The sequence below is a fragment of the Oscillatoria sp. CS-180 genome (assembly GCF_028330965.1).
Lineage (GTDB): Bacteria > Cyanobacteriota > Cyanobacteriia > Phormidesmidales > Phormidesmidaceae > Halomicronema.
This window is the reverse complement of the sequence record NZ_JAQMUB010000080.1, coordinates 1-89,381: the sequence shown is the minus strand read 5'-3', so window position 1 is coordinate 89,381 and position 89,381 is coordinate 1. Positions and strand designations below refer to the sequence as shown.

Sequence of the window (89,381 nt, the reverse complement as noted above, 5' to 3'; positions counted from 1 at the left end):
GCACTGCCCACCCTACAAGTTGATGGTGGCGTAGGGTGGGCAGTGCCCACCACACAGATGTTCATGAACAGAATTGCTTCTAAACCTCCGAAAGTAAACATCCTAGGCAATGCCCACCCTACTCACTCCGTTTTATTACAGTGGCGGTTTTGCCCTTATGCAACATTTGGCCCTGCGGTTAGTACTGTGGCGCAGTGGGGCGATCCCGCGGGACTACGCCGCCTTTCTTAAATACACATCTGAGTTACGCTTGACCCGACAAACCGGAGGCGAGTTTCGGTTCTTCCATGACCTGCTGCGCGAGCATTTTGCCCAGTCAGGTATTTGAGGTAGGGCAATAGGGCTAATATGAGCAAAACTCGCCCCCGTGACCATTTAACCTAGTGCGCACCAGATTAAATGGTCACGGGGGCGTTAGAAGGGCGATCGCAATCTCCCGTGGAGTAGGTTTCTAGACCTCAACTCAACAGCTTTGATGCATCCAACCCGCTTGGAATAGTTGATATCCTCAGTGGTAACGTCCAAATAAAGCTTCATAGACTCTGTTTAATAAAGTGTCTGCATCAACCGTTTTCGATAGGTCTGCGTTAGAGGATGGTCATTTCCCAACACGCCAAACAGAGTCAGCAAAGCTTTTCGGCCTGCATCTTCACGGTATTTGCGATCGCGCTCAACCAGCGTCAAAAACTGTTCCATAGCCGTTTCGTAATCGTCCGAAATAGCCGCTTTAGCCCCGGCCCAGTAGAGCTGATCCGCTTCAGTCGCCGGAGTGAGTTCAGCCGCAATTTGATGGAATTCGATGAGCGATCGCATTGCCACAGCTTGATCTCCATAAGGTCGCTGTAGTGGATCAACGTTATCGAGTAGAGTTTCTGCCTCAGAAAGGTTTCCTTGAGTCAGAAAAAACTGAGCTGCTTCCAACACCAGTTCCGGTCGATCAGAATAAGTCGACAACAAGGCTGTGTAGGTCTCACTCAGCTGCTGCTTATTTCCAGTTGCTTTCACAGCAGCCAGCGATTCCATAGCTTCATCAAAAGTGGACTTCAGATCCAGCTGCTCTAGAAACTCTCGCAGCTGGGGCTCAGGGAGCATTCCGACGAATCCGTTGTACACCTGTCCCTGCAGCGCCACCTTAACATCAGGCACTCCTTCAACTTGATAAATACGGGCAAGCTCTGGACTTTCGTCAATATCAACCTTTGCTAAGACGAAATCATAGTCTTGGGTCAGCTTTTCTAGCAAAGGTTTTAACAACTGGCAAGGACCACACCATTGGGCAAAGAAATCGATGACAACAGGCTTCTGAAAAGACTGCTCCAAAACGGCTTCTTCAAACGTTGGGCTGGTCACCTCAACAACTGCTCCCATTCCTCACTCTCCCAGTGATTATTTGTCCACCATTATCAATTCATATAGCGATAGGAACACTTCAATCACAATTAAGATCACGACATACCATTCCAGACGTAGCCCCGTTTTCTGCTGTTGAATGTCGAGGGCAGTTTGTGCCGTGCGTGAGACCAATTCCAACTTGCGTTCCAAAGCAAGGTGACGTTCTTGGATCTCATACTCATCTTCGATGCGAGCATAGAAGCGACCCAGTTCTGGATACTCCCACAACAATTCAGGTTTATCGACAATTTCAACACGCCCAACGATTTTGTGCTGAATTAGCAGGGAGTTACCAATTTGCTTCAGCAGTACGTCTGCCCCCTTATTGTTCGATCTTGGCTGTTGCAATCCTTCTGCAAAAGGTTCAATCCGATCAAATACTTGGGCTGACTCCGCCTCATACTTAGCTAAAACAACACTTTTCGCGAGAACATCAGCAACAAGCTGCAAGATTGGAATATCGAATTGAGAGAGCAAAACAACACCGTCTTCAACTTTGCCTTCGTTTACCGGAGCGATTTGAAGCACGACATCTTCTGTTTCAGGTTTAGAAAAAGGCTCGACAACAAATTCGTGAATGTCGTTTAGAAATGACGGTTCTTCGATCGCTGAAGGGCCGAATAGCACAGCAACGCCGTAATCAAACAAGACGACACAGTTGTCTTGTTTTCTTTGAATGATGAGAGGTTCAACAGCAAGTGGGGGGGACTGCGCAAAAGAGCTTAGCTCTATTTTTTGACCCAAGAAATAGGCGCGGACATTGACCGTATCGGTGTCGGCAAAAAGAACAGGCATTCGTAGAGAGGGTCAGAAGAAGAGGACAATTAGAAAAATGGAGGGTAACTCGCAAGCTTATTTAGCAATATCCGAGTTGACACAGTTGAATCAAGCGATCGCCCTTTTTAAGCTCTATGGAAAAACTTGAATTCGAGACACCCAAACAGCAGAACGCTAACAAATTTACAACAATGTTACGGATTTAACATCGACAGGTTGGATATAGAAATTGACACGGTCTTCACTTGACTCTTGCCGTTTTGGAACAGGAGTGCTCCTCTGCCGATTCGTTGACAAGGCACCAACCTACTTTTGGCTAACTTCGATTCAGAAGGAAGCCCTCGCCGGGATCGACTTCCAGGCAATCGATCACAGGACATCTCAGAGGCTCTTGAATATCCATTCTGTCTGCATCTATCCAGGTGTTGCTCTGCTCATCCGCCCAATTAATGGAATAGAGATACCGGCTGCGCGGCTTACCCATACTCAGGTCAGTTGACAGCAATGGCAAACACCCTAAAGTTTACGAGTTTTCCCAATGGAGATTGATGGCTTTTATGGGTATCTTCAAAGCGGATACCTAATTTTGTATCAGCACCTAAGCCGATACTCAGATGTGATGGTAGAGTTACAAAACTGGTTAAAAAGCCAGCAGGAATCTGTTGCACCGACGATTGTCACACATGATAGGAAAAGGCTCGAGCATGTCTCCAGAATCTCAGCTAAGCAGCATCTTGATTGTTGAAGACAGCAAAGGGCGACGCGAGATCAGTCTAGACGGCTCTGTATACTCGATTGGCCGCGATCCAAAATGTGATATTCGCCTATCATCACAGTTTGTCTCTCGGCATCATGCCACTCTAGTGCAGTTACCCAAAGACGACAATACTTTCTACTATCGAATCGTTGACGGCAATCTGAAAGGAAAGCCTAGCGCCAACGGCATGTTAATCAACGGGCGCAAAGTACCAGCTCATGATCTCAAAAATGAAGATGAGATTGTGTTCGGACCTCAAGCTAGAGCTATTTATTACCAGTTGCGGCGCGATCCAACGTCTACGACTCCTCCAGATGAATTTGACATCACTCTAATCAGTCCCAACATGGTTGATGAGTTGGAAGATGGAGCGGAAGATAACGCTTCTGAATAGTAAGTCAACCCGAGCTTGGACGCCTCGACATGTCCGAAGTTCAACGAAACGGTTTACCAATCAGACGAATAGATTGCTGCATCCTTATAGAATGAGTTCACGCATCACCAACCCATACGGAACGGCAGATCTCGCTCTTCAACCGCGATTTACAGCACTCGGTTTAGTGCAGCCGCTTCCTTCTTGGAACAATTGCAGAGGTTACAAAGGAGCGTTAGACATCGCCTGGTGGACCACTTCGAAAAGTCGATAGCAGTGATTATCCTTCTTGAGCGGCAGTTCTTGATTCTGCACGATGAGATCGACACGAACAGACGGATCAGAGACTGTTGGGGGGTTAATAAGCACCTCAACAGTTGCCAACTGCGCTAGTTTGACACCGCCCGGTTTTTCTTTAGCCACTAGGTAATCCTCGTTTTCGTATACGAGGTTCAAATCGCAGGACGTTAATGTGTCAGCAATTTTCTGACGGATATGAGTCAGGGAACTCACTGCCTTGAACAATGTGGTGTACCGTGCCATAGAGTTTTGGGATGAGAACAGTGAACGGGAGAACGAAAATCAACTCAATAATCTAGCCTTTGTCTATGCGATGCCTCGATAAGAGACATACATCTTCGTGGAATGGTTGACAATTCCGCTGATGAAAACTTCATGCAATATTTAATCTATAGCAATGCCGATAAAAAAGATGCAGTACTTACTACGCTTCTGAGTATTCGGCGTCACTTTAACCCTAATTTGAATGTAGACAAGCTTTCTGTATAAGAGCTATGTCAAACATTTGAAGTTCCCTCAACTCCACATGAAAAGTCTCAGGCCACTAATCAATACGTGATCCTATCAAAACGAGGGAAACGGATGCCATGGAGTGATACATACTTCGTCTGGGAAAGTCTCTGTTCAGGAAAACTCGTTTGAAATTGGACTGTAGAACTGCGATCGCGCTCCTTCCAAAGAAAATGATATTTCTCCAAAATAAACCAACCCTTAGCGGTTAATGTATCTCCAATCATTAAATTTGTATGCAATACTGATGGGCATTTCTAAGCGTCTTTGAGATTGCTTATGGTAAATGTTGTGCCGTATTGACTAATATGCAGGGTAAGCTAATCGTTTTCGAAGGAGTCGAGGGAAGTGGAAAAAGCACACAGCTGCTGCGACTTGAACGTTGGCTCACTCAGCATCCAACTTTTCAGACGTTACAATCCTGCGGAGCAGTGCCCGAAATCATTGTGACGCGAGAACCTGGCGGCACAGAGTTAGGCAAATCCCTGAGAAATTTGCTGTTAAACCATCAAGACAATCTAGCGTTAGGGGCACGAGCTGAGCTAATGCTGTATGCCGCTGATCGATCGCAACATATTGAGGAGCTTATCCTACCAGCCTTGAAAGCCGGCAGCTGGGTTTTATGCGATCGCTTTATTGACTCAACCGTTGCCTATCAAGGATTTGGACGGGGATTAAGTCTTTCGCTGATCGAGAATCTCAATCACATTGCAACGCAGGGCATCACAGGAAACCTTACCTTCTGGTTACAGCTAGACGCAGCACAAGGATTGGCTCGCAGTCGCTCTCGGGGTCAGCTTGACCGCATGGAACAGGCCAGCATGGACTTTCATCGGCAGGTGCAACAGGGGTTTGAAACACTAGCTGAACAATATCCTGGACGCATCATCTCGATTGACGCAGCTCAATCCGAGGAAGGTGTCGCGTTGCAAGTCCAAACCGTCATGGAACAGCACCTTAAGATATGGTACGGGAAACATTTTCAGATTTATTAGGGCAAGAAACGGCAGTTGACTTGCTGTGTCAGGCGATCGCCAAGCAGCGCATTGCCCCAGCCTATCTTTTTGCTGGACCTGCGGGTACTGGACGACGCTTGGCAGCTATTCGATTTGCAGAGTGTTTGCTGCACCCTAGCTGGATGGAGACTGATGGCAAACGCCTCCACGGTCACAATGCCGATCCCCAAGTTTTAAGACGGCGAATTCAGGACCGGAATCACCCAGATTTGATGTGGGTAGAGCCGACCTACCTTCACAAAGGTAAGCCCATTACAGCAGCCGAAGCTGTAACTCTTGACCTCAAACGCCGCAGTCCTCCGCAAATTAGACTGGAACAGATTCGAGACATTACTCGATTTCTAGCTCGACCCACATTGGAGTCTTCCCGTGCTGTGGTTGTCGTTGAGGGAGCCGAGACGATGGCTGAAGCGCCTGCAAATGGACTTTTAAAGACTTTAGAGGAGCCGGGAAAGGCCACCCTTATCTTATTGGCGACCGACAGCGCTAATCTGTTGCCAACCATTGTGTCTCGCTGTCAAACGATTCCGTTTCGTCGTTTGCCGTCTAAAACATTGGCAACAATTCTGACTCAAGCAGGGCATTCAGCTATTTTGCATCAGCAGAGCGTTCTGGAAATGGCTCAGGGCAGTCCAGGCCAGGCGATCGCAGCTTGGGAACAGCTTCAGACGCTCCCAGCAGAATTACTGTCCTCACTCAAAACGCCTCCATCAAGTCTCATCCAAGCACTGAACCTTGCCCGTCGCATCAGTAAAGAAATCGATACTGAATCTCAACTTTGGTTGGTTGAGTATCTTCAGCACCACGCTTGGCAAACTCAGCGATCGCCCGTTATTCTTGCAGCCTTAGAAAAAGCCCGCCTACACTTGAGGCGCTTTGTGCAACCTCGTTTGGTGTGGGAAGTTACACTGATGAGTTTTTTGGAAGAGTGAGGAAATACTGATGAGTTTCTCGAATCATTAACCAACAGCCGCAGATACAAGACCATAGAGTTCTTTGAGATTTACGCAGGCCCCTTCATGTTCTAATTTTGGAGGACGTTAAATTTGGCGTCCTCTGTTTAAATCTTCAAAGGCCAGAGCGGATTCAATAATGCGGCCTGTTCCTGACAAGAATAAGGTCGAATAGTCTCAACCGTTCTAGTCCATTTATCTAGTCCACAGCCAACAAATTAAAACTACACGGTTTAGTTTCTTGACATAAGATGTGAGACTAAAATATCAATAGAGTCGTCGCTGGTTCCGCTAGAACAGGACGGCAAGCCATCTGGCTATTACGACACCCAGGCACTGCTTGACACACATCGTCAGATGGCTAAACATCTCTACCCCGTTTTCGAAGGCAGACCCTATGGCAATCAAACGACCTCGTTTCTCGTTATCAGACAAAGCGTTTTGGCTATTGGCTGTCGGTTTGGTTTTAGCGGGGGGGTTTACCTTTTGGGGGGTGCGATCGCTCATTCAAGCCCGACAAAATGACGTGACTGAAACGCCAGTAGCCCCTCCTCAGAGAGTGCAGGTGGCAGCACTCGGTCGGGTCGAACCTGCTGGGCGTGTGGTCGATGTTGTCCCTTCTGAGAATGGTCGTTTGAGTCAGTTAGACGTCGAGGAAGGCGATCAAGTTCAAGCTGACCAGATTTTGGCTTATTTGGATATCTATGACGTTCGTCAAGCAGAACGAGACTATGCCGCGAGTCAACTGGCAGAGGCGCAAGATTTACTAGTGGCCCAAACTCAAGCAGGGGAGGCCTCCATTCAGGAAGCTGAGACAAAAATAGCTCAGGTGGATCAACCTCAAACGGCTGCCATTCAGGCTCAGCAAAATACTATCGATAGTTTGCAGGCAGATTTGAGAATTGCGGCGGCAGATTTGGCTCGGTTTGAACAGCTTTATGCCGACGGGGCGATCGCCTTACAAGAGGTGGACCGTCAACGAGCGACGGTACAGCGATTGCGAGAACAGATTTCAAGTGCTCAAGCCCGCAAGCAAGAATTAGAAGCAGCTCGTATCAGCAATATGGCTAATGCAGAGGCCCAGGTAGACGCCGAAGTTGCTGATTTGCAGCTGGCACAAGCTCAAGTCACTGTTGATTCGGCGACCCAGAACTTAGCGCTAGCAGAAGCTCGACTTGATCAAGCGATCATTCGCGCTCCTAGAGACGGACAGATTCTTCAGATCTACGCCGAACCGGGTGAGGCTGTGACCACGAGCGATCCCATTCTGGCCCTGGGTAATACTGAGCAGATGTATGTCGTTGCCGAAGTCTATGAAACCGATGTCACGCTCGTAGAGATAGGACAGCGAGCAACCATCACCAGTCGCAATGGTGCTTTTGACCAAACCTTGACGGGCACTGTGGAGCAAATCGGCTTGCAAATTTTCAAAAATGACGTGCTTGACGATGATCCAGCTGCAAACGCTGACGCTCGCGTGGTGGAGGTTCGTGTTCGTGTCGATCAGAGTGAGGTAATTGCTGGACTCACAAATTTGCAGGTTGATGTGGCCATTGACGTGGAGTCTTGAATGAAACGTACGCCACTCGCGTTATTGAACCTATTGCATGAGCGCACTCGTCTGGTGGTAGCGATCGCAGGAGTGGCTTTTGCAGTCTTACTCATTTTTATGAATTTGGGCTTTCAGGGAGCTTTACTCCAAACAGCGGTTAACTTTTATGAGCGCATTGATGCCGATATCTTTCTAACATCGCCCCAGTCTTTGGAAATCAGCACCACGAAAGCTTTTCCTCGGACGCGCCTATATCAGGTGGCGGGTATTGAAGGGGTGGAACGTGTCATGCCGCTTTACATGGAATATCTCCTGTGGCGCAACCCTGAAACCCGCATTAGCCGCGCTATGTTCGTATTCGGGATCAATCCTCAGGACCCTGTTTTTGTCATGCCGGAACTACAAACGGCAAAAGCCAGAACCATTTTGAAGCAGCCTGACACCGTTTTCATTGATCGCCTCTCCCGCGCCGAATTTGGTCCCCAAACAATCGGATTAGAAACGGAAGCAGATCGCCGTCGCATCACCATCGGCGGCCAATATACGCTGGGTGGAGGCTTTGCCTCTGACGGCACCTTAATTATGAGTGACCAGAATTTTGTCCGATTCTTTTCACCTCGTCCCTTCAGTCAGATCAACTTGGGGCTAATTCAATTATCGCCAGAAGCCGATCCTGAAGCGGTGGCAGCCACGATGCGACAGACTTTACCGGCGGATGTAGAGGTCAAGATGAAGCATGAGATCGTTCAGAACGATTTGCAGTATTGGCTAGTGAATACGGCGATCGGCTTTATCTTCTCATTGGGCGTGCTCGTTTCTTTTATCGTGGGGACGGTCATCGTCTATCAAATCCTCTACACCGATATTCGGGATCATTTGAAGGAATACGCCACTCTCAAAGCAATGGGCTACAGCGGACGCTATCTGTTTGGGGTCGTTCTACAAGAAGCCGTTATCTTAGCCCTGGCAGGATATGTTCCTGGTCTCCTAGTTGCCATCGGTCTTTATCGGCTGACCTTCAGAGCCACAGCTCTACCCATGGTCATGACGCCCAATCGACTGGTGTTGGTTTTCCTATTGACCATTGTGATGTGCGGACTATCGGGTCTCATTTCAGTGCGACGAGCCGTTACTGCTGATCCAGCGGAGGTCTTTTAGAACGCCCATGTATTGGTGGAAACGGACCCCATTAGCCCTACTTAATCTGATTCACGATCGCCGTAAATTCGCCACCTCTCTAGCTGGTGTTGGGTTTGCTGTGCTGCTGATGTTTCTCTTCACCGGATTCAAAAATGCACTGTACGACAGTCAGATACAGCTGATTGACCGATTGAACGCGGACATCGTGATCATCAACCGTTTGAAGAACAACATGTTCGTGCCGGAACCCTTTGCCCGCCGCCGACTTTATCAAGCAAAAGCCTTCGACGGCGTCCAAGCTGCCTTTCCCCTCTACATCAGTGAGGTGCGCTGGAAAAATCCGGTGACTCGGAAAACTCGACCGGTTCGAGTACTGGCTTTCAATTTGGCTGATTCGGCATTGACCATCGAAGGCATTCAAGAGAACTTGGATGCCCTCAGATTGCCAAACACCGCTTTGATTGATACTCGGGCACGAGCTGAAGTTGGCCCTAGGGAAGCTGGAATTATCACGGAGCTAGCAGATCGGGAAGTTCGCATTGTTGGCACTTTTGAATTAGGGACCGACTTTGCGTCAGGAAATGGCAATTTAATTATGAGTGACCAGAACTTTTTGCGATATTTTGCCGACCGAGGACCGGAGGAAGATGAACGGACGTTCTCTACTGTCGATATTGGACTGATTACAGTGGAACCAGGGAGCGATATTGATGACTTAGTACAGCAGCTGGGCACCTTTCTGCCCAATGATGTCAAAGTGATGCGACGATCTGGTCCAGAGAATAGCTTTGAGGATCAGGAACGCACTTACTGGCGAGAAAACACCAATATTGCCTTTGTGTTCTCCCTGCTGACGGTGATGAGCTTCTTTGTGGGCATTATTCTGGTTTACCAGATTCTCTATACAGACGTTGCAGACCACTGGTCAGAGTACGCAACGCTGAAAGCAATGGGCTACACCAACTGGTTTTTGCTAGGGGTAGTCATTCAAGAGGCCATTATTTTGTCAGTCTTAGGGTTTATTCCAGGAATCATTATTAGCCGCTTGCTCTACATTGGGGCTGGAAATGCCACTGGACTCTTTTTCTTAATGACCCTTGAGCGAATTATAAACATCTATCTTTTGACGTTTGTGATGTGTTTGATTTCAGGGGCGATCGCAGTTCGTAAAGTTCAGTCCGCTGATCCAGCAGAGGTTTTTGGCTAATGGCATCCTTCTCCAACTCCAGTCAGGTCTTGAATACTGCTGTACACGAGACATCACCGACTGTTCAGGTTCGTCATCTGAACTACTTCTTTGGCACGGGTGATCTCTGTAAGCAGGTGCTGTTTGACATTAATTTGAACTTGCCAAGCGGACAAATCGTGATCATGACAGGACCGTCCGGGTCGGGTAAAACCACCTTGCTAACCCTTATTGGTGCTTTGCGAACGATTCACGAGGGTAGCCTGCAAGTACTAGGGCGAGAGCTAGTTGGGCTGAGTGGCCGAAAACTAGTGGAAGTTCGCCGCAATATTGGATTCATCTTTCAAGCGCACAATCTGTTTGAATCGCTGACGGCTTCTCAAAATGTGGAAATGGCAGTAGAGCTGACGCGGCAGTTCGACACTAAGCGAGCCTGTGCAATTAGTATCCTAGAGCAACTTGGCCTGGGTGAACGAGTGGACTACAAGCCGGGTTCTCTCTCTGGCGGACAAAAGCAGCGGGTGGCGATCGCCCGAGCGTTGGTTAATCAACCCCCGTTAATCCTGGCCGATGAACCCACTGCTGCACTCGATAAACAGTCAGGTCGTGACGTAGTGACGCTGATGCAGAAGCTGGCCAAGGAACAAAACCGAACCATTTTGATGGTGACTCACGATAATCGAATTTTGGATGTGGCCGACCGAATTATTAATTTGGTCGATGGACGGCTAGAATCTGACGAAACACTTGATACGTTCGTCGCAGCCCATGATCCACAGCACTCAGAGGGGCATCAGTTCATTCTTTAGTATGAATTCGTTCAACTCTCGTCATCGATAAAATTTTGAGTAAGGCTCTAGATTCTCTTCCACAAGGTAGAGATATTCGACATTGCGTTAAGCATAGCGTAAGTTTGTGGCTGATTCATGGTTGCTAAAGGGCTACAGGTATAGTCATTGCCAGTTCTGCTAGGACAAGATGGCTAAAGCTATAAAATAGGTAATCTGTTAATTCTCGTTTAGCGATAAACGGGTTGCCAAGTTCAGGCATTTATTCATTTATCGGAGCCTTATATGGCAGACACATCTTCTCAAGATAAAGACGATTTTTTACTTCCTCGCAGTACTTATTGGGGCAAACCATCGCTTCCTAACCTGACCTTCAACGCAAACTTGCAGGAATTTGCTCAGCGCATTTCCTACATTTGCAACCTTGAAACAGGGGGGAAAATCACCAGCGAGGAGGCCTATAAGGAAATTAAGGGTTTGTGGAAACAGCTCAAAGCTTCTAAGAAAAATCTTTTGGATACTCCTCTTCCAGACATTGGACCAGAAGATTTACCCGACGACGAACGGTAATTATCGATCCTCTTTCTCCTATTTATTGTCGAATTTTGAACTACGAAGCTGCATTTGGTTGTATACGTATTCAGCAACTTCCGGAAAAACTTTAGAGTTAACGTCTGAGTAGACAGAGTCGTTAGCAAACACGACGAGAATAAACTTAGTTTTGCCATCTGGAGAGCTGATAATTGCAGCTTCTTGACGGCCATCGTCGAACGTAAAACCAAGCTTGGTATACAGTCGAACATCCGGTGGCAAATATTCACCAAAAAATCCCTCAATGGCATTATTGTCTTCATATTGCCAAACCGCTGGATCTGTACTGTGATGAAGATGTTGTTTAATGCGATCGCTATACTCTGCTGAAATAGCTTGACCCGTCTCAATTTCATACAGTAAACGAGCCAAAGCAAATGTTGTCAGATAATTACGGCCTTCTATAGCTTTGCCAGCCTCCTTTTGGGCCCTATCTGCAAACTGCAAGTCTCTTCCCGTTCTTTCTGTCATATTCAAATCAGGAATGGGAAAAGTTTTATGAGCAATGTTGATATCGGAATAGCCTGCTAAAGCAAAATAGTCGTTGATCGTATTTCGAGCTTCTATCCAATTCAGTAAGTTAGCTTCGTCTAAATTATCGCCTGATTGAGTTTGGGTTATGAGATCTAGGACTCGACTAGAAGCGCCATTATTTGAATAATGAGTCATCAGCGCCTCATCACCGATAGGTAAGCCGACGTCAGGCTGTAGAATATCGGCTTCGTAGTAACCGTAAAGGGCCACGAGCCAGAAGAGTTTGACGGTGCTAGCAGGATACCGCCGTTCTAGGCTTTGATACTCGCCATAGTCACAGCAATCTCCTGTTAAGTCAACTAAACTAACTGAAACAGATTCCGTTGGATACCCCTGCGCTTCAAGCAAACTGACTACAGATTTCACTATTTGCTCAAGATCTGGAGCGTTTACATCATCTGAATTGAACAGAAAGGGAGGGTCCTCTTCAACGTTGTATCTGAGTTGATCATAGGTGTGAGCATTCTCTAGAAAATCCAATCCGCTAAGAACAATAGGAGACCACTGGGACGATTCATGGATGAGCAAGCGACGACTAACCGCACCTGTACAGTGTTTTCTGAAGTCAGTCAAAGTCTTCTCTATAGAAGCCAAAGGTTTGAAGTTGTCCTGGCAAACATTAACGTGCTCCTGAATCTTTGAAAACCTGCTTTCACTAGATAGATGGAATCCTAAATACAAACCGAAACCGATAGCGAATCCAATAAAAGGAATCTCTAAAGCAATGAGATATTTTAATGAGTTTGCTTGCGAAAGTTTTCTCATAAATGTAGGGTTTCGAAACGGTTTGTAAGGTACGTAGCAGATAATCTTGAATCGGAATTGGAGCGATCGCTAACGGTCACATGCAAACAGCTAAAGATTCGAACAACGAAAGCGCTTCTAATAAATGAGATTACAAAACGAGATTATAAATGAAATGACAAAGATTGAGCACTGACTTGATAGCTTAGGCATTTCAACTACGCTTTTTTGTTTACCGTCGTTCTTGATTAGGAGCAACAGTGGCTGCTGGACACCAGTTTGTTTTAGATCTAACCATCGCACTAGGGGCATCGGCAGTTAGTGGATTTATCGCTCATCGGTTACGTCAACCAGCACTGCTGGGCTACTTGGCTGCTGGTTTATTAATTGGCCCGTCTGGCTTTGGATTACTCAATGATGTCGAGCAGATTGAAGAATTAGCCGAAATTGGGGTTGCTTTTCTCCTGTTTGCCTTAGGAGTTGAGTTTTCTCTAGCTGAACTGAAGCGAGTCCAGAAAATTGCGATCCAGGGCAGTCTCCTGCAAATGGGGGCGACGATCCTACTTGTTTTAGGAATTTCTTCCCTAACAGGATGGGCAACCTCTCCACTGCAAGGCGTTTTTTTGGGATTTGTGCTGGCCTTGTCTTCAACTGCCGTCGTACTCAAAATTTTGACCGAGCGAGGTGAGACGGGTGCGCTTCATGGGCAGCTAATGTTGGCTTTACTGATTGCCCAAGATTTAGCATTAGGCCTTATGCTGGCCTTTTTGCCAGCTTTGAATCAGCCAGATGCATTTCTGCTGATGCTGACTGGCGCAATCTTCAAATTTTTCATTTTTTTGGCAGGAGCGATCGTAGTCGGACGCTGGTTTGTTCCAAAATTAATGCGAACTGTTGCCGCGACAGAGAGCCAAGAGCTATTTCTCCTCACCACCATTGCCCTCTGTTTAGGCATTGCCTGGACTACCGCTATGCTGGGGCTTTCTATTGAAATGGGGGCCTTTGTTGCAGGCTTAATGGTGGCCGAAGTTGATTATTCTGAGCAGGCCTTAGGGCGAGTTTTACCTTTACGAGATACGTTTGCCTGTCTGTTTTTTGCCTCGGTGGGGATGCTAATTGATCCCCAAGTGCTGGTCAACAATTGGATCGTAATTCTAGAATTAGTGAGCTTGGTGATGATTGGCAAAGCGTTAGTTATCTTGCCAATTATCTTGCGGTTTGGTTACTCCTTCAAGACGGCTCTGCTGGTTAGCGTAGGACTCAATCAGATTGGCGAGTTCTCCTTTGTCCTGTCACTTCAGGGTTTTGGCCTAGGCATCATCACGGAACAGCAATATCTGCTGCTGCTGGGAACAACGGCCATTACGCTAGTTCTCACCCCCGCTTGGATCAACAGTGCACCTTTCTTGACTCGCCAATTCAAACGAGTGCCCTATCTGAAAAGATGGCTGGATCAGCTTTCTGAGCCACAGCTACTGTCCGTGCCTGACAATATCTCCGATCACATTATCGTAGCGGGCTACGGCAGAGTAGGACAGGTAATCGTCAACATTTTGCTGAATCGAGGCTACACAGTCTTAGTCATCGAAAACAGTGAAGCTGCAATTCAGAAACTTCGCCGCCGCCACATTCCCTTCATCTATGGAGATGCCGATGCGGAACAGGTTTTGGAGAAAACCCATGTCTCGACAGCAAAAGCACTGGCGATCGCCCTTCCCGATCCTATTAGTACCCGTCTGCTATTGCAGCAAGCCCTAGCTCGTGCACCCCAGCTCGACATCATTGCCCGATCTCACACGTATGGAGAAATTGATCTGCTGACTCAACTGGGTGCTCGGGAAGTCGTCCAGCCTGAATTTGAGGCCGCTATGGAACTTGGAGCCCACTTGCTACGGACCTTAGGTGAAGAAACCAAGGAGATTCAGACTGTTCTTGAAGATATTCGGCGCGATCGCTATCAAAGTGTCCGAGGCTAGCAGTTCAGCACATTGTCAGCAGCTGCCTTCCCTAGACCTTGTTCACTAACAGCTACAGCTATGAGTACTTAGCTTCAGACAGCTATCAGTACTAGCCTGCCCGTCAGATTCAACTTCCCTACTGCCTTTGTCTCCTTGGCAGCCTTCAGATGATGTCTTTAATCGTCATCATCAGGCATATCATCAAGATCATCATCAGCCTTGCCATTCAGTTCGCCAGCACCACCAATATTGAGCTTTTGCTTAACTTTATTCTCAATTTCCAAAGCCAATTCAGGCTTCTCTTCAAGCAGTTTGATTGCGTTGTCGCGGCCTTGGCTAATGTTTTCACCGTTGTAGCTATACCAGGCTCCCTTGCGAACGATGATATCGTTTTGCTCCGCCAAATCCACAATACAGCCCAGACTTGAGATGCCACGGCCAAAGATGATATCGAACTCTGCAATGCGGAAGGGTGGAGCTACTTTGTTTTTAGCCACCTTAACCTTGGCCCGGATGCCATACTCTTCGCTTCCCTTCTTTAAGGTTTGAATTCTGCGAATATCTAAGCGCACAGAGGAATAGAACTTGAGAGCATTACCTCCCGTCGTTGTCTCCGGGTTGCCATACATAACACCAATTTTTGATCGCAATTGATTGAGAAAGATGACCGTACAGCCCGATTTACCAATATTACCCGTAATCTTTCGCAAAGCTTGACTCATCAGGCGCGCTTGCAAACCAACGTGAGAGTCACCCATCTCACCTTCAATTTCTGCCCGAGGAACCAAAGCTGCAACTGAGTCCACCACCACCAGGTCAATTGCAGATGATCGCACCAACTGGTCAACGATTTCTAACGCGGCCTCTCCAGTATCGGGCTGAGAAATAAGCAAATCTTCAATGTTGACGCCCAACACTTGAGAATATTCGGGATCAAGCGCGTGCTCTGCATCCACGAACGCAGCTATCCCCCCCTGTTTCTGAACTTCAGCGAGCGCGTGAAGGGCTAAGGTTGTCTTACCTGAACTCTCTGGGCCATAAATTTCAATTACACGTCCTTTTGGCAGTCCACCACCTAGAGCCATATCCAACGTCAATGCTCCGGTGGGAACGGTTGCTACCTTCATTCGGCTGGCATCCCCCAGCTTCATGATGGAGCCTTTCCCAAAGTTGCGCTCAATCTGGTTGAGCACCATGCTCAACGCTTTTTCCTTGTCGGGGTTACCGGTGGTAGTCTTAGCCATACTGTCCCTTAGGTCGCCGAGTGCCAATAATGGTTTGCAGCGATGATACTGCAACAAAGCCAAAGTTTAGTCTAACGACAAATCTGAAATTTTTTCTTCTCTATCATACATACAGATGTACTAAATTCTAAGCGTATTTAATAAGTCTCTAACCTTTTCAAGCCTGGGTTAAAGACGAGTCATGTGAAGCTTGAAATCACCTTCAGTTCTACTCATCTTGCCCTCTATGATTCAGTCACATATCCGTATCGAGGTTCCTGAACACGCATTGAGCGTTGCTGGGGTTACCGACTATATTCAAGAGCTACTGGAGCAAGATCCCCAGCTTTACAGAGTTTGGGTGATGGGAGAAGTTTCCAGTGCTAATGAGCGCAATGGACATATCTTTTTTACACTTCAGGACACAGAGAGTAATGTCTCGATTCAAGCTGTGGTTTGGCGATCGCAGCGGTCTAAGCTAGCCAGTCCTCCTATCGCAGGCGAACAGGTGTTTCTCCTAGGCCAAGTTCGGGTGTATACAGCACGGGGACAATATCAGCTGAACACCTTACAGCTCATTCCTGCTGGAGCTGGAATTCAAGCGCTGAGACGCCAGCAACTCTATCAGCGTCTCGCAGCTGAAGGTCTCTTTGAGAACGACATCAAGCGATCTTTACCCGCCTATCCTCAGGTAATTGCCGTAGTCACTTCCGCTCAAGCTGCCGCCTGGGGAGATATCCAACGAACTTTGCGACAGCGGCAGCCTGGACTAAAGGTGCTGTTATCTCCCGCAGTTGTTCAGGGTGATCAGGCACCTGCTTCAATCGCGATCGCCCTCAATCGAGTCGCTAAGGATGCGCGGGCAGATGCCCTCATTTTGGCAAGAGGAGGAGGCGCAAGGGAAGACTTGGAGGCCTTTGATACTGAACAAGTTGTTCGAGCCGTTTCGACCAGCCCTATTCCCGTTGTTACCGGCATTGGTCATGAGCGCGATGAAACCTTGGCAGATTTGGCGGCAGACTTTTGTGCTCACACACCAACGGCTGCTGCTGAATCTGTAGTCCCTCACATTGAAGATCTCTTGGACGATCTAGAGATCCGTAAGCAAGCACTTAAAGCGACCTTGCAGTCAACTTTGGAGGTCCATCATCAGTTCGGTGCCAGCTTGCGTCATCGGCTGGAACAACTTTATTTAAATCAAAAAATACGTCAGGAACAACAAAGCTTAGTTTGGCAAAAACAGCAAATCCGGCAAATCCTACAACATCGATTACAGACTGCTCAGCAGCATTGCCGTTATCTATCACAAACGCTGAAAACCCTCGATCCAGAATCTGTGTTGAGAAGAGGCTATGCCGTCGTGCGAGCAGAGGGCGATCGCGTCATCAACTCTAATCAGCAGGTGAGCGTCGGAGACAACCTTCACATCCGGCTGGCGGAGGGAGCAATAATCGCGAAAGTAAAAACTGTTGAGGAGTAACAATGTTTCTCTCATTAGGCATTTGTTTGTTGGAGAGTCTCCAGCCACTGAACCAATTGGAGTTCTTCGTTAAAGTCCAGTAAAGCTTCCGCTAGAGACTCAATCTGTTCGAGTGATAAGTTTTCTATCTGCTTGACTACAGTCATAGGCAGGGTTCCCAAGCGCCGATTCAACTGGCGTAGAACGATTGAGGTTTCTCCTTCTTGTCGCCCTTCTTGCAGCCCTTCTTGTCGCCCTTCTTGTCGCCCTTCTTGTCGCCCTTCTTGTCGCCCTTCCTGCATAGCTTCAGCTCTGATGTCTTGGTAAATCACAGATTCTCGCATCAGTTCTCTCCTCAAAATTTGCTGAATGAGTCCCTTCTCTAATACTAATCCTGCAAGAATCGCTGCTGATGCCGATAAGTTACTTTGAGTGCGGCGATCGCCGATCTGCTCAATTTGCTCAGCAACTTGCCGTAATATACGTTCACGATCCTCTGTGGAACTGAGTGTGGCAAGAGGTAATAATCCTGGCGCTGCTAAAAATATCTCAGCAGGTTGTTCCCAAATACGAATTACCTCAAAGGTGTGATGAGTGCTAGCTAACTCAAATTGAGTCTGATAAACCAGAGATGATTGAGTTGGCAGCAAATAAATAACGGTTTGACGAATGTCTCGCTCCGGTAGACGACGATGTAAGCGCACCCAGTAGTCCAACATCCGGAAGGGCATGGTGGCATCGGGTTGAGTTTGAAATTCAAGATGCAGAATTTGACGTTCTGACTGCAGCAGCACGACATCTGCTCGAATGGGTTCTAGCAGCAGTTCTGAAGGACTAAGTTCTGTGAGATTAACCACTTCGCCCAGCAGCCAATTTGCAAAATCGGCTGAGAATGTTTCCACTAGAATCTTACAAACTGCGTCAAACATGGCTTCGCACTATAGTGATATGAACCCTCATTTCTAAAAACTAGTTGTCCCATTCCGCCCTTCAAAAAGAGCTTTAACCCTGATGACCCGATCAACTAAAACATTTCAAGATTGGTCCTATGAGGAAACCATTGAGAAAATCGAAGCTACAGTAACACGATTGGAACAAGGAGACTTACCCTTGTCAGCTGTGCTAAATGAATTTGAAAACGCTGTACAACAAATACGCCAGTGCGAAGACTTTCTGCAGACATGTCAAAAACAAGCAGACCTCCTCATTGAAACCTTGGAAGACTGTTGACAGTCAATTGTTTATTTCCAAAATCTTCCTAAAACCGTTCAAACAGCCCCTACAGCTATATCTGTATGGTTCTGGTCGGGCGTCTCCCTTCACGACATCCACTATGCTGGTAAAGGTCTATTGATGCTGATGACGCGATCGCTATGCTCAGAGCTGGAATTGTTGGACTCCCTAATGTTGGAAAATCAACGCTCTTCAATGCTGTTGTTGCCAATGCCAAGGCACAGGCAGCCAATTTCCCATTCTGTACTATCGAGCCAAATGTAGGTGTTGTAGCGGTACCAGATCCCCGATTGAATGTTTTAGCTGAAATTTCAGACTCCAAAGAAGTGATCCCAGCACGTGTTGAATTTGTCGATATTGCAGGTTTAGTGCAGGGCGCCAGTAAAGGTGAAGGTTTGGGTAACCAGTTCCTAGCCAATATTCGAGAGGTTGATGCGATCGTTCACGTGGTGCGCTGTTTTGAAAACGACGACATCATACACGTCTCTGGCTCTATCAATCCCGCACGAGATGCTGAAATCATCAATCTTGAACTCACGCTGTCGGATCTAGCTCAGGTCGAGAAACGGCTGGAACGGGCACGTAAACAGGCTAAGAAAGAAAAAGATATCCAGGCTGAAGTTGATGTTTTAGAAAAACTTTTGCCTGTACTGAATGAAGGGAAAACAGCTCGGACAGTGGAATTATCTACCGAGGAAGAACTCCTTATCAAACCACTAGGGCTATTGACTCGCAAGCCTGTCATTTATGCGGCCAACGTCAACGAAGATGACTTAGCCAATGGGAATGACTACGTAGATAAAGTGAGAGCGATCGCGGCTACAGAAGGAGCTGAGGTTGTCATCATATCGGCTCAGGTGGAATCTGAACTCATTGAACTCTCTGAAGAGGAGCGGATTGATTTTTTGGAGTCTCTGGGTGTTGAAGAAGGCGGTTTACAATCCCTAATTCGCGCCACCTATGATCTCCTGGGACTACGCACTTATTTCACAACAGGCCCCAAGGAAACCCGTGCCTGGACGATTACCACTGGCATGGTAGCCCCTCAAGCGGCAGGCGTTATCCACAGCGATTTTGAACGGGGTTTCATCCGGGCTGAGACCGTTGCTTACAAAGATCTAGTCGAACTTGGATCCATGAACAACGCGAAAGAGAAGGGGCTAGTGCGAAGTGAAGGTAAAGATTACGTAGTCAGCGAAGGAGATGTTATGCTCTTTCGCTTCAATGTGTAGAAAGCTTCCAGATGATATAGCAGTCGATTTATGCATAGGATTGATCGATAACTACAGCGCTGTCTGGAACACCTTGATACAATTTGACCCATTCTGCATGTTTTCCTTTTCATGACAGTGCTGGAACGGTTACGAAAGGTTCCCAATTGGATGCTGCTGTCGCTAGCGATGAACGGCTTGCTGTTTGTGGCGGTTGTGTTTAGCCTGCGCGATAACTCATCCTCTTCTGAGCAAAGCAACTCCGTTTTACCTCAAGCGAATGCTTCAGTTTCCTCAGCAGGATCAGCTGTCGGTTTTGTTCCTGAGTTGGGCGATCGCCACTACCTCGATTACCAACAGTGGGTCACACTTCTGCAAGAAGAGGCCAGAGCAACTCGAAACGCGCCTCGGTTGACAGTTCTGCTAGGTGATTCCATTAGCCTTTGGTTTCCAAACAATCTCTTACCAGGTCGTCGTACTTGGATTAATCAGGCAATATCCGGCGAGCAGTCCAACATGCTGCTCAGACGATTGGACTCGCTTGATGACTCCAATATTGAAAGCATCTTTCTGATGATTGGCATCAACGACTTGATTGCTGGCAAGCCTGAAAGTCAAGTGACTCAGAATATCCAGGAAACAGTTCGCTATTTGAAGAAACGACATCCCAATGCCGATATTGTGGTGCAGTCTATCCTGCCCCACGGCGCTGAAAATGCCACTTGGGAAGGGCGCGATCGCCTCTTACAGCTTCCCAATAATCGCATTCAGGCTGTGAATGTAGCCCTGGAAAAGGTTGCGGCGGAACAAAACGTCCATTACCTCGATCTATACCCCCTGTTCGCCAATGGTGAAGGTGCTCTCCGTCCTGACCTAACCACCGACGGTGTACACCTCAACGAGCGAGGCTATCTGGTCTGGCGTACTGCGATCGCGCTGTTGTTAGCCTCTGAATTTGAAGAATAGGACGATGAGTGAATGGATTAACCAAGGTGTTTTCTTGAGTAGAGCTTTGAGAAGTAACTGTAGCCAACACAGTTGGACAATTAAGAATCCCACTCCCTAATCTAAGCAAGAAAGAAACGCATTCTGATTCTTGACTCTACGTACAAAGGACGTACCTAGACTCGAACTTGTGACCCTCCACGATGTCAACGTGAATATCTAGGCACCTGAAGCGTCCATAGATCCAGATTTCTGTCAATCCAAAATTTTGCGGCGCACCCATTCCGCAGCCGTTTTAGCACTGTAAAAATTCGCCTTAAAGTCGTAGCTTTCCTGAGTGTACGAAAGAACCTACACATTCCTAGAAGTTCATCACCACATAGATTTGAAGTCGACACGCCGTCCTGCAAATTTCTCGGAAGTCCTACAGGTTGCCAAAAAACCTTCACGGTATAAGTTTTAGGTCTGTAGGTTGCTCAGTCCTCAGAACAGGGGCGATGTACAGACTTCTGATAGCGTTGTTGAAAATCTTCACGGCTAATCGAAGCCAATTTGCACTCAAACGGTCTTTGAGCTATTTACCTTATGATTAAGCAACAACGCACGAAGGTATTTCTCTAGAACCTTCAGCAACGAAGCCTAGAAAATGCTGTGTTGTCAGGCTCACTGCTTGAGTTAAAACAAGACTCCTTATGGCAGCCACGATTACCTTTGAAATTCCAGAGCACATCCATATACGGCTACTCAACACTGCCGAGATCACTCAGAAGCCCCTCAACGAAATCATCCTGCGGGTGCTTCAGGTTGGCAGCCCTCCTGCTTGGGATGGTGCACCACCAGAATTCCAACCAAATTTAGCGGTATTGGCCCATGTGGTTGATGGGGCATTGCGGCAAATTGCCCGGAGTGCAAAAAACAGAAGCCGAGTTAGAACGCTATGACGAGCTTCTAGAACGCGATCAAAATGCGAGCCTAATAGAGATCGACAAAGCCGAGCTAGCACTCTGAGAAAAGAGACTGATCGCTTCATGCTCCGTAAGGCTCAGGCAACCGTTTTATTTCGCTAGCAGGGACACTCACTGATGTTCAATTCTAAGTTTGGGGAAGTAGGGAGCGATAGAGATTCAAAAAGGGGAAGTTAATGGAAAATTCTAAAGCTTTGGATATGTTAGAACGCCACCCCAACAAGGTGAGTGGTGCATGGGTCTTTAAGGGGACGCGCGTTCCGGTATCTGCTTTCTTTGAAAATCTCAAGGATGGAGCTTCAGTTGACCAATTTCTGGAATGGTTTCCAGGGGTAACGCGATCGCAAGTAGAAGCGCTTTTGGATTACGAACTAGCAGCATTAGAGCAAGCCGCTAGTTAATGAAGATTTTGTTCGATCGAGGCACACCCGTACCACTGCGTCGTTACTGATCAGGGCACACAATCGATACTGCTTATGAGTGCAGTTGGTCAGAACTGTCGAACGGTGATTTGTTAACAATGGCTGAGCAAGAGGGTTATGAGCCTTTGATCACAACTGATCGCAATCTGCGTTACCAGCAAAATTTAGCCATGCGCCAAATTGCCATTATCGTTTTGATGTCTACGTCATGGCCTCGCATCAGGCAGCAGACCAGTCACATTCAAGCAGCTGCTGATGCGATTCAACCCAGTGATTATCAGGAAATCCCGATATAGAGCTCATTTGAGACCTTTCAATTGATGCGGAAAACCAGAGGTGTGTCCACAGCTAGATATTAATGGCTTATTCCAGTAGTCTGACCGATGCCGAATGGCAAATCCTCGAACCGTTGTTGCCCGAAATATTGCCCCAAAGACCCCTGAAAACCTTTGGATTTGGGAAAAAGTCGGTAAGCAGATATGCTCTTTGGACCAAAACTGCTTGCTAAACCAAAATTTCAGGATTGCTGAAACCTTTATATTTCAGGAAATGGACGTAACTGGACTCGAACCAGTGACCCCCACGATGTCAACGTGGTGCTCTAACCAACTGAGCTATACGTCCTTGTAGACACATAGGCTATCATGGCCAACCGACTTGTTGCAATAACGATCGCTGCTCCAGTCAACTCCTTCATCCATATCACTGGATTTTAGGAAGTGTGGGGAAAGCCAGGTTTCGGACTGTAACTATGAGCGGGGTACGGATGTTGTGTGGAGAAACGTCCTCCTCGTTCCGACAGAGTTTCGAATTTTGAGTAACACTAGAAAAGAGGTTGGTTGGGAGAAAGTGCGATGGAATGGCGTGAGGTGTCGGGTAACTGGTTATGGATTCCACCTCAGCCGACAGCAATCATTCACTTTTTAGGTGGCGCATTTGTAGCAGCCGCTCCGAACATTACCTATAAGCCTTTGCTAGAGGCGCTTGGTAAACGAGGCTATCTCATCATTGCAACTCCTTTTATCAATACGTTTGACCATCGGGCGATCGCTCAAGAGGTGCTCGTTGCTCTCGATCAAGCACTCTACTACTTGGAAAGTAGAGTAACGCTCAAGCGCCTACCGATTTATGGGCTTGGTCACAGCATGGGCTGCAAAGTCCATTTGCTCATCAATAGCCTGTATGAGGTTGAGCGGCAGGGCAATATTTTTATGGCTTTCAATAACTACTCTGCACGGCGGTCTATTCCTTTCCTAGAGCAAGTCATGGCGGTTTCTCCAACTTTGGCCTCTATGAACAGAATGGAATTTGTACCATCACCCGAAGAGACATTTGACCTGATTGATCGTTACTATCCGGTGGAGCGCAACCTATTGGTCAAGTTTCGCAAAGACGATATTGATCAAACACGTCCTCTCCATGACGTACTCATGCGGCACTTCCCTAAGTTGACCAGCGTACAAATTTTGCCGGGAACTCACACAACGCCAATGGCACAAGACATTCCTTGGCAGCCTGGAACTAATTTCAGCGCCTTCGACGCAATCGGTCAATTTGTCAAACAGGAGTTTACCCGCGACCTCAGACAGCTCCAAGACATTATTTTGATGTGGCTAAACCCTCTTGCAGCTCAGCGATCGCAGCCGCGTAGATAGCGAAGCTAATAGTTGGGAGTTATGCAGAATCCCCCCAGGTAGTGCCTTACGCTAGCCAAAGCAGCCACATAGCACATTTGCATAAGTTGCGTTGGTTTTGGTCCAGGTGAGCTGTCAAAGATTCTTAGCCTTGTGGACACATCTAATCTTCAGTGGCAGACCACATCTGGGAACACTGACAAGTACCTGCCCCATACGCAATACCTATACATTTCTCGGCTTGTTAGGATGGTCAATTTTGACAAACTTCAGTCCAGAGAAATTCTCGATTCTATAAAATGTGCCAGCGCTTCTACCGACTTCTATTTTCTTGCTTCTATCTGAGCTATAGCCAAACGTAGACGGATGCATAATCCCTTGTCTAGGCTTGAATTCACGTTCTCGACCGTTCCGGCTATGTTGGCTGCACCTACATCTAAATCGCACCGCTAAGTTGCATCATCGTCTGAATCTATGAATGAGATGAAAGCTAAACATATGTCCGGTGAAGATGCTTGGGTAGCAGCCACAACATCAGCGGCTCAACACGTAACAGATACGAGCCTCAATTTACTCCTCATTGACCCGCAGGGACAGTCTCAGCTGTTCTTGGTGCAAGCTTTAACTCAGTCTGGCTGCACAGTCTTCACTGTAGGTTCCACTCGGGATGCATGGCCGTTACTGAGGCATACGATAGATCTAATTTTGTTAGAAACGTCTTTAGAACACGACAGCGACATTGAAAGCAGTTTTGAGCTGTGTCAGAAACTGAAGCAGTTGCCTCAAACGAGTCGTATTCCAGTCATTTTTGTAGGGGAAGGACAAGAAAAGGGCGATCGCCTACGAGCATTTGAAGTCGGCGGTGTGGACTTTATCCAGAAACCCGTTTGTCCAGAGGAGGTATTCGCTCGCATCAAGCTACATGTGTCACTGAGGCAAACCCAACAGCGGATACAGCAGTATGCTCGACAGCGACTGCCCGGACGAGAAAATCTATCTTTACTCACAAATTTGCAGAAAACGCTTCGCCAGCAAGCCATCCATCTACGCGAACACAATATTCATCTCCAAAAGGAAATTTGCGAACGACATCAAATTGAACAGGCCCTTCGCCAAGAACAGCAAAAATCGGAACAGCTGTTGTTGAATATTTTGCCCGAAGCGATCGTGTGCCAGCTGAAGCAGTTTCAAGGCTCCTTAGCAGAACGATTTGAGGAAGCCACTGTGATGTTTGCCGATATCGTTGACTTTACACCGTTAGCAGCCCAGCGCAGCCCTCTAGAACTGGTCAACCTGCTTAACCAAATCTTTTCAGCCTTTGACCAATTGGCAAATAAATATCAGCTAGAGAAGATCAAGACCATTGGTGATGCTTACATGGTTGTAGGTGGCGTGCCTGTGGATCATGAAAACCATACTGCAGCGATCGCTAACATGGCCCTTGAGATGCAAACCCTCATTCAAACGTTCGAACGAGGGGAGAACCAATCGCTTCAGCTCCGCATTGGCATCAACGTTGGCATGGTTGTCGCGGGTGTCATTGGTATCAAAAAGTTCAGCTATGACCTTTGGGGCGATACAGTCAATGTCGCCAGCCGTATGGAATCTCAGGGTAAACCCGGCAAGATTCAAGTCACAGAAGCGACCTACAACAGATTACAGACCCATTTTCAGTTTGAGCCTGCTCAACAGGTCATGGTTAAGGGAAAAGGGCTCATGAAAACTTACTATCTGGTAGGGCGGTATTGAGCAAAGTTATAGCCTTAGTCCCCTTGGGCTAGTGCATCCAGTAGCACCTAGGTGTTGAGCACATAGCCGGATGGCTCGTCGTCTTGTCTCAATAGAACTGGCAACGGCTATATCTCCACCATCGCGATACACTAGGTGAGGCTGATCCGGGATGATGGGCCGACTTTAGCCGCTTAATAGACATCACTGGCCCTAACGGCAGAAAGACGACATTGACGCTATGGCAACGTTTTTATTAGAAGTGGGAACCGAAGAACTCCCTGCAAGTTTCGTGAGCGAAGCGTTGGCGCAATGGCGCGAACATATTCCGGCCCAACTCGCAGAGGCTTTTCTGACACCAGGGGCAATTGAATATTATGGCACCCCTCGGAGGTTGGCCCTGCTATTACTTGAGCTTCCTGAAAAACAGCCTGATCGAGAAGAAGAGGCGAAAGGTCCTCCTGTCCAAGCCGCCTTCAAAGACGGTAAGCCGACTAAAGCCGCAGAGGGCTTTGCGCGATCTAAAAACGTGACGGTTGAAGACCTAGAAATTCGAGAAACTGACAAAGGTGCCTTTGTTTACGTCCAGCATAAAATTCCTGGTCGGGCAGCAGCGGAGTTACTCCGGGACTGGATACCTGAGTGGATCCTTAATCTGGAAGGCAAGCGATTCATGCGTTGGGGCGATGGCGACCTGAAATTTCCTCGACCCATTCGCTGGCTGGTAACTCTTCTGGACGACCAGCTGATTCCACTGACGTTAGAGAATGGTTCTGAGCAATGCATGAGCGATCGCACGTCCCAAGGGCATCGAGTCCTGCACCCTGAGACCCTTGTTTTGAACCATGCTGACGAATACGCGACGAAGCTACGCAATGCCTTTGTGGAGGTCAGTGTTGAGCAGCGCCAAACCCAAATCCAAAAAGCAGTTCAACAGGCAGCCCAATCCGTTGATGGGGCTGCCAGAATTGATGCGGATTTGCTGAGTGAAGTTGCTAACTTGGTGGAATGGCCAACTGCGGTTGTCGGCCAGTTCGAGCCTGAGTTTCTAGAATTGCCGTCTGAAGTCGCTGTCATGGAGATGGAGAGTCACCAGCGGTATTTTCCTGTTCTCCACCCAACTCAGGCCAATCAGCTCTTACCGTTCTTTGTGACTGTCTCTAACGGCGATCCATCAAAATCTACTCTGATCGCAGAGGGTAACGGTCGCGTTATTCGAGCACGTCTGTCAGACGGCAAGTTTTTCTTCGATGCTGATCGCGCCGTTCCGTTGAACTCTTTCGTCGCCAAGCTGGATGCAGTCACATTTGAAGAACGGCTTGGCTCAATGGGAGCGAAAGTGAAACGCATTCAGGCAATCGCCGCCCTAATTGCAACTCAGCTCAATTTCAGTGAAGCAGAGAGCCAGCAGCTTCAGCGGGCTGCCTATCTCTGTAAGGCTGACTTAGTCACACAGATGGTAGGCGAATTCCCGGAACTTCAAGGCGTGATGGGTGAGAAGTATGCCCGTCATAGTGGTGAACCCGATGCGGTGGCCGTTGCAATATCTGAGCATTATCTGCCGCGTGGAGCGAATGACAAGCTGCCTAAGAGCCTATTAGGTCAGGTTTTAGGCCTGGCAGATCGGCTAGACACCCTAGTCGGCATTTTCAGTTTAGGGATGTTGCCCTCTGGCTCGTCAGACCCCTTCGCTCTAAGACGGGCTGCTAATGCGATTGTCACGGTTGCTTGGGACGCCAATATGGAAATTGATCTACAGGCATTGCTAGACCAAATTGTCGCGGCTTTTGTGGAAAACTCAGCGCTGGCGGTCGACAGTCCAGAGCCTCTGCGGTCTCAGCTACAGGAGTTTTTCCTGCAGCGAATACAGACTTTGCTCCAAGATGACCTGACTGTGGATTACGATTTAGTCAATGCAGTAGTTGGTGAAAACGATCCCGATTATGCTCAACGGGCACTCATGGATTTGCTAGATGTCCGCGATCGCGCAACCTTTCTACAGCACATTCGCCAAAACGGTATCCTTGAGCGCATCTATGAAACAGTGAATCGCGCTTCGCGTCTTGCCGCGCAGGGTGATTTGGACACCCGCACGCTTGATCCGGTAAAAGTGGTTGATCCCGATCGCTTTCAACAAGACTCTGAACGGGCGTTCCTAGAGGCTCTGCAAGCTTTATTGCCAGAAACCAAGGCAGCTCAACAAGATCGCGACTACCAACGATTAGTCACAGGACTAGAGGCAGCCGCTCCAGTTGTCAGCCGATTCTTCGATGGTCCCGAGAGCGTTCTAGTGATGGACAAGGATCCTGCAATTAAGCAAAATCGACTGAATCTTTTGGGGTTACTGCGGAATCACGCCAGAGTGCTAGCTGACTTCAGCCAAATCGTCAAAGAGTAACAGAACTGAAACCCGTCTCCCTAACAACGCTGTGGCAATTGCTCACTGGTTTCTAAACAAAGTTACTGTTCTGCGCCTTTAACTCACCATTGCTTCATAGCTCCTGCAATATCGGATTAGCTCGATCCTCTGTCTCAGAGTTTCCAGAAAAACCCTTTTCCGGTATCTTGATGTCTGAAGTTAATCAGGGTTAGGTCTTCGTTCTTGAGTTCTTGTGCTCACGTCATTGGTCTAGGAAAGTCAGGGATTGCCGCAGCTCGCCTGCTTCTACGGGAAGGTTGGAAAGTGGTGCTCAGCGATCGCAACACTGCTCCCCTATTGAGTGACGTCATTCCTCAATTAGAGTCCGAAGGGATTACCGTTCGAACAGGATACTGCTTTTCACCGGATAGAGAAACGAGTCTGATTGTGGTCAGTCCCGGCGTTCCCTGGGACATTCCTGCCTTAATCGAGGCCCGAGATCAGCGTATTGAGGTCATTGGAGAAGCTGAATTAGCGTGGCGTAGCCTCAGCGATCGTCCATGGGTCGGGATCACTGGCACAAATGGTAAAACGACGACGACTGCTCTAACCGCTGCAATCTTTCAAGCCGCAGGATTGAACGCGCCAGCTTGCGGCAACATTGGCTATGCCGCGTGCGATCTTGCATTGGAGTCCGCCGTTCCCGATTGGGTGGTTGCAGAACTCAGCAGTTATCAAATTGAAGCATCCTCTACGCTATCGCCTCGGATTGGGCTGTGGACGACCTTCACTCCCGATCATTTAGCACGTCATAAAACCTTGGAAAATTACTTCAGCATCAAGGCGAAACTGCTGCGCCACTCCGAAAAGGTCGTCTTGAATGGGGACGATCCCTATCTGAAAGGTAATGCCCCGCAGTTATTTCCAAACGCCTATTGGACCAGCGTGAAAGGACCATGTGCGATCGCCCCCCTAGTTCCATTAGCCTACATTGAAGACGGTTGGGTGACCGTTGAGACTCAGCCAATCGTTAGGGCTGACGCATTGAATATGGTAGGCAATCATAATCAGCAGAATCTTTTGCTGGCAGTGGCTGCAGCCCATTTAGCTGGGATTGAAGCAGAGGCGATCGCTCGGGGTGTTGCTTCATTTCCAGGGGTTCCACATCGATTAGAGCGGGTTGGATCCTGGCAGGATGTAGACTTCATCAACGACAGCAAAGCGACCAACTATGATGCTGCTGAAGTGGGCTTAGGAGCTGTCAGTGCACCCACCATCTTGATTGCCGGTGGGGAAGCTAAAGAGGGCAATGATGAGGCTTGGCTGAAGGTAATCCACAAAAAAGTTGTCAAAGTTCTGCTGATTGGCAGCGCTGCCCCGTTTTTTGCTCAGCGATTGCATGAAACGGGCTTCAGTCAGTACGAGATATTTGATACCTTAGACCGAGCCGTTAAACGTAGCGTCGAGCTGGTTCCAACCCTAGAACCCAAGACCGTTTTGCTCTCCCCCGCTTGCGCTAGCTTCGACCAATATCCTAACTTTGAAGCCCGAGGCGACCACTTTCGCTCTCTCTGCCACAATCTATTGGCTGAGAGCTATGACTGAATGCGAAAAGGTGAAGGATGAATCAAACCTTTTGATCGAAAACCATCCAGAATTTACAATTGTCTCTACCTGAATAATATGAGCACTGAAGCCTATACGCTGACATAGAGGCTGAATTCTAATTCTGGGTTACCACCAAGCAGAGGTTGGATCATCTAACCAATGCTCTCCACCCCCTGGAGCAACTTGTGTACGACCTTCCGTTGTTAAGCCTTCTGAATCAATGCCTCTGGCAATACTGCTGGTGCTTGAAGGTGTAGAAGTCTCAGACAATGGACTATCAGAGAATTGTTCAAAAGTTGACTGATCGAGGGGCTTTAACCTGAATTCTGCAAGCGAGTTCTGGGGGTCGGTCAAATGGTCAAAGGCGTCCAAGTCACCTGACTGAAAAGCTACCTCTGCATCCTTTTCATCTATCGTCAGAGGAGGAACAGAAAATGCTGAACTGCGATCGCTCGTTTCTGATAGACCTAGCTGCGAAAATGTTGACAGCGCCAAATCATCTTCGTTGAGTATCTCCGGCTGGCGTGAGTTACTGCTGTTAGCTGAGGTCTCTCTATTCATCACAGCCTGCTCTAATTCATCAACCAATTCACTTGCCGTCAGAGGTAATTCCCTCAGCCAAGTGATGCTGACAACCTGAGTAACTGTATTCAACAGCCGAGCATGCGCAAGCATAGGGCGAACGGAAGTTGGTGTCTGCCAGTTCTGCTGCTCATTGAACTGGTAGTGCAAGTGCCCGCCGATCGCACTGGGTGAAAAAACAAAAGTATTCAGAGATGTTAATAGAGTTCCACCCAACAAGATCAAGTACTTTTGCATATTTTCACGGAATGACACAGCTTTTGGTAGAGGAGGAAAGCTTAATTCCTTACCCCGAAATAGAGCCATGTTCACTTAATAGCTAAAGCAAGATTGTCCTGAAGCTCACTGAACCCAAAGTCCAGGAAATGCATGGCTCACAGGAACTTTATAGCCTAAAAAATATCAATTAGCATCAAATAATACCAGCTAGAAGAAAAATATTCGGTATATTTCCTGTGATGCCAAATTCACAAAAAGCCCTGTGCTTACACTTAGATGTTGTGAGCCGTTAAGGTACTGGCGGACATAGCCCCAAATTCATAGCAGCTAGACAGGGTAATATTTTCTGACAGTAGAAGAGGCGTGGAGAGTATCTTGATGAACTTGGGAATCTACTCGTTTTTACGGATAGATATGGTGTGCTGTTACCGTTGACCAACTTATCCCGCTTATCATAAATCGGCGAATTTTGAGGCATATACCTATTAAAGATTAAAGAAACAGTAAAGTTTATTGCATGAAGAATACTTGAGGTTTTGTAAAGATGATAAGGCTGATTTCCAACGCTAGTTTCAGAGCTGATGTTTACGGGTTCCTTCGTTTATGGAGTCCGTTCACAGCACTGTAATGGCCTATGTTCAATATCAATAGGACTAAGTTTTTCCTAGAAAAATCATCCAATCTTGTCAGGTTTTCAACTCAGCATTTCGCTTAACTCACTTTGGCATTGTCTTTAAAGCACTTGTAATGATTTCCTTTGCATGTCAGTCATCAGACGTTTCGATGAGGCTAAAATAGCCGTGGTTTTGTCTTAACGCACTCTGAGACGCTCAAACGCTTCTCTATCTGCCTTCGACCGGCTTTCTCGGCTAGATCACCGTTGGAGAGGACGATTGATTTGCATACTTATAAAGAGAAGCTGTAGATATGCCTCCTTATTTATTTCCATTAGAGAAAATAAATGCCTAGAAAACGCCACCCAGAACTTGAAGGTTATCCGCCTCAGCAGCCTCTTTATACCTTTGAGCTCAAAAGTCGACGAAAGACTGTCCGCAACCGATTGGTGTGGACCCTTGTGGGTCTCAGTATCGGCGTTGGCTTGACTTTGGGTGCTTACTCTTTACTACCGCTCTCAAATCGGTGGGAAGTAGCGCAGAATCAAAATTTATCTGAAGAGGATCCTTTTCAAAAAGGATCTAATCGCGCGATGAACGCGGCTGAGCTAACACAGACTGCGGAATTTCAAGAAGACTGGAGCCAAGTTGCAGTCTTATGGCAGCAGGCCATCAATAACATGCGATCTGTTCCATCATCTAATCCAAACTATGCGATCGCTCAAGATAAGTTGGTTGAGTATACACGCAATCTAAGTTATGCCAAAAGTAACGTGGCCTCTCGCCCACCTGGCAGCCTTAATAAACAGCCTTACTGGACTATTGGCTCTGATCGCGAACTGGTTATCAGTATTCAGGGAATGCCAGAGCGTGTCAGCCAATTCAACACGCTATGCAAGGAAATCTTTCATTACGACAACAGTACTGTTGAGCTCAGAAATGGTTACGTCACAAACTTTAGCGATCCGGACACTAACTTAAGCGTTCTGGGTGATGCCCAAATCGCGCTGTCTATTCAGCCAGAAGCAGACATGTGGTCTATTGGCTCTTCTCAAGAAGCTGTGTTTCAGGCACAAGGAACACCGACTCGCACCAGCACTTATAAAGACGTGGTAACTCTGCACTATGACGAGAGCTTTGTTGAGCTAAAAGGCAATCGTGTTGTGGGATATGACAATCTGTCTGGAAATCTACAGGTGTCGATGTCGCCATTGGTCTTTCACGAAGAGGTATCGTCATCAACAACCTGGGGGTTAGGTTCAAGTCGAGCAGAAGTTTTAAGTATCGAACAACAGACGCCTACGACAGTAAGGCGCTCTGATAGCAGTTGTGAGGAAGTGTTCAACTTCGAAAGTAGCACAGTCACTTTTCGCAGAGGACTCGTTTCTGAATACTCAAATTTTGCTCAAAACTTGAATATCCAGTAATCAACTCTGATTAACGTCGTTGTCTTGAAGAGAGCAAAACCCTGCATCTAGTAGATACCGTTGCAGATATCGTTCAAGACGGTGTAGAACTGACTTTCGGGGTTAGCCGATTCCATAACTTTCTGAGATGTCTGCACATCTAAAGTCGTATTGTTGCCGTCTAGAAACTCAGTACGCTCGATGGAATAGCTCATCGCTTCACAATCTGCCACGTAATCGAAAACAGCGGCGGCAGTGCCGTTGTCGCTAACAGGCGATCGCCGAGCCAGCAGCGTGAAGTTGAGCAGATTACTCCGCTGAACATCAGGTTCAAGCCACCATTGCTGAGTAACCTCTTGACCAGCACTGTTCTGAAAAACGTCTTGATAAAGGTAGATCCAATTAGCATAGGGATCAGTATTTTGTGCTATCTCTACTGCCGATGGTCCTGGCATCAGTAGAGGAATGGCGGCAAGAGCAGTAGCGAATTGAGCAAGCAGCATAGCAGACCTATGGTGAACCTACGAATAATCTCACGATAGCGGTTGAAGTTTATCTTTCTAGGCAGAAAAGTGCAGTTTGGTGACTGTCACATTAAATTGGCACAAGGGAAGAAATCCTTTTTATTTAGTCACATCCTCTTCTCAGTTAAGCCGTGTCTACAGTTATAGATGAAACAGAATGTCTATCTAATCGACCTCAACTACGCGGTAATTGTTCCGAATTTGCTTAGCTTGATACAGCATTTTGTCCGCTTCGACGATCGCCCGCTCATACCCGATGGCATTAGGCATACGAATAACCGCGATTCCCAAGCTAAAAGTAACGATGGGAGATATGGGCGATGCCTGATGAGGAATAGCCAGCTTTTTCATCTCTCGTTGAATGCGTTGGGCGATCGCGATTGCCCCCTCTCTTTGGGTATTCGACAGCAGAATGACGAATTCTTCCCCTCCATAGCGGGCAACTAAGTCACCAGGACGATGAACACATCTGCGTAAAAGTTGTGCGGTCTTAAAGAGACACTGATCTCCTTTTGGATGACCATAGCAATCGTTGTAATTCTTGAAGTGGTCAATATCAATCATGATTAGTGTCAGGGAATGACACTCGCGCTGGTGGTGCAACCACGCTTGCTGTAATCGATCAACAAACTGCCGACGATTAGCGATTTTTGTCAGACTATCTGTAGTTGCTAATTCCTGGAGTTGGGCATTCAAGAGTTTGAGCTCAAGCTCTGCTTGTTTGCGATGAGTAATGTCTTCAGCAAACACGGCAACTCGTGAAACTTCTCCCTGCTGACTGTAGACCGGAAACTCGACCATACGAATCCAAATGCTTTTCCGGTCAGCTTTAATGATGCGAAACGTTTGCTCTCTGGGTTGATGCGTTGCTCTAGCCGCCATTTTCCTTCTTAGCGGTCGTAAATCCTCTGGATGAACCAGCTTTTTATAAAACTCGGCATCTTCATACATGTGTCGAGTTGAATAGCCGGTAATTGTTTCGAACGCGGAATTGACGTAGAGCCAGTCTCTAGTATCCACGCCTCGTAAGCCGAAAAATAGCGGCAGATTTTCAGTTATTTGCCGCAACATCGACACGCTTTCTTGTAAGGCTAGTTCGGCCTCTTTTTGATCGCTGACGTCTTTAAGAGAACCAACAATTTTGATCGGTTGCCCTTGTTCATTGCGCTGAATTGTTCCTGAATCTTCGACCCAAACGTACTCCCCATCTTTCCGCTGCAATCTGACTTCAACTGTATAGGGCTTTGAGATAGTGCTAGCGCGATCGCGAATTCTTTGAAGCAGTGGCAAATCGTCTGGGTGAACAAGTTTTTGAGTCTCCACCAATGTTTGAGGAGCTTCTTTAGGAGTGTAGCCGAGGATGGTTTGGAAGTTAGAGTCCCAAGTGTAGCGCTCAGTCAAGAGATCATATTCAAAAATAGTTTGTTTGCCAGCGCGAATTACAATTTCATAGCGCTCTCGCCATTCTGATAGTTCTCGTGACAGCTTTTGAAGCATCAGCTCGTTTTTTTTGCGATCGCTGATATCAGTTGCTGTTCCAACTAACTTTAAAGCCTGTCCTCGTTCATCTGACAAGACTTCTCCGCGATTGATCAAGTAGCGCGTTTGATGATCAGGCGTTAGAACTCGCAATTCCATATCATAAGCAGTTCCCTCAGAAATAGCGGTTACAACGGCCTGACGAACTCCCTTTCTATCCTCCGGATGAATGGCTTTCAGGATCTCATCAACTGTCAGCTCTCCTTCCTCCATAGAACGTCCAATGACGTGAAATAACTCCTCAGAGCAGGTCATGCGATGAGTCGCGATATCTAATTCCCAACTGCCAACATGAGCAATACGCTGGGCCGCTTGCAACTGATGCGTTGTATTGACCAATGCTGATGTCCGTTCAGCAATTTGGTGCTCTAGCGATTGTTCATATTGGGTGCGAAAGACATCAATTTCTTGCCTTTGAGCATCTAAATCGACCATCATTTTTTCAAAAGCCAGTCGTAGAGACTCAATTTCTTGAATAGCAATAGGCCGCAAAGGTTGAGGAATTCCTCCAGCCGCATAGGCATGAGCTGCTGAAATAAGACGCCTTAAAGGTTGGGTAATGCGGCGGGCAACTAGAGTAATTGAGGCAAAAGAGCTCACTAATGCTATTTCATAGAAGATTATCAAGCGGCGTACATCCGCGTAAATCTGACCAGCAAAATCTGATTGGGGCAATAGGACAGCAATCTGCAAATCCAAACCCGATGGGTCTTGATAAGGAAAAATTTTTAGAAAATACAGCTCTTTTTGAACCCGGATAGTTGATTCATAACCCGATGAAATACTATCGTTGCCGTTCGATATTTGTTGTAGATACTGAGCAGTTATGTCTAAAACCGGGTCAGAACTTTGCACAGTGTAATGGCTAGATAACTGTTCAGTAAGATAAGCCTGCTCGTCACGATAGACAGCTTTATCACTGGAATCAGCAATCTTCAAACCCGTTTGCTCAAATACAACTATTCTTCCGTTCTTGCTGACTCTTGTCCGTTTTAGCAGTTCATTGAATTTACAAAAGCTAATACTGACAGAAAAGACGCCTTCTAGCCGGCGATCCTGATCATAGATCGGAGTGTATGCACTAATGCCTGAATGATTTGTACCAGCGATTTGAAACGAATCGCTCCATCCAATCTGACCTTTGCTGACAGCATTTTGGTACCAAGGTTGGCTGCGAACATCAATAGCTTCTGTGGTTTCAAGATACGCATCAACATCTCCTTCATTGTTGATGCTATAGATCCGTCTTTCCAAAGGTCTATTTTGATCTGCAATGCTAGCTCTGAATATCACTTCATTTGGAGCAATAGTTTTGGTAATCTCAATAGTCTCGTCAGTTCGATAAACTGCTCTAGAATCACCTTGGGCTGTTCCAAAAATGAGAGCCGATATAGTTCTGTTTTTAAAGAGCTGCAGAGCAAGATAATGATGTAGCTGATCAAGATTGTCGGAGGTGATCAATCCAGACTGTATCGCTGCGGCATGAGAAACGTTAATATCTCGTACAGCTTGAAGATGCGTACCAAGCTCATAAACAACGTGATTTCCTGCTTCTTCTGTTAGCTGATCAGCAACTTCTCTGATAGTCTGCTGTCCGCTCCAGTGTGAGAGAAAGCCTGCTAAAGAAGTGATGCTGATAAACTGCAAGAGAAATGGAATTGTCAGGAGCGATCGCAGCGGAATTCCCATTACCAAAAGCACCCAAAGGTTGATTCAATAGCCTCTTTATCCTGTTACCTCCATCATCCTAACGACTTCAATTTCTCTAATACCTATATATTTCCCGGTTACAAGAGAAAAACTGAACTTGAGCAATATGATGCCACTGAAAATAATCTTGAGGACCTTTAGAAGGTATCAAGAATAAAGTCATAGCGAGAGAAACAAGCTTAATAATGCGGCTTTCAGAAGACTCTTAAGGATTCCCTAAGAGTGACATTCTTAAGGCGGAATGGAGCAAAACCTATGGATGAATCGTTCTCTAATCTATCCAAGGACACTGTTCGCTTGAAGACCCATTTGGTAAGTTGACCCAAGTTGTCAATCAATAGCGTTCAGCGTGGTACCTCTTAAAGACGATAACCCCATCAAGATTACACCGTATGTCACTTACGGATTGATTGCGATCAACGTGCTGGTTTTTCTATATGAGTTAACGCTCTTGCCTCCAGACTTGATGGATTTTTTTCAGTCTTGGGCAGTTGTGCCCGAGCAGTTAACGGGCAGTTTGCACTGGAAAAGCATCACGCTCTCTACAGTGCATGAATGGTTCACATTGATTTCAGCACAGTTCATTCACGCCGGTTTTTTACATATCGCTGGCAACATGCTGTATTTGTGGGTTTTTGGTAATAACGTCGAAGAAGAATTAGGGCATATCCGATTCCTGCTTTTCTACCTTATTTGCGGCACGCTAGCAACAATGACGCAATGGTATTTTGGCATGTCCTCAGAAATTCCCTCTTTGGGAGCTAGTGGAGCGATCGCAGGTGTCATGGGCGCTTATGTTTTCCGCTTTCCTGATGTACGAATTCTCACTATAGTTCCCCTTGGATTTTTCTTCTTTCCCATTAGAATTCCAGCTATGTTCTATCTAGGTATTTGGTTTTTACAGCAGGCGGCCTATGGTGTCGCTAGCCTCAACGTTCCTGCCAACATTGGAATGGCGGAAGGTGGTATTGCTTACTGGGCACATGCTGGAGGGTTCGTCTTTGGTGCGATTGCAGGACCTCTACTAGGACTGTTTGAAAGTAAGCGAGAAGAATTTTCGATGAAAGCGTAATATAGCCGGTGCCAATCTTATTAAGGCAAAACGATAAACCACCTAGCAATGATTACAGAGAAGGAAGTCAAGGGGCATGTATCAAACTTCCTTCTCGATAGCGACGGTGTTAGGCCGTCATTGTCTCTGCCTCAACCGCTTCTCTTAGGAAAGTCACTAATTCATTTGAATCGCGGCTATCCAGTTCCGAGAGTAGTGCTTCTTGATCGAGATTCAAGTTTTGTCCATAGGGCATCGATGGCAAGAGATTGCCCTTACGATTATTAGCAAGGCGATACCAAAAAGCAATTCTCATATTCGTATCCAACTCGTCATAAGCTTCCGTCAGACGGGTCGGACTTCCTCTCAAAATTTCCTCCAGCACAACATACCGATCTTCGCAGGAAAGTTGCTGAATCTGCTTAAGAACTCCATGGACCTTTTGCGAAAATAAAGCGCTCGGCGTGGCTACTTTAGAGGCCCTATGAAGCTTTTGCGCCAGGTAGTAAAGGATTACTAGCTGTGTGCGCGCACTCGATTGCCGGAATTTAACTGTCGTGTTGTCAAGATTGGATTTTAAATTAGTTACTGCCATGACTATCCCCGAATTTCTTAAAGTGTCGGGCTGTGGGAGGAGATACTGACGTAATATTCCCCGTACTCTGTGAGGAACAACCGATCACATAAGGCTCGCCAAAACTTGCCCCTATGCAATTGGGCATAGGCGATCTTCAAAGCGAATCACTTATGCGATCGCTCCAAGAACCCAGCAATTGCCCTAACCTGTTTATCCCGCGTGAAGTAATCGGATTTCCCCTCTATAGAGCAGGGATCACTCCTCTCGTCAGCCTTTCAACCATCAAGCCTTTCTTTAATATAGTGATCCCAGAAATCTATTGCATAAGAAAACTTTAGATTTTCCTTCGGTTTTTCAGTAACAAATACGGAGAAATAAATAACCGGCCCGAATAGCAATGAAATGAGGAGGGATCGTTAGGGATCAGCTTATTCGAATTAACTCCGTAGAATAGGTCGTTTGTTCTTGCTAGGTAAGCCGTTTTTTATTTCTCGAAAGGTCTTTGGAATTTTACAATTAGGAAAGCATTCTCTGTGTAGACTCACTGATCCACAGCACCGGGGTGTCTCTGGGCACAGAAAAAAGAGTATTTTGATTCAAAGACTGTTCTTGTTCTGTGCAATGAGTTGTTTGGTTTAGACGTTGGGCGAGGCAAAATACGTATGTTCAGGCGCAAATCGGCACCGTTATTGACATATCTCAGCCAGAAGACAGAGTTCGAAGGAGTTTTGCATGCTGAAGGCATGTTGAGAGTAGACGGTATCATTCACGGTACTGTCGATGTTCAAGGTGACTTGGAAATCTCATCCACTGGGTTGATCGAAGGACCTGAAGTGAAAGCCCATAATCTCGTTGTCCACGGGGTGCTCAAGGCCAGAGTCGTAGCAAAAGGCAAGCTGACATTGAGCCGTACAGCACGTTTAGAAGGAGATGTAGTTGCTGGCTCTTTAGAAATTGAGACTGGAGCGTATTATACCGGTTTCATCGAAACCAGAGACGCTAAAAGCTTACCGCCTTCAAGAGATTTGCCCGAACTCTATGGCACCGTTGATACGCCTAGCTTAAAACCGTAGGGTGCTCTTAGATTTGGCATCAGCTTTGTACCATCTGCCGCTGACGAATGGCATCGAGGTCAGTATCAGGAATGGCAGCAATAAGTTGTTGAGTATAGGGCCTCTGAGGTGAGTTGTAGATATCCTCAGTTGGCCCTATTTCTTCAATGCGGCCTCGGTTCATGACCATAATGCGATCGCTCACGAACTTAACCACACTCAGATCGTGGGAGATGAAGATGTAAGTTAGGTCAAATTCCTTTTGCAAATCTTTAAGCAGATTCAGCACCTGAGCCTGCACAGAAACGTCTAAAGCAGAGACTGATTCATCGCAAATAATGAATTTAGGTTCACAAGCCAGCGTTCGAGCAATGCAGATACGCTGTCGTTGCCCACCTGAGAATTCGTGCGGCATCCGTCTCAGGGCACTGGCATCCAACCCTACTCGCTCTAGCAAATCGGCGGCACGGGCTTGTCGATCAGATTCGCTGCCCCCCAAACCGTGGATCTTCATCGGCTCGATAATGGCAGCACCAATACTCTGCCGTGCATCAAGCGATCCATAGGGATTCTGAAAGACGATTTGCATCTCCCGCCGTAGACGACGCATTTCTGTTGAACTCAAATCCAAGACTGAGCGACCATCGAAATGAACGGTTCCAGTAGTGGGTTCAATCAATCGCAGTAGGCAACGACTCAAAGTCGATTTGCCACAGCCGGATTCTCCAACAAGGCCCAACGTTTCGCCCGGATAGACCTCGAAGCTAACATCATCCACTGCTCGCAGCTCTGCTTTAGTGCTTAAGAATCCTCGCCGTACCGAAAAGGCTTTGGTCAAGTGACCTACTTTTAGAATCGGTTCCTGGTGCCACAAAGCCTGACGGCGCTGCTCTCGGTTCTCAGGATCAACTTCTGCTAGGAGGGCAGCTTCCTCCTCTGCTGTATGAACCTTAGCCACAATTTGAGTAGGTCCATCGTGATTAGTGTCATCTTCCTCCATAAAGTCGCTAACGGTCGGCAAGCGTTGCAGTTGTTGCTGAGGACGGGGACGACAGTTCAGCAGACCTTTGGTGTAGGGGTGTTGAGGATGAGCAAACAGGTCATAGGCAGGGGCAATTTCAACTAGATTGCCCTTGTACATCACGGCTACGCGGTCAGCAATCTCTGATACAACCCCCATGTCATGGGTAATGAATATGATCGCTGTCCCCCGGGATGACTGCAACTCGCGCAGCAGATCCAGAATGGTGGCCTGGATGGTGACGTCCAAAGCGGTAGTGGGTTCATCCGCAATTAAAACGGCTGGATTACCTGCGAGGGCGATCGCAATCATCACTCGCTGCTGTTGTCCTCCTGAAAGCTGATGAGGATAGCGCCCCAAAATTCGCTGTGGCTCAGGGAGCTTGACCTCCTCGAATAACTCTACGGCCTTTGCTCTAGCCGCCTCATTCTTCAGTCCTTGGTGCAATCGCAAGGCCTCAATCACCTGGTCACCACAGGTATAAACGGGATTGAGTGAAGTCAACGGTTCCTGAAAGATCATGGAAATGAGCTTTCCCCGGTATTGCCGCCGCTCTTCTGGTAAGAGCCTGAGTAGATTGACGGGGTCTGCCTCAGGCTGACTGGGATCACGAAACCAGATTTCTCCAGATAGCTCTGCGTTTTGTCCTGGCAGCCCGATAATCGCTAGGGAGGTTACAGACTTGCCTGAGCCGGATTCTCCAACTAGTCCCAAAGTCTCTCCTGCTGCCAGCGTGAAGGATATTGGCTTGACCGCAGTAATCGGACCTGACTTGGTCGCAAATGCAACAGAGAGCTCGCGAACATCAAGAATAGGAAAAGCCATATATCAGTACTCAGGTGACGTTAAAACAAACAAAGTTTTGCACAGCTTTAGCCGTCTAGGCGTGCAGTCGCATTCAAGTGCTGAGCGCATCGCCAGATGGCTCGCCGCTTTGTCCTAACGGAACTGGAATGACTACAACTGACGAAAACGATACCTAAACCGCTCAAGAGAAATCTGTTTGGCTCAGTTTAAGATGCTGTGATGGCAATTGAACGAGGGATCTGTCAACCATTGCCCAAATATCTATCAATGGTCAGGTTTAAGGTATGTCGTTATTCGGGTACGGTAGCCTGATTTCCCCTCCAGTTGGGCTATCCAGCGAATTGCAACGCTATGTCGTTTTTCTCAGAAGAAGCCTCATTGCGCTTGACCAGCATCATGAATCAGGCATCAAGCTATCATCTGTATCTGTTTACTCACTTTTCTGCTCAGAGATTCGGGTAAGTTCGGTCAATCCTAGCGGCAGCTTGGTAGTGTGATCAAAAAACTGTTTTACTCGGAGGATCTGGCAGTTGAGCTGATGTTGACTGCTTTGGTTCCCTGCTCCACGAGCTAAGGGTTTTCAAGATTGAAGCTCCCAGCTGGCAAGGAGTTAGAGGGCTAAATGCAGGATGTTGTGCTAAGTGCAGAATGTCAGTTTTAGAAACTTTTGATATTTAGGAGTAAGGGTTATGAGCAAACGAAGGCTATTGCGACGTTATCTTCAGCGATTTGTCTTGGCTATATTTGCACTAACTTTGGCCCTGGTGCTAGCCAACTGCGGAGGAGCGCAAGATGTTGCTGACGAACCCGCAGCTTCAGAAGAAGCGGCTGCTCCAGCAGATACAGGCGCTCTAGTCTTCGGTTCAGGGGGACAACCCGTTAACTTAACTCCCGGCAACATTACCGATGGCAACTCAATCTATGTACAGCGGCAAATCTACAACTACCTGATTGGCACTGAACCTGGGACAACCGAACTGTCTCCTGAATTAGTGACTGATTGGAGTGCGTCAGAAGATGCTTTGACTTGGACATTTACCCTACGAGAGGGTGTTAAGTTCCACGATGGGACTGATCTCAATGCCGATGCCGTGGTTTTCAACGTTCAACGCTGGTGGGATCCCGAGTTTGAATTTGGCTATCGTGCCGAAGGCAACCTCTACGAGATCTGGACTGACCTGTTCGGCGGCTTTCGAGGAGACGACGCTTCTACACTGGTCGATGTTCGAGCCGTTGATGATTTAACTGTCGAGTTTGAACTGGCTGAACCCTTTGCTGCTTTTCCCGCTGCTATCTCCTCCGGATATTTTGGTATTGCTAGCCCAACGGCAATGCAAGAAGCCGGAGCCAGTTATGGCACTCCTTCAGGAGTGGCTGTCGGCACAGGGCCTTTCGTCTTCGAAAGTTGGACCAGCGGCGATCGCATCACCCTATCTGCCTTTCCGGACTACTGGGAAGAAGGACTTCCTGAAGCAGAACAACTAGTGATTAGTTTTGTTGAAGATCCAGCAGCTCGTTTAGCCCAGCTGCGAGCAGGAACCCTTGATTTCACCGTTGACCTAACCCCTGATCAATTGACGGAGATTGAATCCGATCCCAATCTAGAAGCTGTTTTCCGCCCCTCCTTTAATGTGGGTTACTTGGCCCTTAACCCTTCTTATGAACCACTGGCATCCCCAGAGGTCCGACAGGCGATCGCACAATCTATCAACAAATCTGAAATTGTAAAAGCCTTTTGGGGCGATCTAGGCGAAACGGACAGTCACTTTGTTCCACCTTCAATGGCTGACTTCACCAGCGATGAAGTCGAAGGTTATCAATATGACATCGAGGCTGCTAGAGCGGCTCTTGCTGATGCCGGATATCCCGACGGCTTTGACTTGGATTTGTGGTATATGCCAGTCAGTCGCCCCTATTTCCCAAATCCTAAGCCAATTGCTGAAGCGTTTGCAGCGGAGCTAAGCCAAGTGGGTATCCGAGTCAATCTACAAACCAAAGACTGGGGCGCTTATCTAGAAGACCGAAATACGGCGCCTGGCTTCCAGTCCTTCATGCTGGGTTGGACCGGAGACTATGGTGATCCCGACAACTTCCTCTATGCTCACTTTGGCCCAGGTGCAACTCAAGACTTGGGCGATTATCAGAACGCTGAACTCTTTGATCTGCTCAACCAGGCACGAGTCGCAAGCGATCAAGCAGAGCGCCAAGCTCTGTATCAGGAAGTCGATGCTTTGCTGTTTGAAGAGGCTTTGCGGATTCCTATTGTGCACTCGCAACCGTTGCTGGCACAACGAGCCAGTGTTTCAGGGTGGGAACCCAGTCCTTTAGGGTCTGAGCTATTTTCGACCGTTGAGAAAAGCTGATGGGTAAATATATCATCAAGCGCTTGCTTCAGCTTGTTCCTGTGCTGCTGGGTATCTCCTTGTTGGTGTTTTCTTTTCTCCATCTGATCCCAGGGGATCCGGCAGTGACTTTGCTCGGCGATCGCGCCACGCCTGACCAAGTTGAAGTTTTACGAGAGCGTATGGGCCTCAACGAGCCTCTCCCGCTGCAGTATCTGTCCTTCTTGGGCAGCCTAGTCACTTTTGACTTGGGCACCAGCATTTTTACTGGGGTGCCGATTTGGCGGGAGATCTTGCTGCGCTGGCCGGCCACGTTCGAACTCTCGGTCGTCGCTATGCTGATTGCCCTGATTTTGGGAATTCCCGCAGGAGTCATTGCCGCCGTCCGCAAGAACAGCATCATCGATAATTTGATGATGAGCGGATCGCTCTTAGGCGTCTCAATTCCAGTTTATTGGTTGGGCTTACTGCTGGTTTACCTCTTTGCTGTCAACCTTCAGTGGCTGCCACCCAGTGGTCGTATTGGCGTCGATGTGGGTTATTCGTTTGAGCCAGTCACGGGCTTTTTCATTTTCGATGCTCTGATTCAGGGCGACTTCCGAGCTTTGGGAAACATCTTGTCGCATTTGGTACTGCCTGCCGTGACGCTAAGTACGATTCCTCTAGCGATCCTGGCACGAATTACTCGCAGTGCCATGTTGGAGGTGTTGTCTCAAGATTACATCCGAACGGCCCGCGCGAAGGGAGTCCTAGAATTCTGGGTCATTGCTAAGCATGCCTTGAAGAACGCCATGCTGCCAGTAGTCACCATTGTGGGCCTGGAGTTTGGCACTCTATTGGGTGGAGCGATTTTGACTGAGACCATTTTCTCTTGGCCTGGAATTGGCAAGTGGATCTACGAAGGCATTTTGCTACGAGACTATCCGGTAGTACAAGGCGGGGTTGTTTTTGTCGCGTTTGTCTTTGTTCTGGTCAACCTCATTATCGATATTTCCTATGCTTTTCTAGACCCCAGAATTCAGTACAAGTAACCCTTTCTGTGAGCCGGCAGCAGCGCTTGTATCTGCGAACTCGCTCGGTCAAACCGTCTGTCACAGTCAACTCGGAATAGTCCCTATGACAACGACTACAGCTTCTAACCCCGCATCTCGGCTACTGAAAAATCGAGCCGTTCAGCGGTTTCTGGAATCAACGTCTGGCCTGATTGGCCTGGCGCTGACGGTGTTCATCACCCTAGCTGCTATTTTGGCTCCCGTCCTCAATCCCTATGATCCAGCAACTGATCGCGATTATGCTGCACGACTACAAGGCCCCAGTTTAGAACATTGGTTTGGTGCAGATGGGTTGGGACGCGACATCTTGACTCAGGTTTGGTACGGCCTTAGAACCTCTTTGGTGATCGGTCTTGTGGCCGTGCTCGTGGGATTGATGATTGGGGTAATGTTGGGATTGGCAGCAGGCTATTTTCGGGGCTGGATAGAAATTGCCATTGGTTGGCTGACAGATGTAATGTTGGCGTTTCCATCGATTTTGTTGGCGATCGCGATCGTGACGGTTACCGGTCCCAGCATGGTTAGCGTCATGTTTGCCGTCGGTATCGTGCAGATTCCAAAATTCATTCGCCTGACCCGCAGTATGGTGCTTTCGCTTCGGGAACAGGAATTTGTCCAGACTGTGCGCGCTTTTGGGGCGAAACCGCCCCGGATCATTTTTCAGCATATTTTGCCTGCAAGTCTGGCGCCGCTGACCGTTCAGGCAACCCTAGCGATCGGGACTTCGACCCTCGAAGCCGCCGGGCTAGGTTTCCTTGGCCTAGGTGCTCAGCCACCCACGCCAGAACTAGGCACTATGCTTTCGGATGCGTTCAAAGGTGGGTATTCGCTCTCTGCCCCTTGGACAATTGTATTTCCAGGTCTATTCATTACCCTGACGGTACTAGCATTCAATCTCCTGGGAGACGGTCTGCGAGATGCCTTCGATCCTAGAGGAGGGCTTTCCTCATAGCGGCATGCATTTGAATCAATGCCAGCCAATCTCGATTCTGCCACTGGGACGATTGTCTCGTCCCGGCAAAGGAACCAGTAGAAGCGTACCGATTGGAATGCTCTGAGCGGTGACAGCCCAGCAGCCCAGTCCCGGCGTGATGGAACTGCGATCGCAGTATCGCTGTAATCTAGCCTGCACTGCCGCGATGGTGTTGTCAGTGGACTGATCGCCGATCCATTGAGTCACCTCGGAAGTGCCGTAAATGGCGATCGCAGCTTCTGCATCCTCTGCTGGCCGCCAATCTCGAATCAAGAGCCGATCAGTCTTCAATCGCATTTCTTCCTCCTGTCGCGCAATGAAGCCAGGAGCACTCTATGCTGCAAAAATCCTAGCGGCTTGGCGACCTGGCTAGGACAAACTTGTTGAAACCGCCGGAACTTGCTCTGAGTAAGGGGCTGGTTCATTGTTCTACGTGCGGCTCTTGGTTATTTAAGCGTTCTAAGCGATCGCTCTAAGAGCGGCCAGCCACCGGATTCAAAACGCTCTTAGGATAGGCGATACGTTTATGGTTGTACTGCTGCCAAACCTGAACGAAGACTTGGGCAATGATGCTCATGTGTTCGCGAGTAAGACCAGAATCGACTAGCTGACCATCACGCCATCGCGCTTTGAGAATACGGTTAACCATGGCCAATGCTTCGGATGGAGAGGCTTCCTTGAGAGAACGGAGAGCCGCTTCACAGGAATCGGCCAGCATCACAATTCCGGTTTCTGGCGACTGGGGAATAGGGCCAGGATACCGGAAATCTTCTTCCTTAACCGAGATATTAGGCTCCGCTTTCGCCATTTCCATAGCTTTGTGATGGAAAAAGCTAATTTGCATTGTGCCTTGGTGCTCTGGAATAAAGGCCCTTACAGCTTTGGGCAAACGGCATCGACGCGCCATGACCGTCCCTTCGCTAACGTGCTTTTTGATGATGTCTGCACTAACCCAAGGATCATTGATCTCGTCATGTTTGTTGGGTCCACCCATTTGGTTTTCAATAAATCCCAGCGGATCGTGCATTTTCCCAATATCGTGATAAAGCGTCCCTGCTCTGACTAACTCTACATTGCAGCAGAGTGCTCGTGCTGCGGCCTCCGCGAGGGAAGCGACGAATAACGTGTGTTGAAAAGTACCCGGTGCTTCGGAAGCCAATCGCTGCAACATGGGGCGATTAGGGCTAGAGAGTTCTGCCAACCGAATGGGAGTCACTAGATCGAATAGGTGCTCTAGGTATGGGCTGAGGCCGAGCGCCACTACGCTGGAAACAACACCATAGAAGCCTTGCAGAATTGCGCCCGTGAGCGGTAAGTACCAGGTTGTGAGAGAAACCGGACTCATGAGCCAGGTCAAACCCAAATAAACAGCGCCCTGAATGACCCCCACAATACCGCCAAGAAGTGCAAGTTCTTCTCGCGATCTCAACTGAGGTGCAACCAGACTACAGACCAATCCTCCAGCTGCACTTGCCAGTAAAGGGATCGTATTAATGCGAGTCCCAATTGGCAGTAAGAGGGCCACCAAGCCGACCAGTGACGAGCCTAACGTTGCACCATAAAAGCTACTCGTCAGTAGTCCCAACGCAGGCAAACTATACACAGCGAAGCCTAGTATGCTCAGTCCTGAAACACCCAGCAGCATACACAAAATCAGGACATGATCTTGACGGCGCAAACCAGGACGAACGGTTCGTTCAACTAGCAAAAACAAGGCTACCCCGCCCGACATCAAGACCCCATAGCCAACGAGCCCCCAAACATTCAAACGACGCTGACTGAGGTTGAAATGGTCAAGCAAAACAAAGGCCGTCTGGTCAATTTCTTCACCCTGACGAATGATAATCTCACCACTCTGTACGGGAATAGTTACCTCGGGCACTTGATCGGCGGCGGCCTCTGCTTTAGCTCGCGTTTTTTCAGGGTCTTTGACTAAATTAGGTTCCAGAACGGCAACCAACAGCTCTTTTGCCAAACCGTGGGCTTCTGTTGAAACAGCACCCCGCAGTCGACTATCAACAGCAATCTCAAGCAGGTCCATTGGCACACCCTCTGCAACCCCTTGCAGAAGCATTTGTTCCAAATTAAGACTCACTTGTTGCTGGACCGTTTTCCAGTCTTTCTCCGAAAGGCGAAACATCGTCGGATCATAGGGCAACCCCCGTTCGGCCTGAGTCAGACGGCGCAGATCGGTCAGCGCTCGACGAAAATCAGTTCGAGCCGATTCGATAATAATTTGCAACCCCTCTAAGTCCATTGGCGATTGCAATTGCTGATATCGAATGAGCTCCCTCGCAGCCCTTTGCTGCTGGGTATTGAGTTCGCGATAGTCGTCACGCCCTGTCAGCAAAGCATTCAGAGACGTCTGAGCATTATCGGTCTCCAATGCATCCACAGCAACAGCTGTAACGATTGACCATACTGCACTCCACTCTTCAGTAGGTGCCTCACGGAGATAGGTCTGAGTTGTTGTGGAGAGTTCACTACTGGGCAGTAACGGAAACTCACCGGTTTGCTTCCGCAAAATGTTGGCTTGTTCGAATAAGCTATCGAGCGAATTCTGTACCTGCTGATTAATGTCAGGGTCAGGAACAAGCACTGGAATTGCACCATTGCGAGCCGCTGTCCGCTGAGCCTCAGTGGTCTCTTGGTCCACAACAACGTCACTGTAGGGAGCGATCGCAGTCTTTGGAGAAACAGTCCCTACCTGCAATTCAGGCTGACGATAGTAACGCTGTCCCATGGCCGCAGTCAGCGCTAGAACGGAAACGGAAAGCGCGATCGCAGGACGCACCCGCTGCCGAGGTGAAGATTTAAGGCGATTTCGCTTAACGCTCGGAGGTAACGGGAGTTGAGGTGCAAAAAAACGACGTGGCTTACGCCAATCCCAAGAACGAGAAAGCTCCTGGAGATATTTAATGTTTCGCTTGGATGTAGGGGGTTCAAGCGAATAGCCAGCCTTAAACTGCGTGTCCTGGTCCTCCAGTGGCCGCAGCATATTGTCTCTTCCTTGAATCCACTGCCAAATCTTTTTCATGGTCATCTTGTCAAGGCGTGACCCAAATAACACATCACCAATCTAGGCTGCAATCCGCGTTCAAAGGGACATTCGGTCACTGGCGTGCCATTGAAAAAGCTCTCGATCATCATGGTGCAAGCTCAATAGGAGTAACTCTGCGGCAATTGCGATAGACGATTGTTCTAATCGCCGATACTGAGGCAGACCAGTATCAATTGAGGAAGCAATGTCAGTTTTTCTACAGTGTTTTTGCTGGATCAGGAGGAGCTAGCTGTCGAATAATTACGTCAAGATGATTTGCACCTGAATACAACGTCGTTCAGCCATTATAAACGCACCAAAATTTAGCTACCGAAGTTTGTTGTTACCCGCTCTTGACGGGGGATGAAATAGATACAGGTTGGACAGCGACTCCAAACGAGGAAAAAGACGTTGATGTCAAGCTACCAGACCACTGCTGCCATAGCCCAGTGGCCCACGCTTCTAAAGTAGCTGCTTCAGTCAAACGCCAGCGAGGCTGTAGCCAACCACGGAGCGAGGAACTGGTGACGTATAGCTCCGCATAGGCCGCTAAAGGAAGACCGCTCAAGCCCGTCCAACAGCTACTTAAGATACCCGCGAGAATGGGCAGACCTGGCAGGGGAGATGCTGAATATAAGCTTTGCCTAACTGAAAGGATAAAATCTCCATCGGCAGATAGAACGTGCTCAAAGGCCAAGGCTACCATCTGAGTTAACGGCTCGGTCGTCGTCGTTGCAGTGGTCGTTATACTTGCTTCAAGTTGTTCAACCCGTTTTAGATCCCGATCGAGCAAAGCCATCATGCCTTGGTAAAACGCTAGAGCGATCGCGCCCTCAGCAGAATCGTGATGCGCCAGCGTCATGGTGGGATCAAGCTCGGCCAAGACCTTAGGAATTCCTATTAACAAGCTTTCTAGAGGATTGTCTGTAGGCGGCAGTTGCTGAAGCGTCTGACATTCTACAGGACTGATGAGTTTGTTCGTATTTGCGCTAGAGAATGAAGATAGTTGATCAACGATGCGATGGCACCAGCGATCGCTGACGATAGCCGTATTAGATGACATTGAACTGGACCCTAAGTCAATAGACTGTTCCTCAAAGAGAGGAACAAGACAGCGTAGCTGCTGATGGCTCATGGCATCTGCAATGATCAGTCCTGCTAGTAAGGCTCTGAACTGACTGCTTCGAAAAGAAACCATAGAAATCGTTTCCTACTCTCAAACTCCACGGTACTTTATAAGAATTTGTTGCTATAGTATCGGCGCTGTCTAGCAATTGGACAGGACCTGTCTCTGTGTTGCACGCTTGCCCCGTCTCATCAGGAAGTTAGAAACAATGAACCGTGCTCTTATGCCCCGAAAGTTGCAGTGGAAATGGCTAGGCTGTTCGCTTCTTCTGTGTCTAGCAACAACCTCTATGACGGCTGCCCTCTCATCATTGAGTAAAGCGATCGCAGCAACAACTGAAATTGCTCAAGCGTCCGTTCGTCCTACTTTACGTATCGGTAGCACGGGTAGCGCAGTATCCGAATTACAAGCTCTGCTGACCCTACTCGGCTATTTCAACAATCCTATAGACGGCAATTACGAAGACACGACAGAAGCAGCCGTGCAGGCTTTTCAAACTGATATTGGTATCACCAGTGATGGGGTAGTTGGGCCTGCCACCTGGGAGAAGTTATTGCCCACTCCCTCCACTGAATTTACCCCGCCGGAGGTTCCAGAAACCGCTGCAGAAGCAGCTGATACGGCCAAAGAGGAAGAGGAAACTCCCATTGAATTACCGACCTTGCGCCAGGGTATGCGGGGACCCGCCGTCACCCGTGTGCAGGAGACGCTGAAAGCGAGGGGATTTTATACCGCAGCGATCGATGGTGTGTTTGGTCCTGCCACTGAAACAGCCGTCATGGACTTCCAAAGAAGTGAGCAGTTGGCTACTGATGGCGTAGTGGGTCCTGCAACTTGGCAAGCGCTATTGCAGTAGCAACTGTTGTAGTCATCGTCATAGACAGAATTAACGCGAAGCCTCAAAGTGTAAGGTGACGTACCAGCCTTACGTAAGCTGTGGGACTGCCTTGATTGCTTGCGGTAGGCGCGGCTAAGTGATTTTTAGCCAAGTGACTGTAAGAATAGGGCTTTCATGAAAGAAAATTGGTCGTATGCTTTGCCGATGCTTTATCCCGGTAAATTGCTGAAGCGCTACAAGCGATTCTTAGCTGATATAGAACTTGATTCCGGCGAAGTTATTACAGCCCACTGCCCTAACACTGGCCCCATGACAGGAGTCTGTCACGTAGATGGACGAGTGATGGTTTCCCACAATCCCAGTCCCAAACGCAAGCTAGCCTACACTTGGGAACTGACAGAAGTTCATGACACCGTTCCCACTTGGGTTGGAACGAATACGGCCTTACCTAATCGTGTCGTCAAATCAGTGTTAGCCGCCAACGTCATTTCAGAATTGGGAGCTTACAGTGAGATTCGACCTGAAGTGAAGTACGGCAAAGAGGGCAAAAGCCGCATCGATTTCTTGCTGAAAGGTGAAGATGGGCGCCCGATCTATGTCGAAGTGAAGAACACCACCTGGGCCGATGGAACTCTGGCTCTTTTTCCTGATACGGTTACCACTCGCGGACAGAAGCACTTACAGGAACTCACTGCGCTTCTACCAGATGCCCGTGCCATTATGCTCTATTTCATCAACCGTGGAGACTGCATCACGTTTGCACCTGGAGACAAAGCTGATCCAGTTTATGGAACGCTGCTGCGCAAAGCGATCGCACAGGGATTAGAGGTCCTTCCCTGCCGTTTTGAAGTCACACCTACTGAGATCCGTTATTTAGGACTAGCCGCCCTCGTTGCATAATCCAGAGACTTCAGAGAAAACGTTTTTGGATCCTAGAGTTGCCAACAGTACCACCTTGCCAACCGTCACAGCAACAAAACGTTACAATCATTCTACCAAAATTGTCTTCGCTTAGAACAAAAGGAACTTTCCCATCAAGCGGTCATTTGTCCACAGTCGATTAGCAGCTTTTCCACAAATTTACTGGCTTTTCCACAGGTTATCCACACCCTTGCGTCGAAGTTCTGTCTATTTGTGGCTACTAGAAAAAGTTGATTTCCACAGCCTCACTGGTCACGAGCGATCGCTATTTTTTAAAGAAATGCAAAGCAAATTGCTTTCTAATCTGCTTGACATCGTTAAGTCTTAAGAGAATCTAAACTAGTAGCAATACAGGTGTTTTATTGACAGGTCGTACCCCCCTTACTGCACAATGTAGCGACTGACAGAGATAACGTTTTGAGCGTTACTTCTAATGCTGAGAAAGAGGCGTTATTGAGAAGGGTTTTATATCAACACTGTCCGATATAAGCGCAATCTCATACGGCTACCTCTTCGATCAATAGGGTGCTACGGAATAAAAATTTTTTGTGGATTGAATATTTAAGCTCAGCGCAAAGATCTGCGGATCAGTTTGTGCCAGCTTGTAGTTCCACAAGATCTAGCCATCTCAGATGATTTCTGAGAGTAGAAGGCTTTTTGAATAAGGGTTTTCCTTGGAAGACCCTATTTAAAGCCCAAATCGGATCGCTATAGACAGCTCTGAAACGTTTAGAAATTAATTTGGAAGCATTTATGTATCGTCGCGTTTGCATCTTGTCTGAAATTCCTGAAGATTTGCAAAAGTCACTATTTGAGTTCTTGGATGGCCACCCAAGCTGGGATCAAGATCGCGTTTTTTCAGCTGCCATATCTTTGTTCTTATTGCAGAATGGGAAAAAAGATCAAACAACATCCCGTATATATTTAGATACTTTGTTTGATAGTGTTGTTTAGCTAGCCATAGTGATTAGCTGGCGCCAAAGATTTACGTCAGTCCTAGTGCTTTGTCAAAGCTAAAAATGGGAGTGTGTGTAGGTTGGGTAGAACGAAGTGTTGGCGGAGCCTTTCCGAAGGAGATAACCTAACACTGCAAACGGTTTTGTTGGGTTTCCCAAATGTTAAGCCAACCTACACTATCAAGTCCGACAGACCGCTAGAGCACGTCATCAACTTGTTTTAGAAGCCCAATAGCATGGGCATTGCTGCACCAGCCCTCAATTTGTTAGCTCAGGGCTGAAACCTACCTAAATACCTTTCGACTATTACTAGCATATTTCAAGCTCTTGCGGAGATGACTTAGCATTGTCAATCTCTCGTAGGGTTGATATTGCGCTTGTAAGTGATCTAAAAAGCTCCCATAGATTGGCTCGTCAGATTGGCTCGTCCCAAGTGAGGCCGCTCTTGAAAAGTATTTGTCCTCCTATTGGGTCATATCAATCTCTCTGCTTTGAAAGAGACTTCCAAAAATTAATTTCATCTTAACTAAAAGACATCCTTTAAATAATTTAAGGCTGTAAACCTCAATACTGAAAGTCAAATTTAAGGGTTTCCACGGTCAAGCATCGAGGAGATTTTGTAGTGTTTTTCGCTTCTGATGACACTGAAAGACTTTCGATATGCGTTTGTGTGTTGTTGATTTGTCAGCTAAAAATTATGCCTAGCAACGTCATATTTATCCACCCGGATGGTGCCGATCCGTCTCATTTTGCTGCTGCTCGTTTCGAGTCTGTTGGTCCAGACGGTCGCCTGAATTGGGATACAGCTCCTAAGTCTTCGGTCTATCTTGGACACCTTGACGACCAGATTGTAGCAACCTCCAATGCAGGTGCGGTTGTCCACGCTTACGGTATCAAGGCTGTCGCTCCTAGTTATGGTTTTGATGAAAACGGTGAGGATTACCTTTCCCTAGCGGCATTACAGGGACAAAATGTCGAAGGTTCTGCTGACGACGCAACTATTTTGGAAGAGGCGATCGCTGCCGGACGTCCTACTGCGGTTATCAACTCTGGCTTCGTTGCGGAGCCTGGCACAGGTGTCTTCTTGGCGGATGCCGTTAGTCGCCGCGATCGCGAAGGCATCACTGCTCAGATCGTGGAATCTGGCGTCAATGTCATCATGGCTGCTGGAGAGATCGATTACCTGCCTGTGGGCACCGTCGGCTTCTTTGGCGAAGAGGGAACCCGTGAAGACGGTCGCAACCTTATTGAAGAAGCGGAGGCAGAAGGTTACACCGTTGTCTACACTCGCGAACAGTTAGCGAGTTTATCCAGCGATACCGAGCGCGTATTGGGCATCTTTGCTGCGGATGACACCTACAACGATGTCCCTGAAGGTAGGCTCATTGAAGAAGGATTCGTTGATGAGAACGGTGAACTGATTACCTACGGCCAGTCCCCCCTTAACACCGACCCCGTAACAGTTGCTGAAATGCTCCAAGCCACTCTTGACCTGGATGTTTTTAGCCAGGAAGAGGAAGGCTTCATGATTGTCCTTGAAGAAGAGGGCACTGATAACTTTGGCAACAACAACAATGCACGGGGTGCGATCGACGCCACTCTACGAGCAGATGAAGCCATTGGGGTTGCGATCGACTTCATCGAAAACGTCAATCCCGACACCTTCGTTATCACGGCTGCTGACAGTGCTGGCGGTAGCTTAGAAATTGATGATCGCTCTGGCGAAACTGTCGGCACGACCTTTGCCCAAGCCCGTCTGGATGAGAACGGTGAGCCTACGGGCGATGAAATCCCCTATGACGGGACTACTGGCAGCGATACCGCACCTTTTGTCGCTCAGCCTGACGAAAATGGCGACGTTTTTGAATTTGGCGTGCTTTGGGCAGGTTTGCCTGACTTTGCTGGCAGCATTGTTACCAAGGCCTGGGGTGAAGGCGCTGATAAATTGCCCGCAACTATCGATAACACAGGTATCTACCGCTTGATGTACGAGAACCTGTTCGATGTTGAACTAGATGCACCTGAGGGTGTTCCCGATGATCTCGATGAGCGGGAAGCCCCAGATCCCACTGCAGATACCGGCAACGTTATCTTCATCCACCCCGATGGCACCAGCCCCTCCCACTATGCAGCAGCTCGTTTTGCTTCTGTCGGTACTGATGGTCGCCTGAATTGGGATCAGATGAGTGATGCTGGGGTTTACCTCGGTCACATCGATGATCGCGTCGTAGCAACTTCTAACGCCGGTGCAGTCGTGCACGCTTATGGTGTTAAGCCTTTTGCTGGCAGCTACGGTTTCGATGCGCCTGTTGATGAAGGTGGAGAAGAAATCGTTTCACTCTCCGGTAAGCCTGACACCATCATGCAAGAGGCTCAGGAAGCGGGTAAAGCGATCGGTATCATCAACTCTGGTTTCATTGCTGAGCCAGGAACAGGGGTTTTCCTCGCAGACGTTGACAGCCGCCGCGACACTGAAGCCATCACTGCTGAGATTATTGAATCCGGCGCTGACGTTATCCTGGGTGCGGGCGAAACTGACTATCTGCCTGTTGGCACCGTTGGTTTCTTCGGTGAAGAGGGAACTCGCGAAGACGGTCGCAACTTGATTGAAGAAGCGGAAGCCATGGGCTACACCGTTGTCTTTACTAAAGAACAGTTGATGGCTGTAGACACTGACGAAACAGATATGTTGTTGGGTATCTTCGGTGCTGAAGACACCTACAACGACACCTTCGAAGACAACCTACGTGCCCAGGGCTTGGTAGATGAAGAGGGTGACATCATCCTTTACGGTCAGCCTCCTCTTAACCCCAATCCACCAACTGTGGCTGAAATGCTGGAGGTAGCTCTGCCTATCCTTGACAAGGATGAGGATGGCTTCTTCCTGGTACTGGAAGAGGAAGCTTCCGATAACTTCGCTAACAATAACAACGCAGTCGGCACCATTGAAGCAACACTGCGGGCGGATGAAGCGATCGGAGTTGCCCTCGACTTCGTCGACAACACCGACCCTAACACCCTAGTCCTAACGGCTGCTGACTCCGATGCGGGTGGTTTGGAAGTGGACGATGTGCCCCTCGGTGGCTTTGGCGATGTTCCTGAAAACACTCTACGGGTCCAATCTGAGCTGGTTTCCTTCGGCGATGCTGCTGATGGTACACCTGTCGAAGTAGACGACGTTGACGGTAGCAACAACGGCAACTTTGAGCCGTTCGTCACGGGTGCGCCTGACGCTGATGGTGATGTCTTCGATTTCGGGGTTGCCTGGGCGTCTTTAACTGACGTGAATGGAGCGATCGTCTCCAAAGCATACGGTCTCAATGCGGATCAGCTCCCTGCAACGTCTGACAACACCGATATGTATCGTCTGATGTACGAAACGCTCTTTGGAGTTTCCCCTGAAGAAGCTGCCTTCTCTAGCGAAATCATCGACCTGACAGGCTTTGACGGTGAGGTTTCTGTGAACGTCACTTTGGAGCGTGAAGCCTTATTCGACAATTTGCTGAAGTTCTATGAGACAGACGCGCAGGGTACTGTCGGTGGTCTTCTTCCTGGAGAGGAAGGCTATGAGGAAGCTGTAGCCGCTAACCTCTTAGATACCGAGTTGTTTGTCATGAACCTGACCTCTACTGAGGCTGAGCTGACGCTGATGGGCGGTACGTTCTACGCACCGGCCTTGCTGATCGATGGCGAGATGGATAATCTAGCCACAATCGGTGATGTTCTGACGGGGCGCGATCGCATCAAGAGCGACGGCACCGTCTGGACCTTCGAGGACCTGTCAGATAATGACTTCAACGATTTAGTACTGACGCTAAATTCTGCTGAAGCCGCGTAAGTACAGGTTACTTAGATAACCATTGCCCCACCCCCAAAAATGAGGGTGGGGTTTTATCATATCTATGAATCCGCTGAGACAAAGTGGCGAACTATTGGGCTATGCACTCAGCAACTTGATGTTATCGGGTGCACTAGCCTCAGGCTAAAGCCATAACTTAAGGCCAGGGAGACAGCAATGGCAGATAATTCTGCAACACTGCCCAAAAGTGGGTGTTCGCTGGATTCGCAACCTCCTCGACGTGCAATTCATAAATAGTGTCGGGGAAAGCGAAATGTACTGATCCCAACTTCTTTAGAAAACCACAGGGATGTAGCTTGTGCTTGTCGGGATAGCGATAGCAGAACCGACGCCAGATGTGCTCTTGCAACCAGTGGTTCAGCGCACCATGAGAGTGGTAGCCAAACTCCTTAGTCATAAAGGGCTGATCCTTACGACGGATCGATTGAATATAGCTCACAGGCACCCCAATGGGGAACACAATAGGTTTGTTGCGACGGTGGCCATCGCGATCGCACCAACTCCGCATAACCTGAATCATGGCCTGTTCAATGGTCAACTCCTCTTTTGCTAAAGCCGCCACCCGACGGTACTTAGCAACGTCTCGCTCTAGCCATTGCAGTAGATCAAAGAACAGATGTGGGCTGTTTTGCAAGCGCACATACTGTTCCAAATCATCGGCAAATTCAGCGGGCAACTCATGACGATGCAGTCCGACATCAAGTGGATTGGCCGTCATATGAGGAAGCAGCTCATTCACGTAGTACGCCCGCATCGTTTGCTGCATCCGCGCCAGTGAAATATGAAACTCTGCCAGCGAAGGTGCTTTGATCACTTTATTGACATCTATCTGGTGAGCCTCAGCTATTTTGTGCAGATGCCTCACAGGTGCCGGAATACCAACCTGCATCGTGCCAGGTCGGCTTTTAACGTTGTGCAGCTTGAAAGGACTTAGTCTAAAACGCAGAGCTGAGAGCGTATAGGCATCCCTGGGTTGTTGCCAGGTCTGAGTTTTCTCCAAATGGGCAACGGGTGCAGCAGAATCGCCATAAGGGCAAATTTTAGGATTCGCGCCTTGATAAGTCACAAGGTGCCGAGAGACGGTTCGATACTCCTCAAATTTGGGACAACCCTCTAAATTAAGCTGCAACCTCCACTGGTATTTCGGATAACTAGTCAAGGGCGCTTCTGTGCGAATATGAGCGTTCCAAATGTCGTTAGAAAGCATGAGAAAATCTCCAAAAGTAAAGGTAATGCTCTTCAAGATGAAAAGCACGCTGTGAACGTGAGTGGGTTTGATGCCGGCAAAGACAGAGATGAATGGCTGAGAGCAATGCTGGAAGATGGCACGCTCGTGAATCAGAGCCAGCGTGCTACAAAGCCAAATCTGCTTCGCCATCAACAAGGCTTAGACGCGCAAAGCTAAAGGTTTTACGGATGTCTCTGCAGACAACCGAAATTCCCGCCAAAAGTTCTGAGAGAGTTTTGAAGTTTTGACGTCAGCTGTGCCGATTTAAGTACTTGCACTTGCATAATTACCTCCCATATCAAATTTTGATATGGAAAAGCTCACAAAGCATTGTGGAGATAAGTCCAAAAAGTTCTGCTAGCTGGTTGAAACCACGGATCTACTGGGTCTCTTTAACAACAAGTAAATTTAGATTTTGAATGGTTTTTCAGACGTTTTGGGTACTTGTACGGTGATTATTTATTAACCTTGAAATTTAATCTGAGATGCTTTGATTAGGGAAATAAAACACCGCCATGCAGAAAAGAATCGCCGGAAACTACAATCGGGGCGAGAATAGAGTAAGTGCAACTCCAACGTCGATTTGCCCACCTGAGAACGGTATGTTTAAGGTTGCTGTAGGACATAGTATTGATCCCGACTCTGAAGCAGCTGTTGAAGAAATCATTGCTCAGTGCCAAGACGCCTTAGCAGGAGAGACACCTAAGGCTGGTATTCTGCTTAGCGCGATCGATTTTGAGCACGCAGTAATCCTTAATCGTATTTGTGAGACTTTTCCAGGGATTGCTCTGATTGGAGGCACAACCGTAGGAGAAATGTCTTCTGAGATGGGGTTTCAGGAAGACTCCTTAACCCTCATGTTGTTTTGCTCTGATGTAGTTGATTTCAAGGCAGGTTTGGGGTCAAACGTCACTCAAGATGTCGCCGCCGCCACTCACCAGGCTGTCTCAAGCACGCAAGCAGACAATATCAAGCTTTGCTACGTCGTTGGTGAAGGGATTGGGGTTGATGGTGTAGCAGTAATTGATGGTCTCAGAACAGCTTTGGGAAAGGACATTCCTATTTTTGGTGGTCTCGCTGGAGACGATTGGCAGTTTAAAGAGACCTATCAGTTCTTTGGTAACCAGGTCTTGAGAAATGCAGTGACTGTACTTACTTTTTCAGGTAATTTGTTGGTTTCTTGTGGTGTGGCAACCGGGCAGCACCCTATTGGACACAAAGGAACAGTCACTGAGTCTATTGGAAGTACGCTGCATAAAGTAGACGGTCAGTCAGTCAAGGTTTTCTACGAACGTTATTTTGGCAACGCTTTGTCTACGCAACTTGCGGGTGGTTCATGGGGTGGGGCCGTGGCTGTTTTCGAGACTGACGAAGACGGCTTTTACGTTCGCTCACCGAGTCATCAAGATGAAATTTCCGGCAGCATAGACTATTTCGGCAATATTCCTGAACAATCCAAAATTCAATTTACTGAAACGAACACTGAAGACTTGCTTTCAGCAGCAGAAGAGGCTTTGAGAAGGGCCTTAGATAGCTATGGTGGAACAAGCCCCAGCGCTGCTTTGATTGTTTCTTGCTCTTCCCGTATGAAGCTGCTAGGCACACGTGCTTGTGAAGAGCACCAAATTGCTCAAACCATTTTGGGGAACTTACCCAATATTGGTTTTCATGCCTATGGTGAAATCTGCCCGCTATCTAAACAGGGCAAAGCTTTCTTTCATAACGAGACTTTTACGGCGGTACTGATAGGTACTTGCTAAACGCCCATGTCTTCAGCAGATGAGACTCCTGAACTTGAGTTGGCCGAACAGATCGCTAAGCTGGAACGGCAGAACCGAATATTGCAAAAAAAGTTGACTCGTTCTGAGCGGACTAGGGCTGAACTGGAGACAGCAAGTCAACGACGTGAAGCTATGCTCAAGCAGGTCATTCAGGAAGCAGAGGACGCGAAAATTGAGCTCAAAAAGGCCATCAAGCTTGCCGATAGTGCAAACGAGGCTAAGAGTGAATTCCTTGCCAATATGAGCCATGAATTACGGACTCCCCTGAACGGTATCCTAGGCTACGCCCAAATTTTGAGTCGTACGGAATCCATTTCTGATAAGGGACAGAAAGGGCTTGATGTGATTTATCAATGCGGCAATCATCTTTTGACTCTGATCAACGATGTCCTCGACCTCTCTAAAATAGAGGCCCACAAAATGGAGTTGTATCCCACTACTCTCCATTTACCCTCTTTTATTCAGAGCCTTGTTGAAATCTGTCGTGTTCGTGCTGAACAGAAAAACTTGATTTTTAATTGCAGTGCTGACGAGGCCTTGCCCTGCGGGGCGATCGCAGATGAAAAGCGACTGCGACAAGTTTTGCTGAATTTAATTGGGAACGCTATTAAATTCACTGATGATGGTCAAGTTGACTTTCGGATACGCCTAATCGCAAGTGACACCGACGCTAATCTCCATCGCCTGCGTTTTGAAGTCCAAGACACGGGAGTAGGAATGACTCCAGCACAGATAGAAAAAATATGGTTGCCTTTTGAACAGGTTGGTGACAGCGATCGCAAGCAAGGCGGAACAGGCTTAGGGCTATCGATCAGCAATCGAATCGTCGAAATGATGGGCAGCAAACTTCAGGTTGAAAGTCAGAGAGGCGTTGGTAGTGTGTTCAGCTTTGAAGTCGAGCTATCAGAGACTGAAGATTGGGATATTCCACCTGTTAACACTAGTGGAAGTCAGGTTGTCGGCTACGAAGGAAGTAAGCAAACTGTACTTATTATTGATGACCGCTGGGAAAATCGCTCAGTCATAGCTAACCTACTCGAACCCGTTGGTTTTGAAATACTTGAAGCGCCAGACGGAAAACAAGGGCTGGAACAGATTGGACTAAATTATCCTGATATAGTGATTACCGATTTGCTAATGCCTATCATGGATGGATACGAGTTGCTGGCTAGCTTACGTAGTGACCCCAGTTTGAAGGCGATTCCTGTTATTGTTTCTTCTGCTAGCGTCTTTGAAGTAGACAAGCACAAGAGCATAGCAGCTGGCGCTTCTGCGTTCCTACCTAAGCCCGTACAGACAACAGAGTTATTGAACCTCCTTGAGGCACACCTCAAACTGAATTGGATTTATCAAGCCCGTGCACGATCCCAAGAATCAGGTACTGTGTCTCAGCCAAATGTGTATATAAGACCGCCCGCTGAAATTTTAATAGAGCTCAACGCTCTCATTCGAAAAGGTGATCTAGACACCCTGATCCAGGTTGTTCAGAAGCTAGATTCTCAGTACAGTGATTTTGCTAATGCCGTAATATCCATGGCAGAAAGCTTTCAGGTTAAACAGCTCAAAGCCTTAATCGAAAAAGAGACGTAGGTTTCTTCTGCTAATTCGCAATAGGAAGTATGACACAGGCTTCTGAATTCATCTTAATTGTTGACGATAATCCGGCTAACTTGGCAGTTCTAGCACAAACTTTGAAAGGAGCTGGCTGTGCCGTGCGGGTAGCTGTAGATGGCGAAAGCGCCATTGAGCTAGCCTTAGAAGAACTGCCATCTTTAATTCTGCTGGATATCATGATGCCGGGGATTGACGGCTTTGAAACGTGTCGTCGTCTGAAAGAAAATCCGGTAACTTGTGATGTGCCTGTGATTTTTATGACGGCATTGACTGATAGTGAGAAAAAGGTTGAAGGTTTATCAATTGGGGCGATTGATTACGTCACTAAACCCTTTAACGAATCGGAAGTATTAGCCCGAGTGCTTATCCATTTAAGACTACAGAATCTTTTGCACAAGCTGCAAAAGCAAAATGAACAGCTTAAGCAAGAGATTGCTCAACGTCAGATAGCAGAACAAAAACTTCATAAGCTAAATTACGAACTTCAAAAAACACAAATTAGACTTTTACAGCAGGAAAAACTCTCATCGATTGGTGAATTGCTGACGGGCATTGGATACGAACTGAATAATCCAATTGGATGTATCGCTGGCAATATCAACTTCGTGCAGGAATATGCAGAGAACTTGTTGTCGCACGTTGCCCTCTATCAGGAACGTTTCCCTGACAACGACAGTATTCTTAAGCAGCATGCTAGGCAAATTGAGCTTGACTATATCGCTCAAGACTTACCTGCTGTAGTCAAATCGATTCAGTCAAGCACAAGTCGTATTACAGCTATTAGTAAATTTCTACAGATCTTTCATCGCCTTGATATTCAGCGAGACCAAAAATATAACTTTGACCTGCATGAACTGATTGATGGTGCTTTACTCGTTCTCAAGCATCGCCTGAAAGCTCAGGAAGATCGCCCAGCTATTGAAGTGACGAGAACGTATGGAGACTTGTTCAAGATTCCCTGCTTTCCAGGGCAGCTCAATCAAGCATTCACCAATCTCTTGACCGGCATTATTAACGCTTTTGATCAGCATTACACAGTGGCAGAGGACGAAACTCAGGATACTCCCATTCCTAGCCTGCCTGGCACAATGCCGCTTCAAATTCAGATCAAGACAGAATTAGAAAGAGCATGGGTTATTGTTCGCATTCGCGGTAATGTCGGAGGCATATCAACCGACACGCTACCCGAAGCTCTGACACGGGGACAAGATTCTAATTCGGTACGCAGGGATCCTGAGTTGGGGATCTCAATTGCTCGGCAGATTGTGGTTGATGTGCACGGAGGTGAATTTAGTTGCGTTTCCACATTTGCAACTGAGTTCACAATGATGCTGCCAATTTGACGCATTGTCCTTTGACTTGGGCATCATCTATCGTCTATGTCAGTCTCTTCTTCAAAGATAGGTCCTAAAATGCTCTCCAAGGTGGGGATATGCTGGTCGAACGCCATTCGATGCTGCTCTAATAAAGCTTGAACAGCCCTTGGAGGTAAAGGTTCGGGGTCAATAGTCTTCCTCATACCGAATGTTAATAGCTGATCTTCAGCGCTCAACTCAAAAGCACCTCCTAGTTCCGCAGAGTCACGACTACTAAACACTTCTTGTAAAGATTCAAAGCTCTCTTTATCGATTTCAGCAGGAAGCACCGACCGTAGTTCTACCGTGCGGCCCTCCACGATCGCCGCACAGACCCAAGTGCCATTCTCCGTCCACATTTCCACAAAGAAAGCATCCGACGACTGAAGCTCATGCTCGAATCCGGCATAGGCAAGGCCCACTGCAAGGTCCTGCATTAAGGATCCCTGTCGAGGGGAATTGACCTGTGGAGACCAGATCGTGGACAACCCACTTTTAGAAAACGCATCCTTATCAAATCGTTCATCAGCCTGTTTAACAGTCCAGGCAAACCAGGTGTCGATGTCTCGAAGGAGCGAGTCGGGTGGACTTTCTAGCAGAAACGCGCCCAACTGCTCAGCAGAAACAATGTCAGCAGACAGATATTGCCAGTCGGCCTTGGGAAGACCCAGTTCAATATCAACCGGAAGATCGCGATTTAGTGCTGCTTCGAGGTCGCCCTTGAAGGCTTCGGGATGAAGGAAAAAAGCTTCTTCTGCGATCGCCTGCTCAAAAGTCTCTGGCTCAAATCGAACCTCAACCCGCACGCTATCAACCCAACCAAAGACTTCTCGTTGAATGTGAACCGCAAACAATTCACCTATTAGCTCAATATCAGGGCCATGGAAGGATATCGGTTGAGCAGACATAGTAGTGGGCATCGCTAATTGTCCTCATTGAGTTTCTCAAAACCGTAATCCTTGTCAAGACGAGCGCTTTCCCCCTTGGGCTTTTCTCCCATAAAGAAATCCACTGCCCTTTACCATCCTGACGTATGTAGGCTAACAGTTTTTTGCCCCATTCCATCGCCGCTTTAAAGATGCTGGCCTTCGTCCTCGTTTTAGCCTCAACCACTCACTCAGATGGTTTCAGTAAGAAGACACCGACATCTGCTATAAATCTGCTGGCTCGAACTCTGACTGGTTTTATCCCAATCTGTTTTGAACAGACTGCTGCAACAAGCGCTAAAGCGTGGCGGCAATAGGGACGATCGCTGGATGATCGCTCATCACACTAAGCCCAAGCGTAGCGCCCGGATAATGGCCTGCGTTCGACTCTTGACACCCAGCTTTTCGAAAATAGAAGTGAAATGCGATTTCACAGTGGCAATAGAGATGAAGAGTTCATTGGCGATCGCCTCGTTAGACTCTCCTCGGGCCAGCAGCTTTAGGACCTCTCGCTCTCGTTTACTGAGTTTGAGCAGCTTACACTTTTCAATCGCCTGCTTCGCATTGGCTTGGAACAGATAGAAAAAGGTATTGACCATACTTTGGCTAAGGTAGATCTGTCCTGCTTGAATGGTGCTGATGGCTACTAGCAACTCCGTGGCGATGCGATCCTTCGCAATGTAGCCAGCCGCTCCCGCCTGCATCCCCTCAAACAGATAGTCTGGATCGCGCTGCTCTGAAACCAACAACACGCTGGGCGCTTTATCGAGTTGCTGTAACTCCTTCAAAAGTTCTCCGATGGATTCCCAAGTGTCCTCTATTTCGATGTTGAGAATGACCAAGCGGGGACGCTGTTTTGATGCTAGGTGTAGCGCTTGTGCTCTAGATGCAGCTTCGCCAACAATCACGCATCGTGCTGGACTGTGATGGTTATAAAATTCCAGCAGCGATCGCAACCCTTGACGAAAATCAAGGTTATTATCGGCCAGTAAAATAGAGCACTGCTGAAACACTTCAGCATCTTGAACAGCAGACTCGTGTCGCAGTAAAGCAGTAGATAAGGTCATAATTATGTAATAACTAAACTTCTTGAGAATAAGAGTTCCAAAAAGATTAGGGAGCTTCAAGTCAGACACTTAAAATTGTATTCACATGTGGCATTCATCAGCCAAACAAAGACTACGATCTCTTATTTCGAGTCTATTTCAAGCATTAAAGCATTGATAAATGCCTTTACGGAAATGAATGACACACTGCTTTAAAGACTAATTAAAGGTGTCAACTCATCATTCACATGGAATACGAACCCTTTTTCTGAAGTCACAGAAGGCGTCGCCCTGTTTCTTGCCAAAAGAGTTCCCAGAACTGACTAAGATTAATCATAAAAGACCGTGCGATCCCTACCAGGAGATTACTTAGAAAAGCAATCAGTACCTTGCAACAATGCGTATATTCCGAAATTCCCACATCGGTGAGTATTTTTTTAAACGCAAACCACTCTTCAAATTCCCTGCCAGTCGGTCTTCTCAGAGACACCCTATGTATTTTGCATCTTGTCTCTTCCATCAAAGAAGATCTTCCCAGTCTTCTTCCCTGATCGTTAAAAAAAGATTAGAGAATTACATATTTTTCTGAGTGAAACGTTTTGAATAAAAAATTCACCGTATCAGTTATCTATTCTATAAAGTGTAGTAAGTACCGTTAAAGTTTGGCTATACCTTCAGTCATTTGATTCTTAAAGATCATTACCTAACTTCTTAGATCAATTGTTTGGATATTGATTCAAACAATTGATCTACTTTAAACCGATATTGACACGAAAAGCTTTTGCCACCGCCACCTTAAAAACAGACAAAAGTCCATTGAACAACACAATTTTCTGTTGACTAAATTTGCGACTAACTTGTCGTATTAAAGTTAAACGTAGCTAACTAAATCTATCCTCACCTAGTCCTTATCTGTTTTTCCATCGCCTTGATAACAGCCGCGCTCCTGTTGCACCCGCCTTTCTTCAGATGATGATCACTAGGGAACTGCGAGAGCAGTGGAGCTATTGGGAAACTGGAAACCAAGGGAATAAAACTAATATTGAAATCCGTCTAACGCTGTGATCAGATCGCTGTGCAATGCGGGTGAGGTCGCGATCGCCACTCCTGGCAAAGCATAGTCGGTGCATTGATCGAGCCTGGGTAATCTTTGCCCTTGATGATCGGTGACAATGCACCCAGCCTCTTGAGCCAGAAACGACAGCGCTCCCCCATCGATGAACTTACCTGCCGCTAAAATGACGCCCGCTAGCTGCCCCTTCAGAACACCGTTTACGTTGGGAATTGGCACGTCGGGAGAATAGTCCTCGGAGACGCTGATAACCTCGTAGCGATCGCTCAATTTTGACTTCAGAGGTGCAATGCGGGTCCCCAGAAATATTGGCGCGTTGCTGGACGCAATTTCAAGGGGCTGACAAGCATCCAGATCCTGATCTAGCCTGCCAACGTGAGTTCCCTTCCCTCGAAATGCCATATAGTAAGAGTCCTCTGCCGGACTCATCGCCAACACGGCCTCAAACCCATCCGCGTTCAGAACGGTGACAATGATCTGATAGTTAGGAAACCCGTCCATGTAAAAGAGGGTGCCGTCAATCGGGTCAAGCGTTACTAAGTAATCCCCCTCAGGCCCCAAGTTAATAGCGCGGAAGTACTTCGTGTTGTAAGACTGCTCATATTCTTCCCCATAAAAGCGAATGTTAGGAAAGCTGCCCAACAGCGCTACCTCAACAAACGTTTGCACTGAAAGGTCTGCATCCGTGAGCGCCATTGAGAACTTATTCGGTCCTTCCTTAGCAGGCTGGGCCGCAATTTTGGCTTGAATGTGCCGAGAGTAGCCCGCCGCCATTCTAAGCGGTGGCAACAGAGTTTCCAGAATCTGACGGGGGGTCGGGGTTGCAGACATAGTAGTTAGTGAAGTCAGCGACCCCATTATCAACGGAGATTGTCTTTTGCCAGCTTTAAATCAAATGTTAATACCAAGAACTTATTCGCAACACTATGGCGATAGTCCCAAAAAATTCTGCAGTACTTTGAATACAAGACCATTAACGGGGTCTTTGAAGGCATCACATTGCTTGAAGTTGACCAAACGCTCTGACTATGGATTCAGAAATTTCGAGTGATTCAAAATAGACTGCTCTGATTGGCCAGCACTTTTCTAGCACGGCTGCAGAATGAACACGTAGAGTCAGACCAGAGAGAAACCTCCTGTAAAAATAGCGAGCAATTTCATCATCAGAAAATACTTCGCTTACCGGTATTTCCAGTGCGTTTTGCCCACCAAAGCACACTGTAGACAACACACAGATAACCGAGGGCCAAAGCTAGGATCCAGAGGGTAGTGTTTAGGGATAGGTTCATGGCAGGAGCGAGAGGAAATCAAACGACTGCAATGAAAGGCACTGCTTCACGTGTGCACAGCTGCCATCTCAATTCCAATAGCTCCCCTGCCTTACGCAATACAAGAAATGGATTAAGCAAAAGATGTAGCCTTAGCTACCAAAACACCCTTAGCCTAAAGTAGTACACTTGTTTGGCGACAGCCCAACGAACTCCCAGATAGAAACGACAACTGACCTGTATCCATCATCAAAAAACTAGCAAGTCTTCAGTTGACAACGGGATTTCAGCTCAGTGCTATTCAATTTGCTTCAAATCTTAATAAAGAATATAGCATGGACTCTTGCCTCTCGACAGCCCTTGGGGCAAGGATTTGACACAAATTAGCGTTTAATTTTCAGAGCTTGAAATCTCTTAAAAATTAGAGGAGCCGATTGAGGGCTTTAGCGCGATCGCCTATCTACAATGCCGCATCCCTAAATCTCTCAGGCCGCAACCGTAAAGATACGTATGAGATCGCTGCTGAGATCGCAGCAAAATACTCTATAAAGAGTTCCGATTACTTCATTTCCCATCACGGGGTACGGTTGGCTTAGAATAAGGGCAGAACTGTAAAATTTCGTAAACCTCCGCCTGAGTCGGCCTATCCATGCTTTCAGTTACTTCCTTGTTTGCTCCGGTTGAATCCGATTTGCATCTTTTGGTTGAAAACTTAAAGAACCTAGTCGGTGCTAAACACCCCATTCTCTATGCTGCTGCTGAGCATCTGTTCGGCGCGGGCGGGAAACGGATTCGTCCTGCTATTGTGCTGCTGTTAGCGAGGGCTGTTTCTCTCGACGCTGATATCCTGCCACAGCATCGACGCTTGGCCGAAATCACCGAAATGATTCACACCGCCAGTCTGGTGCATGATGACGTTGTGGATGAATCGGACGTTCGTCGAGGGGTTCCCACTGTCCACAGCAGCTTTGGCAACCGGATTGCCGTCCTAGCAGGAGATTTTCTATTTGCTCAGTCTTCCTGGTACTTGGCTAATTTAGACAACCTCACCGTTGTAAAGCTGCTGTCCGAGGTCATCATGGATTTGGCAGAGGGGGAAATTCAGCAGGGGCTTAATCGATTTGATACCGGGTTAACCTTACAGGCCTACCTCGACAAGAGCTACTACAAAACAGCATCCTTGATTGCCAACAGTTCTAAATCAGTTGGTGTTTTAAGTAACCTCTCTGAACATCAACTAGGTAACCTCTACAACTATGGGCGCAATTTAGGCCTTGCCTTTCAGATTGTGGATGACATTCTTGATTTCACAGGGTCCGTTGAGGTTTTAGGGAAACCTGCTGGTTCCGACCTCAAAAGCGGGAATTTAACTGCCCCCGTCCTCTTTGCCCTAGAAGAGAAACCCTACTTAGCAAGTTTGATTGAGCGTGAATTTTCCGAAGATGGGGATTTTGACCAAGCCTTTGAAATGGTCCACCAAAGCGAAGGCATTTCCCGTTCTCGCGAACTAGCTACGCGGCATGTTGAGCAAGCGATCGCTTGTTTACAAGACCTTCCTGCCTCAGAACCTCAAAAGGCTTTGGTCGAGCTGGGCAACTATGTCCTCAGACGAGTTTATTAAGCACTAGGAAGAATAGTTCAACAGCCGTCGTGACGATTGTTTGCCTGGGAGAGATACTGATTGATCGCGTGGTTTCCGCCAGTGGAGAAAGCAACGACTTTCCTGGTGGTGCCCCAGCCAACGTAGCTATTGCCTTAGCTCGTTTAGGCGCGACAGTGGCCTTTACAGGAGCCGTGGGATCCGATAGGCATGGACAGAGTTTACTAACGCTGCTGAATCAAGAAGGGGTCAACTGCATAGGGGTGCAGACCATGCCCCATCCTACTCGCATTGTCGAAGTGCGCTGCACAGCAGAGGGCGATCGCGCCTTTGGCGGTTTCATAGGCGGCAGCACAGCTGCATTTGCTGATACTCGTTTGTCTGCCCAACAGTTACCTTTAGCCTTACTAAAATCAGCTTCGGTACTCATTACAGGTACGCTGGGCATGGCTTATCAAGAGACACGAGAAGCGATGCAGCAAGCGGCATCAGTTGTGAAAGCACAAGGTGGACGCCTCATTATCGATGTCAATTGGCGACCTACTTTCTGGACTGAACCTGAGACAGCTTTGGACATCCTCTTGCCCTGGCTGCATCAAGCTGATTGGCTCAAGATTTCTGCAGACGAAGCGATCGCTCTCTTTCAAACCGATAGCATTGACGTCTTGTCTCGAAAGTTTCCAGCTGCAACCGTCTTGATCACAGATGGAGCACAGGGATGTCGCCACGCGATGGCTGGCTCAGGTCAGGTCCCGGCTTTCCAAGTTAATTCGGTAGAAACGACAGGCGCTGGAGATGCGTTTTTAGCGGGTATGGTCTATCAACTCTTGCAGCAAAACTGGCAAGTATCCGCTACTACGGACTTTGAGAGCGCGCTGATTTTTGCCAACGCAATGGGAGCGCTGACGACATTGAAACCTGGGGCGATCGCCGCACTACCCACGCCTCAAGAGTTAATAGCTTTCTTACAGAAATATACGGGCAAAGACTGGAGAGTCTAAGCAGTATGATGAACAGGACCTCTCTTACCAATGCCGATGGCCCAAGAGATCGAGCGCAAGTTTCTAGTCAAAGATACATCTTGGCGTGAACATGCGAAAGGACTGCTGTACCGTCAGGGATATATCCCCACACAAAACAAGACAACTGTCCGTGTCCGCGTAGTGGGCGATCGCGGTTATTTAACCGTTAAAAGCCCTAGTCTTGAATTAACTCGCCAAGAATTTGAATATGACATTCCAGTCGAGGATGCAGAGGCGATGTTGAACAGCCTTTGCTCAGCCCCCCTCATTGAAAAGCGACGCCACACGTTAAGAGTCGGAGAACATCTTTGGGAGATAGATGAATTTTTGGGTGACAATACTGGACTTGTTTTGGCTGAAATAGAGCTAACTAGAGAAACAGAAGAATTTGTAATGCCAACTTGGGTAGGAGAGGAGGTTTCTGCTAATCCGAACTATTTCAACTCAAACTTAGTGAAAAAACCTTATCGACTGTGGGAAGACGTTCATTCCTCCTCCTAAACACTCATTCCAAAACTCTTTTATAACGAAGCTGGTAGCTGTGCGCTTACCTAGTCGAACGGAATTAGATTCGATATAGAAGCATCGCTTCAATCACTAAATCTCTCTAAAAAGCTTTAATTTGAATTTTTTTAACTATGAAGAAAGCCTCTTTTTAGTAATATTCGTGCATAAATTTCAGATTCATCAAGGCTTCACAGTGCAATAGTTTTTGCCTAAATCAGATATGATTTGCATTAATCTATGTCTATACTTGAATTATTTTGGTATCGGACAACACGCAATCAAGTGGCCCGTTTACCTAATTTAATAATAATGAAATACGCTTCCCTGTTGTATCTACCCGAATGCCATGATTGCTAATTCAGATCGATATGCCGTCATTGCTGGAAATGGGCGGTCTGGAACCAACTGGTTACTGACCATGATGGATGCTAGTCCGCTAACCCATTGTCGAAATGAACCTCATGGTATTGCAACTTCTCCCTATCACCAACTGCCTAATCCTCCCTTTGAAATCAATAATCATGAGATGACATCGTTTCGCTGGGATGCCTTCGCTGCCTGGACGGCAAACACCATGGGCGAACGGGACCACCACATCAACCACCCCAAGCGTCACGTTCATCGCTGGTCCCAAAAAATAGGACTTGCTTATCTACCTGCTCGGCCTAAAGTCCAGAGATTCTGGCGTCCACTCATACCAGCGCTACAGCGAGGAGAGTGGCCTATGCCGTTCTGGGTTGGCAATTCTAGACGTCTCAAAGAGGCTGTCGCCGTCTTTAAACTGACCGATATGAAAGCCTGGACCGTTGAATGGGTTTTGCAACAGCGTTCTCATATCCCAGTTATTCATATCATTCGTCATCCTGGCGGACAGCTTAACTCTGGAATCAAGCGCTTTTTCTCAACCCTCACCCCAACTCAGCAGGAGAGAGAGCGGTTTCTATACCAGAGCTATCTCAAGCAAGGCGTTGCTGTTCATCCAGAGTGGGCTGAGATAATTGGTGATATCGACGCCCTATCAATGGTCGAAGCCGTTGCTTGGTTTTGGCGATACAACAACGAGATGATTTTTATAGCTGGGAAGTACGCGCCTAATTACCTGCGGATCATTTACGAAGATTTAGTTCAGGACCCATTAGCCTACGCCCGCAAAGTCTACGATTTCTGCCATTTGCCCTGGACACCTGAAATCGAGACAATCATCGGCAAGGGCTTGACAACTTCTGTCTGGGGCAAGTTGGATAAAACACCTCTAGAAGTCGCTAACGACTGGAAAAGCAAGTTGGCACCCGATTATCAAGAGGTTGTCCATAGAGTACTGGAATCCAGCATTATGGAAAGCTGGTGGGGACAAGATGAAAAGACCCGGGTCTGGGAGCCTTCACCCATCAGTCGTCGCTGACGATAAGTGAACATACAGCCTGACTCATGTTGTTTAAGTGCAGTCCAACGGGAACAGGGAGTAGGTGACGGCAGCTTGTTCCTGTTTTCTACAGCTGAAATTCGTCGAATTTAACAACTTCGGAATTGGGTTGACGAGTATCAAAGTAGTAGCTGCTAACCGTGCCACTACCCGTATCTAGAATGCTGAAAGCCGTAATATCTTTGCTCGCGATATAAGGCAGAGGAGTACCCTGATCGCTGGTGAGAGGTGCAATGGTGGGGACAATTGGCTCTAATCCATTAGGGTCGCCTTGAGGAACATAGTACTTCTGCTGGTATTTATCGAACTCCTTAGTTGCCTCATCCGGGGGCAGGCGCCGACTTCTTTCCCGCCAGAAAGCGCCATAGGTATTGCCTACGTTAGACGTTTCCAAAAAATGCATCCCCGTTGGTCCAACGAAGCGGTTCCATAAGTGCGAGTGTCCATACAGTACGAGATCAACTCCTGCCTCTTCTAGTAAAGGGACCAAGTCTTGAATGATGTAGTCATTTTGTATGGGATATTCGTAGCGAATCGCGCGTATAGTGCCATCAGCATTGCGATCAAATAGGGGGACTGGGTCCGTAAAAGGGGGAACCACATTGTCGCCCAGGCTATGAGGGGGATGATGCAGCATTACGACCTTGTATTTAGCTTGCTGAAAGGTATCGCTGGCTAGCTCTTGCTGCAGCCATTGATATTGCCAGCTACCCCGCTTAATGGGTTCAAAGATGTGTTGCCCATAGCCCCAGTCAGCAGGATTGGCTAAATCAGACTGCCGCTCTTGAAAACGCCCTTGAATATCGGGTTTGATCGCTGGTTTTCGCCAAATGTTAGTCACAAAGAGAGAAACGAGTCGGACATCGCCAAAGGTCGTTGCATAATAAAGACTCGTTTCTTCCTGACGGTCTGGGTTAGGCACTTGGCTAACCGGCAGGCTGAAGATCTCCTCGTAGGTCTCTGTGTTGTAGGAGTGGTCAATGATCCACTGTCGGCGAACATTTGGGTCGTCTAAAGGGTTATAGAAGTTGGGATTGGTTTCGTATAGTTCAACAGCTGCGCTACGAGGCACTGGGTCATTGAACTGGTCATTGAGAGGCGTTGCGGTCGAAAATCGCCCCATGACTTCATGATTACCCGTTGCTGGAAATAGTGGAGCCTCCTGAATAATGCGTCCTCCTCGATATAGGGTAGTTTGTTCATTGGACTCCAGCTGATAACTGGCCCTTCCTTGCAGAGCAGGAAAGAAGGCAGCTCCTGCTGCGTCATCAAACCATTCGGAAGCGCGATCGGGCACATTAACTAAATCCCCCGCTAGAAAAACTGCATCGATCGCGCCAATCGTTTCTTCAACCTTTTGAAGATTAGCTGCTGTCATTGGCTTTGATTGATGGTCTGAAGTTAGGAGTATTTTGAGGGGTTGCCCAGCTGGAGGAGAAGCCGTTAGCAAAAACACATCGCTCGTAACGACAGTGCCATTTTCCTGTAGGCTTCGCACCTGATAAGGCACTTTCTGACCAGGGGTTAATCCGGTGACCTCTGCCTCATGTCGCCAAACATCTCTAGAGGTTGGACTTTCCAAAACCTCCTCTGATGGCAAGTTAGACTCTTGATCCTCTCTTAAGCGCGTCAGCTTCTGAGTGGTCGCAATGATTTGCTGACTGGTTTCAGCTTCCAGAGATGAATCAGGTTCTTCTCCGTAAAGGACGATGTGTTCTCGGCCCTCAAACTCGGTGAACCAGACAACCCGCACACTGTTTTCGGTCGGTAGCTGCAGAAAGGGATCCGTCAATAGTCCTTCTTCTGGAACATCTGTGGCACTAACAGAGCGGTTTGAGAATCGTGGCTCCAGTGTGACAACACCAAGAGCGACCAAGGACAACAGGACTCCTGAAATGAGTAAAGTCAGGTCTTCTTTACGCTTCATGCTGTCATCCTGTTAAGCAAAGAAATCATGGTCTAATCAGGTGCTGGTCTAGAAAAGGGTGGAATATCCTTGCTATGTCTTTTGATGCCACAAACACTCAGATAGTTTCATCGTAAGCCCCTATTGATTCTAAGCTCTTGATTGAAACGTCAGTCACCCCAAAAACTGTCTTGGTTGCGATCGCCTTCGCAATAAGATCGCTATCTTAGGACTGTTTGAACAGTAAGCAATCCACTAAGACCGCTTTCAGCATTTCTGCAAGGTGCGAGCAATTTGAGACATCCGACAGCATATCGATACAACATTGGAGCTAAATCATCCTCATTCGGGGCTGTAGTACTGCTAACCGTAGGCTCAGTTGTTCTTCATGGTCTAGTTTTGGCTTTGCCCATGCCGTCTCATCAGTCGGTGCAAGAACCGGAATTGCCTCCGTCATCATTGCCCCAAGCCGATGGAGCAGCCGACGTCAATGTCACCATTCTCCCCAGCGGAACTTTGAAATCTCGACTAAAAACGGAAGAACCCACAGAGACAGCCAGCGAAGAGAACGATCTTGGTGAGAGCGATCGCCCTGTTCAATCAACTCCACCCCCCTCTCCAGAAGAAACTCAACCGCCTGAGATTGTTCCCTCAATTGATGACACAATACCTGAGGAATTGCCTCCAGAAGAGCCTGATCCGGCAATGGAGCCTGTTGATTCAGAAATTGTTCCACCAGATGAATTACCTGTTGACCCTGGAAACTCCGAACTTTCTCCACCGACTCTAGAGGAGCAGCTTCAGGACTTGACTGCTTATGACTACAACGAGAGCGGCATTTTGAAAGAAGGTGAAGTGGGAACTCAACTGTTGGGTTGGACCGTACCAGGACAAATTTTGCCCTCCAAGGCTGACTCGCTAGAAGTGCCATATTTGCTTGTAGAGCAGTGCTTAGATATAGCACCTGAACCTGGCGTTTTGGTGGCAGTTGTCAATCAAGACGGCTCTTTTCAGCGGGGACCGGAAATATTGACCTCCACAGGCTATGCCATCTTGGACGATCAGGCAAAGGCGATCGCGGAGAGTGGCGAGTATCATTTTCCTGAGCGCACTGAAACTCAAGCCTACTCCGTCCCTGTCGAGGTGTTGTATCCAGCCAGCTGCCTTTGAAGCCATCCACGACTGTTTACAGTTTTTGACAGTCCGTGCTTATTTTTAAGGCTGAACTACACTGTTGAGGGTTTGATCTCACAGGATCAACGTTATCGAGTCTAGCTTTGACTGTCTGAACGATTAGGGCTTTTGTCTTAGCTTAGGGCTGGTGCAGTTGTCCTGCTGAGGGTACTTTGTCGAGCTACTCGTAGTCATTCAACAACTCCGCCAGATTAAGAGCAGCACCTTGAAAGACCAACCCGCAATTCGAGTAGTACAGGCATTGCTACGCATCCCGTCAACACACGAACAACCAATCAGGGAGCGCTGTCTCCAGAGGAGTATTGAACGATGGTGATGATTCAGTCTCGCGCAGACCTAGTTCAGATCATGGGTGAGCCTGCTGTGCCGATGACAGCCATGCCAGAAAGCTGGCAGCGGATTGCAGAGGGGCATTGGTTGAGTGAACCTCGCGTGTATGCTGCGATGGCTCAGGTTTTTCTCGCAAAGCATCAGCAGGGCCACGTGCTCTTCCTAGAGAGACCAGAGACCCAGCATCTTCAAGCAGCCTATTGTGAAGGCAATGGACAGCTGGCTTGGGAAGCTGTGACTTATTTTGGGAACGCTTTCCTTCCTGAGAGCTATCCCGATTTAGAACAAATTCGCCAAGACGTGAGCGACAGTCCCCAAGAGGACGATCGCCAATCCCTGGTCAACATCGTTGCTGACCTCTTTGCAGAATTGGGATATGACGTGCCGTCTACCTTCTACTGGACATTCCTGCACCCACTACAGCGGACAGATTTGTTTGAAGTTCGTTCGTTTCGGTTTAGTGAGCAAGATCTGGCGATCGCTCGTCAATTTGACGCCATCTTACACGGCGGCTACGTCTCCATACTGCGACGCCTGATCGATAGCGTATCGAGTCGCTATGGCTACTTTATCGAGCACGGGTGCGGTTGTGACAATCACCTAGCGAAACTGCAACCCTGTGATTCTGCATTTAGCTACAAGATTCCTCCAGAAGCCAGACAGAAAACGCTGCGAGCATTTTTCTGGAGCATTTTGGAAGAATATTTGCTGTTTGAGCAAAGAGCCGCTACTCGACTTGTGTATGCCGACAGCATGAATTTTGAATAGGTCCAGCCGCAGGCCAGCAGTTTTAGGGCTACCTGGCCTGCACCAGAGTTGGGGCAGAAGAGACGACATCTCCCTCGTTGCGATACAACGTCCAGGAAGAGTCATTGCGATACAACAGAGAGCCTTCATCCGTGACACAAATAGCCACAGAAGCGTCTTCGCTAGGACCCCGAAATAGAGTCGCAGTCGCATCGTTGCGGCCTCCTAGCTCAAACTGATGGCAGTTGATTCGCTGCTCAATGAATATGAAGGTTTTACCGTTCGAACTACAGTAGTCCTGCATTCGCAAAAGCCGATCGCGAATCTCGTCACAGGCCTCTCCAGGAGGAAGTAATTGAGCGATCGTCAGCGTTTCAGAAATTCGCCGGCGTAATTCTTGTTTGATGTGGGTCATAGTTCTGGAGCAACCTCTAAACAACCATGACCTGTAGACTTGATACCACAAAGGCAGGAGAAACAAAGGCACCAGAAGATTAGTTCACAAGCAGTCGCCTAAGTGCCAACACATTCAAATCCAATCGCGTGTTCGTTTACACCTTCTGAAAATTTGAAACGGATCCCTACATTTTTACTTCAATTTCAATTTCTTCACATTCGCCAAAAGCTTTGCCAGGATTTGGTTTTAGGCGTCTTCAGTGGAATTTGGTAAATCAAAATATAAATTCTTTGTTTTTGGGCGTATTGTTACGGCTTTTAGATGTTAATGATTCACGCTTCTATAAAATCGTACGGATCTAGAGCATTACTTTGGAATAGAGGATGTGAGCACATCACTGATGTAGGTTGGCTGACAGGAGACCACCTGCGATCGCGGATTCGCCAATGGAATCCCTGCTGAGGACTCAAGATGAGAGTTCTAGTGAACTAAAGCGGTTTTACAGGTTCTTTATTCACTATTGCACCCTGGCAATCAAGCATTGACAGCATTCATCAATTTCCATGACGACTCATACTCTGACGCTCAAAGTGGGTGGCATGAAATGTGCTGCCTGCACCACCTTGGTGGAGAAAACAATCGCTTCAATTCCTGGGGTCGACGCTTGCGAAGTCAATCTCGCAGCAGAACAACTCAAGGTGCGAGGCGATCACCAAATCACTCCGAGCCAGCTACAGAAATCAATTGAAGAGATTGGGTTTCGAGCCTATCTGCCCACCACCAACAGTAATGTCGCGGAACTCGAAGCACAAGCGCAACAGCGAGAAGCAGCTACTCTTTACAGAAAACTGTGGGTTGGTGGAGTGGCCTCCATCCTGCTGGTGATTGGCCACGCGCCCGCTATGTTAAATACGCCAATACCGTTTGTTCCTATGTGGCTGCACAATGCATGGACCCAGTGGCTTTTGGCAACGCCAGTGCAGTTCTGGTGCGGGCAATCCTTCTACAGCGGCGCGTGGAAGAATTTGCGACATCGCAATGCCAACATGGATACGCTGGTCGCGTTGGGAACCAGCGCTGCTTACTTTTATTCGGTGGTACCCACTGTCTGGCCGCACTTATTCATCAATCGGGGACTTGCCCCCGATGTTTACTACGAAGCTGCTGCGGTCATCATCACTTTAGTGCTGTTAGGAAAGCTTCTAGAGCAGCGGGCAAGGCGTCAAACGGCTACTGCAATCCACAACCTCATCAAGCTACAGCCCAAAACAGCACGAGTCATCAGTGATGGCCAGCTGATGGATATTCCAGTCGATGAGGTTCTGGTGGGCGACACTGTGCTAGTGCGACCAGGGGAAAACATTCCTTTAGATGGCCTAGTGATTGAAGGAGAGTCAGCGGTTGATGAATCAATGATGACTGGAGAAAGTTTGCCCGTGCGTAAACAGGCAGGCGATGAGGTCGTCGGTTCAACGCTAAACAAGCAGGGGCGTTTCACGTTTCGAGTAACTCGTACCGGGCAGGATACGGTCTTGTCCCAGATGATTCAGCTGGTGCAGGAAGCTCAGGCATCCAGGGCACCCGTGCAGCGGGTTGTTGACCAAGTGACTCGCTGGTTTGTGCCGACCGTGCTGGCGCTGGCGATCGCCACCTTCTGCGTGTGGATCGGGGTGACCGGTAACTTGACCTTAGCCACCGTAACGACGGTTGACGTCTTGGTTATTGCTTGTCCCTGCGCGCTAGGATTAGCCACTCCCACTGCGATCATGGTCGGCGTTGGCAAAGGGGCTGAGCAAGGGATTCTCATCAAAGGGGCTGAAAGCTTAGAGCTAGCCCATAAAGTGCGCACGATTGTCTTGGACAAGACTGGCACTCTGACCCAAGGGAAACCTCAAGTTACTAACTACATCAACGTGTCTGGCTCTGCCCATACCCACAATTTTGGTCTTCGCCCAGCGGCTAACTTCATGCTGCGGGAACTGCCTCGTCTAAAGCCACAAGACCTACTGCAATTAGTCGCCATTCTAGAGCAGGGGTCGGAACATCCGTTAGGAGAAGCGATCGCTCACTATGCCACTCGCAACACCCTTTTGCACTCCCAAAAAGGTACCCTCACTCGGTTCGAAGCGGTGGCCGGTAGTGGCGTTCAAGGAAAAGTTTCCGGTCATGCTGTTCGTATCGGCACCCGCCGTTGGTTAGAAGAACTGGGTTTTGAGACAGCCTTAACGACATATCAAGGTGAGTCTTTAGAGGAGCTTCAGAACTTTTGGCAGAGACAGGGAAAAACGGTTGTTTGGATCGCTGTTGATCGGCGGGTTGTCGGTTTAATGGCGATTATGGACACGTTGAAGCCAACCACACCCATCGTTATCAGCCGACTGAAGCGCATGGGGCTAAAGGTCGTCATGCTGACAGGCGATAACTATCAAACCGCTGCTGCGATCGCCCAAGAAGCGGGCATCGACACCGTTGTTGCTGAAGTGCGTCCTGAGGAAAAAGTTGCGACCGTCAAGCAGCTTCAACGGCACAGTTCAGCAGACCATCTCGATCATAAGCCACAGCAATCAACGGCTGACAAACAGGTTATCGCCATGGTGGGGGATGGCATCAACGACGCTCCAGCATTGGCACAAGCCGATGTGGGAATTGCCATCGGCACAGGCACCGATGTGGCGATCGCCGCCAGCGACATCACCCTGATCTCAGGGGATTTGCAAGGCATCGTGACGGCAATCCAGCTCAGCCGAGCGACTATTCGCACAATTCGACAGAATCTTTTCTTTGCCTTTGCCTACAATGTTGCCGGAATTCCGCTGGCAATGGGCTTGCTCTTTCCGCTCACCGGTTGGCTGCTGAATCCTGCTGTAGCAGGTGCAGCCATGGCGTTCAGCTCAGTCTCAGTGGTCACCAGTGCTCTGCGTCTACGGCACTTTCGCGCTGATTTATCGGCTCGCCATTCCGGTATCCAACCAAGCCTGCTGCTGCTGACGTGGATTGTTGTTAGCAGCGCGGCATTGTGGCTCACGACTTCCTGGCTCTTTCCCCAACATTTGATGTGGGTGTTGGGAAGCCTGGCGCTTTTCAGCTGTGCGGGTGTGGTGCTGCCACAGCTAGTCTGTCTGAATATGCTGAAGCCGCTACAGCGATTGCAGGGCGTGCAGTTCCAGATGACGATCGCGGCGATCGCCTACACCCTACAGTGGGGAACTGCCTGGTATCTAAACCAGCAGTTGAGCTAATACTGTTCGCGTTTTTAGGGTGCTACGTTTGCGCTTCATTCGTTCACGGGCTGACGATTGAATGCTTGAAGGTTAGTTTCTGAGGATGCTATGTTTTTGCCACTCATTTGTGACGTCTGTGTTGACGATGCTGCTGTTGCTTGTGGTCCTACCAACGCGGCAGTAGCAGAGTGCGATCGCGCGGCTCAAACATCAATTCCTCAGCTGATCTCAACGGCTCCTTCTGCCTGGGTAGACAGCGTAGAATCGCGGTCCCCAGAACCTCAGTTCTCACTCCCCTCGGATCTTGTTTTAGAGCTAGGTCGTCAGGGAAAGGACATCACTGCTTTGCAGACTCGCCTTGTGCAGTTGGGGTATGATCCGGGTCCAACAGACGGCATCTTTGGAGGACAAACAGAGGCTGCTGTCCGTCGCCTGCAAACGGATCAGAACCTAGCAGTAGACGGTATCGTCGGTCCTCAAACGAAGGATGCACTATCTCATCCCGTATCTCAGCCTATTCTGTCGCTGGCTCGTCGTAGTTCAGGCTCATTGGTGGTTGAGGTTCAGACTCAACTCCAGGCATTAGGACATGATCCAGGTCCCCTTGACGGACACTTCGGACCTCAGACACAGGCCGCAGTTATTCAGTTTCAACAAGCCACGGGATTAGCAGCAGATGGAGTGATTGGACCTGAAACCCATGCTGCACTACAACCCCAAGCAGCAACAACACCTATGATGCAGGCTCGTGAACTGCTAGAACCGATGCCTGAAGAGGCAGAGGCGATCGCTCCCTCATCACCTGCGGCTTCCGCTCAAAACAAGTCTCCGATAACACCTCAACCCAAAACCGAACCTGAATCAAAGTCACCATCGTCTACAGTTCCCTCGCAGAGCACACCTCAGCCAACTGCTCGACCGGTACTGGAGACACCTGTCATCGCACCATTATTCAAGCCCGCGATCGCAGTTGGGGGAACAATTCTGTTTGTCGCAGGCTGGTTCGTCACCCTCAGGCTCTCTCATAGATTGGAACGCAGAAAGCCAGCAATCAACACTGCAGCAACCCATACAGCCGAACAATCAACTAACGTAACGTTGCCCAAAAAACGCCAGACAGTCAGCCGTGCTCAAATTTCAAACACTACGACAAAACGTCATCCCGTTATGCATGGCCCTAAGGTTGTGGTGGCAACGCTACTTTCAAGCGTCTCTAAGCAGCGTTATTTTTATTCTCTCATCGACGATGCTGGAGGTCGCTTCTTTATCCTAGGCAACAAACTTTGGATGACGCAGCGATCGCCCAACCAGCGACCAGGCAAATACACCATCGTACTGAGATGTACCGACACGCAAGGCAATTCCACCGACAAAGTTTTTGAGATTGCTCCAGCGATCGCCGCGCGTCCCCTGACCCAAGCCAGCCCGGTTCAAGCTCGCTAAATTACTGTGTCACCCTATTCCCACAGCCTACTCTTGCTAAAACTCATCGGTAATCGCTATCGCCTTCATCCTTTCCACCAATTACTCTGTGCCATAGATATGCTGGAACATCCCTCGTTGTTGACCGTTGCCGATGACTAGGTGCTGCATCACATCAAATGCCCAAAGATAGAGTGGGAGGGTTTTACGAGCAGCATGGGTATAGAGCTGACCGAATTGATCGAGGTAGGTAGCGACCTCTTGGGGCTTTGACTGCAACCAGCCACTCATGGGATGTTCCCACTGTTGCAAAAAGTCAGATAGCAGTGCGCGATCGCGCTGACTGAGTGGCTGCTTTGCTGTTGCAATGAAGTATACGTGGTCGTCACCGGGGTAGATTTTTTGAGCAAGTGACTGCGATCGTACCGATGTCCACTGATCAGCCAGCAAAGGCGCTGCCATACTGGCCGTATAGTTCTGGCCCGGCCCAAACAGAACGTCGCCTAATTTGAAGCTGCCATTGTCAGCCAGAAAAGCCGCTAGATCTTCAAACCAAGGCTGAATAACTTCTCGCTTCACCACTGACCCTAGTCGCAGACCCGCTTTCGTGTAGTCAGCAGATTGCAAATCAGCATTGTCTGTCGCATTCAAGGCAACGTGTTTATGGGCCGCATACAGATCCTTCTGGCTTTCAGGCTGTAGGAAGTACCAAATCTTGTCGCCTACGGCTAGGCGGACTGTCCGCTTGATTTCCTTAGGATCTAACTTTGGTGCTGGTCGCCCCATCTGTTGTTGCAGAGTGGCAATGTGGGCTTCTTGATTTTGAATTGCAGATTCCTGAGCTTTGACTTCAGCTTGTAGCGTCTTGAATTCCTGTTTTTGGGTTGACGAAAATGCTCCAACTTTAGCTTTCAGGAATTCCACCTGCTGCGTTAGGGTCTGAATATGCTCATCCTTTTCTGCCAAAAGTTCGTCTTTTTCTAGAAGCAAATGAGTTTTCTGACGAATTTCTAGAGCATCCAGCCCGGCCCTAATGAGATTAAAATAGTGAGCCTCGCCAATATCGACAGGTCGCGGAGCCTCTCCAGGAATACAAAGATAGCCTTGCTTTTCGGGCAGCAGCACAACAAAAATCTGCTTTTCTGGATTGTGAATTTGCAGTTCCCGTGAGGTGCCTTTTTTGAAAGTGCGAACAAGATATCGACGATGGCCATAGAAAAAATTGGCCTGATCGACAGAGGTCACCGTTTCAGGCTGATCGATGGTAATCGCGTCAGGTTCCTGAGATGGGCTGAACGCTACTTGATTAGAGGGCACCTGAGCAGAAGGTGCTGAAATAGGAGGAACTTGAGTAGAAGGTACTGGAGTGAAGGATGCTGGTGGAGATGGGTGTTGAGACGGACTTCTAGATACTCCATCACTAATCGTTGGTGACGGTTGAGGCGATCGCGGCTCTGCTACAGTAGTCGCGCTATCGGGTAAGGGTAGTGTCAGGGTAGGCGCTGCCGAACTGCGGGCCGGTTTTGCAGATTTGGTAACCGACGGGGGTAGCGAACTAGACGTGGGCGGACGGACACCCACCAGCTCTAGCTGAATCGACGTGTTGCCTTGCCACTCGTTGAGCTTGAGCTTATAAGCAATGTCAAGGCGACCCGGAAGAGGACAATAACGACCCCAGCGCCACGCGATCGCCTCAACTGCATCCCCCTCGTCCTCAGCCACTTTTAGCTTCAAGTGCGCTTTCGTTTTGCCAATGGCCCGCTGCTCGACCACGCGAACATTAGGCGTCCAAAAGATAGGAGCAGGATTGCCAATGCCACATGGATGCAGCGCATCAATTTGTTCATACAGCTCGCGGGTCAGCTGACGGAGAGAGGTTCTAACATCCACAGTAACTAAGGGTTTTAGATGGCCAACCTCCAATGTCCGATTGGCAAAGTTCACTAGACGGGACTTCACCTGACGCAAATACTTAGTTGGAAAGGAAAATCCACCTGCGGCTTGATGACCGCCGAACTTAGCCATCAAGTCATGGCAGCTTTGCAGCGCTTCAAACACGTCAAATTCTGGAATGCCTCGTGCCGAACCCCGCACTTCTTTTCGATCCGCATCTTCATAGGTACAGATGAATACAGGAACGCCATAGCGCTCAACTAAACGAGAAGCCACAATGCCAATAACGCCATGGTGCCAATCAGGCTGTAGCACCAGTAGAACGCGATCGCGCACCCAATCAATAGCCCCTTCTTCTATCTGGGCTTCAATCCAGGCGATCGCCTCAGCTTCAATACGGTCGCACATCTCCCGACGTTTCTGATTAGCCTGTTCACACTCCAACGCTCGCTGAAGGGCGACATCAACGTCTTCAGTAGTCAACATTTCAATGACCACTTGCGGATCACCAATGCGTCCAATCGCATTGATGCGGGGTCCCAAACGAAAACCAATATCCTCAGGTTTCAGCGTTTCGTTCTCATCGCCTAGTCCTGCCACTTGAATCAGAGCCTGCACCCCAATCAAGCGCGATTTCGGCAGCAGTCCTAACCCCCGTCTGACCCACCGCCGATTGACCCCTGTGAGAGGAGCGAGATCTGCAATGGTTCCTAGGGTGAACAGCTCTAGTAGAGGCGCTGTCAAATCTTGGATACGTCCCATCGCTTGGGCTAGACATACCGCTAGAATGTAGGCTACACCAACCCCAGCAACACCGCGATAGGGAGACTCCTCCGTAATTAATTTGGGGTTCAAGATGGCGTGTGCTGGCGGGATTTGGGGCGGCACATCGTGATGGTCCGTGACGATGACGGTCATTCCCAATTCGCGGGCATAGGCGATCGGGTCAACAGCCGCAATCCCATTGTCGACCGTTAAAATAACGCTGAATCCATCGGTGTAAAATTCCTCGACGATGCGATTATTGATGCCGTAGCCCTCCTGCATACGGCTAGGAATGGCATAATCGACATCAGCCCCTAGAAGACGTAATGCCCGAATCAGAAGCGCTGTACTGGTCATCCCGTCAGCATCATAGTCGCCACAGATAGCAATCTTTTCCTGAAGCTCGATCGCCTGTAACAAGATTTCAATGCTTTGCTCTAAGTCTGGAAACTCATCTAGGGGTGACGGCAGCAATAATGACTCAGGATTGATGAATTCTGCGGCAGCTTCGGGCGCTTCAATACCACGATTGATCAGTACTTGAGCCAGCAAGGGCGACAAGCTAATCTGCTGCGATAGCCACTGCGCTTCTCCTTTGAATACAGGATGGACAAACCAGCGTTGGTCAGGCATAGAAAACTGGGCTTCAGACTCCGAATGAGTTTCTAAAACCGATCGCTGCACCAGCGGGTTGTCATTTGCCGCGTTATTAACCAACGGCCTTACCACATTCCTGTCATTTTAGATCGCTTGCACTACTATATCGCTTCTTTCAGAGATTAGCTGCCCCTGCAAACACTCACGGTGGGCTAATCTGGATGCAGATATCGTTATGTATTGACACAGATATCTTTATTCATTCATCTATCGTTACAAGCTCATGGCGCGTCCTTTTCGGTTTGCGGTTGTTAGTGATCCTCACATTGCTTTGCCCCACACAATTTGGGACAACCCAAAACGATTTCATTTAGTCGAAGTGAGTATTCCAGCATTACAACAAATCTTCCAATCGCTCGAAACTCAATCCCTCGATTTTTTGCTTTTACCAGGCGATCTGACCCAGCATGGTGAGCGTGAGAATCACGAATGGCTAGTTAACCGCCTAAGGCAATTGCCGTTTCCGGTCCATACCGTGCCGGGTAACCATGATGTCATTTGTCGTGATGGCTGCGATCGCACTCTAAGCATGGCCGAGTTCCCTCAACTCTACAGCGATTTTGGCTTTCAACACTCGGTACCCTATTACCACCAAGTCCTTCTGCCTGGAATTCATTTAATCGGCCTCAATTCGATTGCTTTTGACGCGGAAGGACAGCAATTTTTTGGCGGATACGTTGACGAAGAGCAGCTCGCTTGGCTGTCTGAGCGATTGAAACAGCTTTCAGGAGAATGGGCAATGGTGATGATTCACCACAATGTGCTGGAACACCTGCCAGGGCAAACGCATCATCCACTAGGACAACGCTACATTGTCAAGAACCGTCAGGCTCTAATTGACGTATTGAAAACCGGAAACATCAGCCTCATTTTGACAGGGCATCTTCATGTTCAAGACATTGCTCAAGAAGGTGACCTATGGGAAATTACGACGGGTTCGCTCGTCAGTTATCCTCACCCTTACCGCATTGTTACCGTCACCCCTGAAGTGTCAGGTCACATGCAGCTACAGATAGAAAGTTTTCGTGTAGAATCCGTGCCCGACTGGCCTCATTTGCAGGCAACGTCTCTCCAGTGGATGCGTGATCGCTCGATTCCTTTTATGGTCAAACTACTGTCCAGTCCACCCTTCGAGTTGCCGCTTGAAAAAGCTCAATTCTATGCTCCTGAGTTGAAGGATTTCTGGGCCAACATTGCTGACGGAGATGCCAATTTCAACTACGACCATTTCCCTTCAGAAATCAATCAGCGTTTGAGAGCCTTCGGAGCTTTAGACATTCAGGGAAACTATCGGCCTATTGATAATCAATCGACGCTTCGCTTATCTGCTGCTGGTGCGATGAATGTTTAGGGCTAATCTTTAGGAAGCCAAGTCACAAAAGCAGTACCTGCCATATCGGGAACATCCTGAATGGGTTGAGGCAGTGGCCAAGGCAGGGTTGAGAGGGGACTGTAGAGTTCGACATATCCCTGCATTTCACGAATCAAATCAAAGGCGATCGCCAATCCTAATCCACTGCCTTCCAAATCGCCAGCAGCTTGAATGCCTCGGTAATGACGCTCAAAAATATGGGCTTGGTCCGCCTCCGGAATACCTGGCCCCGTATCCCCAACTAAAATGCCAGACAGCCCTGGCTTATCCGGTTGAGACAACCCCCATTGAATCCACATTCGGGTCTTTGCAGAGGAATACTTGAGAGTGTTATCCAAAAAGTTATTCAAAATTTCAGTCAAAGCCTTGGCATCCACTTGCACATAAATCTCCTGTTCAGGAGGCACAACGTGTAGCGTCATATCATCAGCTTCAGCCAGTGTTTGAGTTAGCTCTATGAGCGGAGAAATTACATCAGCGACGGCATAGGACTGAATGTTCAAGATGCCGCCAAAATGAGAAAGTGAGTCTGCTTTGTCGGTAGCGACTTGAGCATCAACCGTTTCTGAGGCTTCGTCGGCAGGGGCTAGAAGTGGGAGTGGGCTTGATGTTTCTTCCCGCGTTTCGTCTGCCGCCTGTAGCGTATCGTCAAAGTAACCCAACAGTTCCTGCATGCGATCGCTCTCGCGCAGCATGTTATGGACGAGTGACTGATTGTTGTCCTCCTGAGGGAGTCGCTTCAGTAACAGTTTTCCAAACGTTTTCAAGGCCGTTAGTGGACTCCTCAACTGATGGAGCAGTTCATGAAAACGGTCCGACTGTTGGGTTTGCACATGGTCAAGGGAAGACATTTGGGCCTTCAGCCATTGTCCACGCTGATCTAGGACACAAGCCAGCGTGAGAGAACGCGCACATTCTTCGAAGCGATCGCGCTCCTGTGCCCGCCAAGGGCGATCGGCTTTCCACCCCACGACAACCCCGAAAACCCCACCCTCATGCATCATGGGGATAGCAATACGCTGCGGCGTTGCTTTCTCTGCCTTATTAACTCTGCGATGATCCGACAGAGCAGAATCAAGATCTAAGAAAGCGTCTTGTGCCTCAAAAGACGGCATTCCAGAAGGCACCGAAAGAGGCTCTGTTTTCACAGCGGATACCTCAGGCAGCGCCTTCTCACTCGATGACCACTCAGGGGTTGACGGAGAAGCGGAGGGATAAATCGCAATGGGAACGAGTTTTGGCAGCGCCTGAGTTGACCAACTTTCTGCCAGATAAACGGCTGTTGAATCAGCACCAACCACCTCGGCCATAAAGGATATTTGAGACCGACAAAGAGCGGCAAACTCAGCGCTTGCAGGCATTAACATCATTAGAATGCATTAATAATTCTTTCAGAAGAAGAAAAGCTATAACCCTCTTTAGCTGCTTAAAGGACTCACTAGAAAGTCCTTACAATCATGCAACAAAAAATAACCATTTAGCCACAATACTGCCTCGAAGAACATTCAGATAAGTTGAAATTTTAGTTTTTACCGGATATACTTTGCAGGGTTAGGGGTTTTGTAACACAAACTACACACCCTTACCGTTTCGTATATCAGAGAGTAGGAGGTAGGCAGGTTGGCAAGAAGACGCAAGCGTAAAAGCCGCCGTCGTTTAGAGGGTCGGCGTATCCTGGAGTGTGTACCTCAGTATAGTATCGAGAGCGGCACCGATAAGCCAGTGACTGCAGCTCGTAACTTCATTCACAACGAGAACATCGCACCCCCCGCACTGTTACTCGTCAAGCGCAACGAGCATACAACGGATCGATATTTTTGGGCTGAGAAAGGACTTTTTGGTGCCCAGTATGTCGAAGAGAACCACTTTTTGTTCCCCAGCTTAAGAGCACTTCTTAACGAAGACGAAGAGGAAGTCGTTAGCCTATCAAGATGATGTTTTAGCGTTAGTGGCTAAAACGGTGTCTATTCAGAAGGTCCAGAAATTTCTGCTTTTAAACGGCAAGGGTTAAGGACGCAATTTATGGAAGAGGCGGATTGATGAATCCGCCTCGTCTCGCTTTAAAGGCAGTTTGGATTCCATGACAGCCAGTTCGTCACGGTGAGCAGAGACAAGCAGGCGAGTGATGTTACTGTCAATGGCCTTGTCTTGGGTAGACAACGACGACTCCGGTGACAAAATCTGAAAGGTGACCTGCTCAACTCTTGTTGCACCTCGCCAGTAGAACCATACCGCTATAGGCGATAAGATGAGCAACCCATAGGGGGCATAGCCGAGACGCGGGAATGCGATCGCTAACACAAGTCCCAGACAAAACAAACCAATTGCCGCTAGGCTTCCTAAAAAGATTGCCAGGACGATACTGGCACCCACTTTGCCAGCTAGCGAAATTTGACCTGACTCTGCATCAATAGAGGTCACACGATAGGCCCTTTCTGAGAAGTATTTCTGTAGGTCCTCCATCAACATCACGTCATTTAGCACAGCGGAATACGTTGCTGTCTCGGTTCGATCTTTAACCGATGCTCGTATAAAGAAGCCAAGACCTATAAATAACAGGAATGTAAGTCCAAAGGCTGAGGGTAGCGCCGCGTCAAATATCAAAGGCATACGAGGTCTTCAAGCCGAAGTTTCAGGGTTATTCAACCTCTATACCCTATCAGGGGGATGCCCTCAAGAACCAATTCTGGAACTGTCATCCATTAAATCTAAAGTTCATAAAGGAAAACAACTTCCACTTGTGTCAACACAATCTGTTCTATTAACTTCTCAATCTGACTGTTCTAGCACTATTATTTTTTATTGCTTAGGGGAACTTTTTAGCTGCGCTTACGAAGCTTATAAGTGTTTCATATAAAGCAAATTTCAAGAACAGATGAAGGAGCACTCATCAAAAAAGAGAATGCTCTTAATACTGGATTTCAGAGTGTTGATGCTTCGACTATCAAAGCCCGTATATTCACTGTAAAAAAGAGTGTTCGTGAAGATTCTGCAAAGGGAAATTCTGTGTTATTCCCTGTTTCGCAAAGAGAATATGCGGGTTAAATGTAGATAGAATGCTTCATTTCACGGAGATTTGGAACAACTTCATATAAAAATCCGAATGAAAGATGTAATGTATAGAGGGAAACAAACCAGATCAATATTGTCTTTAAAGCATAAAATTTTCAGCTTTTTTCAGTGTTTTCACTTAGCGATCTTCAAATAACTTTAGGAAAACCTCGCATAATTTATGAATTTGTATGTAACCAAGGAAACTAATACTTCATAGCTTACGTACATCTAAATACATCCAATAGGGTGATGTTAGATTTTTCGCAAACTGTCAAACTGATACTGTCTAACTGATAATGATGTCGGATTGATACTGTTGTGACGATCTGAACATCGAATTCAGTAGAGAAACAAAAAGGGTTTTTGTTCAATATGTCTCTACATCCGTTTCCTTAATGCTCTCTTAAATTTCGAAATCAATTTATTGCATTGACTTTTCTACCTGAGACTAAATCAGGTTGTGTGTTTTCGTACGATGGGGCACTCTAGTGGTACAGCCGGTTAACGTATCTTCCAAATATAAAGCCTTTCGTGAAGCCGTTCTGACTTCTAAAGCGAGGCAACTTCAGGAATCTGAGCGAGTCTCTCTATCAGAAAGGGTGAATATTCTAGACGTTGGTATTGATAACGTCTCCTTTGAAGACTTCCTATCTCGATTGCAGAAAGGAGTTGTGTTTACCCCTAATGTTGATCACTTGATGAACTTGCGGGTCGACCCTGAATTTGTAGAAGCTTACAAAACAGCTGATTATCGAGTCTGTGACAGTCAGATTCTGGTCTATGCATCAAGATTTTTAGGTACTCCTATCAAGGCTAAAATCTCTGGGTCTGATTTGTTCCCGAATTTTTGTGAGCACCATCGCGACAATAGAGACATCAAAATTTTTCTGCTGGGTGGTGCCGAAGGAATTCCTCAAAGAGCACAGTTCAACATTAATCGACGAATTGGCCGTGACATTATTGTTGAAGCACACTCTCCAACTTTTGGATTTGAGAAAAGCGAAGCTGAGTGTCGGAAAATTATTGAGATGATACGTCGTTCCTCTGCCAACGTCTTGGTCGTTGGAGTGGGTTCACCAAAGCAAGAAAAATGGATTGCAAAGTATCAGAATCAGCTGCCTAATATTGATATTTTTATGGGTGTTGGTGCGGCTGTTGATTTTGAGGCCGGAAATAAGATAAGAGCACCCAAATTTATCAGTGAGTTAGGGTTGGAATGGCTTTATCGTTTAGTATCTGAGCCTAAACGTTTGTGGAAACGATATTTGGTGAAAGACATACCGTTTGTATGGCTACTAATACAGCAAAAGCTGTTGGGTAAGAAGGCCCATTCCACAAAGCAGTCTTAATGTAGCTTTAGCCACTTACACTCTGCACCAAACAGCATCTGATGCTTAGCGCATTGCCGATGACTCATTGTCGGGGCCTAATGGAACTGGTGACGGCTGTATTTTCAATTGGCTTAGTCTAGAGCGTGACACCGATCGCAGCCTATGGGTAATCATTCCACGGTTGTGGTTGATTGCCGTTTGGCGCGTCTAGGAAGAGGTTATAGGTGTCGGTCAGTGAGGTGATTGAAGGCTATACATCGCATCAATAATTAAACCATCTCCTTTGAGACCGCTTTAAAGACAGACGCTACTGTCTTCACGCTACCAAGGACAGCAGTTGAACCTGTTGTATTTCCACCATTTATAGCGTTAATTCTCTGAGCTTGTGCATCTAGCAGCATTCGAGTATTTCGCATATCAGTCATGATGGTTTTAGAGCTTATTTTTAATGAAGCGATCGCTTCACTAACGCTATCAAACTTTTAGGGAATCATAATTTTTTGGTTTTTTTCCTAATTCAGTTATTAGTAATAAATCCAGAAGCTCAGTACAGGACAAAAAGCTTGAAAAGAAGGTAAGGGTGGGGTTTCATCAGAATTACCACAACTCTTGAGAAACCCCATGACTGACTATAGCGAATTGAGAAAGACGCTCCAAGAACATCTTGACTGGCACGGGGCGCG

Annotated in this window: 67 protein-coding genes, 1 tRNA gene and 1 pseudogene; 45 read left to right on the top strand and 24 right to left on the bottom strand. The window is 47.9% G+C overall.

Going from position 1 to position 89,381, the window contains the following annotated elements; genetic code table 11:
* Window positions 1–109: 109 nt before the first annotated feature.
* Window positions 110–328, top strand: a complete 219-nt coding sequence (locus tag PN498_RS19075; RefSeq protein ID WP_272064815.1) for a hypothetical protein — start codon at window positions 110–112, stop codon at window positions 326–328.
* A gap of 218 nt (window positions 329–546) precedes the next feature.
* On the opposite strand, the gene PN498_RS19070 is transcribed toward PN498_RS19075, so the two are convergent.
* Both PN498_RS19070 and PN498_RS19065 read right to left on the bottom strand, forming a co-directional pair.
* A complete protein-coding gene (locus PN498_RS19070; RefSeq protein WP_272064814.1) occupies window positions 547–1,368 on the bottom strand; it encodes a tetratricopeptide repeat protein in 822 nt (273 codons plus the stop codon).
* Window positions 1,369–1,386: 18 nt separating this feature from the next.
* Window positions 1,387–2,187, bottom strand: coding sequence for an RMD1 family protein (locus tag PN498_RS19065; RefSeq protein WP_272064813.1), 801 nt, complete (start codon window positions 2,185–2,187; stop codon window positions 1,387–1,389).
* Between the two features lie 686 nt (window positions 2,188–2,873).
* Here PN498_RS19065 and PN498_RS19060 point away from each other — a divergent pair.
* Window positions 2,874–3,320 carry an FHA domain-containing protein gene (locus PN498_RS19060; protein WP_272064811.1) on the top strand — a complete coding sequence of 149 codons (447 nt, stop codon included), beginning with the start codon at window positions 2,874–2,876 and terminating at the stop codon, window positions 3,318–3,320.
* Window positions 3,321–3,521: 201 nt separating this feature from the next.
* Here PN498_RS19060 and PN498_RS19055 read toward each other — a convergent pair whose 3' ends face one another.
* Complete coding sequence (locus PN498_RS19055; RefSeq protein ID WP_272064809.1) at window positions 3,522–3,842, bottom strand: hypothetical protein; 321 nt, start codon at window positions 3,840–3,842, stop codon at window positions 3,522–3,524.
* A gap of 575 nt (window positions 3,843–4,417) precedes the next feature.
* Between PN498_RS19055 and tmk the strand changes: the two genes are divergently transcribed.
* From tmk to PN498_RS19020, 7 genes are all read left to right on the top strand, one after another.
* Window positions 4,418–5,104 carry a dTMP kinase gene (gene tmk / locus PN498_RS19050; protein ID WP_272064808.1) on the top strand — a complete coding sequence of 229 codons (687 nt, stop codon included), beginning with the start codon at window positions 4,418–4,420 and terminating at the stop codon, window positions 5,102–5,104.
* Entirely contained in the window at window positions 5,074–6,057 is a 984-nt protein-coding gene (locus PN498_RS19045; RefSeq protein ID WP_272064806.1) for a DNA polymerase III subunit delta', read from the top strand. Before tmk ends, PN498_RS19045 begins: the two co-directional genes overlap by 31 nt.
* Before the next feature lie 418 nt (window positions 6,058–6,475).
* Window positions 6,476–7,648, top strand: coding sequence for an efflux RND transporter periplasmic adaptor subunit (locus PN498_RS19040; protein ID WP_272064805.1), 1,173 nt, complete (start codon window positions 6,476–6,478; stop codon window positions 7,646–7,648).
* Entirely contained in the window at window positions 7,649–8,788 is a 1,140-nt protein-coding gene (gene devC / locus PN498_RS19035; RefSeq protein WP_272064803.1) for an ABC transporter permease DevC, read from the top strand.
* A gap of 7 nt (window positions 8,789–8,795) precedes the next feature.
* Window positions 8,796–9,977: an ABC transporter permease DevC gene (devC, locus tag PN498_RS19030; RefSeq protein WP_272064801.1), complete on the top strand. Its 1,182-nt coding sequence runs from the start codon at window positions 8,796–8,798 to the stop codon at window positions 9,975–9,977.
* Window positions 9,977–10,765 carry an ATP-binding cassette domain-containing protein gene (locus tag PN498_RS19025; RefSeq protein WP_272064800.1) on the top strand — a complete coding sequence of 263 codons (789 nt, stop codon included), beginning with the start codon at window positions 9,977–9,979 and terminating at the stop codon, window positions 10,763–10,765. Before devC (PN498_RS19030) ends, PN498_RS19025 begins: the two co-directional genes overlap by 1 nt.
* A gap of 264 nt (window positions 10,766–11,029) precedes the next feature.
* Window positions 11,030–11,314 carry a DUF7219 family protein gene (locus tag PN498_RS19020; protein ID WP_272064798.1) on the top strand — a complete coding sequence of 95 codons (285 nt, stop codon included), beginning with the start codon at window positions 11,030–11,032 and terminating at the stop codon, window positions 11,312–11,314.
* Window positions 11,315–11,332: 18 nt separating this feature from the next.
* On the opposite strand, the gene PN498_RS19015 is transcribed toward PN498_RS19020, so the two are convergent.
* Window positions 11,333–12,463 carry a serine hydrolase gene (locus tag PN498_RS19015; RefSeq protein ID WP_272064797.1) on the bottom strand — a complete coding sequence of 377 codons (1,131 nt, stop codon included), beginning with the start codon at window positions 12,461–12,463 and terminating at the stop codon, window positions 11,333–11,335.
* A 410-nt stretch (window positions 12,464–12,873) separates the two neighbouring features.
* Here PN498_RS19015 and PN498_RS19010 point away from each other — a divergent pair, with 410 nt between their 5' ends.
* On the top strand, window positions 12,874–14,589 hold the full coding sequence (locus tag PN498_RS19010) for a cation:proton antiporter (protein WP_272064796.1): 1,716 nt from the start codon (window positions 12,874–12,876) through the stop codon (window positions 14,587–14,589).
* 158 nt (window positions 14,590–14,747) lie between these two features.
* Here the strand turns inward: PN498_RS19010 and recA are convergent, their stop codons facing one another.
* On the bottom strand, window positions 14,748–15,815 hold the full coding sequence (gene recA / locus PN498_RS19005; RefSeq protein WP_272064794.1) for a recombinase RecA: 1,068 nt from the start codon (window positions 15,813–15,815) through the stop codon (window positions 14,748–14,750).
* 226 nt (window positions 15,816–16,041) lie between these two features.
* On the opposite strand from recA, the gene xseA reads away from it, so the two are divergent.
* The gene (gene xseA, locus PN498_RS19000; protein ID WP_272064793.1) at window positions 16,042–17,274 is read left to right on the top strand and encodes an exodeoxyribonuclease VII large subunit; all 1,233 of its coding nucleotides are present in this window, start codon (window positions 16,042–16,044) and stop codon (window positions 17,272–17,274) included.
* A 14-nt stretch (window positions 17,275–17,288) separates the two neighbouring features.
* Here xseA and PN498_RS18995 read toward each other — a convergent pair whose 3' ends face one another.
* Entirely contained in the window at window positions 17,289–18,182 is an 894-nt protein-coding gene (locus tag PN498_RS18995) for an Rpn family recombination-promoting nuclease/putative transposase (protein ID WP_272064792.1), read from the bottom strand.
* Between the two features lie 82 nt (window positions 18,183–18,264).
* On the opposite strand from PN498_RS18995, the gene xseB reads away from it, so the two are divergent.
* From xseB to PN498_RS18965, 6 genes are all read left to right on the top strand, one after another.
* Window positions 18,265–18,483, top strand: a complete 219-nt coding sequence (gene xseB, locus PN498_RS18990; protein WP_272064790.1) for an exodeoxyribonuclease VII small subunit — start codon at window positions 18,265–18,267, stop codon at window positions 18,481–18,483.
* Between the two features lie 143 nt (window positions 18,484–18,626).
* Window positions 18,627–19,718 (top strand): redox-regulated ATPase YchF, encoded by a 1,092-nt coding sequence (gene ychF / locus PN498_RS18985; protein ID WP_272064788.1) that lies wholly within the window; start codon window positions 18,627–18,629, stop codon window positions 19,716–19,718.
* A gap of 111 nt (window positions 19,719–19,829) precedes the next feature.
* Window positions 19,830–20,663: a GDSL-type esterase/lipase family protein gene (locus tag PN498_RS18980; protein WP_272064786.1), complete on the top strand. Its 834-nt coding sequence runs from the start codon at window positions 19,830–19,832 to the stop codon at window positions 20,661–20,663.
* Between the two features lie 671 nt (window positions 20,664–21,334).
* Window positions 21,335–21,583: a hypothetical protein gene (locus PN498_RS18975; RefSeq protein ID WP_272064784.1), complete on the top strand. Its 249-nt coding sequence runs from the start codon at window positions 21,335–21,337 to the stop codon at window positions 21,581–21,583.
* A gap of 200 nt (window positions 21,584–21,783) precedes the next feature.
* Window positions 21,784–22,008: a DUF433 domain-containing protein gene (locus tag PN498_RS18970; RefSeq protein ID WP_272064782.1), complete on the top strand. Its 225-nt coding sequence runs from the start codon at window positions 21,784–21,786 to the stop codon at window positions 22,006–22,008.
* Window positions 22,009–22,127: 119 nt separating this feature from the next.
* Window positions 22,128–22,325, top strand: coding sequence for a hypothetical protein (locus tag PN498_RS18965; RefSeq protein ID WP_272064780.1), 198 nt, complete (start codon window positions 22,128–22,130; stop codon window positions 22,323–22,325).
* Window positions 22,326–22,579: 254 nt separating this feature from the next.
* On the opposite strand, the gene PN498_RS18960 is transcribed toward PN498_RS18965, so the two are convergent.
* Window positions 22,580–22,653, bottom strand: a tRNA-Val gene (locus tag PN498_RS18960).
* A gap of 230 nt (window positions 22,654–22,883) precedes the next feature.
* Between PN498_RS18960 and PN498_RS18955 the strand changes: the two genes are divergently transcribed.
* From PN498_RS18955 to murD, 4 genes are all read left to right on the top strand, one after another.
* Entirely contained in the window at window positions 22,884–23,684 is an 801-nt protein-coding gene (locus PN498_RS18955; protein WP_272064778.1) for a DUF1350 family protein, read from the top strand.
* Window positions 23,685–24,146: 462 nt separating this feature from the next.
* The gene (locus tag PN498_RS18950) at window positions 24,147–25,412 is read left to right on the top strand and encodes an adenylate/guanylate cyclase domain-containing protein (protein ID WP_272064777.1); all 1,266 of its coding nucleotides are present in this window, start codon (window positions 24,147–24,149) and stop codon (window positions 25,410–25,412) included.
* A gap of 220 nt (window positions 25,413–25,632) precedes the next feature.
* A complete protein-coding gene (gene glyS / locus PN498_RS18945) occupies window positions 25,633–27,789 on the top strand; it encodes a glycine--tRNA ligase subunit beta (RefSeq protein ID WP_272064775.1) in 2,157 nt (718 codons plus the stop codon).
* Between the two features lie 204 nt (window positions 27,790–27,993).
* Complete coding sequence (gene murD, locus PN498_RS18940; RefSeq protein ID WP_272064773.1) at window positions 27,994–29,355, top strand: UDP-N-acetylmuramoyl-L-alanine--D-glutamate ligase; 1,362 nt, start codon at window positions 27,994–27,996, stop codon at window positions 29,353–29,355.
* A gap of 129 nt (window positions 29,356–29,484) precedes the next feature.
* On the opposite strand, the gene PN498_RS18935 is transcribed toward murD, so the two are convergent.
* Window positions 29,485–30,177 (bottom strand): hypothetical protein, encoded by a 693-nt coding sequence (locus PN498_RS18935; RefSeq protein WP_272064771.1) that lies wholly within the window; start codon window positions 30,175–30,177, stop codon window positions 29,485–29,487.
* Window positions 30,178–31,120: 943 nt separating this feature from the next.
* On the opposite strand from PN498_RS18935, the gene PN498_RS18930 reads away from it, so the two are divergent.
* Window positions 31,121–32,200: a hypothetical protein gene (locus tag PN498_RS18930; protein WP_272064769.1), complete on the top strand. Its 1,080-nt coding sequence runs from the start codon at window positions 31,121–31,123 to the stop codon at window positions 32,198–32,200.
* A gap of 47 nt (window positions 32,201–32,247) precedes the next feature.
* Here PN498_RS18930 and PN498_RS18925 read toward each other — a convergent pair whose 3' ends face one another.
* A complete protein-coding gene (locus PN498_RS18925) occupies window positions 32,248–32,682 on the bottom strand; it encodes a hypothetical protein (RefSeq protein ID WP_272064767.1) in 435 nt (144 codons plus the stop codon).
* 186 nt (window positions 32,683–32,868) lie between these two features.
* On the bottom strand, window positions 32,869–35,931 hold the full coding sequence (locus tag PN498_RS18920; protein ID WP_272064765.1) for a PAS domain-containing protein: 3,063 nt from the start codon (window positions 35,929–35,931) through the stop codon (window positions 32,869–32,871).
* Window positions 35,932–36,301: 370 nt separating this feature from the next.
* Here PN498_RS18920 and PN498_RS18915 point away from each other — a divergent pair, with 370 nt between their 5' ends.
* Window positions 36,302–37,024 (top strand): rhomboid family intramembrane serine protease, encoded by a 723-nt coding sequence (locus PN498_RS18915; protein ID WP_272064763.1) that lies wholly within the window; start codon window positions 36,302–36,304, stop codon window positions 37,022–37,024.
* Between the two features lie 109 nt (window positions 37,025–37,133).
* Here the strand turns inward: PN498_RS18915 and PN498_RS18910 are convergent, their stop codons facing one another.
* Entirely contained in the window at window positions 37,134–37,598 is a 465-nt protein-coding gene (locus PN498_RS18910; protein WP_272064761.1) for an orange carotenoid protein N-terminal domain-containing protein, read from the bottom strand.
* A 644-nt stretch (window positions 37,599–38,242) separates the two neighbouring features.
* On the opposite strand from PN498_RS18910, the gene PN498_RS18905 reads away from it, so the two are divergent.
* Complete coding sequence (locus tag PN498_RS18905) at window positions 38,243–38,653, top strand: bactofilin family protein (protein ID WP_272064760.1); 411 nt, start codon at window positions 38,243–38,245, stop codon at window positions 38,651–38,653.
* 19 nt (window positions 38,654–38,672) lie between these two features.
* Here the strand turns inward: PN498_RS18905 and PN498_RS18900 are convergent, their stop codons facing one another.
* On the bottom strand, window positions 38,673–40,478 hold the full coding sequence (locus PN498_RS18900) for an ABC transporter ATP-binding protein (RefSeq protein WP_272064759.1): 1,806 nt from the start codon (window positions 40,476–40,478) through the stop codon (window positions 38,673–38,675).
* Between the two features lie 671 nt (window positions 40,479–41,149).
* Between PN498_RS18900 and PN498_RS18895 the strand changes: the two genes are divergently transcribed.
* The 3 genes from PN498_RS18895 to PN498_RS18885 all read left to right on the top strand — a co-directional run bounded on the left by PN498_RS18895 (window position 41,150) and on the right by PN498_RS18885 (window position 44,806).
* Entirely contained in the window at window positions 41,150–42,823 is a 1,674-nt protein-coding gene (locus PN498_RS18895) for an ABC transporter substrate-binding protein (RefSeq protein WP_272064758.1), read from the top strand.
* A complete protein-coding gene (locus PN498_RS18890) occupies window positions 42,823–43,833 on the top strand; it encodes an ABC transporter permease (protein ID WP_272064757.1) in 1,011 nt (336 codons plus the stop codon). The genes PN498_RS18895 and PN498_RS18890 overlap by 1 nt, the downstream gene beginning before the upstream one ends.
* An 85-nt stretch (window positions 43,834–43,918) precedes the next feature.
* Window positions 43,919–44,806 carry an ABC transporter permease gene (locus PN498_RS18885; protein ID WP_272064755.1) on the top strand — a complete coding sequence of 296 codons (888 nt, stop codon included), beginning with the start codon at window positions 43,919–43,921 and terminating at the stop codon, window positions 44,804–44,806.
* A 15-nt stretch (window positions 44,807–44,821) separates the two neighbouring features.
* Here PN498_RS18885 and PN498_RS18880 read toward each other — a convergent pair whose 3' ends face one another.
* The 3 genes from PN498_RS18880 to PN498_RS18870 form a co-directional block, all read right to left on the bottom strand.
* Window positions 44,822–45,124 (bottom strand): GNAT family N-acetyltransferase, encoded by a 303-nt coding sequence (locus PN498_RS18880; RefSeq protein WP_272064754.1) that lies wholly within the window; start codon window positions 45,122–45,124, stop codon window positions 44,822–44,824.
* 175 nt (window positions 45,125–45,299) lie between these two features.
* A complete protein-coding gene (locus PN498_RS18875; RefSeq protein WP_272064753.1) occupies window positions 45,300–47,864 on the bottom strand; it encodes an HD family phosphohydrolase in 2,565 nt (854 codons plus the stop codon).
* A 346-nt stretch (window positions 47,865–48,210) separates the two neighbouring features.
* Window positions 48,211–49,065, bottom strand: a complete 855-nt coding sequence (locus PN498_RS18870) for a hypothetical protein (protein ID WP_272064752.1) — start codon at window positions 49,063–49,065, stop codon at window positions 48,211–48,213.
* 217 nt (window positions 49,066–49,282) lie between these two features.
* Between PN498_RS18870 and PN498_RS18865 the strand changes: the two genes are divergently transcribed.
* From PN498_RS18865 to PN498_RS18850, 4 genes are all read left to right on the top strand, one after another.
* On the top strand, window positions 49,283–49,849 hold the full coding sequence (locus PN498_RS18865) for a peptidoglycan-binding domain-containing protein (protein WP_272064751.1): 567 nt from the start codon (window positions 49,283–49,285) through the stop codon (window positions 49,847–49,849).
* 156 nt (window positions 49,850–50,005) lie between these two features.
* A complete protein-coding gene (gene sfsA, locus PN498_RS18860) occupies window positions 50,006–50,731 on the top strand; it encodes a DNA/RNA nuclease SfsA (RefSeq protein WP_272064750.1) in 726 nt (241 codons plus the stop codon).
* A gap of 774 nt (window positions 50,732–51,505) precedes the next feature.
* A complete protein-coding gene (locus PN498_RS18855; RefSeq protein WP_272064749.1) occupies window positions 51,506–51,706 on the top strand; it encodes a DUF2811 domain-containing protein in 201 nt (66 codons plus the stop codon).
* 699 nt (window positions 51,707–52,405) lie between these two features.
* Window positions 52,406–55,546 carry an alkaline phosphatase gene (locus PN498_RS18850; RefSeq protein ID WP_272064748.1) on the top strand — a complete coding sequence of 1,047 codons (3,141 nt, stop codon included), beginning with the start codon at window positions 52,406–52,408 and terminating at the stop codon, window positions 55,544–55,546.
* A gap of 157 nt (window positions 55,547–55,703) precedes the next feature.
* Here the strand turns inward: PN498_RS18850 and PN498_RS18845 are convergent, their stop codons facing one another.
* Complete coding sequence (locus tag PN498_RS18845) at window positions 55,704–56,945, bottom strand: hypothetical protein (protein ID WP_272064747.1); 1,242 nt, start codon at window positions 56,943–56,945, stop codon at window positions 55,704–55,706.
* A gap of 452 nt (window positions 56,946–57,397) precedes the next feature.
* Here PN498_RS18845 and PN498_RS18840 point away from each other — a divergent pair, with 452 nt between their 5' ends.
* The 3 genes from PN498_RS18840 to PN498_RS18830 are packed head-to-tail and all read left to right on the top strand — an operon-like array spanning window position 57,398 to window position 61,533.
* Complete coding sequence (locus tag PN498_RS18840) at window positions 57,398–58,555, top strand: FIST signal transduction protein (protein ID WP_272064746.1); 1,158 nt, start codon at window positions 57,398–57,400, stop codon at window positions 58,553–58,555.
* A gap of 6 nt (window positions 58,556–58,561) precedes the next feature.
* Entirely contained in the window at window positions 58,562–60,166 is a 1,605-nt protein-coding gene (locus PN498_RS18835) for an ATP-binding protein (RefSeq protein WP_272064745.1), read from the top strand.
* A gap of 29 nt (window positions 60,167–60,195) precedes the next feature.
* The gene (locus tag PN498_RS18830; RefSeq protein ID WP_272064744.1) at window positions 60,196–61,533 is read left to right on the top strand and encodes a hybrid sensor histidine kinase/response regulator; all 1,338 of its coding nucleotides are present in this window, start codon (window positions 60,196–60,198) and stop codon (window positions 61,531–61,533) included.
* A gap of 23 nt (window positions 61,534–61,556) precedes the next feature.
* On the opposite strand, the gene PN498_RS18825 is transcribed toward PN498_RS18830, so the two are convergent.
* From PN498_RS18825 to PN498_RS18815, 3 genes are all read right to left on the bottom strand, one after another.
* Window positions 61,557–62,465 (bottom strand): hypothetical protein, encoded by a 909-nt coding sequence (locus PN498_RS18825; RefSeq protein WP_272064743.1) that lies wholly within the window; start codon window positions 62,463–62,465, stop codon window positions 61,557–61,559.
* Window positions 62,466–62,812: 347 nt separating this feature from the next.
* Window positions 62,813–63,538, bottom strand: a complete 726-nt coding sequence (locus tag PN498_RS18820) for a response regulator transcription factor (protein WP_272064742.1) — start codon at window positions 63,536–63,538, stop codon at window positions 62,813–62,815.
* A 1,015-nt stretch (window positions 63,539–64,553) separates the two neighbouring features.
* A complete protein-coding gene (locus PN498_RS18815) occupies window positions 64,554–65,420 on the bottom strand; it encodes an inositol monophosphatase family protein (RefSeq protein WP_272064741.1) in 867 nt (288 codons plus the stop codon).
* A 1,086-nt stretch (window positions 65,421–66,506) separates the two neighbouring features.
* Here PN498_RS18815 and sds point away from each other — a divergent pair.
* The 4 genes from sds to PN498_RS18795 all read left to right on the top strand — a co-directional run bounded on the left by sds (window position 66,507) and on the right by PN498_RS18795 (window position 70,388).
* Entirely contained in the window at window positions 66,507–67,478 is a 972-nt protein-coding gene (gene sds, locus PN498_RS18810; protein ID WP_272064740.1) for a solanesyl diphosphate synthase, read from the top strand.
* A gap of 29 nt (window positions 67,479–67,507) precedes the next feature.
* Window positions 67,508–68,458 (top strand): carbohydrate kinase family protein, encoded by a 951-nt coding sequence (locus tag PN498_RS18805; RefSeq protein ID WP_272064738.1) that lies wholly within the window; start codon window positions 67,508–67,510, stop codon window positions 68,456–68,458.
* A gap of 36 nt (window positions 68,459–68,494) precedes the next feature.
* Window positions 68,495–68,980 carry a CYTH domain-containing protein gene (locus PN498_RS18800; protein WP_272064736.1) on the top strand — a complete coding sequence of 162 codons (486 nt, stop codon included), beginning with the start codon at window positions 68,495–68,497 and terminating at the stop codon, window positions 68,978–68,980.
* Between the two features lie 352 nt (window positions 68,981–69,332).
* Entirely contained in the window at window positions 69,333–70,388 is a 1,056-nt protein-coding gene (locus tag PN498_RS18795) for a sulfotransferase (protein WP_272064734.1), read from the top strand.
* A gap of 88 nt (window positions 70,389–70,476) precedes the next feature.
* Here the strand turns inward: PN498_RS18795 and PN498_RS18790 are convergent, their stop codons facing one another.
* Window positions 70,477–72,336 carry a purple acid phosphatase family protein gene (locus PN498_RS18790; RefSeq protein WP_272064732.1) on the bottom strand — a complete coding sequence of 620 codons (1,860 nt, stop codon included), beginning with the start codon at window positions 72,334–72,336 and terminating at the stop codon, window positions 70,477–70,479.
* A gap of 273 nt (window positions 72,337–72,609) precedes the next feature.
* Between PN498_RS18790 and PN498_RS18785 the strand changes: the two genes are divergently transcribed.
* Both PN498_RS18785 and PN498_RS18780 read left to right on the top strand, forming a co-directional pair.
* Entirely contained in the window at window positions 72,610–73,485 is an 876-nt protein-coding gene (locus tag PN498_RS18785; RefSeq protein WP_272064730.1) for a hypothetical protein, read from the top strand.
* 339 nt (window positions 73,486–73,824) lie between these two features.
* Complete coding sequence (locus PN498_RS18780) at window positions 73,825–74,607, top strand: hypothetical protein (RefSeq protein ID WP_272064728.1); 783 nt, start codon at window positions 73,825–73,827, stop codon at window positions 74,605–74,607.
* Window positions 74,608–74,635: 28 nt separating this feature from the next.
* Here the strand turns inward: PN498_RS18780 and PN498_RS18775 are convergent, their stop codons facing one another.
* Complete coding sequence (locus tag PN498_RS18775; RefSeq protein WP_272064726.1) at window positions 74,636–75,001, bottom strand: hypothetical protein; 366 nt, start codon at window positions 74,999–75,001, stop codon at window positions 74,636–74,638.
* A 545-nt stretch (window positions 75,002–75,546) separates the two neighbouring features.
* Here PN498_RS18775 and PN498_RS18770 point away from each other — a divergent pair.
* Together PN498_RS18770 and PN498_RS18765 are read left to right on the top strand one after the other, a co-directional pair.
* Entirely contained in the window at window positions 75,547–78,222 is a 2,676-nt protein-coding gene (locus PN498_RS18770; protein ID WP_272064725.1) for a heavy metal translocating P-type ATPase, read from the top strand.
* Between the two features lie 90 nt (window positions 78,223–78,312).
* Window positions 78,313–79,647: a peptidoglycan-binding domain-containing protein gene (locus tag PN498_RS18765; RefSeq protein WP_272064724.1), complete on the top strand. Its 1,335-nt coding sequence runs from the start codon at window positions 78,313–78,315 to the stop codon at window positions 79,645–79,647.
* A gap of 1,542 nt (window positions 79,648–81,189) precedes the next feature.
* Here PN498_RS18765 and recJ read toward each other — a convergent pair.
* A pseudogene (recJ, locus tag PN498_RS28640) lies at window positions 81,190–82,917 on the bottom strand (single-stranded-DNA-specific exonuclease RecJ); the annotation flags it as partial.
* Between the two features lie 247 nt (window positions 82,918–83,164).
* Here recJ and PN498_RS18755 point away from each other — a divergent pair.
* The gene (locus PN498_RS18755) at window positions 83,165–84,292 is read left to right on the top strand and encodes a metallophosphoesterase family protein (RefSeq protein ID WP_272064722.1); all 1,128 of its coding nucleotides are present in this window, start codon (window positions 83,165–83,167) and stop codon (window positions 84,290–84,292) included.
* 2 nt (window positions 84,293–84,294) lie between these two features.
* On the opposite strand, the gene PN498_RS18750 is transcribed toward PN498_RS18755, so the two are convergent.
* Entirely contained in the window at window positions 84,295–85,674 is a 1,380-nt protein-coding gene (locus PN498_RS18750; protein ID WP_272064720.1) for a sensor histidine kinase, read from the bottom strand.
* A gap of 259 nt (window positions 85,675–85,933) precedes the next feature.
* Between PN498_RS18750 and PN498_RS18745 the strand changes: the two genes are divergently transcribed.
* Entirely contained in the window at window positions 85,934–86,248 is a 315-nt protein-coding gene (locus tag PN498_RS18745) for a DUF3155 domain-containing protein (protein WP_272064718.1), read from the top strand.
* A gap of 72 nt (window positions 86,249–86,320) precedes the next feature.
* Here the strand turns inward: PN498_RS18745 and PN498_RS18740 are convergent, their stop codons facing one another.
* A complete protein-coding gene (locus tag PN498_RS18740; RefSeq protein ID WP_272064716.1) occupies window positions 86,321–86,923 on the bottom strand; it encodes a cofactor assembly of complex C subunit B in 603 nt (200 codons plus the stop codon).
* Between the two features lie 1,115 nt (window positions 86,924–88,038).
* Here PN498_RS18740 and PN498_RS18735 point away from each other — a divergent pair.
* A complete protein-coding gene (locus PN498_RS18735) occupies window positions 88,039–88,716 on the top strand; it encodes a WecB/TagA/CpsF family glycosyltransferase (protein WP_272064715.1) in 678 nt (225 codons plus the stop codon).
* Window positions 88,717–89,381 lie beyond the last annotated feature (665 nt).

What these genes read in the sequence shown, in the direction of transcription:
- PN498_RS18865 (WP_272064751.1), top strand. Translation starts at nt 49,283, where the DNA reads ATGACGGCTGCCCTCTCATCATTGAGTAAAGCGATCGCAGCAACAACT.
- sds (WP_272064740.1), top strand. Translation starts at nt 66,507, where the DNA reads ATGCTTTCAGTTACTTCCTTGTTTGCTCCGGTTGAATCCGATTTGCAT.
- PN498_RS18855 (WP_272064749.1), top strand. Translation starts at nt 51,506, where the DNA reads ATGTATCGTCGCGTTTGCATCTTGTCTGAAATTCCTGAAGATTTGCAA.
- PN498_RS18975 (WP_272064784.1), top strand. Translation starts at nt 21,335, where the DNA reads ATGGCAGCCACGATTACCTTTGAAATTCCAGAGCACATCCATATACGG.
- PN498_RS18885 (WP_272064755.1), top strand. Translation starts at nt 43,919, where the DNA reads ATGACAACGACTACAGCTTCTAACCCCGCATCTCGGCTACTGAAAAAT.
- PN498_RS19075 (WP_272064815.1), top strand. Translation starts at nt 110, where the DNA reads ATGCCCACCCTACTCACTCCGTTTTATTACAGTGGCGGTTTTGCCCTT.
- PN498_RS18920 (WP_272064765.1), bottom strand. Translation starts at nt 35,931, where the DNA reads ATGGGAATTCCGCTGCGATCGCTCCTGACAATTCCATTTCTCTTGCAG.
- PN498_RS18930 (WP_272064769.1), top strand. Translation starts at nt 31,121, where the DNA reads ATGCCTAGAAAACGCCACCCAGAACTTGAAGGTTATCCGCCTCAGCAG.
- tmk (WP_272064808.1), top strand. Translation starts at nt 4,418, where the DNA reads ATGCAGGGTAAGCTAATCGTTTTCGAAGGAGTCGAGGGAAGTGGAAAA.
- PN498_RS18890 (WP_272064757.1), top strand. Translation starts at nt 42,823, where the DNA reads ATGGGTAAATATATCATCAAGCGCTTGCTTCAGCTTGTTCCTGTGCTG.
- PN498_RS19040 (WP_272064805.1), top strand. Translation starts at nt 6,476, where the DNA reads ATGGCAATCAAACGACCTCGTTTCTCGTTATCAGACAAAGCGTTTTGG.
- PN498_RS18980 (WP_272064786.1), top strand. Translation starts at nt 19,830, where the DNA reads ATGACAGTGCTGGAACGGTTACGAAAGGTTCCCAATTGGATGCTGCTG.
- glyS (WP_272064775.1), top strand. Translation starts at nt 25,633, where the DNA reads ATGGCAACGTTTTTATTAGAAGTGGGAACCGAAGAACTCCCTGCAAGT.
- PN498_RS18955 (WP_272064778.1), top strand. Translation starts at nt 22,884, where the DNA reads ATGGAATGGCGTGAGGTGTCGGGTAACTGGTTATGGATTCCACCTCAG.
- PN498_RS19055 (WP_272064809.1), bottom strand. Translation starts at nt 3,842, where the DNA reads ATGGCACGGTACACCACATTGTTCAAGGCAGTGAGTTCCCTGACTCAT.
- PN498_RS18875 (WP_272064753.1), bottom strand. Translation starts at nt 47,864, where the DNA reads ATGAAAAAGATTTGGCAGTGGATTCAAGGAAGAGACAATATGCTGCGG.
- PN498_RS18850 (WP_272064748.1), top strand. Translation starts at nt 52,406, where the DNA reads ATGCCTAGCAACGTCATATTTATCCACCCGGATGGTGCCGATCCGTCT.
- PN498_RS18740 (WP_272064716.1), bottom strand. Translation starts at nt 86,923, where the DNA reads ATGCCTTTGATATTTGACGCGGCGCTACCCTCAGCCTTTGGACTTACA.
- recA (WP_272064794.1), bottom strand. Translation starts at nt 15,815, where the DNA reads ATGGCTAAGACTACCACCGGTAACCCCGACAAGGAAAAAGCGTTGAGC.
- PN498_RS18800 (WP_272064736.1), top strand. Translation starts at nt 68,495, where the DNA reads ATGGCCCAAGAGATCGAGCGCAAGTTTCTAGTCAAAGATACATCTTGG.
- PN498_RS18870 (WP_272064752.1), bottom strand. Translation starts at nt 49,065, where the DNA reads ATGGTTTCTTTTCGAAGCAGTCAGTTCAGAGCCTTACTAGCAGGACTG.
- PN498_RS18830 (WP_272064744.1), top strand. Translation starts at nt 60,196, where the DNA reads ATGACACAGGCTTCTGAATTCATCTTAATTGTTGACGATAATCCGGCT.
- PN498_RS18755 (WP_272064722.1), top strand. Translation starts at nt 83,165, where the DNA reads ATGGCGCGTCCTTTTCGGTTTGCGGTTGTTAGTGATCCTCACATTGCT.
- xseA (WP_272064793.1), top strand. Translation starts at nt 16,042, where the DNA reads ATGATTCAGTCACATATCCGTATCGAGGTTCCTGAACACGCATTGAGC.
- PN498_RS18825 (WP_272064743.1), bottom strand. Translation starts at nt 62,465, where the DNA reads ATGCCCACTACTATGTCTGCTCAACCGATATCCTTCCATGGCCCTGAT.
- PN498_RS18780 (WP_272064728.1), top strand. Translation starts at nt 73,825, where the DNA reads ATGATTCAGTCTCGCGCAGACCTAGTTCAGATCATGGGTGAGCCTGCT.
- PN498_RS18790 (WP_272064732.1), bottom strand. Translation starts at nt 72,336, where the DNA reads ATGAAGCGTAAAGAAGACCTGACTTTACTCATTTCAGGAGTCCTGTTG.
- PN498_RS18840 (WP_272064746.1), top strand. Translation starts at nt 57,398, where the DNA reads ATGTTTAAGGTTGCTGTAGGACATAGTATTGATCCCGACTCTGAAGCA.
- PN498_RS18935 (WP_272064771.1), bottom strand. Translation starts at nt 30,177, where the DNA reads ATGCAAAAGTACTTGATCTTGTTGGGTGGAACTCTATTAACATCTCTG.
- PN498_RS18795 (WP_272064734.1), top strand. Translation starts at nt 69,333, where the DNA reads ATGATTGCTAATTCAGATCGATATGCCGTCATTGCTGGAAATGGGCGG.
- PN498_RS18925 (WP_272064767.1), bottom strand. Translation starts at nt 32,682, where the DNA reads ATGCTGCTTGCTCAATTCGCTACTGCTCTTGCCGCCATTCCTCTACTG.
- PN498_RS19065 (WP_272064813.1), bottom strand. Translation starts at nt 2,187, where the DNA reads ATGCCTGTTCTTTTTGCCGACACCGATACGGTCAATGTCCGCGCCTAT.
- PN498_RS18750 (WP_272064720.1), bottom strand. Translation starts at nt 85,674, where the DNA reads ATGCCTGCAAGCGCTGAGTTTGCCGCTCTTTGTCGGTCTCAAATATCC.
- PN498_RS18880 (WP_272064754.1), bottom strand. Translation starts at nt 45,124, where the DNA reads ATGCGATTGAAGACTGATCGGCTCTTGATTCGAGATTGGCGGCCAGCA.
- devC (WP_272064801.1), top strand. Translation starts at nt 8,796, where the DNA reads ATGTATTGGTGGAAACGGACCCCATTAGCCCTACTTAATCTGATTCAC.
- PN498_RS18845 (WP_272064747.1), bottom strand. Translation starts at nt 56,945, where the DNA reads ATGGCGAAGCAGATTTGGCTTTGTAGCACGCTGGCTCTGATTCACGAG.
- PN498_RS19045 (WP_272064806.1), top strand. Translation starts at nt 5,074, where the DNA reads ATGGTACGGGAAACATTTTCAGATTTATTAGGGCAAGAAACGGCAGTT.
- PN498_RS18950 (WP_272064777.1), top strand. Translation starts at nt 24,147, where the DNA reads ATGAAAGCTAAACATATGTCCGGTGAAGATGCTTGGGTAGCAGCCACA.
- PN498_RS18765 (WP_272064724.1), top strand. Translation starts at nt 78,313, where the DNA reads ATGTTTTTGCCACTCATTTGTGACGTCTGTGTTGACGATGCTGCTGTT.
- PN498_RS18820 (WP_272064742.1), bottom strand. Translation starts at nt 63,538, where the DNA reads ATGACCTTATCTACTGCTTTACTGCGACACGAGTCTGCTGTTCAAGAT.
- sfsA (WP_272064750.1), top strand. Translation starts at nt 50,006, where the DNA reads ATGAAAGAAAATTGGTCGTATGCTTTGCCGATGCTTTATCCCGGTAAA.
- PN498_RS18995 (WP_272064792.1), bottom strand. Translation starts at nt 18,182, where the DNA reads ATGTTTGACGCAGTTTGTAAGATTCTAGTGGAAACATTCTCAGCCGAT.
- PN498_RS18965 (WP_272064780.1), top strand. Translation starts at nt 22,128, where the DNA reads ATGGCTGAGCAAGAGGGTTATGAGCCTTTGATCACAACTGATCGCAAT.
- PN498_RS18905 (WP_272064760.1), top strand. Translation starts at nt 38,243, where the DNA reads ATGTTCAGGCGCAAATCGGCACCGTTATTGACATATCTCAGCCAGAAG.
- PN498_RS18835 (WP_272064745.1), top strand. Translation starts at nt 58,562, where the DNA reads ATGTCTTCAGCAGATGAGACTCCTGAACTTGAGTTGGCCGAACAGATC.
- PN498_RS19070 (WP_272064814.1), bottom strand. Translation starts at nt 1,368, where the DNA reads ATGGGAGCAGTTGTTGAGGTGACCAGCCCAACGTTTGAAGAAGCCGTT.
- PN498_RS18775 (WP_272064726.1), bottom strand. Translation starts at nt 75,001, where the DNA reads ATGACCCACATCAAACAAGAATTACGCCGGCGAATTTCTGAAACGCTG.
- devC (WP_272064803.1), top strand. Translation starts at nt 7,649, where the DNA reads ATGAAACGTACGCCACTCGCGTTATTGAACCTATTGCATGAGCGCACT.
- PN498_RS19020 (WP_272064798.1), top strand. Translation starts at nt 11,030, where the DNA reads ATGGCAGACACATCTTCTCAAGATAAAGACGATTTTTTACTTCCTCGC.
- PN498_RS18970 (WP_272064782.1), top strand. Translation starts at nt 21,784, where the DNA reads ATGGAAAATTCTAAAGCTTTGGATATGTTAGAACGCCACCCCAACAAG.
- PN498_RS19060 (WP_272064811.1), top strand. Translation starts at nt 2,874, where the DNA reads ATGTCTCCAGAATCTCAGCTAAGCAGCATCTTGATTGTTGAAGACAGC.
- PN498_RS18770 (WP_272064725.1), top strand. Translation starts at nt 75,547, where the DNA reads ATGACGACTCATACTCTGACGCTCAAAGTGGGTGGCATGAAATGTGCT.
- PN498_RS19025 (WP_272064800.1), top strand. Translation starts at nt 9,977, where the DNA reads ATGGCATCCTTCTCCAACTCCAGTCAGGTCTTGAATACTGCTGTACAC.
- xseB (WP_272064790.1), top strand. Translation starts at nt 18,265, where the DNA reads ATGACCCGATCAACTAAAACATTTCAAGATTGGTCCTATGAGGAAACC.
- PN498_RS18910 (WP_272064761.1), bottom strand. Translation starts at nt 37,598, where the DNA reads ATGGCAGTAACTAATTTAAAATCCAATCTTGACAACACGACAGTTAAA.
- PN498_RS18895 (WP_272064758.1), top strand. Translation starts at nt 41,150, where the DNA reads ATGAGCAAACGAAGGCTATTGCGACGTTATCTTCAGCGATTTGTCTTG.
- PN498_RS18900 (WP_272064759.1), bottom strand. Translation starts at nt 40,478, where the DNA reads ATGGCTTTTCCTATTCTTGATGTTCGCGAGCTCTCTGTTGCATTTGCG.
- ychF (WP_272064788.1), top strand. Translation starts at nt 18,627, where the DNA reads ATGCTCAGAGCTGGAATTGTTGGACTCCCTAATGTTGGAAAATCAACG.
- PN498_RS18815 (WP_272064741.1), bottom strand. Translation starts at nt 65,420, where the DNA reads ATGTCTGCAACCCCGACCCCCCGTCAGATTCTGGAAACTCTGTTGCCA.